Source organism: Salinigranum halophilum (assembly GCF_007004735.1).
GTDB lineage: Archaea > Halobacteriota > Halobacteria > Halobacteriales > Haloferacaceae > Salinigranum > Salinigranum halophilum.
On record NZ_SSNL01000006.1, the window covers coordinates 113,616 to 226,815 of the forward strand.

The 113,200-nt window shown below is 66.2% G+C and carries 105 protein-coding genes and 2 pseudogenes (2 of these 107 only partly in view); 58 read left to right on the forward strand and 49 right to left on the reverse strand.

What is annotated here, in order from left to right:
* Window positions 1–63, reverse strand: the 5' portion of a protein-coding gene (gene hutU, locus E6N53_RS15935; protein WP_142860892.1) for a urocanate hydratase. Its footprint begins 1,677 nt before the window's first position; the window shows 63 of its 1,740 coding nt (coding positions 1–63); the start codon lies at window positions 61–63; its stop codon lies beyond the left edge, outside the window.
* Between the two features lie 95 nt (window positions 64–158).
* On the opposite strand from hutU, the gene E6N53_RS15940 reads away from it, so the two are divergent.
* From E6N53_RS15940 to gdhB, 4 genes are all read left to right on the forward strand, one after another.
* On the forward strand, window positions 159–800 hold the full coding sequence (locus tag E6N53_RS15940) for a helix-turn-helix domain-containing protein (protein ID WP_142860533.1): 642 nt from the start codon (window positions 159–161) through the stop codon (window positions 798–800).
* 151 nt (window positions 801–951) lie between these two features.
* The gene (locus tag E6N53_RS15945) at window positions 952–3,813 is read left to right on the forward strand and encodes a bacterio-opsin activator domain-containing protein (RefSeq protein ID WP_142860534.1); all 2,862 of its coding nucleotides are present in this window, start codon (window positions 952–954) and stop codon (window positions 3,811–3,813) included.
* 128 nt (window positions 3,814–3,941) lie between these two features.
* Complete coding sequence (locus E6N53_RS15950; RefSeq protein WP_142860535.1) at window positions 3,942–4,085, forward strand: rubrerythrin-like domain-containing protein; 144 nt, start codon at window positions 3,942–3,944, stop codon at window positions 4,083–4,085.
* 2 nt (window positions 4,086–4,087) lie between these two features.
* Complete coding sequence (gene gdhB, locus E6N53_RS15955; protein ID WP_142860536.1) at window positions 4,088–5,383, forward strand: glutamate dehydrogenase GdhB; 1,296 nt, start codon at window positions 4,088–4,090, stop codon at window positions 5,381–5,383.
* 766 nt (window positions 5,384–6,149) lie between these two features.
* On the opposite strand, the gene E6N53_RS15960 is transcribed toward gdhB, so the two are convergent.
* Both E6N53_RS15960 and E6N53_RS15965 read right to left on the reverse strand, forming a co-directional pair.
* Window positions 6,150–6,965 (reverse strand): IclR family transcriptional regulator, encoded by an 816-nt coding sequence (locus tag E6N53_RS15960; RefSeq protein WP_136591089.1) that lies wholly within the window; start codon window positions 6,963–6,965, stop codon window positions 6,150–6,152.
* A gap of 251 nt (window positions 6,966–7,216) precedes the next feature.
* Window positions 7,217–8,464, reverse strand: coding sequence for a Zn-dependent hydrolase (locus E6N53_RS15965; protein WP_142860537.1), 1,248 nt, complete (start codon window positions 8,462–8,464; stop codon window positions 7,217–7,219).
* A 193-nt stretch (window positions 8,465–8,657) separates the two neighbouring features.
* Here E6N53_RS15965 and E6N53_RS15970 point away from each other — a divergent pair, with 193 nt between their 5' ends.
* From E6N53_RS15970 to E6N53_RS15985, 4 genes are read left to right on the forward strand one after another with little or no spacing between them, the layout of a single operon-like run.
* Window positions 8,658–10,340, forward strand: a complete 1,683-nt coding sequence (locus E6N53_RS15970; RefSeq protein WP_136591087.1) for an ABC transporter substrate-binding protein — start codon at window positions 8,658–8,660, stop codon at window positions 10,338–10,340.
* A gap of 27 nt (window positions 10,341–10,367) precedes the next feature.
* Window positions 10,368–11,327, forward strand: a complete 960-nt coding sequence (locus E6N53_RS15975) for an ABC transporter permease (protein ID WP_136591086.1) — start codon at window positions 10,368–10,370, stop codon at window positions 11,325–11,327.
* Window positions 11,327–12,226: an ABC transporter permease gene (locus E6N53_RS15980; protein ID WP_142860538.1), complete on the forward strand. Its 900-nt coding sequence runs from the start codon at window positions 11,327–11,329 to the stop codon at window positions 12,224–12,226. The genes E6N53_RS15975 and E6N53_RS15980 overlap by 1 nt, the downstream gene beginning before the upstream one ends.
* Entirely contained in the window at window positions 12,223–14,373 is a 2,151-nt protein-coding gene (locus tag E6N53_RS15985; protein WP_142860539.1) for a dipeptide ABC transporter ATP-binding protein, read from the forward strand. The genes E6N53_RS15980 and E6N53_RS15985 overlap by 4 nt, the downstream gene beginning before the upstream one ends.
* A 90-nt stretch (window positions 14,374–14,463) precedes the next feature.
* Here the strand turns inward: E6N53_RS15985 and E6N53_RS15990 are convergent, their stop codons facing one another.
* Both E6N53_RS15990 and E6N53_RS15995 read right to left on the reverse strand, forming a co-directional pair.
* Window positions 14,464–15,168: a DUF1028 domain-containing protein gene (locus tag E6N53_RS15990; protein ID WP_142860540.1), complete on the reverse strand. Its 705-nt coding sequence runs from the start codon at window positions 15,166–15,168 to the stop codon at window positions 14,464–14,466.
* Between the two features lie 613 nt (window positions 15,169–15,781).
* Complete coding sequence (locus E6N53_RS15995) at window positions 15,782–16,093, reverse strand: hypothetical protein (protein ID WP_142860541.1); 312 nt, start codon at window positions 16,091–16,093, stop codon at window positions 15,782–15,784.
* Window positions 16,094–16,330: 237 nt separating this feature from the next.
* Here E6N53_RS15995 and E6N53_RS16000 point away from each other — a divergent pair, with 237 nt between their 5' ends.
* The 3 genes from E6N53_RS16000 to E6N53_RS16010 all read left to right on the forward strand — a co-directional run bounded on the left by E6N53_RS16000 (window position 16,331) and on the right by E6N53_RS16010 (window position 18,481).
* Window positions 16,331–17,020: a hypothetical protein gene (locus E6N53_RS16000; protein ID WP_142860542.1), complete on the forward strand. Its 690-nt coding sequence runs from the start codon at window positions 16,331–16,333 to the stop codon at window positions 17,018–17,020.
* 419 nt (window positions 17,021–17,439) lie between these two features.
* Window positions 17,440–18,069, forward strand: a complete 630-nt coding sequence (locus tag E6N53_RS16005) for a class I SAM-dependent methyltransferase (protein ID WP_142860543.1) — start codon at window positions 17,440–17,442, stop codon at window positions 18,067–18,069.
* A gap of 97 nt (window positions 18,070–18,166) precedes the next feature.
* Window positions 18,167–18,481 (forward strand): MTH1187 family thiamine-binding protein, encoded by a 315-nt coding sequence (locus E6N53_RS16010; RefSeq protein ID WP_142860544.1) that lies wholly within the window; start codon window positions 18,167–18,169, stop codon window positions 18,479–18,481.
* A 73-nt stretch (window positions 18,482–18,554) separates the two neighbouring features.
* On the opposite strand, the gene E6N53_RS16015 is transcribed toward E6N53_RS16010, so the two are convergent.
* Complete coding sequence (locus tag E6N53_RS16015; RefSeq protein WP_142860545.1) at window positions 18,555–19,715, reverse strand: methionine adenosyltransferase; 1,161 nt, start codon at window positions 19,713–19,715, stop codon at window positions 18,555–18,557.
* Window positions 19,716–19,920: 205 nt separating this feature from the next.
* Entirely contained in the window at window positions 19,921–20,592 is a 672-nt protein-coding gene (locus tag E6N53_RS16020; protein ID WP_142860546.1) for a ribonuclease HI family protein, read from the reverse strand.
* 225 nt (window positions 20,593–20,817) lie between these two features.
* On the opposite strand from E6N53_RS16020, the gene E6N53_RS16025 reads away from it, so the two are divergent.
* On the forward strand, window positions 20,818–21,342 hold the full coding sequence (locus E6N53_RS16025) for a SprT-like domain-containing protein (RefSeq protein WP_142860547.1): 525 nt from the start codon (window positions 20,818–20,820) through the stop codon (window positions 21,340–21,342).
* 72 nt (window positions 21,343–21,414) lie between these two features.
* Here the strand turns inward: E6N53_RS16025 and E6N53_RS16030 are convergent, their stop codons facing one another.
* The 6 genes from E6N53_RS16030 to E6N53_RS16055 are packed head-to-tail and all read right to left on the reverse strand — an operon-like array spanning window position 21,415 to window position 29,386.
* Window positions 21,415–21,879: a molybdopterin-dependent oxidoreductase gene (locus tag E6N53_RS16030; protein WP_142860548.1), complete on the reverse strand. Its 465-nt coding sequence runs from the start codon at window positions 21,877–21,879 to the stop codon at window positions 21,415–21,417.
* Window positions 21,880–21,885: 6 nt separating this feature from the next.
* A complete protein-coding gene (locus E6N53_RS16035) occupies window positions 21,886–22,971 on the reverse strand; it encodes an Mrp/NBP35 family ATP-binding protein (RefSeq protein ID WP_136591072.1) in 1,086 nt (361 codons plus the stop codon).
* On the reverse strand, window positions 22,968–23,774 hold the full coding sequence (locus tag E6N53_RS16040) for a TorD/DmsD family molecular chaperone (RefSeq protein WP_142860549.1): 807 nt from the start codon (window positions 23,772–23,774) through the stop codon (window positions 22,968–22,970). The genes E6N53_RS16035 and E6N53_RS16040 overlap by 4 nt, the downstream gene beginning before the upstream one ends.
* The gene (locus tag E6N53_RS16045; protein WP_142860550.1) at window positions 23,774–27,091 is read right to left on the reverse strand and encodes a molybdopterin-dependent oxidoreductase; all 3,318 of its coding nucleotides are present in this window, start codon (window positions 27,089–27,091) and stop codon (window positions 23,774–23,776) included. Before E6N53_RS16045 ends, E6N53_RS16040 begins: the two co-directional genes overlap by 1 nt.
* Window positions 27,091–28,356 carry an NrfD/PsrC family molybdoenzyme membrane anchor subunit gene (gene nrfD / locus E6N53_RS16050; protein WP_136591069.1) on the reverse strand — a complete coding sequence of 422 codons (1,266 nt, stop codon included), beginning with the start codon at window positions 28,354–28,356 and terminating at the stop codon, window positions 27,091–27,093. The genes E6N53_RS16045 and nrfD overlap by 1 nt, the downstream gene beginning before the upstream one ends.
* A gap of 4 nt (window positions 28,357–28,360) precedes the next feature.
* Entirely contained in the window at window positions 28,361–29,386 is a 1,026-nt protein-coding gene (locus E6N53_RS16055) for a 4Fe-4S dicluster domain-containing protein (RefSeq protein WP_142860551.1), read from the reverse strand.
* Window positions 29,387–29,691: 305 nt separating this feature from the next.
* On the opposite strand from E6N53_RS16055, the gene E6N53_RS16060 reads away from it, so the two are divergent.
* Window positions 29,692–31,533 carry a bacterio-opsin activator domain-containing protein gene (locus E6N53_RS16060; RefSeq protein WP_142860552.1) on the forward strand — a complete coding sequence of 614 codons (1,842 nt, stop codon included), beginning with the start codon at window positions 29,692–29,694 and terminating at the stop codon, window positions 31,531–31,533.
* A 106-nt stretch (window positions 31,534–31,639) separates the two neighbouring features.
* Here E6N53_RS16060 and E6N53_RS16065 read toward each other — a convergent pair whose 3' ends face one another.
* Together E6N53_RS16065 and E6N53_RS16070 are read right to left on the reverse strand one after the other, a co-directional pair.
* On the reverse strand, window positions 31,640–32,041 hold the full coding sequence (locus E6N53_RS16065; RefSeq protein ID WP_142860553.1) for a RidA family protein: 402 nt from the start codon (window positions 32,039–32,041) through the stop codon (window positions 31,640–31,642).
* A gap of 108 nt (window positions 32,042–32,149) precedes the next feature.
* On the reverse strand, window positions 32,150–32,524 hold the full coding sequence (locus E6N53_RS16070; protein WP_136601384.1) for a rhodanese-like domain-containing protein: 375 nt from the start codon (window positions 32,522–32,524) through the stop codon (window positions 32,150–32,152).
* Window positions 32,525–32,762: 238 nt separating this feature from the next.
* Between E6N53_RS16070 and E6N53_RS16075 the strand changes: the two genes are divergently transcribed.
* The 5 genes and pseudogenes from E6N53_RS16075 to E6N53_RS16100 all read left to right on the forward strand — a co-directional run bounded on the left by E6N53_RS16075 (window position 32,763) and on the right by E6N53_RS16100 (window position 36,638).
* The gene (locus tag E6N53_RS16075) at window positions 32,763–33,881 is read left to right on the forward strand and encodes a DUF3179 domain-containing protein (protein WP_142860554.1); all 1,119 of its coding nucleotides are present in this window, start codon (window positions 32,763–32,765) and stop codon (window positions 33,879–33,881) included.
* Window positions 33,874–34,482 carry a hypothetical protein gene (locus E6N53_RS16080; protein WP_142860555.1) on the forward strand — a complete coding sequence of 203 codons (609 nt, stop codon included), beginning with the start codon at window positions 33,874–33,876 and terminating at the stop codon, window positions 34,480–34,482. The genes E6N53_RS16075 and E6N53_RS16080 overlap by 8 nt, the downstream gene beginning before the upstream one ends.
* A gap of 246 nt (window positions 34,483–34,728) precedes the next feature.
* Window positions 34,729–35,448: pseudogene (locus E6N53_RS16090) on the forward strand (MFS transporter); the annotation flags it as partial.
* A 161-nt stretch (window positions 35,449–35,609) separates the two neighbouring features.
* Window positions 35,610–36,056, forward strand: coding sequence for a hypothetical protein (locus E6N53_RS16095; protein WP_236642384.1), 447 nt, complete (start codon window positions 35,610–35,612; stop codon window positions 36,054–36,056).
* A 300-nt stretch (window positions 36,057–36,356) separates the two neighbouring features.
* A complete protein-coding gene (locus E6N53_RS16100; RefSeq protein ID WP_142860556.1) occupies window positions 36,357–36,638 on the forward strand; it encodes a hypothetical protein in 282 nt (93 codons plus the stop codon).
* Between the two features lie 110 nt (window positions 36,639–36,748).
* On the opposite strand, the pseudogene E6N53_RS21655 reads toward E6N53_RS16100, so the two are convergent.
* The 4 genes and pseudogenes from E6N53_RS21655 to E6N53_RS16120 all read right to left on the reverse strand — a co-directional run.
* Window positions 36,749–36,856: pseudogene (locus E6N53_RS21655) on the reverse strand (helix-turn-helix domain-containing protein); the annotation flags it as partial.
* 146 nt (window positions 36,857–37,002) lie between these two features.
* Complete coding sequence (locus E6N53_RS16110) at window positions 37,003–37,812, reverse strand: DUF2182 domain-containing protein (protein ID WP_142860557.1); 810 nt, start codon at window positions 37,810–37,812, stop codon at window positions 37,003–37,005.
* A 28-nt stretch (window positions 37,813–37,840) separates the two neighbouring features.
* A complete protein-coding gene (locus E6N53_RS16115; RefSeq protein WP_142860558.1) occupies window positions 37,841–38,455 on the reverse strand; it encodes a DUF1326 domain-containing protein in 615 nt (204 codons plus the stop codon).
* 179 nt (window positions 38,456–38,634) lie between these two features.
* Entirely contained in the window at window positions 38,635–39,420 is a 786-nt protein-coding gene (locus E6N53_RS16120; protein ID WP_142860559.1) for a helix-turn-helix transcriptional regulator, read from the reverse strand.
* A gap of 228 nt (window positions 39,421–39,648) precedes the next feature.
* On the opposite strand from E6N53_RS16120, the gene E6N53_RS16125 reads away from it, so the two are divergent.
* Both E6N53_RS16125 and E6N53_RS16130 read left to right on the forward strand, forming a co-directional pair.
* Window positions 39,649–39,948: a DUF7526 family protein gene (locus E6N53_RS16125; RefSeq protein ID WP_136591057.1), complete on the forward strand. Its 300-nt coding sequence runs from the start codon at window positions 39,649–39,651 to the stop codon at window positions 39,946–39,948.
* Window positions 39,949–40,052: 104 nt separating this feature from the next.
* Window positions 40,053–40,604 (forward strand): hypothetical protein, encoded by a 552-nt coding sequence (locus E6N53_RS16130; RefSeq protein ID WP_142860560.1) that lies wholly within the window; start codon window positions 40,053–40,055, stop codon window positions 40,602–40,604.
* A 33-nt stretch (window positions 40,605–40,637) separates the two neighbouring features.
* On the opposite strand, the gene E6N53_RS16135 is transcribed toward E6N53_RS16130, so the two are convergent.
* Window positions 40,638–41,159, reverse strand: a complete 522-nt coding sequence (locus E6N53_RS16135) for a GbsR/MarR family transcriptional regulator (protein ID WP_142860561.1) — start codon at window positions 41,157–41,159, stop codon at window positions 40,638–40,640.
* 156 nt (window positions 41,160–41,315) lie between these two features.
* Here E6N53_RS16135 and E6N53_RS16140 point away from each other — a divergent pair, with 156 nt between their 5' ends.
* The 3 genes from E6N53_RS16140 to E6N53_RS16150 all read left to right on the forward strand — a co-directional run bounded on the left by E6N53_RS16140 (window position 41,316) and on the right by E6N53_RS16150 (window position 43,120).
* On the forward strand, window positions 41,316–41,726 hold the full coding sequence (locus E6N53_RS16140; RefSeq protein ID WP_142860562.1) for an ArsR/SmtB family transcription factor: 411 nt from the start codon (window positions 41,316–41,318) through the stop codon (window positions 41,724–41,726).
* 240 nt (window positions 41,727–41,966) lie between these two features.
* Window positions 41,967–42,635: an AIM24 family protein gene (locus E6N53_RS16145; protein ID WP_142860563.1), complete on the forward strand. Its 669-nt coding sequence runs from the start codon at window positions 41,967–41,969 to the stop codon at window positions 42,633–42,635.
* 152 nt (window positions 42,636–42,787) lie between these two features.
* Window positions 42,788–43,120 (forward strand): DMT family transporter, encoded by a 333-nt coding sequence (locus E6N53_RS16150; protein ID WP_142860564.1) that lies wholly within the window; start codon window positions 42,788–42,790, stop codon window positions 43,118–43,120.
* 366 nt (window positions 43,121–43,486) lie between these two features.
* Here E6N53_RS16150 and E6N53_RS16155 read toward each other — a convergent pair whose 3' ends face one another.
* Window positions 43,487–44,116, reverse strand: coding sequence for a PH domain-containing protein (locus E6N53_RS16155; RefSeq protein WP_142860565.1), 630 nt, complete (start codon window positions 44,114–44,116; stop codon window positions 43,487–43,489).
* A gap of 246 nt (window positions 44,117–44,362) precedes the next feature.
* On the opposite strand from E6N53_RS16155, the gene E6N53_RS16160 reads away from it, so the two are divergent.
* Both E6N53_RS16160 and E6N53_RS16165 read left to right on the forward strand, forming a co-directional pair.
* On the forward strand, window positions 44,363–44,755 hold the full coding sequence (locus tag E6N53_RS16160) for a DoxX family protein (RefSeq protein WP_136591049.1): 393 nt from the start codon (window positions 44,363–44,365) through the stop codon (window positions 44,753–44,755).
* Window positions 44,756–44,852: 97 nt separating this feature from the next.
* Complete coding sequence (locus E6N53_RS16165; RefSeq protein WP_142860566.1) at window positions 44,853–45,776, forward strand: TIGR03571 family LLM class oxidoreductase; 924 nt, start codon at window positions 44,853–44,855, stop codon at window positions 45,774–45,776.
* Window positions 45,777–45,857: 81 nt separating this feature from the next.
* Here the strand turns inward: E6N53_RS16165 and E6N53_RS16170 are convergent, their stop codons facing one another.
* Both E6N53_RS16170 and E6N53_RS16175 read right to left on the reverse strand, forming a co-directional pair.
* Window positions 45,858–47,465: a hypothetical protein gene (locus E6N53_RS16170; protein WP_201741169.1), complete on the reverse strand. Its 1,608-nt coding sequence runs from the start codon at window positions 47,463–47,465 to the stop codon at window positions 45,858–45,860.
* 48 nt (window positions 47,466–47,513) lie between these two features.
* Window positions 47,514–48,317, reverse strand: coding sequence for a DUF7847 domain-containing protein (locus E6N53_RS16175; RefSeq protein ID WP_142860567.1), 804 nt, complete (start codon window positions 48,315–48,317; stop codon window positions 47,514–47,516).
* Between the two features lie 162 nt (window positions 48,318–48,479).
* Between E6N53_RS16175 and E6N53_RS16180 the strand changes: the two genes are divergently transcribed.
* A complete protein-coding gene (locus E6N53_RS16180; protein WP_136591047.1) occupies window positions 48,480–49,706 on the forward strand; it encodes a Zn-dependent hydrolase in 1,227 nt (408 codons plus the stop codon).
* A 497-nt stretch (window positions 49,707–50,203) separates the two neighbouring features.
* On the opposite strand, the gene E6N53_RS20805 is transcribed toward E6N53_RS16180, so the two are convergent.
* Window positions 50,204–50,359 carry a hypothetical protein gene (locus E6N53_RS20805; protein WP_161596578.1) on the reverse strand — a complete coding sequence of 52 codons (156 nt, stop codon included), beginning with the start codon at window positions 50,357–50,359 and terminating at the stop codon, window positions 50,204–50,206.
* Between the two features lie 33 nt (window positions 50,360–50,392).
* Between E6N53_RS20805 and E6N53_RS21480 the strand changes: the two genes are divergently transcribed.
* Window positions 50,393–50,524: a hypothetical protein gene (locus E6N53_RS21480; protein ID WP_268951715.1), complete on the forward strand. Its 132-nt coding sequence runs from the start codon at window positions 50,393–50,395 to the stop codon at window positions 50,522–50,524.
* A gap of 49 nt (window positions 50,525–50,573) precedes the next feature.
* On the opposite strand, the gene E6N53_RS16185 is transcribed toward E6N53_RS21480, so the two are convergent.
* Together E6N53_RS16185 and E6N53_RS16190 are read right to left on the reverse strand one after the other, a co-directional pair.
* Window positions 50,574–51,245 (reverse strand): SOUL family heme-binding protein, encoded by a 672-nt coding sequence (locus E6N53_RS16185; RefSeq protein WP_142860568.1) that lies wholly within the window; start codon window positions 51,243–51,245, stop codon window positions 50,574–50,576.
* A 166-nt stretch (window positions 51,246–51,411) separates the two neighbouring features.
* On the reverse strand, window positions 51,412–51,837 hold the full coding sequence (locus tag E6N53_RS16190) for a CBS domain-containing protein (protein ID WP_136601371.1): 426 nt from the start codon (window positions 51,835–51,837) through the stop codon (window positions 51,412–51,414).
* Window positions 51,838–52,207: 370 nt separating this feature from the next.
* Between E6N53_RS16190 and E6N53_RS16195 the strand changes: the two genes are divergently transcribed.
* The 5 genes from E6N53_RS16195 (at window position 52,208) to E6N53_RS16215 (ending at window position 56,189) form a co-directional block, all read left to right on the forward strand.
* Window positions 52,208–52,627, forward strand: a complete 420-nt coding sequence (locus tag E6N53_RS16195) for a universal stress protein (protein WP_142860569.1) — start codon at window positions 52,208–52,210, stop codon at window positions 52,625–52,627.
* A 216-nt stretch (window positions 52,628–52,843) separates the two neighbouring features.
* On the forward strand, window positions 52,844–53,944 hold the full coding sequence (locus E6N53_RS16200) for a sodium:phosphate symporter (RefSeq protein WP_136591043.1): 1,101 nt from the start codon (window positions 52,844–52,846) through the stop codon (window positions 53,942–53,944).
* Between the two features lie 100 nt (window positions 53,945–54,044).
* Window positions 54,045–54,467, forward strand: a complete 423-nt coding sequence (locus E6N53_RS16205) for a universal stress protein (RefSeq protein WP_136591191.1) — start codon at window positions 54,045–54,047, stop codon at window positions 54,465–54,467.
* 148 nt (window positions 54,468–54,615) lie between these two features.
* Window positions 54,616–55,773, forward strand: a complete 1,158-nt coding sequence (locus E6N53_RS16210; RefSeq protein WP_142860570.1) for a thiolase domain-containing protein — start codon at window positions 54,616–54,618, stop codon at window positions 55,771–55,773.
* On the forward strand, window positions 55,770–56,189 hold the full coding sequence (locus E6N53_RS16215; protein WP_236642385.1) for a Zn-ribbon domain-containing OB-fold protein: 420 nt from the start codon (window positions 55,770–55,772) through the stop codon (window positions 56,187–56,189). Before E6N53_RS16210 ends, E6N53_RS16215 begins: the two co-directional genes overlap by 4 nt.
* A 58-nt stretch (window positions 56,190–56,247) precedes the next feature.
* On the opposite strand, the gene phaC is transcribed toward E6N53_RS16215, so the two are convergent.
* From phaC to E6N53_RS16230, 3 genes are all read right to left on the reverse strand, one after another.
* Window positions 56,248–57,903: a class III poly(R)-hydroxyalkanoic acid synthase subunit PhaC gene (phaC, locus tag E6N53_RS21290; RefSeq protein ID WP_142860571.1), complete on the reverse strand. Its 1,656-nt coding sequence runs from the start codon at window positions 57,901–57,903 to the stop codon at window positions 56,248–56,250.
* A 201-nt stretch (window positions 57,904–58,104) separates the two neighbouring features.
* The gene (locus E6N53_RS16225; protein ID WP_136591040.1) at window positions 58,105–59,322 is read right to left on the reverse strand and encodes a CBS domain-containing protein; all 1,218 of its coding nucleotides are present in this window, start codon (window positions 59,320–59,322) and stop codon (window positions 58,105–58,107) included.
* Between the two features lie 198 nt (window positions 59,323–59,520).
* On the reverse strand, window positions 59,521–60,459 hold the full coding sequence (locus E6N53_RS16230) for a DUF7983 family protein (protein ID WP_201741170.1): 939 nt from the start codon (window positions 60,457–60,459) through the stop codon (window positions 59,521–59,523).
* A 210-nt stretch (window positions 60,460–60,669) separates the two neighbouring features.
* On the opposite strand from E6N53_RS16230, the gene E6N53_RS16235 reads away from it, so the two are divergent.
* On the forward strand, window positions 60,670–61,413 hold the full coding sequence (locus E6N53_RS16235; RefSeq protein ID WP_142860572.1) for a SagB/ThcOx family dehydrogenase: 744 nt from the start codon (window positions 60,670–60,672) through the stop codon (window positions 61,411–61,413).
* Window positions 61,414–61,453: 40 nt separating this feature from the next.
* Here E6N53_RS16235 and E6N53_RS16240 read toward each other — a convergent pair whose 3' ends face one another.
* Together E6N53_RS16240 and E6N53_RS16245 are read right to left on the reverse strand one after the other, a co-directional pair.
* A complete protein-coding gene (locus E6N53_RS16240; protein WP_142860573.1) occupies window positions 61,454–61,897 on the reverse strand; it encodes a universal stress protein in 444 nt (147 codons plus the stop codon).
* Window positions 61,898–62,111: 214 nt separating this feature from the next.
* A complete protein-coding gene (locus tag E6N53_RS16245; protein ID WP_136591037.1) occupies window positions 62,112–62,876 on the reverse strand; it encodes a proteasome assembly chaperone family protein in 765 nt (254 codons plus the stop codon).
* 642 nt (window positions 62,877–63,518) lie between these two features.
* Here E6N53_RS16245 and E6N53_RS16250 point away from each other — a divergent pair.
* Entirely contained in the window at window positions 63,519–64,721 is a 1,203-nt protein-coding gene (locus E6N53_RS16250) for an alpha-amylase domain-containing protein (protein WP_142860574.1), read from the forward strand.
* Window positions 64,722–64,743: 22 nt separating this feature from the next.
* Here E6N53_RS16250 and E6N53_RS16255 read toward each other — a convergent pair whose 3' ends face one another.
* A complete protein-coding gene (locus E6N53_RS16255; RefSeq protein ID WP_136591035.1) occupies window positions 64,744–65,532 on the reverse strand; it encodes a helix-turn-helix transcriptional regulator in 789 nt (262 codons plus the stop codon).
* Between the two features lie 202 nt (window positions 65,533–65,734).
* On the opposite strand from E6N53_RS16255, the gene E6N53_RS16260 reads away from it, so the two are divergent.
* Together E6N53_RS16260 and E6N53_RS16265 are read left to right on the forward strand one after the other, a co-directional pair.
* Window positions 65,735–66,685: a DMT family transporter gene (locus E6N53_RS16260; protein ID WP_136591034.1), complete on the forward strand. Its 951-nt coding sequence runs from the start codon at window positions 65,735–65,737 to the stop codon at window positions 66,683–66,685.
* A gap of 171 nt (window positions 66,686–66,856) precedes the next feature.
* Window positions 66,857–67,267: a hypothetical protein gene (locus E6N53_RS16265; RefSeq protein ID WP_142860575.1), complete on the forward strand. Its 411-nt coding sequence runs from the start codon at window positions 66,857–66,859 to the stop codon at window positions 67,265–67,267.
* Between the two features lie 199 nt (window positions 67,268–67,466).
* On the opposite strand, the gene E6N53_RS16270 is transcribed toward E6N53_RS16265, so the two are convergent.
* Together E6N53_RS16270 and E6N53_RS16275 are read right to left on the reverse strand one after the other, a co-directional pair.
* Window positions 67,467–68,000 carry a hypothetical protein gene (locus E6N53_RS16270; RefSeq protein WP_142860576.1) on the reverse strand — a complete coding sequence of 178 codons (534 nt, stop codon included), beginning with the start codon at window positions 67,998–68,000 and terminating at the stop codon, window positions 67,467–67,469.
* A 55-nt stretch (window positions 68,001–68,055) separates the two neighbouring features.
* Window positions 68,056–68,439, reverse strand: coding sequence for an avidin-fold protein (locus E6N53_RS16275; protein WP_142860577.1), 384 nt, complete (start codon window positions 68,437–68,439; stop codon window positions 68,056–68,058).
* 165 nt (window positions 68,440–68,604) lie between these two features.
* Between E6N53_RS16275 and E6N53_RS16280 the strand changes: the two genes are divergently transcribed.
* On the forward strand, window positions 68,605–69,366 hold the full coding sequence (locus tag E6N53_RS16280) for a proteasome assembly chaperone family protein (protein WP_136591030.1): 762 nt from the start codon (window positions 68,605–68,607) through the stop codon (window positions 69,364–69,366).
* Window positions 69,367–69,444: 78 nt separating this feature from the next.
* Here the strand turns inward: E6N53_RS16280 and E6N53_RS16285 are convergent, their stop codons facing one another.
* The 3 genes from E6N53_RS16285 to E6N53_RS16295 form a co-directional block, all read right to left on the reverse strand.
* Window positions 69,445–72,165 carry a PGF-CTERM sorting domain-containing protein gene (locus E6N53_RS16285; protein ID WP_142860578.1) on the reverse strand — a complete coding sequence of 907 codons (2,721 nt, stop codon included), beginning with the start codon at window positions 72,163–72,165 and terminating at the stop codon, window positions 69,445–69,447.
* 410 nt (window positions 72,166–72,575) lie between these two features.
* Window positions 72,576–73,613, reverse strand: a complete 1,038-nt coding sequence (locus tag E6N53_RS16290) for a sodium:calcium antiporter (protein WP_136591029.1) — start codon at window positions 73,611–73,613, stop codon at window positions 72,576–72,578.
* 69 nt (window positions 73,614–73,682) lie between these two features.
* Window positions 73,683–74,363, reverse strand: coding sequence for a V-type ATP synthase subunit D (locus E6N53_RS16295; protein WP_142860579.1), 681 nt, complete (start codon window positions 74,361–74,363; stop codon window positions 73,683–73,685).
* 984 nt (window positions 74,364–75,347) lie between these two features.
* Here E6N53_RS16295 and E6N53_RS16300 point away from each other — a divergent pair.
* The 4 genes from E6N53_RS16300 (at window position 75,348) to E6N53_RS16315 (ending at window position 78,607) form a co-directional block, all read left to right on the forward strand.
* The gene (locus E6N53_RS16300; protein WP_142860580.1) at window positions 75,348–76,130 is read left to right on the forward strand and encodes an SDR family NAD(P)-dependent oxidoreductase; all 783 of its coding nucleotides are present in this window, start codon (window positions 75,348–75,350) and stop codon (window positions 76,128–76,130) included.
* A gap of 105 nt (window positions 76,131–76,235) precedes the next feature.
* On the forward strand, window positions 76,236–77,021 hold the full coding sequence (locus tag E6N53_RS16305; RefSeq protein ID WP_236639617.1) for a class I fructose-bisphosphate aldolase: 786 nt from the start codon (window positions 76,236–76,238) through the stop codon (window positions 77,019–77,021).
* A gap of 84 nt (window positions 77,022–77,105) precedes the next feature.
* Window positions 77,106–77,870, forward strand: a complete 765-nt coding sequence (gene glpR, locus E6N53_RS16310; RefSeq protein WP_236639616.1) for an HTH-type transcriptional regulator GlpR — start codon at window positions 77,106–77,108, stop codon at window positions 77,868–77,870.
* A 38-nt stretch (window positions 77,871–77,908) separates the two neighbouring features.
* Window positions 77,909–78,607, forward strand: coding sequence for a cyclase family protein (locus E6N53_RS16315; RefSeq protein WP_142860582.1), 699 nt, complete (start codon window positions 77,909–77,911; stop codon window positions 78,605–78,607).
* A gap of 122 nt (window positions 78,608–78,729) precedes the next feature.
* Here E6N53_RS16315 and pdxA read toward each other — a convergent pair whose 3' ends face one another.
* Complete coding sequence (pdxA, locus tag E6N53_RS16320; RefSeq protein ID WP_142860583.1) at window positions 78,730–79,725, reverse strand: 4-hydroxythreonine-4-phosphate dehydrogenase PdxA; 996 nt, start codon at window positions 79,723–79,725, stop codon at window positions 78,730–78,732.
* Window positions 79,715–80,986 carry a four-carbon acid sugar kinase family protein gene (locus E6N53_RS16325; RefSeq protein ID WP_142860584.1) on the reverse strand — a complete coding sequence of 424 codons (1,272 nt, stop codon included), beginning with the start codon at window positions 80,984–80,986 and terminating at the stop codon, window positions 79,715–79,717. Before E6N53_RS16325 ends, pdxA begins: the two co-directional genes overlap by 11 nt.
* A 162-nt stretch (window positions 80,987–81,148) precedes the next feature.
* Between E6N53_RS16325 and E6N53_RS16330 the strand changes: the two genes are divergently transcribed.
* From E6N53_RS16330 to E6N53_RS16345, 4 genes are all read left to right on the forward strand, one after another.
* Window positions 81,149–82,462, forward strand: a complete 1,314-nt coding sequence (locus E6N53_RS16330; RefSeq protein ID WP_142860585.1) for a nickel pincer cofactor-dependent isomerase, group 22 — start codon at window positions 81,149–81,151, stop codon at window positions 82,460–82,462.
* A 136-nt stretch (window positions 82,463–82,598) separates the two neighbouring features.
* Window positions 82,599–83,429, forward strand: a complete 831-nt coding sequence (locus E6N53_RS16335; protein WP_142860586.1) for an ATP-binding cassette domain-containing protein — start codon at window positions 82,599–82,601, stop codon at window positions 83,427–83,429.
* 240 nt (window positions 83,430–83,669) lie between these two features.
* Window positions 83,670–84,908, forward strand: a complete 1,239-nt coding sequence (locus E6N53_RS16340) for a sugar ABC transporter substrate-binding protein (protein ID WP_142860587.1) — start codon at window positions 83,670–83,672, stop codon at window positions 84,906–84,908.
* Window positions 84,909–84,929: 21 nt separating this feature from the next.
* A complete protein-coding gene (locus tag E6N53_RS16345; protein WP_201741171.1) occupies window positions 84,930–85,967 on the forward strand; it encodes an ABC transporter permease in 1,038 nt (345 codons plus the stop codon).
* A gap of 268 nt (window positions 85,968–86,235) precedes the next feature.
* Here the strand turns inward: E6N53_RS16345 and E6N53_RS16350 are convergent, their stop codons facing one another.
* Together E6N53_RS16350 and E6N53_RS16355 are read right to left on the reverse strand one after the other, a co-directional pair.
* The gene (locus E6N53_RS16350) at window positions 86,236–87,267 is read right to left on the reverse strand and encodes a zinc-dependent alcohol dehydrogenase family protein (protein ID WP_136591018.1); all 1,032 of its coding nucleotides are present in this window, start codon (window positions 87,265–87,267) and stop codon (window positions 86,236–86,238) included.
* A gap of 245 nt (window positions 87,268–87,512) precedes the next feature.
* On the reverse strand, window positions 87,513–88,289 hold the full coding sequence (locus E6N53_RS16355; protein ID WP_142860588.1) for an SDR family NAD(P)-dependent oxidoreductase: 777 nt from the start codon (window positions 88,287–88,289) through the stop codon (window positions 87,513–87,515).
* 94 nt (window positions 88,290–88,383) lie between these two features.
* Between E6N53_RS16355 and E6N53_RS16360 the strand changes: the two genes are divergently transcribed.
* The 5 genes from E6N53_RS16360 to E6N53_RS16380 all read left to right on the forward strand — a co-directional run bounded on the left by E6N53_RS16360 (window position 88,384) and on the right by E6N53_RS16380 (window position 94,410).
* Window positions 88,384–89,856 carry an extracellular solute-binding protein gene (locus E6N53_RS16360; protein WP_136591016.1) on the forward strand — a complete coding sequence of 491 codons (1,473 nt, stop codon included), beginning with the start codon at window positions 88,384–88,386 and terminating at the stop codon, window positions 89,854–89,856.
* 43 nt (window positions 89,857–89,899) lie between these two features.
* The gene (locus tag E6N53_RS16365; protein ID WP_136591015.1) at window positions 89,900–90,832 is read left to right on the forward strand and encodes a carbohydrate ABC transporter permease; all 933 of its coding nucleotides are present in this window, start codon (window positions 89,900–89,902) and stop codon (window positions 90,830–90,832) included.
* Window positions 90,832–91,707 carry a carbohydrate ABC transporter permease gene (locus E6N53_RS16370; RefSeq protein WP_136591014.1) on the forward strand — a complete coding sequence of 292 codons (876 nt, stop codon included), beginning with the start codon at window positions 90,832–90,834 and terminating at the stop codon, window positions 91,705–91,707. Before E6N53_RS16365 ends, E6N53_RS16370 begins: the two co-directional genes overlap by 1 nt.
* Before the next feature lie 100 nt (window positions 91,708–91,807).
* The gene (locus E6N53_RS16375; protein WP_136591013.1) at window positions 91,808–92,980 is read left to right on the forward strand and encodes an ABC transporter ATP-binding protein; all 1,173 of its coding nucleotides are present in this window, start codon (window positions 91,808–91,810) and stop codon (window positions 92,978–92,980) included.
* A 398-nt stretch (window positions 92,981–93,378) separates the two neighbouring features.
* On the forward strand, window positions 93,379–94,410 hold the full coding sequence (locus E6N53_RS16380; protein WP_142860589.1) for an NAD(P)-dependent alcohol dehydrogenase: 1,032 nt from the start codon (window positions 93,379–93,381) through the stop codon (window positions 94,408–94,410).
* A gap of 251 nt (window positions 94,411–94,661) precedes the next feature.
* Here the strand turns inward: E6N53_RS16380 and E6N53_RS16385 are convergent, their stop codons facing one another.
* Window positions 94,662–95,795, reverse strand: a complete 1,134-nt coding sequence (locus tag E6N53_RS16385) for a PfkB family carbohydrate kinase (RefSeq protein ID WP_142860590.1) — start codon at window positions 95,793–95,795, stop codon at window positions 94,662–94,664.
* A gap of 874 nt (window positions 95,796–96,669) precedes the next feature.
* Here E6N53_RS16385 and E6N53_RS16390 point away from each other — a divergent pair.
* Window positions 96,670–97,872 carry an AGE family epimerase/isomerase gene (locus E6N53_RS16390; protein ID WP_142860591.1) on the forward strand — a complete coding sequence of 401 codons (1,203 nt, stop codon included), beginning with the start codon at window positions 96,670–96,672 and terminating at the stop codon, window positions 97,870–97,872.
* A gap of 264 nt (window positions 97,873–98,136) precedes the next feature.
* Here the strand turns inward: E6N53_RS16390 and E6N53_RS16395 are convergent, their stop codons facing one another.
* A complete protein-coding gene (locus tag E6N53_RS16395; protein ID WP_161596579.1) occupies window positions 98,137–98,976 on the reverse strand; it encodes a hypothetical protein in 840 nt (279 codons plus the stop codon).
* A gap of 337 nt (window positions 98,977–99,313) precedes the next feature.
* Between E6N53_RS16395 and E6N53_RS16400 the strand changes: the two genes are divergently transcribed.
* A complete protein-coding gene (locus tag E6N53_RS16400) occupies window positions 99,314–100,699 on the forward strand; it encodes a PD-(D/E)XK nuclease family protein (RefSeq protein WP_142860593.1) in 1,386 nt (461 codons plus the stop codon).
* 172 nt (window positions 100,700–100,871) lie between these two features.
* Entirely contained in the window at window positions 100,872–101,075 is a 204-nt protein-coding gene (locus E6N53_RS16405) for a hypothetical protein (protein WP_142860594.1), read from the forward strand.
* Between the two features lie 106 nt (window positions 101,076–101,181).
* Here E6N53_RS16405 and E6N53_RS16410 read toward each other — a convergent pair whose 3' ends face one another.
* Both E6N53_RS16410 and E6N53_RS16415 read right to left on the reverse strand, forming a co-directional pair.
* Window positions 101,182–102,495, reverse strand: coding sequence for a hydroxyacid-oxoacid transhydrogenase (locus E6N53_RS16410; RefSeq protein ID WP_136591006.1), 1,314 nt, complete (start codon window positions 102,493–102,495; stop codon window positions 101,182–101,184).
* The gene (locus tag E6N53_RS16415) at window positions 102,492–103,298 is read right to left on the reverse strand and encodes an N-acyl homoserine lactonase family protein (protein ID WP_142860595.1); all 807 of its coding nucleotides are present in this window, start codon (window positions 103,296–103,298) and stop codon (window positions 102,492–102,494) included. Before E6N53_RS16415 ends, E6N53_RS16410 begins: the two co-directional genes overlap by 4 nt.
* Window positions 103,299–103,557: 259 nt before the next feature.
* Between E6N53_RS16415 and E6N53_RS16420 the strand changes: the two genes are divergently transcribed.
* Together E6N53_RS16420 and E6N53_RS16425 are read left to right on the forward strand one after the other, a co-directional pair.
* On the forward strand, window positions 103,558–103,935 hold the full coding sequence (locus E6N53_RS16420; protein ID WP_136591004.1) for an ArsR/SmtB family transcription factor: 378 nt from the start codon (window positions 103,558–103,560) through the stop codon (window positions 103,933–103,935).
* Entirely contained in the window at window positions 103,928–104,737 is an 810-nt protein-coding gene (locus tag E6N53_RS16425) for an arsenite methyltransferase (RefSeq protein WP_142860596.1), read from the forward strand. Before E6N53_RS16420 ends, E6N53_RS16425 begins: the two co-directional genes overlap by 8 nt.
* Before the next feature lie 145 nt (window positions 104,738–104,882).
* Here E6N53_RS16425 and E6N53_RS16430 read toward each other — a convergent pair whose 3' ends face one another.
* Window positions 104,883–105,350 carry a 2Fe-2S iron-sulfur cluster-binding protein gene (locus E6N53_RS16430; protein ID WP_142860597.1) on the reverse strand — a complete coding sequence of 156 codons (468 nt, stop codon included), beginning with the start codon at window positions 105,348–105,350 and terminating at the stop codon, window positions 104,883–104,885.
* Window positions 105,351–105,441: 91 nt separating this feature from the next.
* Here E6N53_RS16430 and E6N53_RS16435 point away from each other — a divergent pair, with 91 nt between their 5' ends.
* Complete coding sequence (locus E6N53_RS16435) at window positions 105,442–106,275, forward strand: universal stress protein (RefSeq protein ID WP_142860598.1); 834 nt, start codon at window positions 105,442–105,444, stop codon at window positions 106,273–106,275.
* 155 nt (window positions 106,276–106,430) lie between these two features.
* Here E6N53_RS16435 and E6N53_RS16440 read toward each other — a convergent pair whose 3' ends face one another.
* Both E6N53_RS16440 and E6N53_RS16445 read right to left on the reverse strand, forming a co-directional pair.
* The gene (locus E6N53_RS16440; protein WP_142860599.1) at window positions 106,431–108,074 is read right to left on the reverse strand and encodes a cation:proton antiporter domain-containing protein; all 1,644 of its coding nucleotides are present in this window, start codon (window positions 108,072–108,074) and stop codon (window positions 106,431–106,433) included.
* Complete coding sequence (locus E6N53_RS16445; protein ID WP_142860600.1) at window positions 108,067–109,791, reverse strand: cation:proton antiporter; 1,725 nt, start codon at window positions 109,789–109,791, stop codon at window positions 108,067–108,069. The genes E6N53_RS16440 and E6N53_RS16445 overlap by 8 nt, the downstream gene beginning before the upstream one ends.
* Before the next feature lie 254 nt (window positions 109,792–110,045).
* Between E6N53_RS16445 and E6N53_RS16450 the strand changes: the two genes are divergently transcribed.
* Window positions 110,046–110,687 (forward strand): hypothetical protein, encoded by a 642-nt coding sequence (locus E6N53_RS16450; RefSeq protein WP_142860898.1) that lies wholly within the window; start codon window positions 110,046–110,048, stop codon window positions 110,685–110,687.
* Between the two features lie 229 nt (window positions 110,688–110,916).
* Window positions 110,917–112,182: a saccharopine dehydrogenase family protein gene (locus E6N53_RS16455; protein ID WP_142860601.1), complete on the forward strand. Its 1,266-nt coding sequence runs from the start codon at window positions 110,917–110,919 to the stop codon at window positions 112,180–112,182.
* A gap of 21 nt (window positions 112,183–112,203) precedes the next feature.
* Here E6N53_RS16455 and E6N53_RS16460 read toward each other — a convergent pair whose 3' ends face one another.
* Window positions 112,204–113,200, reverse strand: the 3' portion of a protein-coding gene (locus E6N53_RS16460; protein WP_142860602.1) for an FGGY-family carbohydrate kinase. It continues 554 nt past the right edge of the window; 997 of the gene's 1,551 nt are visible here — the last part of the coding sequence; its start codon lies beyond the right edge, outside the window — the gene reads right to left on this strand; its stop codon occupies window positions 112,204–112,206.

The following is a 113,200-nucleotide window of genomic DNA, read 5'->3' on the forward strand; positions in this document are numbered from 1 at the left end:
CGCTCGCCACTGTTCCATCGGCTCGCCGACGCCGTGGGCTGTGGAGGACGGCTTCTGTGCCATGTCTAGGTGGAACATGGTCCTCCCGCGGGGAGAGCGTAGAGTCTCCGTGCGGACAGCGTTTTAAATAGTAGCCGCGAATAGTTGTCACATACCACATGTACGAGGCCGTCTTTCACATCCAGGGGGAGGGACCGTACGAGCGGGCGACGGCCGCGAACACGACGCGCATCGAACTCTGGTGTAACGACCACTGCGACCTGCTGTTCGTCGTCGGTGACGAGGACGACCACGTGCTCGACCACATCCGCGAGTCGGTCGGGGTCCGCCAGCACCTCGCTGACGACGACCGAATCATCGTCACGGACGCCTGTCTGAAACAGCACGGCGAGGAACACATCGAACAGTACCTCACCGCACACGGCTGTCTCACGGTCCCGCCACTGCGCTACGAGAACGGCTCGAAGGTCGTCCGCGTACTCGCCCTCGACGCCGCGAACCTGACTGCGTTCTACCGCGACGTCGCGAGCGACCACGCCGTGACCGTCGAGTCGAAGCGTGAACTCGGCACGCCGCGCGTCGATGCGCCGGTCTTCTCCCCCGACGCGCTCCTCCCGACGCTCTCGCCGCGCCAGCGGGAGGTCTACCGGACGGCTCACGAGCAGGGGTACTTCGAACTCCCCCGCGAGACGACGACGGCGCAGATCGCCGAAGCCGTCGGCATCGGACGGCGGACCGCCGAACACCACTTGCGCCGCGCAGAGAAGAAACTCGCCGACGCGCTGGTCGAGTCGCTCTGACCGCCGCCTCGAACGATTCTATAACAAACGTATTTGTCTCCATAGGGTTTGACTCTCAACCACTGATGACCGAGACTCACGGCCACGCCCGGTGGCACCAGGACCGACCCGACGGCGACCCGTCTCCCCGCCCGGCCGCAGGGACCGACGCATGACGGCCACCCCGACCGGACTCGACTCGTCGACGGTGCTGCTCGTCGGGACGAGCGAGTGGCTCACGCGGTTCGGGGCGACCCTCGAGACACGAACGGGAGCGACCGTCCAGCGGGTCCACTCCGAGCGTGCGGCACTCGAGGCCGTGCGTCAGCGGCCTCCCGACTGTCTCGTCAGCGGGTGTACGCACGAGGAGGCGACGGGGCTCGACCTCATCGAGACGGTCCGCGGTGACACCACCGCACTCCCCGTCATCGTCGCCACGACCTCCGGGAGCGAGGCACTCGCGAGCGCAGCGCTGGCGTCCGGGGCGACCGACTACGTCGCACTCGCGGACGCGGGCGAACAGGCGGTCGCGGAGCTGTTCGAGCGCACCCAGCGGGCGGTTCGGTCCGCACAGCGGGCGGCGACCCGACGAGAGCGCGCCCGGCAGTTCGATGCCATCTTCACCGACTCGCGGACGGCGACGTGGGTGCTCGATCCGGACGGGACGCTCGCGCGCGTGAACCAGACGGCACGGGAGATGGTCGACGAGGCGGTCGAGACGCTCGTCGGCGAGCCGTTCTGGACGCTGCCGTGGTGGGCTCCGTCCGAATCGACCGCGGCGGAGGTGCGCCAGGTCGTCGAAGCGGCCCTCGACGGGACGTTCGGCAACGTCGTCGTCCAGCAGCCAGCACGGTTCGCGGACCCACGCGTCATCGACCTCTCGGTGCGCCCGGTCGAGAACGGACACGGCGACCTCGTCTCGGTCGTCGTCGAGGGTGTCGACATCACAGAGCGAGTCGCTCTCGAACGGAACCTCCGTCAGTCCGAGGAACTCCACCGCGTCACCCTCAACAACATGACCGACACCGTCCTCATCACCGACGAGGACGGCGAGTACACCTACGTCTGCCCGAACGTCCACTTCATCTTCGGCTACACGGCGGCGGAAATCCGTGACCTGGGGACGATCGACGACCTCCTCGGCGCGGACCTCTTCGAGCGGTCCGCACTCGCGACCGACGGTGTGTTGAAGAACATCGAGACCACGGCGACCGACAAGGCCGGCCGGGAGCACACCCTCCTGGTCAACGTTCGCGAGGTGTCGATCCAGGACGGAACCCTCCTCTTCAGCTGTCGGGACATCACGAAACGCAAACAACGCGAGGAGGCGCTCGCAACCCTCCAGGAGACGGCTCGCAGTTTCCTCTACGCCGAGACCCACCAGGAAATCGCCCAACACCTCGTCGACGATACGCCCAGCGTCCTCGACCTGGAGGCGAGCACGGTCTATCTCTTCGACGCCGATGCCAACGACCTCCGCCCCGCGGCGCAGTCGTCGACGATGCGTGCGCTGAACGGACCGCTTCCCACCGTCCACGCGGACGGCGACACCCTCACCGGTTACAGCTTCGTCGAAGACGACGTGCTGTTCTTCGACGACGTCCACGAGGCCGAGCGGCTCGAAAACCGGGCGAGCGACCTCCGGAGTGCGACGTACATCCCGCTCGGCGAGCACGGCGTGTTCATCGCGGGTTCGGACCAGGTGGGTGCCTTCGACGACGTGACGCGGGAACTGGCCGACCTGCTGGCGGCGACCGCCGAAGCGGCCCTCGACCGCGTCACGCGCGAATCACGACTCCGTGCACAGGACCGAACCCTCCAGGAGCAAAACGAGCAGTTGACCTCGCTGAACCGCATCAACGAGACGATTCGAGCGATCGACCAGGCCCTCGTGCAGGCGGAGACCCGAGAGGAGATCGACCATACGGTCTGTGAACTGTTGACCGCCGACGACCGGTTCCGGTTCGCGTGGATCGGGACCGTCGACCCGACGACCGACAGCGTCGACCCGCGGGCCTGGGCCGGGACCGAACAGGGGTATCTGGACAGCCAGTCGTTCGTCGTCGACCCGGCGGGCGTGGAGCCTGCCGGACGAACCGCGGCCACCGGCGAGGTGACGATGGTGGCGAACGTCGCCGCCCGCCTCCGCGAGGAACAGTGGCGGAAGGACGCCCTCTCTCGGGACTACCTCTCGCTGATGAGCATCCCGCTCGTGTACAACGACCTCTCATACGGTGTGTTGACGGTGTACGCGCCGACGCAGGACGCCTTCGACCAGATGGCAAAGACCGTCCTGGCCGAACTCGGAGAGACCATCGCGTCCGCCCTCAGCGCGATCGAACGGAAAAACGCCCTGCTCACGACGTCGGTGACGCGCGTCGAGTTCGAGATCGACGACCCCTCGTTCGTCCTCTCACGGCTCGCACAGGAGGCCGAGTGTACCCTCTCGTACCAAGGTGGCGTCCAGCAGTCCGCGGAGGGCAGTTACGTGTTCGTCACCGTCGAAGACGCCCCGGTGACGGCCGTCACCGACGCCGCGTCGGGGCTGGTCGCCATCGACGACGTCCAACAGATCAACGCCGACGGCGAGGGCAGCGTCCTCCGACTGCGGCTGACACAGCCGTTCCTCGCGTTGGAACTCGCCGACCACGGCGCCGTCTTCCGAGAGGCGACGGCCGACCCGACCACGACGACGCTCGTCATCGACATTCCGGGGAGCATCGCCGTCCAGACCATCGCACAACTCGTCCGTGAGACGTTCTCGACGGTCGAACTCCGGTCGAAGCAGACGCTCGACCAGACGATGGACCGCGACCTCTACGCGACGTTCCTCGAGAAACTGACCGAGCGGCAACTCGAGGTGATCCAGACGGCGTACTACAGCGGATACTTCGAGTCCCCGCGCGAGCGCACGGGCGAGCAGGTGGCGGAGACGCTCGACATCAGTCCGCCCGCCTTCTACAAGCACGCTCGCACCGTCCAGCGGAAACTGTTCGCCACGCTGTTCGAGGAGAACAACCTCTCGACCGCGTGACGGTGGGTTGAATAACGAACCATCTATCGAGACAGTAGTTTGTCTCCGAACCCGCTCTTATTCCCTTATACAACTAATACACGTTTGTAGAGTGCCCCAGACGGTCTGTCGGCACTCGTGACCCAATCATGAGAGACGTCGAAACTGCGTCCGACGAGGAACGGCCGTACGAGTGCTTCGAGTGTGGCGACATCGTCATCACCGACACCAACCCGGTGAGCTGTCCGAACTGTCACGGACCGATGCGAAACCGACAGATGCCACTCGAATAACCATGGCATCCGCATCCGAGACCAGCTCTGACCCTGCTGGCGACCCGCCGGACGCCCCGACGGAATCGGCGCTCGAGACGGCGCTTCGACAGCTCCGTGCCGCTGCGGACCACCTGGACATCGACTCGAACATCGTCGAACGGCTCAAACACCCGACGAAAGTCGAGGAGGTGACGGTCCCCGTCGAACGCGACGACGGCACGGTCGAGGTGTTCACCGGCTACCGAGCCCAACACGACAGCGTCAGAGGCCCGTACAAGGGTGGGCTCCGGTACCACCCCGACGTGACCCGAGACGAGTGTGTCGGGCTCGCGATGTGGATGACCTGGAAGTGTGCCGTCATGGACCTCCCGTTCGGCGGGGCCAAGGGCGGGGTCGCGGTCGACCCCAAGACGTTGAGTCGGGCGGAAAAAGAGCGGCTCACGCGTCGGTTCACCCAGGAACTGCGCACCGTTATCGGCCCCAACCAGGACATCCCTGCTCCCGACATGGGGACCGACCCCCAGACGATGGCGTGGGTGATGGACGCGTACTCGATGCAAGAGGGCGAGACGATACCCGGTGTCGTCACCGGCAAGCCCCCGGTCGTCGGCGGCAGCGAGGGCCGCGCAGAAGCGCCCGGGCGGAGTGTCGCCATCGTCACGCGACTGGCGTGTGAGCAGTACGACCGACGACTCGACGAGACGACGGTCGCGGTACAGGGCTACGGGAGCGTGGGGGCGAACGCGGCCCGCCTGCTCGACGACTGGGGGGCGACGGTCGTCGCAGTCAGCGACGTGAACGGGGCGATGTACGACCCGGACGGCATCGAGACGGCGGCCGTCCCGTCGCACGACGAAACGCCGGAGGCGGTCACGAGGGGCGCCGACAGGGTCATCTCGAACGACGAACTGCTCACGCTCGACGTCGACGTCCTCATCCCCGCGGCGCTGGGGAACGTGATTACGAAGGCGAACGCAGAGGCCGTCGCCGCGGACATCGTGGTCGAAGGCGCGAACGGCCCGATCACCTCGACCGCCGACTCACTGCTTGCAGCGCGAGACGTCGCGGTCCTCCCCGACATCCTCGCGAACGCCGGGGGCGTCACCGTGAGCTACTTCGAGTGGCTCCAGGACATCAACCGGCGAGCGTGGTCGCTCGAACGGGTGAACGACGAACTCGAAGCCGAGATGGAAGCCGCCTGGCGTGCCGTCCGCGCCGAGTTCGAACGCCGCGACGTCACCTGGCGCGAGGCAGCGTACATCGTCGCGCTGTCTCGCATCGCAGACGCACACGACGCCCGAGGGCTCTGGCCGTAGCCCGACGCCCTACTCCGGCCTGCTGCGGCATCTCGCCGCGCCCTGCTCGCCCGTCTCGCCCGCGACCGTTCACAGAAACCCACGGCGTGAGTCCACGACTCTGGCTGTGGAAGGACCTCGACCCCTGCTGTGAGACTGTGGCCGGATGGTGACGACACGCGCGCGTCCCCTCTCGCGTGCACGACACCGACCTGCTGACGAACGGCACCAAAATCCAAGCTATTATCTTGTCTTTACTTTCGCCGGGATTCCACAATCGTTTATTGGTGTATCCGAAGAACACGCTCTCGTCTCGAATATACACGTGAAATAAACCAGATAAAGAGGTAAAGCCTACTTCTACTCAGATCTCTCGAACACAACTGGATACGGTTCCGGAGTGGCTCTGCTTACACCCCGACGATGTCACGACGGTCCGAAATTCTTCACACGAATCGGCTCCTTGGCGCTTCTGTCGACCGTACAGGCCGGCTTCGACTCCTCCCTGAACCACTCTCTCGTCGGGCTATGGGTTCTGGGGCCCGACCTCGCCGCCGCCTCTCTGCTCGACATTGTTACATTAGTAGTCGTACAACAGCGGCGCTCGTCAACGCTTTCTCGACGACCGCTCCCTGTCGTCGTGAGTCGGGGCCGCCCCGATACCGTAAGCCTCGTCGCCTCGTCCCCGCGGCGTCGAATCCGCCGAGAGATTTGTTCGGGAATGACGAACAGGGGTGCGACGATGCCTCTGGAACGCCCGTTACAACGTTATAGCTGTAACTCACTCTCAGCTGAACGTTGGGAACTCGTCGTCGGACTCCTCCATGTTCACGTTCACCTCGATGACGTTCGCCGTGTTGACGACGCTCTCGACGAGAGTCTCGTGGTACTCCGGCTCGCGCATTCGTCGAACCGGTCCGGAGACGCTTATCGAGCCGAGGACGCGGCCGTGGCGGTTTCTGACCGGGGCTCCGACCGCCTGGAGTCCCTTTATCTCTTCCTCGTCGTTCAGGGAGTACCCCCGGTCGCGTATCAGTTCGAGTTCCTCCGCGAGCGACTCGCGGTCGGTGATCGTCGCGTCCGTCTTTCCGGGGAGGCCGTAGCGGTCGACGATCCAGTCGACACGCTCTCTCGGCAGGTGTGCCAGGATGCTCTTGCCGGTGGCCGAGAAGTGGAGGTAGTCCGCTCGCTGGAGCTTGTTGACCTGGTACTCGCTCCCGACGGCCTTGTCGCCGCTCACCTTGTAGAGGTTGACTCCGAGGCCGTGCTGTTCGGTCGCGAGGTGGGCGAACTCTCCGGTCCGCTCGGCGAGTTTCTCTAGCTCTGGCTTGCCGATGCGATAGAGTGTGCTCTGATTCCGAACGTACTCACCGACGAGGAGGAACTGGAGCGAGAGGCGGTAGGTCCCGTCTTCTTTGACGACGTACTTCTCCGCTCGAAGCGTGCTCAGATACGAGTAGACCACGCTCTTCGAGAGGTCGAGGTGTGCGGCGAGTTCGGTGACACCCGCCCCGTCTAGCTCCTCGAGCGCTCGTACGACGTCGAACGCGCGAGACACCGTCTTCAGGGTCCGCGGCGAACCAGTCGGGCGTTCGTCCGGCATACACGCACTCGGTCCGTCACCCGCTTAGCTGTTTGTATTTGACAAACCCAGACAGTAGACAGGAGGCGACGCTTCTCTCCCACTCCGGACCATCTGTGCGCGTTACTGAACCGAATCCCCCACAGACGACCCGCTCAGGCGTTCCTATTTCGAGAACACAAGTCGAACCCTGGTCGGGCGACGACGCCCAGTCGTCGGGTGGCGCTGCTCGACGAGGTGAACGGCCGCAGGAGCGAAACGGTGGCTTTGGACTACTCGGTCGCGAGCGAGGCGAGTGCTCCGGCGAGCACGCGCGTCGCGTCGGCGCAGTCTTCCCAGTCGGTCCACTCGCGGGGGTTGTGCGAGATTCCGTCCCGCGACGGGGCGAAGAGGAGCGCGGCGTCGGTCACCTCCGCGAGGTACATCGTGTCGTGGCCAGCACCCGAGTGCAGGTCGAGCGTCTCGAGCCCCGCCGTCTCGCCCGCCGCGTGCAGTGCGTCTCGACAGCGTTCGCTCATCTCGACTGGCGGTCGGTCCCAGGGGTGTTCGAGCGAGGTCTCGACCGGTCGTTCCCGTTCGAGGCGGTCGAGACTCGCCCGGGCCTCGTCGATGATCTGCTCGATCGACGCGTACTCGACGTCACGGATGTCGAGGGTGAGCGAGGTCTTCCCGGCGATGACGTTCGGTGCGTTCGGCGAGACGTCGGCCTGCCCGACGGTTCCGACGGCCGTCGCCGACGTCTCGGCCCGCTCGTTCGACGCGCGTTCGACGTCGAGGATGAACTCGCTCGCGGCCGCCAGCGCGTCTGACCGCTCTCCCATCAGCGTCGACCCGGCGTGGTTCGCCTCGCCGGCAATCTCCACGTCGCACCGAGAGAGCCCGACGATGCTCGTCACGACGCCGGCCGGGACGCCTGCATCCGTCAGCTGTTCGGCCTGTTCGATGTGGAGTTCGAGCCACGCGTCCCACGACCGTGCGTCGACGACTCCGTCGCCACTGAACCCGATATCGGCCAGGGCGTCGCCGAGCGGGATGCCGTCGGCGTCCTCGATGGCGAGCGCCGCATCGACGGACATCTCCCCGACGGCCACCGCCGACCCGATGAGCCCGCCGCCGAACCGCTGTCCTTCCTCTTCGGTGAAGTTGACCACGTCGACCGGGCGAACCGGTTCGATTCCGGCGTCCTGCATTGCCCTGACGCTCTCGAGTGCGGCGTAGACGCCGAGGGGACCGTCGAAGATGCCCCCCTCGGGAACCGAATCGAGGTGACTCCCCGCGGCGACCGGGTCGGCGTCGGGGTCCGCACTCGGCGGCTCCCACCGGCCGACGATGTTGCCCACCGCGTCAATGCGGGTCGTGAGCCCGGCGTCGCGCAGTCGCTCGCAGAAGAACTCTCTCGCTCGCCTGTCCGCCTCGCTCCCCGTCAGGACCGTCCGTCCGCGCCCCTCGTCGGCAGGGACGGCACCGAACTCCGCGTTCGTCTCGATGTCACTGCGGAGTCGTTGCTGATTGACTTGCATAGTCGTTGGTACCGTGAGTCGAGGGGCATCGTACATTACTGTTTGCAAAGCACGACCGCGGCCCGTACTCTTCACACGCGCGGAATGCTACGTCCGTCGAAGTGGTCGACGAGCCAACGAACTCGTGTGCCGGCTTCGCGCCGAAAGCCCAATAATCACAAGTTTTATCACGACCTCTGTGTTTCGCAATTGCATGCAAGAGAGTAGCAAAAACGCCAGCTCTGCAGACGACTCCTCGGGGACGCGTCGGTTACGGCGGCTCGACAGACGGACGTTCCTGAGCGCGGCGGGGGCGACGGGCGCGGCCGCCCTCGCCGGCTGTACGGGCAACTCCTCGGGTGACTCGTCGGGTGAGGGCTCCGGCGACTCCGCGGGCGATTCGTCCGGTGAGGGGGGCTCCGGAACGGCGACGGCGTCGACGGCGAACGCGAAGGTCGGCGGCACGCTCCAGTGGGGCGGTGCAGTCCCCGTCCAGGGGCTCGACCCTCACATCGACACGTCCGCCGCCTCCAAGCGCGTCCTCGAGAACATCTACGAGGAGGTCGTCCGCCTGCAGGACGACTACTCCATCGAACCGCACCTCGCGACCTCGTTCGAGCAGTCCGACGACAACACGCTGTTGACGTTCGAACTCCGCGAGGGCGTCACCTTCCACAACGGCAAGGAGATGACCTCCGCCGACGTGCTGGCGACGTACGAGCGCGTCCAGAACGGCGACTACCTCGCGACGGGCTTCTTCGACAACGTCGAGGAACTCCGTGCCCCGGACGACTACACGTTCGAGATTCAACTCACCCAGCCGTTCGCACCGTTCCTCGCGAAGATGGCGACGGCCGAACTCGCGGTCATGCCGGCGGAGAACGCCGAGCAGGACATGGTCGAAGAGCCCATCGGGACCGGCCCCTACCAGTTCGAGAGCCGCGAGATCGAGACCTCGTTCACCATGACCCGGTACGAGGACTACTGGGGCGCGAGCGACGAGGACGGCCCCTTCATCGACACCATCGTCAAGAGCGAGATTCCGGACCCGAGCGTCCGCCTGCAGTCGTTCCTCGCCGGTGAGTACGACTTCATCAACGGCATCGCGCCGAAGGACGTCTCGCGCGTCGAGAGCGCCCCGGACGTCCGCTTCGACTCGCAGTTCCCCAAGTCGCTCGTCTATCTCGGGCTGAACTGTGACGAGGCTCCCTTCGACAACAAGGACGTCCGCCTCGCGCTCGACTACGCCATCGACAAGGAGAAGGTGGCCGAGGCCGCCCTCTACGGGACCGGCCAGACGACGGCGTCGCCGGCCGCGCCCGGCAGCCCCTGGGTCAACCCGGATATCAGCCCGCGCGAGCGCGACCTGGAGATGGCACAGGAGCACCTCGACGCCGCGGGGATGTCCGACGGCTTCTCGGCGACGTTCAAGATTCCCCAGTCGTACCCGACGCAGGTCCAGGCCGCGGAGGTCATCGCCGACGACGTCTCCGACGCCGGCATCGACCTGCAGATCCAGCAGATAACGTGGAGTTCGTGGCTCTCGGACGTCTACACCGACCGGAACTTCCAGGCGACGACGAGTTCGTACCTCGCGCTCTGGTACCCCGACGTGTCGTTCTACAAGTTCCTCCACCCCAACGGGGCCTTCTTCTTCACCGGCTGGGAGAACGAGGAGTACAACTCCCTCGTCGAGGAGGCTCGAACCATCTACGACGAGGACCAGCGCGCGGACCTGTACCACCAGGCGACGGAGATCCTCCACGAGGAGCGCGCGGGTCACCTGCTACTGTGGTGGCAGCCGAGCCTCTACGGGGCGGCGTCGGCCTACAAGGGCGACATCGGCGCACCCGACGGCTCGACGCTCCAGTTCTGGAACAACTGGCTCGACCGCTGAAGGACACGCTGACTCACTTCACACTCTATGTCGATGTACACCTACGTCCTCCGGCGTCTCGGGTTCATGGCGGTGACGCTGTTCTTCGTGACGCTCATCGCCTTCGGCGTCACCAACATCCTCCCGGGTGACGTCGCGCTCCTCATCCTGGGGCCGAACGCGACACAGGAGTCACTTGAGGCGCTCCGTGCACAGCTCGGGCTCAACCGACCGCTGTATCTACAGTACATCGAGTGGGTCCTCGGTCTCGTCCAGGGCAACATGGGCGAGTCACTACGGTTCAGCGAGCCGGTGACGGCACTCATCGCCGAGCGGCTGCCCCGGTCGCTCATGCTCGCCGTCGCCGCGACGTTCGTCGCCGTGTGTCTGTCGGTCCCGCTCGGTGTCTACGCCGCGATCAACCAGAACGAAGCACCCGACGTCACCGCGTCGATGTTCGCCTTCGTCGGCATCTCGATGCCCATCTTCCTCTGGGGGCTGGTGTTCATCCTGCTGTTCGCCGTCTGGTTGAACCTCTTCCCGACCGGCGGGTACGTCTCGCCCTCGGAGGACCTCGTCGGCTCGCTGCAGCGACTGGCGCTCCCCGCGGGGGCGATGGGTTTCGCACTCACCGCCTACATCATGCGGATGACACGCTCGTCCATGCTGGAGGTGCTGAGCGAGGAGTACATCAACCTCGCTCGCGCCAAAGGGATGAGCCAGCGGGTCATCGTCCTCCGCCACGCGCTGAAGAACGCCATCATCCCGGTCATCACCGTCATCGCGTTCCAGTTCAGCTACGCGTTCGGGGGCGTCGTCGTCCTCGAAGAGGTGTTCTTCTGGCCCGGCATCGGGCGACTGACGCTGACCGCCATCCAGAGCCGTGACATCCCCCTCATCCAGGGGTGCATCGTCGTCGTCGCACTGATATACATGTTCTCGAACTTCGCCGCAGACCTGTTGTACGCGTACTTCGACCCGCGCATCCGCTACGGGGGTGACGAGTGATGGCGGCCGAACAGCAGTCGGTCGCCGACCGCCTCGGGCTCACCGGGCCGAAACGCGAACGGGCGGCCCGCTTCGCCCGCAAGTTCCGGAGTAACACGAAGGCGATGGTCGGGCTGTCGCTCGTGTTGTTGCTCGTGCTTGTCGCGGTGTTCGCGCCGATCATCGCGCCGTACCCCGTCGCCGAGACGAGCATCGAAGACCGCACGGAGGCACCCTCGCTCGAACACCCCTTCGGCACCGACGACCTGGGTCGCGACATCTTCAGCCGCGTCGTCATGGGCAGCCGCATCTCGCTGTACGTCGGGTTCGGTGCCATCTCGGGCGCGCTCGTGGTGGGCGCGGTCATCGGCGTCGTTGCGGGGTACTCGGGCGGTATCGTCGACGAGATCCTGATGCGGGTCATGGACGCCGCGATGGCGTTCCCCCCCGTACTGCTCGCGCTCACGCTGCTCGTCGTTCTCGGCCCCGAGTTGAGTAACGTCGTCATCGCCCTCGCGTTCGTCTACACGCCGTACATCGCCCGGGTGACGCGGAGTGCGGCGCTCGCAGAGCGGAGCGAAGCGTACGTCGAAGCCGCCGTCGCCCGTGGCGAGGGCGACTCCCGGATCGTGTTCAGCGAGGTCCTACCCAACTGCATGGCACCCATCCTGGTTCAAGGGTCGCTCAACGTCTCGTTCGCCATCCTGGCGGAGGCGAGCCTCTCGTTCCTCGGCCTCGGTGCACAGCCGCCGCGGCCGTCGTGGGGGCTCATGATCAACACCGGGCGGGGGTTCATGGAGACGGCTCCGTGGATGCTCCTGTTCCCCGCGCTCGCAATCGGCATCGCCGTCGTCGGCTTCAACATGCTCGGTGACGGGCTCCGTGACGTCCTCGACCCGAAGGTGGAGGCGATCGAATGAGCGCCGACATCGACGCGGCCACGACGGGTGAGGCGGACGCAGCGCCGCTCCTCGACGTCCGGAACCTCCGCACGGAGTTCCGCACCGAAGACGGTCCCATCGTCGCCTCGAACGACGTCTCGTTTACGCTCGAACGCGGCGAGACCATGGGACTCGTCGGTGAGTCCGGTGCCGGCAAGTCCGTCACCGCGCGGTCGCTCATGCGGCTCATCGACTCGCCCGGCGAGATTACGGGCGGCCAGGTCGTCTTCGACGGTGAGGATTTACTACAAAAATCCGAACGCGAGATGCGCGACGTCCGTGGGAACCGCATCGCGATGATCCCCCAGGACCCGATGACGTCGCTCAACCCCGTGATGACCGTCGGCGAACAGATCACTGAGACCGTTCGCCGCCACCAGGACGTGACGAAAGGGGAGGCGAGACAGCGCGCCGTCGAGGCCATGGCGGAGGTGGGCATCCCGGACGCGAAAGAGCGCGTCGACGACTATCCCCACGAGTTCTCCGGCGGGATGCGCCAGCGCGTCCTCGTCGCGATCGGCTTCTCCTGTGAGCCAGACCTCATCATCGCGGACGAACCGACGACGGCACTGGACGTGACGACGCAGGCGAAGATTCTCGACCTGCTCAACGACCTCCAGGAGCGCCGCGGGATGGCCGTCCTCATGATCACGCACAACCTCGGCGTCGTCGCACAGACGTGCGACCACGTGGGTGTGATGTACGCCGGCAACCTGGTCGAGACGGCTCCACTCGACGCGCTGTTCGACCGCCCGCGACACCCCTACACGCGCGCGCTCATCGACTCGATTCCCGCCCTCGACACCGACTACGACGAACTCCCGACGCTCGAGGGGGCGATGCCCGACCTGGGCGACCTCCCGAGCGGCTGTAACTTCGCGCCGCGGTGTCCCCACGCGACGGAGGCGTGTCGGACCGGCGGCGACCCCACGCTCGAATCGACGGCAGGGTCGGCCTCGCGCGCGGCGTGCATCCACGCGAACGACCTCGACCTCTCGGAGACGACGGCACACGTCACTCCCGGGAGTGACCGGGACGTCGACCGCAGCGGCGACCCGCTCTTCGAAGTCCGCGGCCTGAAGAAGTACTTCTCCGCCGGGGACGGCATCCTGGGCAACGTCCGCCTCTCGCGCGGAGACGGCGGCTTCCCGACGCTCGAACGCCGGTACGTCAAAGCCGTCGACGACATCAGCTTCGACATCTACCCCGGTGAGACGGTGGGGCTGGTGGGCGAGTCTGGCTGTGGGAAGTCGACCGTCGCGCGGACCGCCTTACGCCTCCTCGAACCGACCGACGGGGAGGTGTACTTCGACGGCCAGCCGCTGCACGACCTGGGCTCGTCGGCGGTCCGGAGCCTGCGTCGCGAGATGCAGATCATCTTCCAGGACCCGCAGAGCTCCCTCAACCCCCGGAAGACGGTAGGCCGTATCATCGGGCGGGCGATGGAGAAACACGACATCGCCACCGGCGACGAGAAACGCGAACGGGTCGCCGAACTGCTCGAACGCGTCGGCCTCTCGGCGGCGGCCGCGAAGAAGTACCCCCACGAGTTCTCCGGGGGACAGCAACAGCGCGTCGCCATCGCGCACGCCCTCGCGGTCGAACCACGACTCATCGTCTGTGACGAACCGGTGTCGGCGCTGGACGTGAGCGTACAGGCGCAGATCCTCAACCTCCTCGCCGAGATCCAGGCCGACACCGGCATCGCGTACCTGTTCATCTCGCACAACATCGGTGTCGTCCGGCACATCTGCGACCGGGTCGCCGTGATGTACCTCGGCAAGATCGCCGAGTTCGGCACCATCGACCAGGTGTTCTCGGCCCCGTTCCACCCCTACACCGAGAGCTTGCTCTCGGCGGTCCCCCACGCGAACCCGAACCGCGTGACCGACCGTATCCTGCTGGAGGGAACGGTTCCGAGCCCCATCGACCCGCCCTCGGGCTGTCCGTTCCAGACACGGTGTCCGAAGAAACTCGGCGACGAGTGCGAAGTGAACACGCCGGCTCTCGAAGACGTCGGCGACGGACACGAGATTTCGTGTCTGCTCTCCGTCGAGGAGATGAGCGAACGGGAGTCGTTCATCACGCCCTCGACCGAAGGGCCCGCGGTCGGCGACTCGGACTGAGACTGACCTCCGTTCACCGAGTCACCGGCGGCGCGTGCCGGCTGTGGCACGAAGCTCTCGGCTCTCGGCTGGCCGCTCCGGCGTCGGGGGTCAGTACTTCACGCCGAAGTCGAACACCGACGGTGGATAGTCGGTCTCTGCGCCCTCGGTCTCCGCAACGAGTTGTTCCTGTGCGCGACGCGCTTCTTCCAGGAGTGTTCGCAGGTCGTCGACAGGCCTTTCGGAGAGGTCGACCCGGAGGTTGTGATAGAACTCCGGCTCCGGCGCGTGGATGAGGAGGGCGGCGCTCAGTTCGCCGCGCTCGTCGCCGCCCGCTGCCTCGCCCGCCTCGAGCGCGCTCACGAGTCGATTAGCCATGTCGCCGTCCGTCGATTCGTACGCCTCCACCGTGGCGTCGAGGACGTCGGGCCCCGTGAGGATGTTGCCGGCGACCGTGTGGTCGTCGCCGATGCGGTGGCCGCACCACTCGGTACACTCCTCGCCCGTGAACGCGAACTCGCTGTCGAAGCCGACGCCGTGGACCTGCCGATACGCGGCGTGTTCGTCGTCGTCGAGCACCGCCGAGAGGGCGTCGTCGACCCGCTCGCCCGCCGCGGCGCGCTCGACGCCCGCCCGTCCGTGGTCGGTCTTCGTGAACGCCTGCGTGACGACGGCCGCCGCCTCGCTCACGTACGGACAGGTCGCGCCGACCGACACCGTGCCGGTGGTCACCGCCGCGCCGAAGACGTTCGCGTCGGGGTCCCGTGCCGCGATGGAGAACGTTCCCGGGACGTGCCGGAGTGACTCTCGTCGCATGGTGACGGTCACACCGACGCGATACATAGCTCTTCGTACTCGCGGGAGGTCCGGATCGTGACTCCGTGGAATCGGTGAACCGTCTCGGGGTACGCTGCGACATTCGACCCTCAAAAGATACAATTATTTATACACGAATCATCGGGAGAGGGACACCGACTGTCCGATTACTGAGACCAGCCTGTTCGCGTGACTGAGCGCTCCCGTCGCTGCCCTGTCGACCGGCTGAGCTGGTCGTGCCGGCGGTCGTCGGTGATTTCGGGTCGGTCGATGCACGAACGGCCCGACTGCGGACCGCCCACCGAACACCCTGTGCACGTCGGCGGACGCCACCGATACCTATCTCTTCCTCGGCGATGGAGGGACCGAACTGTCCCGCAAGCCCGGTCAGCCGACAGGTCTCGCCAGTCCGTCGGTTGCATGGGCGGCCGCCTGACGGGTCGTTCGCCCGCTCGCTATCGATACCGGGACCGCTTCCGCGGGTCGACCCATCGCCTCGACGGGCGCGCTGTCGAGCGTGCGATACTCTGTCCGAACAACCCGATTCCGACAGTTCTACTTGGACACTCGAGACGACCCCACGACAGGCACAGAGCGACTGGGTACCCGACGGTCACGACCGCTCTCCGTCGCAACACACCGTGTATCGCACGTCGGTCCCCTGGAGGGCGGACACCTGCGCACGGACCTCGTCGAGCGACTCGAACCGGCCGAACTTGCCGACGGTCGTGCCGTCGGCTCGGAGGGTGAGGCTCCACCGACTCTCGCGACCGGGCCCGTCGTGACGGTCGACGACGAGTGTCCGGTCCGACCCCTCCACCCGCAGTCGGTCCGGTGACTCGTCGACACACTCCCAGTCGTCCCCCTCGAGTACCGGTGCCACGTGTTCGCGAAGTCGAGCCGATGCGGTGTCCGACTGTCCCATACGCTGTCGATGGCCTCGAAGCAGTAAGCGCTGTCGTCCGGGTCTCTCGGTTCTCACTCGACACTCCGCTCGACGAGCGGGTCACCCGAGTCGCATTAACCAACTGAGGGTGAGAATCCCCCACCGATGTTGGTTAATCCGGCCACGTGGACGCTCGCTCCTCGTCACCCCTCGACTCTCCAGACTCGGGAATCGTGTGGGCTCTATATGCACCTGCACAGCCTTCTGTCACCTGCTATGGGGGAGGACGTCTCGGGAACGGTCAGTCGAATCGGATTCTGGGCGGCGGTGTTCGCCACCCTGTTCAGTGTCACCTACATCGTTGCGCAGCTCGGCGAGTGGCTCGGACTCTTGGGATCGTCGGGTGGCCCGGAAAGTAGCAGCACCCCGTTCGGGCTCATCGTCCTGCTCACCCCGTCGTTGTTCCTCGGGACGGCGTTCGTCGTCCTGATGGTCAGCGTCCACTACTACGCGTCCGAGGAGCGGAAGATCTGGAGCCACATCGGCCTCGTGTTCGCGACCATCTACGCCGTCTTGATCAGCATCAACTACTACGTCCAGCTCACCTTCGTCGTGCCCCGCCTGCTTCAGGGAGACGTCGACAGCGTGTCGCTCCAGCCGTTCCTGTTCGTCCCGTTCGACTCGTTCCTGTACTCGGTGGACATCCTCGGTTACAGCTTCATGAGTCTCGCAACGCTCTTCGCCGCGTTCGCCTTCACCGCGACGGGGGTCGAACGCACGGTTCGATGGTTCATGATTGCAAACGGCCTCCTCATCCCGTTCCTGGCGCTCCAGATCTACTACCACCCGCTGATATGGATCGCCGCCCTGTGGGCCGTCACGTTCCCCGGCGTCACGGTCTCTCTCGCCGTCCTCTTCAGACGGACCTCTGACACGGTCGCGGAGCCGGCCGTCGCCCCCGCCTGACGGCTTCCCCGTCGCCGGAGGGGTCGACCGGGTGGCGCGCAGGACGACGACGGCGGTCATCTCGAGCAGGGGAGCGACTGTTCCCAGACTCCGCAGTACCTGAACGACACCCACCCGAGCGACGCACTCACCGCGATGAGGCCGACGCTCCAGCGGTGGCCGTCGTCGCGGACGAGTCAGACGATGCCGGCGAGCGCCCCCACGATACTGAGCACGAGTCCCAGCACGCCCAGACACTCGTCGGGCCACGGCACGCCGTGCGTGTCGAACGGTTACATCACGGTCTGACTCGTTGGCCGATTTCCAAACGGCTGCCGCTCCCGTCCGGACTGACGGTGGTTCGGCGTCTCTCGCGGTCTCTCGCGGGGCACGTCCGTTCTTCCCGAACGTTGGTATCCCTGGACGTCGTTGGGTCGACTATGCCGAAGACCGAACCGTTCGAGAGACACACCGACCGGTACGAAGCGTGGTTCGACGCCCACGAGGACGCCTATCAGTCCGAACTGGCGGCGCTGCGTCGCCTCCTCCCTGCGCCGGGCTACGGTCTCGAAATCGGGGTCGGGAGCGCGCGATTCGCCGCACCGCTCGGGATGGAGGTCGGACTCGACCCGGCCGAGGAGATGCTCCGCCACGCCCGCGACCGGGGAATCGACGTGGTCAGAGGCCTCGCCGAGTTCCTGCCGTTCGCCGACGCGGCGTTCGATACGGCCCTGATCGTGACGACAATCTGTTTCGTCGACGACATCCACGAGACGCTGGCCGAGGCCGAGCGTATCCTCGCCCCCGACGGGAGCCTCGTCATCGGCTACATCGACAAGAACAGCCCCGTCGGGCGAGTCTACCAGGCGACCAAGGAGGAGAACCCGTTCTACCGCGAGGCGGAGTTCGTCTCGACCGAGCAACTCGTCGACGCGCTCGAAGTCGTCGGGTTCGACGATTTCGAGTTCGTCCAGACCATCTACCACCCGCTAGACGAGGTCGACGGACCGGAACCGATCCACGCGGGATACGGCGACGGCTCCTTCGTCGGCATCAAAGCCACCCGCTAGCGGGTCGCCCACCCCGGACGAGCGGGTCGCTGTGGGCGTCGTGTCGGCTCTCCCCACTGAGAATCCTTTTGTCACCACCGAGTATAGGACAACTGTCATGACGGTGATTGGTGAACTGAACATTGTCCCCGTTCGGGAGGGGAGCATGTCGGGAGAGATTGCGAAGGCTATCGACGCGCTCGAGGGGTTCGACATCGCCTACGAGACGACCCCGATGGGGACGATTCTGGAGGCCGAGGACGTCCACGAGTTGTTCGCGGCCGCGGAAGCGGCGCACGAAGCGGTCGACGACGACCGGGTGATCACGACACTGAAGATCGACGACAAACGAACGGTCGACCAGCGCGCCCGTGACAAGGTCACCGCGGTCGAGGACCGCCTCGGTCGAGCCGCGCGAAGCGGGGGCCGGTAGCCACCGCCGCCGCTTCCGTCGGGACGCACCGGTCCGCCTCGGCGACGGGTTCGTGCCTCGCGACTCCCGGCCGTCAGAAGACGGTCACCTCACCCGCGACGAGCGCTCGTGAGAGGTCGTCGATTCCGTCGAGTTCCTCGGTGACGATGCGTCGTATCCCGTCGTCGTCGCGTGCGGTGGTGTCGACGTCGATAGCCAACGGCTCGGTGACGGGACAGCCGATTCGAGAGAGGAGTTTCACCTCGGTGTGTGCCGCCCCGAGTTCGCGGTGGATGCGGTCGGCGGCGTTCGAGGCGAGGAGGTTGTACAGCTTCCCGACGTGACTGACCGGGTTCTTCCCGGCCGCCGCCTCCAGACTCATCGGCCGGTGTGGCGTGATGAGGCCGTTCACGCGATTCCCCCGGCCGACGTTCCCGTCGTCTCCCATCTCCGCCGAGAGGCCGGTCTCGGTGAGGTAGACGCGTCCCGTCTCGACGTCGTCGGCGGCGTTCACCTCCACGTGGACGGCGTTCGCCGTCCGCTCGGTCGCGTATCGTCTGACCACCTCCGCGACCCGTCGTTTCACCGCGACGTACTCGTCTATGTCCGAGACGTGTCGGGAGACGACGGCCGCCGCGACGGTGATGTGGAGGTCGTCGTCGGCCCGCCAGCCCATCAGCTTGAGGTCCGCCCCCACCGCCGGAACCCGCTCGCGGAGCGCCGATTCGAGCCCCCTGACGATTCGGTCCGTCTCGGAGAGCGGGGCGTAGCCGGTGCCGACGCTGGTGTCGTTCGCCCGGGTGACGCCTCGTTCGTCGAACAGCGATTTGAGGTCGGACGAGGCCTCCCCGATACGGCAGTCGAACTCGACCGCGTCGGCGGGGAGTTCGCCGAGGTGGTCGTCGACGTACTCCCGCGCGGCATCGAGCGCGAGCTGGTCGACCGGGATTCGGTGTCCGTCGACGGCCTTCGTCGCCCGTCCGCCGAGCAGGACGTAGATGGGGTCGACGATCTCGCCGCCCCCGAAGGCGGGGTCCGTCGACCCGGCGACCAGCTGGACCTTGTCGGTGTTGTGGTGGAGGACCCGGCCGAACTCGTCGAGATAGTGTCGCGAAAGGCGCCGGGAGATGGCCTCTGCGATGCCGTCACAGATCGAGTCCGGATGGCCGACCCCCTTCCGCTCGACGAACTCCGTCGCCCGCGAGGCGATGGGGTCACGGTCGAGGTGATAGATCGTGAACGTGGGTTCCGGCATGGGTACCCATCACAACGTGTCTCTCGGTGATTACTTCGTCGCCGCCTGGGTCTCGTTCGTCTCTTCGAGGGCGTCTCACTGGGCCGTTCCGCGTCGCCGACACGGCTTCGAGAGACGCGACGGACTCTCGTGCGCCGTACGACCCCGTCTCGACGATTCGCTTCGTCCGGCCGCGGGTCAGCGTGGTCCCCGCCGCCGAGTGCGGTCACACACCGGGTCCGAGCGAGGCGATGTCGGCCCCGACGGTAGCGAGCGCGTCTGCCGGGTTCGGGTCGCTGTCCGCCAGATGCGTCCACTCGTGGTGGGGGACCCGGTCGAGGCGTTCGACGATGGCCTCCCGGTACGGACGGAACCCCGCATCGCCGCTCCCGTGGCCCTGCCAGACGTCGCGGACGACGGTCATCGAGTCGATTCGGACCTCGAGCCGCGTCGGTTCGTACCGCGTCAGGAGCTGGTCCACGCCGAGCGCGAGCGCGGCGTACTCGGCCGTGTTGTTCCCCGTGTTCGACCCGACCGGGCGGCCGAGACGGGCCAGCGTCTCCTCGTCCCCGTCGAGCAGGACGGCACCTGCCCCTGCCGGGCCGGGGTTCCCGCGCGAACTCCCGTCGGCGTACAGGACGGCCTCGACCTCCCGTCGGTTCGCCCGCCCCCGCAGTCGCTCGGGGTCGTCGGCCCCGTCGAGCACGCCTTCGAGCGCCTCGGTGAGTTCGCCCGACGTCGTTCCGGGGTCGAACAGCCCGCCGAACCCGGGGACGGCGTCGTCGATGGCGTCGATGGCCGGCGAGACCTCGTACCCGTACACCGCGAGCACGCGGTCCGTCAGGGCTGCGAGCGGCGACAGCGGCTCGTCGGGGACCGGTGCTGTCCGCGCCGTCATCCCCCGTCTCCTCCCCCCAGTCGGCCGGCGGTCGTCATAGACGCCCTTGTCCTCGACGCCTCGTATCGGTGTCGATGCCCGCTGGAGAGCATTTAGGACCCCAGGAGCCGTCGCTCGGCTTGTGGCACCGAAACGCCCGACACGGACTCACCGCCCGACACCGACCCACCGCCCGACACGGACTCACCGACCGACACCGACTCACCGACCGACCCCTCGACCCGTATGACGGCCGGTCCCGATCCCGCGTCCTACCACATCGGCACCGACGCGACCGTCGAGGAGTTCCTCGCCGTCTCGAGAGTGTACGCGCGGGCGGTCGTCGACCACTACGGGCTGACGGCCGACGTCGACGACCTCGAGTGGGAGGTCAGCACGCGGGCCAAACGGCGAGCCGGTGCTGTGAAATCCCGTGCGGGCCGTCCGGAGACGGTCTCGCTCACGTGGGCGTATTTCCGGGCGAACGGCTGGGCGGCCGTGGCCGAGACCATCCGTCACGAACTCGTCCACGTCCACCTGCTGAACGAGCACGGTGACGGCTCGCACGGCGAGCGGTTCCGACGGCTCGCGGCGGACCTGCAGACGAACGTGCACTGTGAGCGGTTCGTCGAGCCGCGGTGGTGGATCGTCTGTCAGTCGTGTGGCCAGCGCCTCGCCCGCTATCGGCGGTCGAAGCTCGTCAGGGACGTGGCGTCGTACCGCTGTGGCGACTGTGGCGGGACGCTCCGACGAACCGAGCCCGACGCCTGAATCCACACGGGGGCGGGACGGCCTCGTGACCCACGGGCGGGCAGTCCGCCACCACTCCCCGACGGCCGGGGGTCAGCGATGTCTCTCGAGCGTCTCGGGGTCCGTTCCCGCGGCGAGCCGCCGTGTCTCCAGCCTCGCGACGGCCTTGACCGCTCGCGCCCCGTCGATTCCGGGCGCGACGAACCGCGTCGCGTAGGGGTGGTCGTCCGCGATCGGCGTGCCGTCTCGGACGAGTGCGACCAGCCCCTCGAGCGCCGCGGCGACGTCGACACAGCTCCGATACCCGTCAGTGCTCTCGACGAGCAGGTGAGTCGTCTCACCGGGGGCGTCGGCGAGCGAGAGCACGGCGTCGACCGGAACCCCCGTCCACGTGGCGGTGTGTCGAACCCCCGACGCGCAGGCGGTCGTGACGGTCCGCGCCGTCGAGGGGAGCGTGCGGACGAGGTCGGGGGTGAGTGAGACGCGTTCGTCGCCCACGACGGTCACCGGCTCCGCGAGCGAGGACACCGCGTCCACGTCGTCGCCTGCTGTCGCCATCGCGACTCACCCGGACTCCCCGGTGGCGGTGACACCCGCCCCGCTGTTCGCCCGTTCGAGGCGGTGCAGCAGGCTGAGACTGTCGGCGACGTCCGCGGTCAGCTCCGCGACGGCGCGAGCGGTTTCCCCCTCGGCGAGGACGATGGGCCGGCCGTCGTCGCCGCCGTCGCGCACAGCCGGGTCGAGCGGGATGCCTCCGAGGAACGGCACGTCGGCGTCCGCCGCGAGGGCCTCGCCGCCGCCCTCGCCGAACACGTCGTGCGCACTGCCGCAGTCGGGACAGACGAACGACGACATGTTCTCGGCGACGCCGAGGACGGGCGTGCCGTACTCGGCGAACATCCGCATCGCACGGCGGGTGTCGTCGGTCGAGACGGCCTGCGGCGTGGTGACGACGACGGCCCCCGTGACCGGGAGTCGCTGCAGGATGGTCAGTTGCACGTCGCCCGTCCCCGGTGGCAGGTCGACGACGAGGTAGTCCAGCGGGCCCCAGGTGACGTCCTCGAAGAGGTCCGAGAGGACGTTGTGAGCCATCGGGCCCCGCCAGATGACGGGGTCGTCGTCGCCGACCAGGAGGCCGACGCTCATGACCGAGACGCCGAACGCCGACGGCGGCTCGATTCGTTCGTCGCCGTCGTCACCCGTGACGTCCGGGTCCTCGTCGACGCCGAGCATCCGGGGGACGTTCGGGCCGTACACGTCGGCGTCGAGGATGCCGACGCGCGCCCCGCGGTCTGCGAGGCCGGCCGCGAGATTCGTCGCGACGGTCGACTTCCCGACACCGCCCTTTCCGGACGCGACGGCGACGACGTTCCGGACGTTCGGGAGGACGCTCCCGTCGGCACCGCCGCCGCCGGTCGCCCGGAGTTCGGGCGTGAACCCCAGCGACTCGGCGATGGCTCTGACCTCGTCGGCGATGGCCGTCTCCGTCGGCGCGTGCGGGGTGTTCAAATCGAGGTCGATTCGCGCGCGGTCCGTCGACGCGTCGATGTCGACGTCGGTGACGAGGCCGGTCGAGACGACGTCGTCGCCGATGTCGGGGTCGGTCACGTCGCGGAGGCCGTCGATGAGCGTGGTGGATTCGTCAGTCATTGGTCTGTATCGAGGTCGGTCGCGGCTGTGGTCTCTGCACGGTTCGTCTCGTCGTCGGTCGTCGCCTCCGGTCCGTTGCCGGTCGTCGCCTCCGGCCCGCCGTCGGTGTCTGCCAGCGCGTGTCGGGCGTCCCACGCGACGAACGTGCGGGCGAGGCTGCTCAGCGCCGCGAACGCACCGACGGCCGCGTCACGCTCGCACACCGCCTCGTCGAACGCGTCGAGCCACGAGAGCGCCTCGACGACCGACCGCTGCAGGTCGCGTCCCGCCGCGACGTCGGTCCCGTCGTCTCGACGCTCCGCCTCGTGTCGACAGAGCACGGCCTGGAACTCGAACACGGCGGCGACGTGGTCCGGGATGCCGTCGCCGCGCGTCGGCTCGAACCCGGTCCGGTCGTACAGCGCCGAGACCGTCGCGGCGGGCCGGCCGAGGAACTCGCCCGCCGTGCCGGCGTCGTGGTACGCCGAGGGCGAGTCGAACACTTCCGCGGGCTCGGTCGCGTGCGCCGACGCGAACGGCGGGACGTACCGCTCGCCGGGCACGACGAACAGGTTGTCGTAGGCGAACGCGAACGCCTCGTCGCCCTCGAGGCTGTCGAGGGGGTCGCAGTCGACCTGTCCGGGGAGCGTCGCGGCGAGACGGGCGAAGACGCCGTCGGCGTGCGCCTCGCGGAACGCGTCCACGTCGCCGTCGAAGACGGCCGCGAAGAGGTCGTACACGTCCGCCCGAGCGCGGGCGAACGCGACGGGGCCGGCGGCAGCGTCACCGTCGAGGGCGGCGTCGGCCGCCGGGTCGCGGCGCATCAGTGGCCACCCCCGTCGAGGCGCTCGACGTCGACGTACGCGTCGAACTGTGCGTTACTCCCTCCGACGAGGTCGCTGAGCCCCGTGTCGCCGAGGGCGGCGTCCAGCGGCTGGAGGTGGTTGACCGCGAAGCCGGCGTCGCGGCCCTTCGCCAGCCCCGCCTCGTCGTTCATCGGCTCGTCGAACTGGTACGGGGTGTGGCCGTCCTCGCCGGCCGGCCCTCGCGTCTCGCCGTCGATGGTTTCTGCGGTCGCTCCGTTCGCGTCGCGGCCCCAGCCCCACATCGTGCCGACGACCCCCGGACGGATGCCCGCGGTGACCATCGCGACGCCCTCGACGGTGCGCCGCCCGGCGTCGATTTCGATCCGGTCGCCGTTCTCGATGCCGCGTTCCTCGGCGTCCGCCGGGTTCATCCACAGTGGGTTCTCCGGGCGGGTCTCTCGGAGCCACGGTGCGTTGGTCGTCCGGTGCATCCCCTGCGTGCGGGGCTTCCAGTTGATCAACTGCAGTGCTCGCTCTCCCTCCTCGGCGCTCCGGACGCCGACCTGGACGCTCCCGTCGTAGTGGCGGACGTCCTCGAGTTTCGGCAGCGGGTCGAACCGCTCGCCGGTGAACGAGTGCTTGCCGGTGGCGACGGCCTCGCTGTAGAAGTCGACGCGCGAGCCGAGTTTGTACCGCATGTGCTCGCCGTCGTAGGCGTTCGACGCCTCGCCGCCGCGTTCGGCGTGCGGGTAGTCGTGGCCGCGGTCGGCGTACGCGTCGGCGTAGTCGTCGACCGGTTCTTCGAACCGGCCGCCGCGGTTGAGCACCGTCACGACCTTTCGCCACTCCTCGGGGTCGACCGCGTCACGCCACGCGTCGAGGTCGAAGTGCTCGCCGAGGCCCTTCTCGTGTGACCGGCGGAACACCGCGCGTTCCTCGTCCGACGCGTCCGGCACCGGGTCGCGGTCGTAGGCGATGTTCGCGGCGAGTTTGACGTAGAAGTCCTCCGCGCGGTCGAGCGACCACAGGTCGCCGTCGGCGTCCGGAATCGCGTCCTCGCCGACGCCGGGGAGGTCGAGGCGTTTCCACAGGTCGACGAGGACGTCCTCGAACGGCCGGGCGTCGGGGACGACCTTCACCGCGGGCTGGCTGATCTTCTCGTCGGCCAGCCGCTTGTTCGGGTACGTCCCGAAGTTCTCCCACCGTTCGAGGTAGGTCGGTTCGGGGAGGATGTAGTCGGCGTACTTGCTCGTCTCGCCGATGACCGTGTCGGAGGCGACGACCAGCGGAATCGTCTCGGGGTCGGCGAGGATGTCGGTGATGGCGTCGCCGCCGGCGACCGACATGACGTGGTTGTTCGAGTACGGCCGGATGAACAGCGCCTCGACGCCGTAGGGGTACTCGTCCGCGGCCGAGCCGTAGATCTCCTGGGTCTGCTGGGCGGGCGCGACGGGGAACCACGGCCGCTCGGCCGGGTAGCCGTCGTCGCGCTCGAACAGCGACGTGTCCTCGTAGTTCGTGCCGCCGCGGACGAGCGAGATGCCCCACGGCGCGTTGGCCTCGGGGACCGTCCCGAGTTCGTACCGCCCCGACATCGTCGCGTAGCCCGCGTACGGGGTGATCTGCCCGCCCTTCCAGTCGTAGTTGCCGATGAGGTGCTGGAGCGTCGCGATGGCGCGGGTGTTGTAGAAGCCGTTGGTGTGTTTGGCCGGCCCGCGGTACTGCATGATGGCCGCGCGCTTGCCGTGGCTGGTGAACTCGTCGGCCACCTCCTCGACCGTCTCGACCGCCACACCGGCCATCTCGGCGTACTCCGCGACGGTGTGCTCGAAGACGCGCTCGCGGTAGAGGCTCCAGACGCTCCGGAGACGCTCGCCGTCGACCGTCACGTCGGCGTCGAGCACGCCCGTCTCGGTCTCGCTCGCCGGCCGGAGCGAGCCAGTCTCGCCGTCGACGACCACGAAGTCGTCGTCGCCGGCCGTCTCGGCGGTGACTGCGTCGAGGTCACCCACGCGGGCCTTCGGGCCGGCCTCGGCGTCGACGCGGACGAGGTGGGTCGCGTCCGACCACGTCGGTTCGTCGTCGGCCGCGGCCGCCGACTCGGCCGGGTTCGTGAGGTACGTCTCGTCGTGGCGGTCGTGTTCGATAATCCACCGCGCCATGCCGAGCGCGAGCGCGCCGTCCGCGCCGGGGTCGACCGGCACCCACTTTTCGCCCTTCTCGGCCGTCTTCGACAGCCGCGGGTCGACGACGTCCATCCGCATTCCCTCCTGGATGGCGTTGGTGAGCTTCGGAGCCAGCCACGTCGGCCCCTTGTTCGCCACCATCGGGTTCGTCCCCCACACCAGCATGTACTCGCACTCGTCGATGTCTGGGTACTGCCGCTTCTTCTTCGCCGCGTACGAGCGGACGTTGCCCATCACGCTGGAGAAGCCGCAGGTGCCGGCGTGGTGGAAGCTGTTGACCGACCCCAGCCCCTGTTTCCACAGGCGGGCGCGGATGAAGTTCCGCCGGAACCCGCCCACGTCGACAAGCTGGTTGGCCTTCGGGCCGAGGTCCGGGTGGTCGGTGTCGATGAGGACGTCCTCGTACTTCTCGTCGAACGCCGACTTGGCCATCTCGCCCGACTGGACGGCGTCCCAGTCGGCCATCACCTCGTCTTTCGGGGCGTAGCCCCACAGCTCGCGGATGCCGGGATGGCCGAGGTCGTCGTCGCCCTCGGTAATCTCCTCGATGGCTTGCTCCCACGAGATGGTCTGCCACTCGCCGCTGCCGCGCGGGCCGACGCGCTTCATCGGCTTGCGCACCCGGTAGGTGTCGTACGCCGTCTGGATGCCGGCCTGCCCCTTCAGGCAGATGCGACCGCCACCGAGCGCCCAGCGCGACTCGGCGACGTCACCGCTGCCCTCGACGTCGCCGGTCGCCACGTCCTCGGGGTCGCTGCCGTACGGCACCTGGCCGAACGGCTGGCTGTTGAGGAACGAGTAGGGGTTCCCCGCGAGTTTCCGGATCAGCGAACTGTACTCGCCGGGGGCGTCGCCCCCGTCGATCTGGACCTTCACCGGGCAGAACGTGTTGCACTGCCCGCAGGTCGTGTGGATGACGTCGCTGGCGTCGTAGCTGTCGACGTCGGTGCCGTCGTAATGCTGCTGGGCGTCGGTCCAGAGGTCGGTCGTGTCGATGTCGACGGTCGCACTGCTGGCTGCGGCGACGACGCCGATGGTGCCGGCGGCCTTGACGAAGTCCCGGCGTGAGACCGAGAAGCCGTCCTCGGCGTCGCCGTCGCTGTCTGTGTCGGGGTCGGTACTGTCGGGATTCGACGGTTCTGAGCTCATCAGTGATCACGCTCCAGTGGCGTCAGGGGCAGGAACTCCGCGCCGACGGTGTACATGAGGAGACCGACGGCGATCATCCCGACGCTCGTCAGCCACTCGACGGCCGTCGGGAAGTACGACCCGTGCGGGAGGCCGTCCATCACCGGGAGAATCTGCGGCGGGACGACGATGTTGAAGCGCACGGCGATGATTCCGATGACGATACTCAGCCCGGCGACAGCGATGGGGCCCGGCTCCCGCCGCCACGAGCGCTTGCTCAGGATGACGAGCGGGAACAGCCAGCCGAGGCCGACCATGAACCACCAGAACGACCACGACATCTCCCCGAAGAGGACGATGTTCCACGTCTCGACTTCGTGGGGGTGGAGGCTGGCGAGCGCGATGAGCGCCTCGATGGCCGTCAGCGCGACGTCGACGACGACGAACCCCGCCATCAGCTTCCCGAGCAGTCCGAGCAGGTCCCGGTCGGTCGACTCGCCGTCGAACAGGCGCGTCCGGAGGACGTACAGGAGCGCGACCAGTGCCGTCCCCGAGACGACCGCCGAGATGACGAAGATGATGGGGAACAGCCCGCTGTTCCAGTAGGGCCGAGCCTTCGCCGTCGCGAAGAGCACCCCGGTGCCGCCGTGGACGAGGAAGATGGCCAGCGGGATGCCGAGGATGCCGACGCGCTTGAGCCACGTTCGGTCGGTCGCCGCCGCCTCGTCGCTCGTGTCCGTGCGGCCGAGCGTCAGGAGGCCACAGAGCCGCGCCCGCCAGCCGTCGGCGCGCTCGGCCACCCGGGCGAGGTCGATGCGCATCGCGAGGTACAGTTCGGTCACGAGCACCGCGATGTACGCGACGTACGCGTGGACCTCCCACGACAGCGCCGAGGTGAACTGCCGGTAGAGGAACGGGAAGTACATCCGGTCCATCCGCCCGAGGTCGGCCCAGACGAACAGCAACGCGACGTTCATGCTGATAATCGCCGCGAAGAGCGCGTCGCGGTCGACCCGGTGCATCCCCTCGAGTTCGAAGACGTTCGCGAGCGTGCTCACGAGGAACGCGCCCGCCGACAGCCCGACGAAGTAGATGTAGAAGGCGACCCACGCCCCCCACGGCGTCGTACTCGTCAGGTTGGTCGTCGCCATCCCGCCGTCGATGCGGAGCCACATCGCGTAGCCACCGACAGCTAAGAGGACGGCGAGGAATCCGTACCAGACCGTCCGGAGCCGGCCGTCGATGAATCCGGGGTCGTAGCGGAAGAGTGAGTGTTCGGTTGCCATGGTCTTACTCCAGGTAGTAGACGTTGGGGTCGGTCCCTTCGCCCTCTTTCAGCTGGAACGACCGCGTCGAGTCGGCCATCTCGGCCACCTCGCTGTCGGGGTCGTCCAGGTCGCCCATGTTCCGGGCGTCGCCGATACACGTCTCCACGCACGCGGGCTCTTCGCCGCGTTCGAGCCGGTGGGTACAGAAACTACATTTGCGGACGTTGCCGACGGGCGATTTGCCCGCGTCGGCCTCGCGTTTCCCGCGGTCGACGCCGTACTCCGGACTCGTGATCTCACCCGCGCTTTCGACCTCGTCGTCGTAGTCCCCGCCGAAGTCGAAGTAGCGCGCGCCGTACGGACAGCCGATCATGCAGTATCGACAGCCGATACAGCGGTCGTAGTCGATGTTGACCACGCCGTCGTCCATCTTGTACGTCGCGCTGACGGGGCACACCTGCACGCACGGGGGGTTCTCACACTGCATACACGGCCGCGGGAGGTTCGTCCGCGTCACGTTCGGGAACTCCCCGCGTTCTTCTTCCATGACGACGTTGTACGAGACGCCCGGCGGCGTGCGGTTCTCCGCCTTGCACGCGACCGTACACGAGTCACAGCCCACGCACTTCTGGAGGTCGATTACCATCCCCCAGCGCGGCGTGTCACCCTCGCTCGCGGCGTCGTTCTCGTCGAGTTGCTCGGCCACGTCGCACATCGACCCCACCGAACAGCCGAGCGACTCGGCGGTGTCCGTCGAGATGGTCTGTCCGTCCCGGTCGACCGCCGGGTTCGGCGTCTCCCGATAGGCGTCGCCGAACTCGGCTTCGGCCGCCTCGTCGTAGCGCTCCCAGTACTCGTCGCTCGTGAGTTCGCCGCGCGAGACGCGCTGTGCGTCCTCGGCCATCGCGACGCCGAGGTCGGTGTCGAAGTCGACCGCCGACAGCACCTCGTCGGGGTCGTCGGCCTCGTCGTCGACCATCTCGTCGAACTGCTGTGGGTCGACGTCGACCGACGGGACGCCCGGCGTCGCGTCGTCGTCAACGCTCATCTCCGGCCTCCTGTCGTGCCCGGCCGCCCTGCGGCCGTGGCGGGACTCGTGAACTCATACACGTATCAGTACACACTCCCCCTCGGAGAGCGTACTACCGGTACTGTTTGGCCGGTTCAGCGGGCCGACTACCCGGGGTGTTCCGACACCGATACTGTTTGGGTGCCCCCAGAACCCGCCTGCAGTGACCGTGGTGACCGGTGTGACAGGCCGCGGCCGGGCGCGAGCCGGTCTCGGCTGTCACCGCCGGCAGGCGACTGTCGGGACCGACCGATATTTGTACGAGAGTGTGAGAGTGCCCGATAGTGAACGCGATCATCCTCGCCTCGATCGGTCTCAGGGTGGCCGGGATCGGGTACTCGCTGGTGTTGCTCAGACGCAGCGGTGACCGACGGTTCGGCTTTCTGACGGTGCTTCTGGTGCTGATGGCCGCCCGTCAGGTGCTGACAGCACTCGGGTCGACCGGGACCGGCCTCGAAGAACTCCCCGGTCTCGTCGTGAGCGGCCTGGCCGTCCTCACGGTCCACTACCTCAGCCGGTACGTCGAGGAGGAGGCGGCGGTCAAACGCGAACTCCGGTCGCTCAACGACGAACTCGCCGTGTTCGAGAAGGCCGTCGAACACGCCGGACACGCCATCTTCTTCACCGACCCCGACGGCACCATCACGTACGCGAACCCGGCCATCGAGACGGTCACCGGCTACGCCCCCGAGACGGTCGTCGGACGGAACCCGCGGCTGTGGCAGTCCGGCGAGCAGGACGACGCGTTCTACGACCGGATGTGGGAGACCATCACCGACGGCGAGGTGTGGGACGGCGAAATCGTCAACCAGGACGCCTCGGGCGAACTCCGCTGGGTGGACGTGACCATCGCACCGGTGACAGAAGACGGCGACGTGGAACGGTTCGTCGCGGTCGAGACGGACGTCACGGACCGGAAGGAACGCCAGTTACGCATCGAAGAGCAGAACGAACGACTGAGTCGGCTCAACCGGGTCAACGAACTCCTCCGGGACGTGAACCGGCGGCTCGTGACCGCGACGACGCGCGAGGACGTCGAAGAGGCCGTCACCGACCGCTTCGCCGACGATCCGTGGGTGGTGACGGCCGGGGTCGTCGACCGGACGGCGAGCGGTCGCCTCCGCGTTCGGTACGCGACGGCGGACGGGGACGCCCTCGAGACGCTCGTCGACGACGGTGAGGACGCCCTGGCGACCATCACGGCGGGGATCGACCACGGCCGGACCGGCACCACACAGTGCGTCACCGTCGTCGACGACGTCGCGGCGGTCGGCGTCGTCCCGCTCTCGTACCGCGAGACGACCTACGGCGCGCTGGTGCTCGGGGCGCGCGACGCGACCCTCTTCGAGGTGCTCAGACACGACGTGCGCGTCGAACTCGGCGAGACCGTGGGAAGCGCCATCAACGCCGCCGAACGCCGGCGCGAACTCGTCGACGAACGGGTCACCGAGTTGACCTTCTCGGTCGACGACGACGCCGACCCGCTGTTCGACCTCGCCGCCGAGACGGCGTGTGACGTCGAACTCACCCGCACGACGACGGCCGGCGCGGACGACCGCGTCTGTTTCGTCTCCGTGTCGAGCGACGACAGCGAGGCGGTCGTCGCCGCGACGGAGGCGGTCGACGGCCTCTCGGTGCCGACGGTCGTCTCCGCGACCGACGACGAGTGTCTCCTCCGGGTGTCGATGACCGACCCGCTCGCCGACACGCTGGCCACACACGGCGCGACGGTCGCCGCCCTGACCGTCGACGCCGACGAGGCACGCGGCCGCCTCGTCGTCGACGTCCCCGGCGGCGACGTTCGGCCGGTCGTCCAGGCGCTCGACGGCCAGTTCGAGACGTGTACGCTCGTCTCACGCCAGGACCGAGAGCGCCCCGTCGAGACGGCCGACAGCTTCCGGGACGAACTCACCACGGCGCTGACCGACAGGCAACTCGAAGCGCTCCGCACGGCTCATCTGGCGGGCTACTTCGAGTGGCCTCGCGAGCACAGCGGGCAGGACGTCGCCGACATGATGGACATCTCACAGTCGACGTACATGCAACACCTCCGTGCGGCCGAGCGCAAACTCACGGCGGCGCTGTTCGCCTCCGACGACGACGGCCGGTCCCTCGCCACGGCCTGACCGACGAGGGCCCTCCCGGTGGGACCGCGCGGCGTTCGCGTCGCGTCGCATCCCCGCTCCCCACGCGTGCCCTCCGGCGGTCCGAGTGAGCCGTGGAGAGGGTTCGTCACGACTCCTCGTCGACGGGAACCGCGACCTCTAGCTCTACCAGGGGTGTCTCGCTCGCGAGGCTCTCGACACCGATGGCGGTGTGGCACGGAAATGGCTCGGTCGAAAACACCGCTCGGTACACCGACTGAAACGCCTCGTAGTGGTCCTGGATATCGACGATGTAGCTGGTGACTTTCACGACGTCGTCGAGTTCCTTCCCCACAGGCTGCAGGAGCGTCTCGAGGTTCTCGAACGCCTGTCGCGTCTGCGATTCGACGTCGTCGCCGACGTAGTCCCCGTGTTCGTCCGTCCCGACCTGTCCCGACACGTAGAACGTCCCGTTCGCAACGATTGCCGGGCTGAAGTGGTGTTGAGTCGTGTCGGCTAGCCCCTCCGGGTCGATGACTCTCCGTGTCATGGCACGTCGTCGGCGACGAGCTAGATAACAGTTCGGTCGCCGCCGAGACCAGCGGTCCACGCGAGTGTCGGACGCCCCTGGGGGGCGCGCCGCCCGCCGTCCGACCGGCTACCGGAGGCTCCAGACGAGCGACCGGAGGCGGTAGCCCAGCGACCCGCGCTGATACCCCGTCCACCCGCTCATGCCGCCGAGCAGCGTCATCGCGTCGTACCCCTCGTCGCTGAGAACCTTCGTCGCCCGCCTGGCCACGACCCCCATCTTGCACACGACGACCACGTCTCGGTCCGTCGGGACGTCTCCCAGTCGGCTGCGTAGCGCCGACTCGTCGCCGCGACGCAGGTCGTTGTACACGGGGATGTTGTGGCTCCGGTCGATCGCCCCCGACTCGAACGCCGACACGGGGCGGATGTCGAGGAGAAACGGCTCGTCACCGGCCGCCGACCCCAGGCGGTCGTCCAGTTCCTCCGGACGGATACTACTCATTAGTGGAGTGTTGTATGCTCCAGACAAAACAGTGGTGTTTGTCGCCGTCGGCTCCTCCAGAGCGCGACGACTCGCGGCGATCGGTTGCATAACGGTCGTCGGCTCACCCCTGCGCGGCACCGACCCCTCACCGATACCGCCCCGTCCTCGGTACGGACTCCTCGACGGCGACAGCCCATGTGCGACCCTCGCACACGCGCTCAACGGTTAATGGCCTCTACGACGTCCGTTCGATGTGATGATGCGAGTCTCGCGCAGACAGGTTCTCGCCGCGGCGGGTCTCTCGGCGCTCGCCGGTTGTACGACTGGTGCGAGCAGTGGAGCCACCCCGACAGCGAGCGCCCGGCCCACCGACGACCCGGGAACCGAGACCGACAGCAGCGTCGAGGCCGCCGTTCCAACCGCCGCCGAACAGCTTCCGCTGCCGATGACTCCCGACGCCCTCCGTGAGAACGCTCGGTCGGGCGGCCCGCCCAAAGACGGCATCCCGTCCATCGACGACCCCGCGTTCGTCGCTGCGGACGCGGTCGACTTCCTCGCCCCGGGTGACCCGGTGTTCGGCGTCTCACACGACGGCGTCGCGAAGGCGTACCCACAGAAGATCCTCGTCCACCACGAGATCGTCAACGACACCCTCGGTGACGCGCCGGTGAGTGTCACCTACTGTCCGCTCACTGGCACGGTCCAGGGCTTCGAACGCGGTGAGACGACGTTCGGCGTCTCGGGCCGACTCATCAACAACAACCTCGTCATGTACGACCGCGCCACCGAGACGTGGTGGCCGCAGATCCTCGCCACCTCCATCCCCGGCCCCTGGAACGCGACCCCGCCGACCCGGTCGTTACGGGAGTTCCGGCTCGTCTGGACGACCTGGCAACAGTGGCGCACACAGCACCCCGAGACGGTCGTTCTCTCGACCGACACCGGACACGCCCGAAACTACGAACGCGACCCGTACGGCGGGTACAACCCGCCCAGTGGCTACTACCAGAGCGACCGACTGCTGTTCTCGGTGACCAACGACGACGACCGATTCCAGCGGAAGACGGTGGTCATGGGGGCGCGGACGCCGGACGGTGCCGTCGCGTTCCACAAAGGGGGTCTCCGAGAGAAACACCTCGTGCGCGGCGAACTCGGCACCGTCCCCGTCCTCGCGGTGTACGACTCCCGGTACGACACCGGCTACGTCTATCTGAACCCCGACGAGCGTGCGTACACAGCCGATGCTGGCACGGTCGTCGCGTCCGACGGGACGCCACACGACCCCGACGCCCTCCCGCTGACGCGCGTCCACACGTTCGACGCCATGTGGTTCGCGTGGGCCGCGTACTACCCCGAGACGGGCGTCTATGAGTGACCCGCTCTCGCTCGGTCGGCTCACCGGAGCCGTCTCACACACCCGAGACGCGACGGCGCTGACCCTCCGTCGGCGTGACGCCCAGGTCGTGCTCGCCGCTGTCACCGTCGGCTACTTCGTGGTGTATCTCTGGGCGATTGGGCATCTCGCACCCGGCCTCGGCGGCTACGACGTGACGCTCGTCGCCGACCCGCTGTCGAGACTCTTCGAACCCGCGCTCGGCCCGCTCTCGTTCACCCCAGTCGCCACGGTCGACATCGGCCCGCTGACGTACCTGTTCTCGCTCAACTCGATCATCGGACTCGCGATTGCGGTTCTCGTCGGACTGAACCTCGCGGTGACCTATCTAGCCTGGACGCAGCCGACGGCCTGTGGGCTCGGCCAGTCGTCGAGTGGGGTCATCGCGAGCCTCCCGGCTGTCCTGTCGGGCACCGCGTGCTGTGGCCCCGTCGTCCTGATCGTCCTGGGGATTCAGGCGTCGAGTGTCCTCTTGACCGCGTTCCAGTTCCTGCTTCCTGTCGCCGTCGTCATGCTCGTCGGCAGCCTCGTCCTCGTCGGGAGACAGGTCGACCCACACCTGCTGTCGTCGACCCGCGACTGACGTCGTGAGGGGCTGGCCGACCGCTTCGCCGGTGTGGTGACGTGCGTCCACAACCGACACACCGTTTATGGGTTCGGCTGCGTCGCTGCAACAGAGGCTTCCATGAGTTCACACTCTTTCTCGGCTCGGAGACGACGGGTGCTCCCGAAGATACGCCCGTGGAGACTTCGCTCCCTACGGACACGGATTCCGTGTCTGTAAAGCGCGTCGTAGAAACGGGAAGCCTCGGGGCTTGACCCCGAGGCGATTCACGGAGCCGCTGGTCTCGCAGTCGTCGGTGCGTTCCTCGCGCTCTGGGTCGAACCGGGGCCCTACCAGGCACCGGCCGCACCGTTCGACCCCGGTGCGCTGGGCCGGATGCTCAGAGACCGCGGCACGATGCTCGCCAACGGCGGCTACTTCGGCCACATGTGGGAGCTGTACGCGGTCTGGACGTGGATTCCGGCGTTCCTGATCGCCAGTATCTCGGCGAACGGGGGCGGTGCAGGTGCCTCAGAGACAGCCTCGTTCATCGCGTTCGGGACTATCGCCGTCGGGGGTGTGGGGGCCATCGTTGCTGGGGTCGCCTCCGACCGGGCCGGTCGCACCGTCGTCACGAGCGCCTCGATGGTGACGAGCGGGGCGGCGTCGCTCCTCGCCGGCTTCGTCTTCGGCTCCTCGTTGTTCGTCCTCGTCCCGTTCGTGTTGGTCTGGGGGTTCGCCGTCGTGGCCGACTCCGCGCAGTTCTCGGCCGCCGTCTCGGAACTGGCAGAGGAGTCGTACGTCGGGACCGCACTCACGATGCAGACGGCGATCGGATTCCTCCTCACGACGGTTTCGATCCAGCTCGTTCCCGTGGTCGCCGACGCCGTGGGCTGGCAGTGGGCGTTCGTCCCGCTGGCGCTCGGACCCGTGGTCGGCACCCTCTCGATGGTGCGACTCCGCGGGCTGCCGGAGGCCGAGAAACTCGCCGGCGGCCGCGGCTAACCGGAGGACCCCCGAGAAACGGACTGGCCGTTCTGCAGTTGGTGTGGCGGCTCTGAGATGTCCGTGCCCGCCAGTCGGGGATATATATGTGTCGTGGGTCGTGTGCGGGCTTCGGACACCGCCGCGGTACGGCAATGCCCGTCGCCCCCGTCGAGAAGCGTATGGCACAGCCACCTGCTGCACCGCCAGAACTCACCTCCGAGGAGATTGCTGCCCGCGTGGGCATGATCAAGAAGATGCTGCTGGTCGGCGGCCTGTTCGTCGCCGTCGGCTACCTGCTCGTCGGGAGCGCACTGTTCTTCGAACTGACGCAGTTCCACCCGTTGCTCGATACCTTCTTCGCGAGCCAGACGCAGCACAGTCTCGCCGGCGGCGGTCCTGACCGCGCTGGAGGTGCCGCGCTCAACGCCCAACTGGCGACTATCCATCAGTGGCCCTCGACGCTGCTGTGGCTCAAACTCGGCGGCGTCGCGCACATCCTGACGGGCATCTTCATCGCGCTGGCGGCCATCGTCCGCGCGCTGTCGATGATGCCCGACCGACTCGGCTCGATGATGACGGTCCACGACTCGGCACCGTCGACCGACGCCACGCCTGCTGACGACTGAGTCAATCGTCGTCAGCCTCGAAGACCGCCCGTTCGAATCAGTTTGCCACGACGCCTATGTGATAGCCAGCGTGACCAGTGGTAGGGACACCCCTCGAACCCCCCTCTCTGGGGGTGTCTCTTCCCGTGCCACTTGCACTGACAGCGGCAGTCCGACCCCACTCGCACGGTCGCGGCCCGAAGACAGGGTCGTCGAAACCTCACCGTCACCACGACCCCGGGACACGCCGTGCTGTCCTTGGCCGACGACGAAGCCGCCCTCGGTCACGGTGGAACGCGCAGCCGAGGAGATTATGGAACTGTGCTCGCAACGACAGGTGTGAACCGCCACAACGTCTTCTATGGCTGTTTGGCCATCTACGGTCTGACCTTCGGGATCGGTGCGGCCATCGACCTCCACGCTGGCCGTACGGGGGTGCCGGTTCTCGTGTCGGGCGTCGCCGGTGTTGGTATGTTCCTCGCCGCTGTGTACGAGGGGTGGACCGGTTCTGCAGCCGAGTTCGCTGTCGGCGACCTGGCGTTTTGGGCCGTGGTTGTCGGCGTGGTGGCCGTTGTGGGCGGGCACGTACTCGAGGTGGTGTAGCACTCCCACGGACACCGCCGGTTCCACGAGAACCCACCTCGCCACGACCGCCTCGGAGATCCCGGATGGCCGGCTGACCGATTCCCACGAGCCCGCGCTGTGGCCCACCGTCACGACCCGGCGGGAGCGGCCGTGTCGTCCGCCCCGACCAGTACTGCGAACAGCGTCCGCTCGGCTTTCCGAAGGTGTTGGTGAAGCGTCGAAGACGCGATGCCGAAGTCATGACGGTACTGGTGGCGGTCGACGTCGGGGTCTGCTCGCCGCGCTCTCTTTCATCGTGCTCACGCGAGGGCGACTCGGAGACGACGCTGACCGACTCACTGTCGAGTGACACGCGGGTCACGCGGCGGGCGTTCCGCGCGGGTCACCCCGCGAGCGGAAGCCCACCCATCACGAGCAGTCCCGCCCCCACGACACCGGCGACGAGTCCGGTCGCCGTCGCCAGCCGGTCGCCCCACGACACCACCCGTTCGAGCGACATGACCACGGTGATGCCGGCCATCCACAGCAGGTTCATCGAGCCCACGACGAGCATGAGCCCCATCAACGCCCAGCAACACCCGATGCAGAAGACGCTGAACCGGACGCTCAGCCGTACTGCGCCGCGGACACCGGGACGGTACTGTTCTGTGAGGAACCCGAGCGGTGACCGACAGTACTCGAGACACCGACGCTTGGCGGCGGAGAGCTGATACACGGCCACCACCAGCAGCGCCCCGCCCAACAGGACCGTTCCGCGTTCGTCGGCGACGGTGGCGACCGGCACGACGCGGTTCACCGCAAGCGGCACGATTCCCGTGAGTCCCCAGACGAACGCGTACGTCCCCATGAACGCGCCGAGCCGCGCTGTCCGTTCGGCCGTCGTCGCCCCCCGTACCGTCCCGTTGTACAGCCGGAACAGCGGGACGGTCGCGGGGTACATCATCGCGACCATCATCACGGCCCACATCAGCAGGTAGAGTCCGACACCGGACGGCCCGTTCGCCAGCGCCAGCGCCTCGGGAGCACCCGGGTCGGACATCCGCAGTCCCGCCTCCACCCCCGTCGCGGGCATCGGGAGCCACCGCTCGACGAGTACGACCCACGCCACCAGCGCCAGCGCGTACGTCGCGAGCGCGACCAGCGGGACGCTGCCGCGGTCGATGCGTTCTCTCACCCCGTCGAGTACGTGCATGCGGCTTCGCGCTCCTGACTCGTCTCGGTCACGCTCCGTACTCGAACTCACCGAAGTAGGAGTTGTTTCCGGACACGTCCCAGGCGAACTCGTCGTCGAACGAGACGGTCGCCGTCGTCGACTTACCGGTGTTCGCGGTCATCGACGGCACGGTGAGCGGATGGGGAGACACCTCCCCAGGGGTGGCCTCGAAGCCATCGATGGCGTCCGCCTCGATCGCCACGATCTCACCCGCCGCAACCGAGAGGTGGCCGTTCTCCCTGTCGTAGGTGATCGGCACCACCGCGGTGTCTTTCACCTCCTCGACGAGTTCGGCGACCGCACCCATGACACCGCCGGCCCGGCCCATGAATATCGCTTCGAGCGCGGTCGCCTGTGCGTCGCTCGCTCCCTCGTCGACGAGGACGACCAGGTCCCACCCGCCCTCGAAGAGGAGGCCCTGGTCGTAGAGGAGCACGCCCACCGTGAGGTCGCTCAGGTCGGTTCCCTCGTACACTCCCTCGTCGATGTGCCAGAAGAGGGCCGCGGTACACTCGTCGTCGTCGGGGGCCTCGTTCCACAGGCACTGACACGGTGCCGAGCAGTTGCAGGCCTCGACGAACTCTCCGCTGATGCTCCAGTCGTTCTGCGTGTCTCCTGCCATCGTGTTTCCTCCGTGTCACGAACAGCTTCGACGGGGACGACGATATAAGCGTCTAGTGAGGTTCGCCCACCTGACGCCCGACGTGCGGACGGTGCACGCGGCCCACTGCGCGCAATCGAGTGACCCCTCTCCACGCGCTCGTCTCGTAGGCCATCGCGCACCGAAGACCGAGTGGGCGACTACGGCTCGGAGACCGGTTCCGCCCCGTCGCGGCACGTCTCGAACGTGTCGACGGCCCAGCGGCGGACGCGGTCGGCGTCGCTGCAGATCAGCCCCCGGGGGTTCGCCGCCTCGTCGACGAGGCCGATTCCCACCCTGGTGTCGATTATCTGGAGAATCAACGGCACCTCCTCGGCGACGAGGAGGCTCACGCCGTCCGCCGCACGCAGGTCACGGTACACCGCTGCCATCGCGCTGTCGTTCACGAGCGTGTCGTAGACTCGCGGCGTCACCACTCCCTCAACCTCCATCCCGTCGCTGGTGACTCGTTCTCTGACGACCTCGAAGTAGCGGACCGTGACCTGCGTCGTGAGGAATCGGAGCCGGGTCCCGGCCCGCAGTTGCTGACCCGCGCGCCTGACCGGTGCCATCGGGTCGCTCTCGGTCGGCTGTACGACCTCGGCGTCGCCCAAACAGCGAACGACGGCGAAATCGACGTCCGCGGACGGGAACCACGGCATGACCTCACGCAGCGTCTCCTCGGTCTCCAGCCGCTGGAGCAGGGTCACCAACCCCTCGATGACGAACGCACCCATCGACGTGGCCTCGAAGCTGTGACCCTCCCGTCTGACCCAGTAGCGGTTCTCGAACTCGCGGAGCGTTCGACTGATCGTCGACGACGACGCGCCAGTCAGCTCCCGGAGTTCCGCACGGGTGTGTGGACCGTCGGCCAGGGCGTCGAGCACCTCCACGCGGTGTTCTGACCGGGCGAGGAATTCGACGGTTTCGAGCGACGAACCCATCATGTGTCGCCCATTGTACGTTACGTGTGCTCAAGTAGCATGTGGGTGCCCGTGTCGGTCAGGGGTCCTCGCGGACCCTGTTCGACGGCTGCCCGCCGCGATGACTGGACGTCTCCCGTCCGTGACCCTCCCGTCAGTGACGTCTCACGGGACCCGTGCCCGCGGGGCCGGCGGTCCGCGCGTCTCGCTGGATAACGCATCCTTCTTTCGTGTCGCCCCCGTTCTGTGTTCATGACCGAGACGATCACGGGAGCGGTCCTGCACGCGATTCCTCCCGACGAACTGGACGAACACGACCTGGAGCCGCGGCTCCGAGCGCTGGCCGACTCGCGCTACGTGGTCGTCCTCCGTCGCGGTGGCCACCCCTCGCTCCTGGCGCTCATCTCGGCGTTCATCCGCCGCGACCCGATCGAGGCGGTGACCGTCGTGACCGACCGGCGTCTCGAGGAGGACGACGAGGTGACGCTGACGGTCGAGCAGACGGAGCTGGCCGGCGTCTACGTCACCGCGGTCTCCGAACCGGACGCGTAGCGGCGGTCGGCGCTTCGGTTCTTCCCGTGGTCGTGCAGGGGGCGGTTCGACCTGCTCCGTCCGCAGACGGTGGAACTTTCCCACCCGGACCGAAACACCTGACAATGGCTGTGTACGAAGCGTTCGACTCCGACATCGAGGTACACGGACAGACCATCCGAACGGTGGTCGACGACGCACTGACGCGCTTCTCGCGTGAGTATCGGCAACTGGCGCTCGACGCGCTGGCCGAGAACGGGGTCGACCACCCGTCCCCGGACGAGTGGTACCCCCAGCAGGCGTGGCTGAACACGTTCGAGAAGATCGCCGAGGAGACGGAGCCCCACATCCTCGACCGGCTCGGCGAGCAGATCCCGGACGTGGTCGAGTGGCCCACCGGTGGCTCGAGCGTCGAGGACGGCCTCGCGGCGATCGACGAGGCGTATCAGCTGAACCACCGCGGGAGTTCGAGCGGAGCGTATCGGTTCGAGCGGGTCGACGACCGGGTCGGACGGGTGACGTGCAAGAACCCGTATCCGTGCCCGTTCGACCGCGGACTGATTCGCGCCGTCGCCAGACACAACGCCCCGGTCGAGTCGTTCGTCTTCGTGGAGGAGCGAGGGGAGGTGTGTCGTCGCAACGGCGGCGACGAGTGTACGTACACCGTCTCGTGGTAAGCGTTCGCGGGCAGCCGCCCGTCTCGTGGCCCCTTACTTATCCTCTGCCTGCTGCACCGCGCTGAGCAGTTCCTCGGGCGAGTGACGCGTCGCCAGTCGTAAGAGGGCCTGTAGCTGCGTGTAGGTCGCCGAGAGTGCTTCGATGTCGTCGCGAACGGACGCCGACTCAGCCGTCTCCAACTGGTCGACGTCTTCGAGCGCTCGGTCGAGCGTCCGCTGGGTCATCTCCATCTCCCGGTCGACGTACTGCTGGAGCACGTCCTGGACGACGAACCACAGGTCGGTTTCGGGGGCGAAGCGGACCCGACGACCACCGCCCTCGGACGACCGGCGGTGGACCAGCCCGAGCCGGGTGAGCTTCCGGGTCACGTTGCTGATCGTGGACTTGGCGTACCCGGTCTCTTCGACGAGGTCGGCAATAGAGAGCGGGCGGTCGGCGAAGTACAGAACCCCGTACACGCGGCCGGCGCTCCGACTGAGGCCGTATATCTCCGCCGAGCGCTCGATCGATTCGATCACGTCCTCCCTCGCGGCGGCTGCTTCGTCGTCCGTCATTGCCGGCGAACGGGGGTGATCGAGGTGTCCGCTTGTTTCTCGGCCATCACCGACACCAGGGAAGCGTAAGTACTAAATTGTTTGGTTCGTTTGTTCGGTACGAGCCGAACAAAGTGAACCTCCCGGCTCACACAGTCCCCCCAAAGACGCGAGACCATGTCACGACCCCTCCCACTTCGGCCCTCCATCGAACACACGCCGCGGTCCGAGTCGGCGATGGTCCTCGGTGACGACGAGTCCACGGCGGTCTTGGACTCGTTAGCCTCAGAGAAGGCCCGAGAGATCCTCGCTGCCCTCGCCGAACGCCCCGCCACTGCGTCGGACCTCGCCGACCGCGTGAACACGTCGCTGCAGAACGTCCACTACCACCTCGAGAACCTTGGTGAGGCGGACCTCATCACCGACGCAGGCACGTGGTACTCCTCGAAAGGCAAGGCGATGACCGTGTACGCACCCACGAGTCGGCGTCTCGAGTTTCGGATCACCACCGGAGAACAGCCCACGACCGCCCCTGTCGACCCGGGACGACCGCACCGTTCGCCTCCGTGCGGCACCCCCGACGATTGACTCGCGACCGAGACGCTCTCGCAAGCCCGTGCCGGTCGCCCGACGGTCTGGTGAGCCGGGCGGCTGGCGGCGGACCGCCCGTGTCGCTCAGCTTCGTGACCGGACGGACGCTCTCACTCGCTCGTGCCCCCTCGCGTCGTGGTCGCCGGGACCGACGAGGGTGTGAATCGCTCTCACAAAGCGGATTTTGAGTCTTCATGACGATTATCCTGACACGAAACAAACCCGTTGGCTGGAGTCATGGACCTACAAGAGTTCACCCGCTCGAGCGCGCCTGTCGACGAGAGTGACGGCTTCCAGAAGGAGAACAACCGCCTGCTGAACATCTCCCTCGACGGCACGGTGATGGTCAAGGCGGGGTCGATGGTCGCGTACACCGGTGACGTGACGTTCACGGGGAAGTCGTCGGCCGAAGGTGGGCTGACCGGCTTCGTCAAGGAGGCTGTGAGCGGCGAGGGAACGCCCATCATGGAAGCGGACGGAACCGGTCGCCTGTACATCGCCGAGCAGAGCAAGAAGATACAGATACTCGACCTCGATGCGGACGAGGCCCTCTCCGTCAACGGAGACGACGTCCTCGCGTTCGAGTCGAGTGTCGAATACGAGATCAACACCGTCAGCAGTCTCTCGGGGATGGCGGCCGGCGGCCTGACGAACGTGTACCTCTCCGGCCCCGGGGAGGTCGCCATCTCGACGCACGGTGACCCGCTCGTCATCACGCCGCCGGTGTCTACCGACCCCGACGCGACCGTCGCGTGGAGCGCTCACCTCTCGCCCTCCTTCGAGATGAACAAACGATTCGAGATCGGCCAGACCTCCGGCGAGGCCATCCAGATGGAGTTCACCGGCTCGGACGGGTTCGTCGTCGTCCAGCCCCACGAGGAGGGGTCCGTCACCCAGGCGCAGTAACCGAGACGCGCCGACGCGGCCGGTCGCCGTCGCGTCCCCGGGCCGGTCACGGCACCGCCCGGTGCGTGCGCCGTCGGTAAGGACACCCCGACGTGTCGCGCCCTGTCGACACCGCCGAAACCGTCACGAGGCGGCGACGGTAACGGGCTCGCATGCACCCGTACATCATCCTCGGAACCGCGATTCTGGCCGAAGTGATCGGGACGACCGCACTGAAACTCTCACAGGGGTTCTCCCGTCCGCTGCCGAGCCTGGGCGTCCTCGTCGGATACGGGACCGCCTTCTACCTGCTCTCGCTCGCGCTCGAGGACCTGCCGGTCGGCGTCGTTTACGGAACGTGGGCCGCGCTCGGAATCGTCGCCATCGCCAGTATCGGCGTCGTCGCGTTCGATGAGCCGGTCGACCTCGCGGGGCTCGTCGGTCTGGCACTCATCGTCGCCGGGGTGTACTGTCTCAACGTCGTCTCCGGCATGTCTGCTCACTGACACTCGAGCGTCACCTCTACCGCGCGTCCCGAAAACGGATTCCCGCTCAGTTGGCACCTCGTCGTGATGGTCCGGTTCGCCCTGTCCGGTATCGTCGAATCCCTCCCGACGGACCGACGGCGCGCGGCCGGCGTCCTCCGTGTGGCCGCGACTGTCGCCTTATCGTGTCTCCTCGTGGCTCCCCTCTTCGCCCCCAAGTTCGTCGTCGGGCGCCGACAGGACCCCGCTCCGAGCCTCGCACCACCCGCGGCTGCGACCTATCCAACCCCGCTCTCACCGCTGTCCACAGACGCTGCACCGCCGCGGCGCTCGCCGTGGACCGGCCGCGTGCCGCCGAGCGTCTCGAACACGGAACGCGGTGGCGGACTAGGCGGTCCGGTCGCGCTGCTGTTCGAGGAGCTCTCTGATACGCCGGACTTCGTCGAGGAGCGCGCCGAACTGGCCCTCGGACTCGGCTCGTGTGCTCGCCGTGACGGGGCTGTCCGCGGCGGCGTGGTCGTCGCCGTCTGTCGCCTCGGCCGGTCGCCGGCGAACCTTGCCGAGTATCTGGTCTCTGATCTCCTCGTAGTCACCGACTCCTCCGACCGTGAGCTCAGCGCCCGTCTGCCCCCCGTAGCCGGCCGTGTGGACACCGACCGACCCGGCGCCGACGAGGCGCTGAAGCGGCCCCTGCACGGCGTTGACGTTGGTAATCCGGTTGTACGGAACGGTCGTCTTCTGCTGGAAGAAGACCCCGCGCCGGTACTCGACCTCGTCGTCGGTCAGCCGATAGTCGGCCGTCCGGAAGAACGCCGGAATCCACCACGTAACGAAGCCGAACGCGACCACGACGAGCACCCCACCGGCGACGCGGACCCACCACGCGATTTCGACGAGGATTCCACTGACTGCGAGGAGGCCGATGACGGCGAGGACGAGCGCGAATCCGAACGCCTCGACGGCGAAGTAGTACCGCGTGAGTCTCTCGGGCTTGAACCACTCGTTTTCCGGTCTCATGACGGACAGGAGGCGCGCCGACGACTTGTAGCGGACCGGAGATTCCTGTGACGCGAGAACGGAACCCATCGCCGGTGTCACACCGGCCCCGCTCGCGTCGGGGCGTCGAGGGGCTCGTCGGGTCGGCCCACGTCTTCGGGCTCGATTCGAACGCCACGCCGTCTCCCGGGACGTGCCGGGTCGGTATCCCGGCAGAGACGTCGGAAAGAGGAGGCGTTAACCCGTCTGCGGTTCTCCATCCGGACGATGTCCGACTCTGACACGACCGACAACGGTGCCCCGTCGCTTCTGGGCCGACTCCTCTTCGCGAGCGGACTGGGGGCCCTCGCGATTCGCAATCTGACGAACCTCGACGGACGCATCGCCTACGCGGACGCGAAAGGCGTCCCGGCGGCAGACACACTCGTCCCCGTCGCGAGCGGGCTCCTCTTAGGTGGCAGTATCGGTATCGGCACCTGGAAACTCCCGAGGCTCTCTGCGGCCAGCGTCGCGACGTTCTTCCTCGGAGTGACGCCGCTCATGCACGACTTCTGGGCCGTCGACGACGACTCACGGGACCAGGAGCTCACGTCGTTCCTCCAGAACCTCACGCTCCTCGGTGCCGCCATCGCCTTCTTCACCCGGCCGCGCCAGGACTGAGCGCCCCCACCGCCGGCGCGGTCCGTCCACCGATGAGACTCGGAACCGACTGTGCGGGATGCGAGTGCCTATCCGTCTCCGTCTGTGAGAGCGGACCATGACGGAGTTGCCGCACGCGAACGCGGGCTACCGACGACTGTTCGACCGCGACGGGCTGTCGTTCGGCATCGGGTTCCCCCTCACGGGAGTCCGGGAGTCGACACCGGCCGTCGAGCGCGAGATGCGGCTCGCGCGTCACGCCGAGTCGGTCGGCTTCGACGGCCTCTGGGCGCGTGACGTGCCGACGTACTGGCCGCGGTTCGGAGACGCCGGCGGCGCGTTCGACACGTGGCCGCTGCTCTCGCACGTGGCCGCCGAGACCGACTCGATTGCGCTCGGGACGTCGAGCGTCGTCTTGCCACTGCGTCACCCGATCCACGTCGCCAAGTCTGCCGCGACCGTCGACAGGCTCTCCGGCGGCCGACTCGTCCTCGGCGTCGCCTCCGGCGACCGCGACCCCGAATACCCCGCCTTCGACGTCGACCCGGACGACCGAGGACAGCTGTTCAGAGACAGCGTCGATGCCCTCCGAACGCTCTGGCGTGAGGAGTTCCCGGTGCTCGACGGGCCGTGGGGACGGCTCGACGGCGAACTCGACGTCCTCCCATCGCCGACGACCGAGACGCTCCCCCTCCTGCCGACGGGAAACGCCCGCCAGTCGTCGGAGTGGATCGCCAAGCACGGCGACGGCTGGCTGTTCTACCACCTCCCGGACGACACGCTCCGGGCGCACCTCGACAGGTGGCGTACCCTCGCCGGGGACAAACCGTTCCTCATCGCGGTCCGTGTCGCACTCGCAGACGACCCCGAGGCCGACCCCGAACATCTGCATCTCGGCTACCGCGCCGGCGTCGAGTGGTTCCGGACGTACTTCCGTCGACTCGAGTCGTTCGGCGTCGACCACGTAATCGTCGGTCTCCAGGCGGACGACCCCCAGCGAGCGATGACGACGTTCGCGACCGAAGTCGTCGACGAGTGCTGAACGGGACAGACGCGGAGCCGCGAGCGGGCCCGTCCGGTCGTCCGCGCCGTGCACCGCCCGAGAGACGCCCTCACTCCCGGCTCAGCCGGCCGCTGGCGGCTCGGTCGTGGCCGTGGTCGCGTTCGTGGTCGTGGTCGCGTTCCCCTGGACGACGCGGACGCTCTCGTTACCGTACACTTCCAGCGTCTCGATGACCGTCCCGTTCGGTGCGACCCGCTCGACGACGAGCGCGGGCGTCCGCCCCGCCGTCGCCCCGTCGTCACCCGACGCCGCGGCGACACGGTCGCCCTCGAGGAAGGCAGTCACCTCGGCCGTCGTACTGACCTCGTGGACGTCACTCGACCGGGCGTTGACGAACGCGATGTAGGCGATGCCGCTGCTGTCGCTCGGAACGACCCGCACCTCCCAGTAGAGTTGGCCGTCGACGACGACGGGGATCGGCTCCGAGGGCGTGAATCGATTCCAGTCGGTCGTTCGGGCGGCCTGTCGAACGTAGTCGGTCGCCTTGCGAGCCCCGAACAGCGACTGCGACGGCGAGTAGACCGCGTACTCGCCGGTCCGACTGTCGACCGTCCAGACCTCCTTGAGCCCCTGGGCTTGCCCGTACGGTTCGACCGCGACGACGTACTCCGGTCCGTCGCTCGTGAAGACGAGGAAGGGCTGGTCGTTCCCCTCGCCGGGGACCGGTGCGACCTCGATCTCGTCTTCGTGGCTGGTGAACGTGTTGACGATGCCGTTGCGATACTTCGTCGCGGCGACCTTCTCGCGAGCCAGCTCGAAGGGGTAGAGCTTCTGCTCTCGGAGCACCGAGTGGTCGCGCGCGGCGGCGGGCGAGAGGTCTTCGATGTCTCCGTCCGGGCCGACCAACACCACGCCGCCCCACTCGGGCGTCGTGTAGGGGAGCGGCAGCCAGTGGAACTCCGGCTTCGTGTACGGGACTGCAATGTACTGTTCGTTCTCGTGGACGACCATGAACGGGTCGCCGTACGCGACCAGGTAGTTGGCCTGTTTCAGCATCGCGAACCGGTAGTTGTTGTAGAACGCGGGCCCGATTCCCTTGTCTATGTCACCGACGACGGTGTCGACCTCGGCGTTCTGCTGGGTCATGTCGACCAGGACGGTCCCGTGTTGCCGTTTGGTGTAGTGGTTGTACGCACCGTCGGGAGCCAGGGCGTACGACCAGTACGGCGTGCCGTTCCGGACGGTGATGTCACCGCCCTGAATACGATACTGCGGGAAGTTGAGCGTGTTCGAGGCGTACCGTGAGGCGACGCTCCTGGTCACCACTCGTGGCTTCGCGGGGTCGGTTTCGCTCAGACTCTCGGCCGTCGTGGCGCGCTCCATCGTCGTCTTGCCGATGTCCTCGCCGGCGAGGAAGCCGGTCAGACCCGCCCCCGCGACGAGCACGAGGACGAACACGACGAATCCGAACTGACCGCTCGCGAGTGCGCCGACGTGTCGGCGGGCGAGCGCCGCGATGCCGAGACCGACGAGCGCGGCGACCGGCAGGACCGGCGTCGTATAGAGCCCGTAGACGATGCCGTGTAGCCACGGACGGAAATACCACGCGAGGGCGGCGACGAGTATCGTCCCGACGAGTACAAGACCGGTGAACCGGCGGGGGTCGTCCGACCGCATTCGCCCGAGACGGCGTGCGACTGCGAGGAGCAGTTCATCGAGGGAGGGCATGTGTCACGCCGTCGTGGGCCGACGTGTATTACTGTGTCGTCACGGGGACTACGCCGCGGCGGTCGTGTCGCGCTCGCTTTCGGCCGAGACGGTCTCCTCTTCGGCCGGCAGGGCGAGGAGCTGGTCGTACGCCGCAGCGAGCGTCGCGAGCGTGAAGACCGTGGTCAGCGCGCTCCCGAACTGGACGAGGACGACGCCAACGACGCCGTCGACGAGCCCCCCGACACCGAACACGGCACTGACGACGAGTTCGACGACGACGACTGCGACGCCGAGCCCGAAGAGCCGAAGCCGGTGACCCCGGGTCAACGCCCAACTGCTCCGCATGCCGTCGACGAAGTTCTCGTCCTCGACGGCGACGGAGACGGTCCAGAACACGAGCGCGACGAGGAGGAAGATGCCGGGAACCACGAGGAAGACGAGGCCGACCCCGACGATGACCGCGAAGACGATGGTACCGACGAGGAAGTTCAGTCCCGGCCACACGATGTTCTGGGTGAAGTGTTCCGTCGGCAGGCGCTCGGTCTCCTCGCCCACGAAGGTCCGCAGCGCGCCGATGGTGAGGACGATCGTGGCTAACCCCGCGAGGAGCGAGACGACGGCACCCACGGCGGGTGGAACGGCGAAGAGTGCCGCACCCACCTCTCTCGACATCCCGGGACCCATTCCTCCACCGGGAGACGGGAGGCCGACGGGGAGCACGCCACGGTTCGTCACCCACCGCGCGACGCCGAGGCCGACGATTTCGGTGAGCACCGAGACGACGAACAGCAGCCCCACGAGGAGCAGGCCGTTGCGGGCGACGGTTCGGTTGACGCCTCTCTTGAGTGCGGTTTCGATGGTTACTGGCATCTCGTGTGAACGTAAAATGTCAAAGTAAAAATAACTGTGCCCCGGTTCCCTCGGCGTGAGAAGGCGAGTGGCCGACACACCGTGGCCCACCTGCGGTCGTGCGGTGGCCGGGTTTCGGTCCTCGTCCGAACAGTTATGACGCTCTCCTCGGGAGTGAGAGCCATGCTCGACATCGACGCCGACCGCCTCCGTGAGACCTTCGACGACTACGCCGACATCGGTGCCACAGAGCGGGGTGGCCTCCATCGTCTCGCTCTCACCGACGAGGACAGAGCGGTGCGCGACCGCTTCCGCCGCGACCTCGAAGCGCTCGGGCTCGCGGTCCGCGTCGACGAACTCGGGAACATGTTCGCCCGGCGCGAGGGCACCGACCCCGACGCCGACCCCGTGCTCGTCGGGTCACATCTCGACTCGCAGCCCTACGGGGGCCGATACGACGGGCAACTGGGCGTGCTCTGCGCACTGGAGACGCTCCGTGCGCTCGAGGACGCGGCCGTCGAGACCCGCCGACCCATCGAGATCGTCAACTGGACAAACGAGGAGGGCTCCCGCTTCGAGCACGCGATGCTCGGCAGCGGCGTCTTCACGGGCGTCATCTCCGCCGCCGAGGCCCTGGCCATCACTGACGACGACGGTCGAAGCGTCGGCGAGGAACTCGAACGCATCGGCTACGCCGGCGACCACCCCTGTGAGGCACACGACGTCCACGCGCATCTGGAGCTTCACGTCGAACAGGGGCCGACGCTCGAAGAACACGGCACGAGTGTCGGCGTCGTCGAGGGGGTGTTCGGGATGAGCTGGCTCGACGTGACCATCGACGGCGAGGCCGACCACGCCGGCCCGACACCCATGCACACGCGAACCGACGCGCTCGTCGCCGCGACCGACGCCATCGGCGAGATTCAGACGCTCCCCACGCGGCTCTCCGAGGACGCCGTCACGACGGTCGGCCGAATCAGCGTCGAACCCGACTCCATCAACGTCATCCCGAGCCGGGCGACCTTCACCGCCGACGTCCGGAGCTACGACGACGCGGTCGTCGACCGCGGTGTGGAGGAGATCCGCTTCGAGGTCGAGGCCGCCTGCGAGCGAATCGGTGCCTCCTTCGAGGTCGAAGAGATCTGGCGCATCCCACACACGGAGTTCTCCGAATCCGTCTGTGCGACTATCGACGCCGCCGCGGCCGAGGCCGACGTCTCCGCGGAGCGCATCGTCAGCGGTGCCGGCCACGACGCGAAGTACCTGAACGACCTGGCGGAGACCGCGATGATATTCGTCCCGAGCGCCGACGGGAAGACGCACAACGAGGCGGAGTTCACCCCCTGGGACGACGTCGTTCGCGGTGCAGAGGTGTTCGCCAACACGACGCTGCGGCTCGCCGCGGAGTGAACGATTCGACGGGCCGGGCTGCCTGGGCCGACCGGGCGTCGCGCGCGTCGCGCAGGCACCGCCGCTATTGCCTCCGGGAGGGGGTGTCGCGAGCGACGTGAGTGGACAGTTTATATTGGACCTCACGCTCGCATGTATCCGTCTGTCCGACACCTGCTCACGCGGGCGGACGCCTCAGGAGCGACGCTTCGTCGTCTGTCGGAATCCGTCTCATCCTCGTTCGCACGCGACTCGGGGTCTCTAACAGCTTCCGCGTGACACAGACTGAGCTGGTGAAGCATTGGCCTCCGGGGTGACGACCCGGACCCGTGTCTCGGTCCCGCGTACGTCGGTGAGTGCAACGACTACTCTCGAAACGGCCTCGAACGGCCCTCGTGGCCAGTCCGCTCACGGGCCGTGACGGTGCATCATCTCGTCCCTCGGTCCGACCTCGGCCGGCCGGTCTCACCGACCCGGCCACGCCTCGCGTTCGGCGTGCGGTGTCGGCGCGCGAACCGTCACGTGGCCCGAGAGGTGACCTCGACCGCTGCTGACACGGTCACCGGTCCCGACTCGAACACCGTTCGGCCGCTCCTGCCGGGCGATTCGGCCAGCGCTCCGACGGCGAGGCCGAGCAGCCGCGTTCGCAGGCTGCAGACCGAGATGGCCGACATACTGTTAAGACCGGGGACGGAATGGGAGACGGGATGAGCGAAGACAGAGACGTCACCGCGAAACCGTTCGAGTGTGAACTGTGTGGGGACCAGTTCGAAACCCGTGAGGAACTCGAAGACCACGTCTGGGAGTATCACGAGATGGACGGGGACATCACGACGTAGCCGACGTAGCCGGCTCTCGAGCGGGAGTGTGAGACGCGAGGGGGTCCGGTCAGTCGCTCGCCGCGACCTCGACTGCGACCTCGTTACGCCGCAGGAACGGCAGCGTCCACGGCGCGTCGTAGCCGAGGAAGAACGGTTCGGTGGTGACGGCCACGTCCGCGGATTCGAGGCCGGCCAGCAGTCGGGCCGCCTCGCGCTGGATTCGACGGTCGCTCGGCACCCACGAGAACCGACGGACCGCCAGGGTCCGTTCGGGGACGGCCCTCAGTTCAAGCGTCGGGTCGGTCGGGGTGGGTGCGGTGTCGATGTCGTACGCCGTCGGGAGGAAGAACGCCATCCTGACGTCGGCCCCGTCGGCTCCCCCCTCGTCAGCCTCGGTCGTGAGCGCCGCCGGGTGGATGCCGACCTCGACCGGTGCGGTCATGGGAATCGACGTTCCTCCGCGGGTCACCTCCACCGGAGCCGTCATTTCGACCGCGGTCTCGCCTTCGTTCGCACCGGTGATGTATCGGTAGAGCCGGCGGAACGCCACGTTCTCGCTCGGTGCGACGGTCTCGACGACCACCGCCGACGGATAGCGCCGGAGTTCGACGTCGCCGACCCGAGCAACGACGGTGTAGGGGACCTCGTCGGTCGTCTGTCGCTGGTAGACCGTCCACGCGCCGGCCGCAGCCGCGAGACTGCCGAGCGCGACGAGGGCCGCAGTAACCCTTCGAACCATACCGCCAGTACTCCGGGTGCGATATTAACAGGTGCGCCGCGAGGGGACGAATCCCCGATGCGTCTCCGGGCGCTCGAGGCGACTGGGCTTCCCGCTTCACGACGGGGCTTCGTCTCCCGCGACGGGCGCGGTGTGACGGCGTCACCCTCCGGACGGTGACGACTGCTCACTCCGGTGTGAAGTCGCGGGACTGTCCTTCGATGACCGTCGCGACGTCTTTCAGCATCTCCCCGGTCGTCGCGACCACGTCGTCGAGCGTCGCGATCCCGACGAGCGTTCCATCGTCGTCGACCACCGGGATTCGCCGGACGAACCCTTCGGCCATCGTTGCCGGGAGGTCGACCGCCGTGGCGTCCTCGTGAATGGTGACCGGGTCGGCCGTCATGACGTCCGCGGCGGTCAGTTCCGTCAGGTCGTCGTAGCGGGCAACTGCGAGGGCGATGTCCCGGTCGGTGACGATGCCGACCGGCTTGTCGTCCTCCGCGATGACGACGTCACCGAGTTCCTCGTCCAGCATCAGCTGGGCGAGGTCTTTGACTGTCGCGGTGCGGCTGGCCGTGACAACGTCTACTGCGAGTGTGCGTACTGGCATGGTGCACCACGATATTTGTTCTCATTTGACAAATACTCCGTGTCCGTTCCCCAGTCGGTGGGAACCGAGACTCGCGTCGGGTGCGGGCCTCGCTGCCGGTGCGACACCGATGCCCCGGACGCGGCCGCCGCCGACGCCCACGCGCACCGGTCGCCGGGTCGGGAACTGTGCACAGCTATTGTTCGATTGTCAATTACGGGGTTATGAGTGTAATATACCGGGGTTGAATATTACTGTGCTGACACGTCTCTCGGCGAGAAGAGCCGGACATTCGTTGGATTTTTCGACGGGCGCTCCGGCGCGTTCGGGGGACGCCACTGGGGTAGAAGCCGTGCTGTACAGTTAATTCGCTCCGTATCGAAGGCCGTCCATGGTCACGATTCTGATGGCGACCGACGGCAGCGAGTACGCGCAGGCAGCGGCCGAACACGCCATCGACCTGGCGAAAGCGCGAGACGCGACGCTGCACGTCATCTGCGTGGTGGACGAACGTCGGTTCGACGAACCGGCACTCAGTTCGGCGGAACTGGCGACCATCTACGCGGAAGACCACGCCGCCGTGTGTGTCACGAAGGTGTCGGAGATGGCCGCCGATACCGACATCGACGTCGAGGGAGACACCCGTCACGGCGTCCCACACGAGGTCATCCTCGAGTACGCTGACGAGGTCGGTGCGGACCTCATCGTCGTCGGCGAGCACGGCGACCACGAGAGACACTTCTCGGGTGTCGGCCAGAAGGTCGAAGCGTTGGCAGAGTGTGATGTGGTGGTCGTCGAGGCGGCCTCGTGAATCATCGTCGGCCGATGGGCGACTCGCATCACTCCACGCCGTCATCGGGTCTCGGTGGTGACGGCGAGGGCCGTCACGGAGTCGTGCTGATGACTCGACAGTGTGTCCGACCCGGTGTCCGATGACAGGGAGCTTCGAACGCGACCGCGTGCCGTCTCGGTCAGACGGTGGCTCGGTGGACGCGTTCGACACCCTGTCACCCTCAGGTGAGCGCCGATGAGTCCCGGTGTGAGCGACGCCATCGGGAGACGCCGCTCCCAGATAGCGCTGGCTGCGGGCGTGTTCGGTGCGGTCGTGCTGTTCCTCTTCGCCGTCCAGTTGCTGGGGACGGCGACGGAGGCCGCCGCCCCCCTCCTCGCACGCGTGTTCCGCCGTGTCGTTCGCGACGACGTGTCCGCGCTCGGCCTCAGCTGGCTCGGAGCGTACGTCCTCGCCAACGGTTCGGTGGTCGCCGCGCTCGCCCTGTCGCTCTTTACGGCCGACATCATCACCGCGCCGCAACTGTTCATGATGATCGCCGGCTCCCGGCTCGGTGCCGCGGCCGTCGTCGTCCTCATCGGCGCGCTCGACTACGCCCAGAAACGGACCTACTCGCTCCGGAAGGCAGTGAGTCTGGGAGTCCTCACCTTCCTCCTGACACACTCGATCTACGTCCCGGTGACCGTCGTCGGCTCCGTCGGCGGGTCTGCTCTCCGGGGCTCGACACGCGGCGTCACGAGCGGCTGGTCACTCGGCGTGCCGACGCCGGAGTTCTTCGGCCCGCTCACCGTCGCCATCACGACCCGTATCGGCCCGACCGCGTCGTTCCTGCTCGCCCTCGTCGTCCTGTTCGGGAGCCTGAAGCTGTTCGACAGGCTCCTCGCGAGGGCCGACACTGCGACGCTCCGACGGCGGTTCTTCGGGCATCTCAAGCGCACCTGGCTCTCGTTCCTCATCGGCCTCCTCGTCACTGGCGTGACGACGAGCGTCGCGTTCTCGCTCGGCGTGATCGTCCCGCTCTACAACCGCGGCTACGTCGAGCGCGACGAACTCATCCCCTACGTCCTCGGCGCGAACCTCGGGACGCTGTTCGATACGCTCATCGTGGCGGTCGTCTTCGAATCGGCCGTCGGTACGGCCGTCGTGCTCGAACTCATCGCCATCGCGACAGTCATCACCCTGGCGGTGCTCCTCGTCCACGACCGGTACAGCCGCCTCATCGCGGCCGTCGACGACAGACTCCTCGAAGACCGCCTGGTGTTCGTCGCGTTCGTCGTGTCACTCCTCACCGCCCCCCTGGCTCTCTTACTCGTTCCCGTGCTCCTCGGCGGGGGGTGACGCCCCGGCCGAACGGCCCCGCCAGTGTCGCCCCGGTCGCTGCCGGCCGACGCGGCCCGTCGTGGCAGTCTCTATTACTGTCGGCGGCGAACTCCGACTGATGATCGACCACGTTCTCGTGCCGATGGACGAGTCACCGCTGGCGCGACGTGCGCTCGACTTCGCGACCGAGGTCCACGCCGCCGCGGACATCACGGTCCTCCACGTGATCGATTACGTCGAGGAGAGTTACAGCGCCGAGATGCTCGTCGGTCCGGAGGAACTGCGAGCGCGCGCGAAAGAGAAGACCGACACACTGTTCGCCGAGGTTCGCGGACGGACCGCCGACCACGCGGGCGAGGTCACCACTGTCGTCGAGTTCGGCACGCCGGCACGGGCGATTACGGCGTACGCTGCCGACCACGACGTCGACCTCATCGTGATGGGGTGTCACGGGCGACCGTTCGTCTCCAGAGTCCTCCTCGGGGACGTCGCTCAGACGGTCGTCCAACGCGCGTCGGTCCCCGTGACAGTCGTCCGGTGACGTCACGCATCACCGCAGACGTCGGGTACCGACCGTCGCACGGCGTGCACCGTGCGCCGTGAACCGGGTGGCCGGTGGTCGACCCCTGCCCTGCACCTCGGGGCCCGCCGCCGTCGTTAAGAGACGAGTCGTCGTACTGACAAACGAGATGCCAGCCACGATTGCCAGCGGCGCGAGTACGACGTACGGCGACCACGCGGAGTCGTCGTCGCGCGAACTGTTCGGCGAGGTCGCACTCGAAGCGCTCGACAGCGCCGGTCTCACACCGACCGACCTCGATGCCGTCTACGTCGGCAACTTCATGGGGGACCTCATCGAGGACCAGGGGCATATGGGGCCGCTCCTGGCGGACGCCATCGGAGCACCCGAGACGGCGTCGGTCCGGTTCGAGAGCGCCTGCGCGTCGGGTGGAGCGACGTTCCGTCAGGCGGTCCTTGCTATCGAATCCGGGGCGGCCGACGCGGTGCTCGCGGGCGGCGTCGAACTCATGTCGCTCGCGGACATCGAGCACGTGACCGACGCGCTCGCCAACGCGGCCGACGAGATGTACGAGAACGAACAGGGGTTGACCTTCCCCGGCATCTACGCGCTCATGGCCCGACGCTACATGCACGAGTTCGACGTCTCACGGGAGGACCTCGCCGCCGTGTCGGTCAAGAACCACGCCAACGCCGTCGCGAACCCTCTCGCCCAGTTCCAGCGCGAACTCACCGTCGAGGAGGTGGTCGAGTCGAAGCCTATCGCGACGCCGCTGGCTCTCTACGACGCCTGTCCCGTCTCCGACGGAGCCAGCGCCGTGGTCGTCGTCAGCGAGGCGTTCGCCGCCGCACGCGACCTCGACCCGGTGGCGTCGGTGCTCGGGACCGGCCAGTCGAGCGACGCGCTGGCGCTCCACGACCGGGGGTCTATCAGCCGGACGCCGGCGGCCGCCCGCGCCGCACAGGAGGCGTACCGCGAGGCGGGGGTCACGGTTAACGACGTCGACGTGGCGGAGGTCCACGACTGTTTCACCATCGCGGAGGTCATGGCGCTCGAGGCGCTGGGCGCGTACGACCCCGGCGCGGGCGCACGCGGCGCGGTGGACGGGGAGACCGCTGTCGACGGTTCCTTCCCGGTCAACCCCTCCGGTGGACTCCTCGGCAAGGGCCACCCCGTCGGGGCGACCGGCATCGGGCAGCTCGTCGAGTTGACGAAGCAGCTTCGGGGGGTGCACCCGAACCAGGTCACCGACGCGGCGGTCGCGCTCGCGCACAACGTCGGCGGGAGCGGTGCGAGCGCCACGGTCACCATCCTGGGGGGTGTGTGACCGTGCCGGCGTGGTACGACACCTTCACGGACGCCATCGCGGCCGGCGAGCCGCAGTGTCTCGCCTGCGCGGCCTGTGGGGACGCCTCCCTCCCGCCCCGGCAGGTCTGTCCGGCGTGTGGGTCGACCGAGCTGACCGCAGAACCCCTGTCCGGACGGGGGACGATTCTGTCGTTCACCGAGATATCGGTCACGACCCCGAAGTTCCACGGGGAGACGCCCTACACGGTCGTCATGAGCGAACTCGACGAGGGGGTCGTCCTCTCGGGACAGCTCCGTGAGGCGACGGCAGCCGACGTCGCCATCGGCGAGCCAGTCGTCCTCGACACCGAGACGCGAGCCGACGGCCCCGCACTCATCACCTTCCGGCCAGCCGACGCCGAGGCCACCGACACCGGCGACCGCGACGACGCCTGACTCGTGTGTGCGTGTGTGTCCCCGTCGCCGAGGCGTGACCGACGCGGCGCGACGGCCGTTAGGAGCCCGACCTCTGGTCGTCGTCCGCACCGACGAGTGCCCGCGCCCGGGTGATCCACTGCCGGGCGAGTTGCTCGCTGGCCTTCGCTGCCGTCGCGACCCGCCGGGAGTCCGTGACGGCGAGCGCCGAGACGGACTCGACCCCGGCCGCCCGCAGGCGACCGGCGTACGTCGGCCCGATCCCGTCGACGTCCTCGAGGTCGTACGACGCGGCGACGTCGCGGTCGCCGACGGCCTCTTCGACCTCGGTCCGAATCGCCTCTCCGACGTTCCCGACGACCGTCGTCACGACGCCCTCGGCCGTCTCGACGGTCACGGCGATTCCGTCGGCTCCCGTCTCCAGCCCGATTGCCACGTCGAGGGTGTCTTCGAGGAACGCCTCGATGGCGACGACGTCGTGGTGCACGAGTGCCCGCGCGACCTCGTGGTCACGCTCGGCGATGCTGATCTCCACCTCGTCGACGCCCCCGACGGTGACGTCGGTTTCCACGTCGACGCCGAGTGCGCGCTCGATGGCCTCGCCGAAGACGTCCGCTAACCCGGGACGGTCCGACTGGTCGAGGAACCACTCGGCGACCTCGGGCCAGAGGTCGCGGTGTGAACTCGTCGACATGGCGAGTCCCACGTGGCCCGTCGGATACTCGATGGTCGTCACGTCGTCGCTCCCGACGCGGTCGTTGAACGGCGTGCTCGCCGCGGGCGGGACGAGGTGGTCGTACGCGCCGAGGATCTGCAACACCGGCATGTCGATGTTCTCGATATCGACTCGCTCGTCCCCCACGACGAGTTCGTTCTCGGCGAGGCGGTTCTCCTGATAGATGTCCTCGACGAACTCCGCGTAGACCGTGCCGGCGACGTCCACGCTGTCGTCGAGCCACCGCTCCATGCGGGCGAAGTTCTCGACGAAGTCCTCGTTCTCGACGTGGTCTGCCAGCCGAGCGTACTTCGTGACCGTATTCGCGACGGGGTCCATCAGGTCGAAGCCGACGTCGAGGAACTCGCCGGGGACGTTCCCGTACGTCTCCACGAGCGCCCACGGGTCGTAGTGGTCTCCCCCGCCCCACTGTTCGAGGATTCCGCCCGTGCCGTCGAAGTACAGCCCGGTCGCCATCAGCCCGAGCGCGTTGACCTTCCCGGGCTGGCGAGCGGCGTAGATGGCCGACAGCGTCCCGCCCATGCAGTAGCCAAGGAGGTTGATGGCGCTGACTCCGGCCCGCTCGCAGATCACGTCGACACAGTTGTCGAGGTACCGGTCGACGTAGTCGCCGAGTCCGAGCGACGTGTCGAGCAGCGAGGGCTCACCCCAGTCGATGAGGTAGACGTCGTGGCCGGCTTCGAGGAGCCGCCGCACGACCGAGCGGTCGGGCTGGAGGTCGAGGACGAACGGTCGGTTGATGAGCGCGTACACGACGAGGAGCGGAACGTCGTGGCTGTCGTCGGTGAGCGACTCGTACCGGTGTAGCTCGAGTTTGTTCTCCCGATAGACGACCTCGCTCGGGGTCTGTCCGACCTCGACCGACGCCGCGTCCGCGAGCCGGCTGCTGAAGACGCTCGCCGTGCGGACCGTGTCGGCGACGGCCCCGAACGCGGTGCGCTGGGCCGATAGCCACAGCGCGACCGAGGGGGGGAGTCGGTGAGAGTCGGTGGGTGGCATGGTAATGTCGGGCCTGTCGTGCGGTGTTCGGCGCGAGTGGGTGGGCCGTGCGTCGCAGTCGCACGAACCCGGGTGGGTCGGCCGCGTGGGTCGTCTCGGGTCCTCCGTCACACCGACGCGGAACGACCCCGCCAGTGGACGTCGCGACCGCCCGGTCGGTTCGACGCTGCCTGTTCCACCCGGGGAGACGCCGAGAGCGCCTCAGGCTTCGAGGAGCCAGCCGAAGCGCTTCTCCCAGTACGCTTCGTCCGGGTGCTTCTTGCTCCGGCCGCGGGTCTTCCGGTCGCGGATCTGGCGCTCGAGCGCATCCCGGGCCTCGTTCAGTGCGTGCTTCGCGCCGTACCCCTCACCCGTGGCGATGTAGAGGCCGCGGTCGGTGTGCAGGCGGACGCGGGCCAGCAGCAACGGCGTCCCGCGGAGCTGTTCGTCATGTTCGTGCAGGTGGACCTTCGCGTCGAGGACGTTCATGCCGTGGTCGCGGTCGTCGAACCCCTCGACCATCGACACGACCTCGTCGTAGCTCACGTCGTCGAGCAGGTCGGTGCCGTACACCTGGACCGCCCGGTTGCCGCCGGCTTCCCACGTGAGCGCGTCGAGGACGTCGGTCTTCGTGACGATGCCGAACGCCCGGTCGTCCTCGGTGACGACCAACGCGGAGCCGCCGACCGCGAACATCTCTTCGACGGCCGTCTCGAGCGTCGCCTCGGGGTCGATGGTCCGGACCGGCGAGACCATCAGGTCACGCACCGGGAGGTCGAGGACTCGGCTCCGCTCGCCCTCGCGAGCGCCGAAGCCCCCGCGGCGTGCACGACCGGCACTGCTGGAGAGGTCGCCGCCGAACGCGTCGGTCCCGCTCGGGTCGCCACCGGCGGGCTGGTCGGCCGCTCGCGTCGTGACGTCCAGTACGTCGTAGAGACTCAGTATCCCGACTGCTTGCTCCGCTTCGACGACCGGGAGGTGGGTGATGTGGTGTTCTCTGAACCGATGGAGCGCGTCGCCGAACGTGGTCTCCGGGTCGACCGAGACGAGGTCACGGCTGCAGGCTTGGCCCACGGTCGCGGCTTCGAGGAACGGTTGCACTGCCCGGATGACGTCGTCGGCGGTGACGACGCCGCGGAGGTGTTGCCCCTCGAAGACCGGGAGGACCTGTGAGTCGCTGTCGATCATGAGCTGGGCGACGTGGCGGACGTCCTCGTTCGGCGCGAGTCGCGGGACGTGCCACACGAGCGACTCGAGCTTCTGCTCCGGCGGGTGTCGCGAGGTCGCTAGCTGGCGACGGGTGACGACGCCTTCGAACCGGTCCCCGCGGACCACGACGGCTTTGAGCGCGGGGTCCTCGAAGGCTCCGACGAGCTTGGAGACCCGGGTGTCCGGCGTGAATTCGACGTACTCGTCCGAGACGATGTCAATGATGTCCATGATTCTGTGGTAGGTTCGGATGCGGTCGGAAACGATTCGACTCGTGTGTCGGGGTCTGTGCGTGGAGATACGCGACTGAGACGAAAGAACGCGACGGTCGTTCCCACCGCGTGGAAACCGGTGGCTGCTCGCGCGGGTCGACAGCCGCGGGTCCCGGCCGGCACCCTCGTCCCCGTGCGGAGGAGGTGGCAGGTCGTCTCATCCCGCTGTGACGACCGCGTCGATTCGGTCTTCGATCGCTCGAATGTCGGCTCGGAGCTCCGCCGCTTCCTCCGTCTCGACCCCCGCGAGTCGGTCCATGAGCCCCTGGAGTCGCGACTGTTTCTCACCCTCTTCGACGGCCGTCTTCTGGACGTAGACCTGCTCGTCGACGTCGTACACCGCTCGTTCCTCCAGGTCGGTGACGGCGATCACCACGTCGAGTTTCTCGGTGTCGATGCCCGTGACCCACGAGTGGGGGATTCCCCGCTCGTCGAGCGCGTCGAAGACGGCTTCCTCGTCTTTGAGCCGCCGACGCTCCCGGGTCGTCCGGTGGACACTCCCGAACCGGCCGTGCAGGCGCGCGTCGGGGCCGATGTAGTTCAACAGCAGGTCGCCGAGCTCTCGGCGCAACCGGTCGGCTCCGTGCTGGACGTCCGAGAGAAGCACGTACAGGTCCACGAGCGACGCTGGCTCGACCGACCGCGGGTCGTCGACGTGCTCACGCTCGAGCGCGTCCGCGAGCAACACGGCGTCGTCGCGGACGCGCTCGGCGGAGGTCCGCGCGGTCCACGCCGGCCGGCGGAACGGGCTCTCCGCGCTCGCCGACGTCCCCGCGCGGTGGAACCTCCCGCCGGCGTCGTCCACACCGTACCGCGACGAGAGACTCATCACCGCCACGTAGGGCTCGACGCCGGCCGGGAGGTCGGTGAGCGATACGCCGTCGGCGTCGGTTTCGAGGCGGTCGAACAGCACCTGGAACTGGTCCCGCCAGAGGGACCGCTCCGCGCCTTCGCGGACGAACTCGACGACGATTCGGTCCGTCTCCGCCGTGACGCAGTCGAACGGTCGTTCCGACCCCGGCGTCACGAGGACCTCGTCGGGGCCGAGCGTCTCACCGCGGTCACGAAGCTCTCGCCACACGGTGTCGAACTCCATGGAACCACGTTCTCCGCCAGGAGTGAAAAACCGTTGTCAGGAATCTCTGAGTATCTGGAATCGGCCACCGTCGCCGGCACTGTCGGGTGGTGGCCGACCGCAGTGGGTCGAAGCGCGTCCGCACACCTCACGTTCTTTCGCTCTCGCGTCAGCTCTCGCCGGGTCGCCACGGGAGTGACTGTTTTGTCTCCCGGCGGTCATCGTTCAGTGATGTCTCTCGAACGCCCATCGAGACGCGTGACGCTCGCACTGGTGCTGGCGGCGGCCGTGTCCCTGGTACTCAACGCCGTGTTCGGAGTGGTCCGAATCGCCCTCCCTGACGGGGGGACCGCGGGACAGGCTACCGACACCGTCGCGCTGCCCGCGCCGAACACGGACGGCGACGTCTCCGTCGAGGCGGCGCTGGCGGCTCGTCGCTCCCGACGCGAATACGGGTCGGACCCGCTGTCGCGTCGTGACCTCGGCCAGGTCCTCTGGGCGGCACAGGGAATCACCCGGCGCGTGTCGGGATACCGCACCGCGCCCAGCGCCGGCGCGCGCTATCCGCTCGAACTGTTCGTCGTCGTCGGCACGTCGGGTGTCGAGGGGGTCGACCCCGGCGTCTACCAGTACCGCCCCCGGCGACACGAACTGGTGCGTCGCCGGTCCGGTGACGTCCAGTCGGCGCTGCGGCGGGCGGCGGTCGACCAGGCGTCCGTCGAGGCGGCCGCCGTCGACCTCGTCGTCTGTGCTGTCGACGCGCGAACCACCGAAAAGTACGGGCAGCGTGGACGACAGCGGTACGTCCCGATGGAAGCCGGGCACGTCGGACAGAACGTCTACCTGCAGGCCGAATCACTGGGGCTCGGGACCGTCGCCGTCGGCGCGTTCGCCGACGACCGCGTCCGAGAACTCGTGGGCGCGCCGGCCGACCACCGGCCGCTGTACGTTATCCCCGTCGGGACTCGCGCCTGATAGAGAGCCGACCGCCGCTGGGGCCGCCGGCCCCTGTGACTCACCGGACGAGTGTGAGGGGGACCCTGGCCCGCCGGGCGACGATCTCGGCGACACTGCCGAACACGGGGCGGTCTTCTCGCCTCCCGTGGGCTCCGAGGACGATGTGGTCGATGTCCTCCTCGTCGGCGTACTCCACGATGATTCGCTTCGGGTCGCCGATCTCGGAGGTCGTAGAGACGGTCCGGTCGTGGTCGGCCGCGAGCGCTCGTGCCTCCTCGAGGAGCTGCTCGGAGGCCGCCTCGGCCCGTTCGTACCACTCCTCGGACCCCGCCAGCGGCTCGTACGACGTCTCGAAGTCCGAATACACGCCGTATCCGGGTTCGAAGAGGTCGACGACGTGAAGCACGGTGATCGACGCGTTCGGAAACTCCTTGCAGGCGTGGCGAAGCGCTGCTCGTGACAGCGGCGATCCGTCGACTGGAACGAGGATGTTCTTTGTCATGGGTTCTGGGGTGGGTCCCGTCGTCGGTGTGCTCGCGGCCACCCGGCCAGTGGGCCGACTCGCTCGACGACGGACCCTGGGTACGTTTGGCAGCCTGAGGGGTTGGCACGTTCGGCGATTCCTGCCGCGTGAGAACCGTTCCGACAGGGTGGGGCGACCGGCTCGTTCGTCGAGCGCGGCCCGGCGACCCCGGTCGCCCTCACGGTCCTCGTGGTCACTGGTACATCCCCGGCATCGACGGTTGTCGTTGCTGTTCTCCTGCCTGTTGTTGGTACTGCTGGAGCTGTTCGGCGAGCTGCTGTTTCTGTCGCTGTATCTCCTCGGCCTGTTCGAGGAGCTCCTGCGTGTCGATGTCGAACGCGACGAGCGGCTCGAGCGCGTTCTCGATGACAGCGTGGGCCGCCCGTGGGTCCGGAATGTACGGGTTCGTCCGGACGACCAGTACCGCGGCGGGGATGTCCGCGTGGTAACAGTCGGCCAACAACGCCCCCGTCACGCCCCCGACGACACCGGTCCCTTCGGCCAGGGTGATACCGGCGTCGGTGAGTTCCCGCTCGAACCGCTCCGACGTCGCCACGCCGATGACCGATCCGACCTGGTCCTCGGACCGCGCGGGGGCCCCCGCGAGGAACACGGCGTCGTCGAACTCCTCGGAGAGGTCGTCCAGCACACACCGACTCAGTGACTCGGTAGCCGTCGGGGGAATCGCCACGTCGCTCTGGAGCGTCATCACGGCCGGACTCTCCCCGGCGTACACGCGGACGGCGTCCCGGACGCGACCGTCGCTGAAGGCCGCGACCGGCGGGAAGTCGTCGGACGTGATCGCACCGTACTGTTCTAGTCCGAGCTGTGTGGTGATCTGGTCGACGGCGATGGAAGCGACCATGCCGAGGCCGGGGAGCCCCTCGATGAGCGTCGAGGATTCGACTGACCGCTTTCGCTGCCGCTCGAACCGCGTCGATGGGGCGTCTCGTGTCATCTGAATCACTCGGGACGAACAACGACCCCCTCCGTTGAGTATCTACCTGTCGCTGAGCTGTCGTGAGGCGTCCACCGACCCGACGGCGACCGAGCGACGGCTACGAGTTCGTCGTGGCCGGACACCCCGTGTGTCCGGACGGTGACAGCGGCGAACGGGGTTCGATTTTTTATCGAAGTCGTTGTACCCCAGTACGCGAACAGTCGACGCGGGGACCGGGTCACCCGAGAGCGGACCGACCGCCTGCGTATCGACCTGTGCCCGCTCACCACAGCTCACCGCTCGAACCGACGGGAGACCGCTGCTCGGCGGAATTGTCGCATTGCAGCCATTTCAGTCCCGCCGAGACCGACGCGACCGAACCGACACCCAGGACTGGGGACGTCGTCGCCGACCGCTCTACAGCGTCCCGTCCGTCCCGTGAGTCCGCGACGGGGCCCGTTCCGCCACGGCTCAGAACCCATGAGTAGATACAATCAGTTCTATGCTCGATTGACTCCCCCCACCGTCGGACGACTGGCTTCTGTCGCCGGTGCAATCGGTGGTCACGACGTGCTCCGTCCACCGTTCGGGAGACGCTCGAACGTCCGTTGGGAGGACGCCGGAAGGGCTTCAGGCCCGCACGGCCACTGTCCGAGTGACATGTCGTGGTTCGGTGCCCCCGCCGTCGGTAACGGAGCGTCCGGCGCTGCCGCAGTGGGACTCGGCGCGGGCGCGGTCTACCAGTACTACCACACGCCCTGGAACGAGGTCCGGCGGGCCCTCCCCGCGGTCGCCGAGGCGGGGTACGACGCGATTCAGCTCCCGCCCGCACAGCGGAGCAAGCGCACCTGGGACGACCCCGAGCCGCGCGGCTACCAGCCCATCGACCACCTCGACTTCGACAGCGTGTTCGGCACCGAGGCCGAGTACCGCTCGCTCGTCGACGCGGCGCACGAGCAGGGGCTCGCGGTCATCGCCGATGCGGTCGTGAACCACATGGCCGAGGGGGTGGACTTCTCGGCGTTCCCGCACGTCGGCTGGGACGATTTCCGCCACGAGGGGCCCATCCGAGACGACGAGGACGACTGGGAGCTGGAGAACCGCGACCTCGAGGGACTGCCGGACCTGAAACAGGAGTCGGCACACGTCCGCGCGTATCTCGAAGCGTACGTCGACAGATACGCCGACTGCGGCGTCGACGGCCTCCGCTGGGACGCGGTCAAGCACATGCCCCGGTGGTTCTTCCACGACCACGCCAACCCCTGGGCCCGTGCGCGCGAACTCTTCACCGTCGGCGAGGTGCTGCACGGGTCGGTGTCGTACTGCGAGCGGTACCTCGAGACGGGGATGACCGTCATGGACTACCCGCTGTACTTCGTCATGCGCGAGGAGGCGTTCGGTCGGGACGGCGACCTGCGTGCGCTCGACGGAGCCGGCGTGGTCGACAGCCACCCACACCAGACACTGACGTTCGTCTCCAACCACGACAGCCCGCCGCCCGCACACGAACTCCTCGCGTACGCCTACATCCTCACCTTCGAGGGCTACCCCCGGGTGTACAGCGGCCGGATCGACGTCGACGACGAGCGCGTCCGGAACCTCCTGTGGGTGCGTCGGACGTTCGCGCGTGGCTCTGCGCACACGCGCCACGCCGACCGCGACGTCTACGTCTTCGAGCGCGAGGGCAACCTGCTGGTCGGACTGAACCGCGGAGACGAGCGAGCGACCGTCTCGGTCGAGACGTCGTGGAGCGACACGTTCCTCCACGAGCACAGCGCTGGCGCGGGGAACCGTCTCACCGACGAGGAGGGATGGGTCGAACTCCACATCCCGCCGGACGGATGGGTCTGTTACGCGCCGTGAGTCGGGACCCGCTCTTCGCGCGTCACAACTGCCCGACCGTGAGCGGCTCCGCCGCCTCCCAGTATCGCGCGAACAGCTCCGTCGCCCACGCGTGAACCTCGGGCTCGTCCACGTCGAGGGACGCCCGGAGGATGCCGCTGTCGTCGCGCAAGAAGAGGTGGACCACCGAGTCGGCGACGGTCATCGCCACGGGGATGGGGTCGTCGGTGATCCTGATGCGTGCGCCCTCGGCCGTCAGCAGTTCGTCGAGTCGTGCCCGGAGCTGTGAGTCGTCGGCGAGCGCGTCGATGGCGCTGGCGGAGAAGACGCCCTCGAACCGCTGGCCGCCCTCACCGGTCCGCTCGGCGATGACCTCCAGGCTCTGCTCGTTGAAGGCGTAGGAGGCAATCTGCACCGTCTCGGCCCCGTCGAGGAGGGCGAGCGCGCGTTTCACCGGCGCGTTCGGCCGGACCCGACTCGGCGTCGTGACCGTCGCCGTCGTCAGGTGTTCGAGGTCGAAGTCGATGACCTCCGCCGGGAGCCATCGGACGACGGGCCGGAGTTCGACGTCGGTCTCGAGGATGTCGACGAGGTCACCGAACCCGCGCGAGACCAGTCGCCCGGTCACGGTCGCCCGGTACGTGCTCCCGTCGCGCTCGATCCACGCACGCTCCTCGAAGTCGTGGAGGATGCGCCCGAGCGTCGGCTGTGACGCCCCGGTCAACTCGACGAGTTCCCGTCGGGTGTGTGGCTCCGCCGCGAGCTGTCTGAGCGTCGCGACCCGATTCGGCGAGAGGGCGAGGAACTCGATCTCCTCCAGGGCCGATTCCATGGCCGCCTCTCGGGGAGCCGGCGGTAAACCGCTTTCGAGTCGCGAAATAGTTTCACGCCGTGAATCCACCACACGGCGGGGCCGAATTTCCTCCGGTGAAGCGATTTCTGCGTCAACGTATCCGGCTCCGTCACCTCCCACTAGCTATGATGCGCTCTTTGGCACGACGCCGGTTCGAGTCGGACGCGGAGGTGGCCCGCTCGTGAGTACGCGCCGCCACCTCACGCTGTTCGCCCTGGCCAGTGTCTTCTTCGGCGGCACCTTCGTGGCGGCGAAGGCGGGGCTCGAATACTTCCCGCCGCTGCTGTTCGTCGCGCTCCGGTTCGACATCGCCGCGGCGGTGCTGGTCGGCTACGTGGTGGCGACCCGCGCTCGCGACGACCTGTTGCCCCGGTCGCTCGACGACGTCGTCGCCATCCTCGCGACGGGCGTGTTCGTCATCGGTCTCTCGAACGCCTTCCTCTTCGTCGGCCAGCAGTACGTCTCCAGCGCCGTCGGGTCGATCATCTTCAGTCTCAACCCCATCCTGACGCCCGTGTTCGCGATGGTCCTCCTCGCGGACGAACGCCTCTCGCCCCGCGGGGCGTTCGGGCTACTCATCGGCCTCGTCGGGGTGGGCCTCGTCGTGGGCGTCGACCCGTCGAACCTCCTCGGCGGCGACGCCCGGTGGAAGGGCGTCATCTTCGCCGGGGCAGTGACCGGCGCGCTGGGGACCGTCCTCATCCGGTGGGCCGACTCTCCGCTCTCGAGTACGGTCCGGACCGCGTGGGCGCTCCCGGTGAGCGCGCTGCTCACCCACGGCGGGAGCCTCGCCGCGGGCGAGTCGTTCGCGGCCGTCGCCTGGACGCCCGAGGCGCTCGTCGCGCTCGGATACGTCGGCGTCTTCGCCGGCGCGGTGGCGTATCTCACCTACTTCGGCCTGCTCGACGAGGTCGGTCCCATCCACGGGAACCTCGTGTTCTACGCCGTGCCCATCGTCGCGACGCTCGGCGGGTCGGTGCTGCTCGGTGAGTCCATCTCGACCTCGACGGTCGTCGGCTTCGCCATCATCTTCGCCGGCTTCGCCGTCCTCGCGAGCGAGTCGCTCGTCGACGAAGTCGAGGCGTGGTACACTACCGTCCGCGTCGAGGTCGTCGCCGAGGACATCGGGTGAGCGGGACCGTTCACACCCCCCTCGACTCGGGCCCTCGCTGACGCTGTCACCGTCTCGGCCTCGTCGTCGTGGCGGTGGCGACGGGCACTCACCCGTCGCTTCGTTCCGCCCCAGCTATGTCGTGCGCCGACGTCGCTCCGCGTATGACCGCGGACCGAGTCGTCCTCTTGAGTGTTCGCGAGGAGTGGGCACGCGCCATCCTCGACGGGGAGAAGGCCTACGAGTACCGAAAACGCCCACCCGCTCGCGACCCACCGTACCGACTGTTGCTCTACGCGACGGGCGGGCCGAGCGAAGTGTGGGGCGAGGCGGTCGTCGACCGCCGTCACGGGCGACCTCGACACCGTCCTCGCTCGGACCGTCGGCGAGACGCCACACGCGCCGGCGGCGGTCCGTGCGTACTTCGAGGGGTCGACGGCAACGACGACGGCGACGGCGCTGCACCTGACCGACGTCACCGAGTACGAGACGCCCGTCACCCGCGAACAGCTTTCGGCGGTCGTCGAGGGGTTCACCTCCCCACAGAACTTTCGCTACCTGAGTCCGGCCGAGTACGAACAGCTCCGTCAGTCCGGTCGGTGAGCACCCTGTCTCCGTGCCGCTCGGAGTCGGTGCGTTGGTGAGTCGCTCGCGGCGCTCGTGGGCCGCCCGGGCCTCGTCGATGGGGTCGTTCGTGACGAGCGGGTCGACCTCCCTCAGGAAGGCTCTGCACCGGTGAGGAGCGCCACAACCTCGGCGACGATATGCACCCCCAGTGTGACGTCCGCCGCGAGTCCCCCGCTCATCGCCGGGCGACGAGCGCGTAACCGAAAGTCACCGGGAGGGCGTAGCCGACGTGACCCAGGACGCTCCACAGCTTCTCAGGCATCGCCAGGTCCGGAAACGGTGGCGTGTGCGGATACCCGACCAGGGCGAGCCACAGGGGTATCAACAGCACCGAGAGCACCCCGGTCGTGACGATACCGACCAGGACGCCGAGTCCGAGTGCGCCGCGGAGCCGTCTCGCGTGTGGCGCGAACACGTTCGATTGGACCGCGGCGACGTACAGCAGGGCGAGCACGACGCCGTGGAACTGGTGGAGCGCCCACCCGGCGGACAGGCTCGGCCCGCCCAGCCCGTACATCATCGGCAGCGCGAGTGCGAGGAGCGGTTCGGGGTTCCCGAACTGCATCATCAGACCGAGCGGGATGCTTCCGAGGAAGCCGCCGACCGCGGCGACGCTCCACGCGAGCGGTGACACCGCTCGGAGTCGGTCGGCCATCGACGCCGTGGACGCATCGTCACGACCGATGCGGGGACCGGCTGTGTTGGTCATCGTCTCGAAGCTCACTCCGGGGTGAGATAACGCTGTTGAGTGTCCACTCAGTCAGTCACTCCCCGGTGACGGCCGCGTACTCGGCCTCGGTGAGTTCCTCCAGTACGCTCGTGCCCGACCCCGGCTTCGAGTCCCACTCCCACCGCTCGTGCAGTCGGAGTCGGCCGTCGTCGAGGCGTTCGATTCGGTCGGTGGACCGTCCCGTCGCTGTCGTCCCTTCGACCGTCAGGTGGGTGTACCGGAACTCGAGGGAGTCGCCGAGGTGGCGGCCGACGAGGTAGCCCAATCGGATCTCTCCCCCCTCGTATCGTGCGTGGACCAGGTCGTCGGACTGCTCGAACCAGAAGTACGTCTCGCCGCCGACGTCGCCGTCGCTCGTGTTCGCCGTCGACGTGAACACGCGGCCGTCGACGGAGGTGCTGTCTGCTGGCGTGGCCATCCGTACCCTCTCTGTGGCGCTGACATATATCACGCGGTGTGCGAAGACGGACCCAATCAAGAGCGTCCGGCGTGTCGTCGGAGGGCCACCCGACCCGTCGACCGTGGCCGGCTACCGCGTCGTCGCGGTGACACTTATCACATCACCTGCCCAACACGCCGTGCGATGGCTACGAACTTGCCCACGTTCGACCTCCGGACAACGAGCGGGACCGACCCCGGCGACATCCTGATCATCGGCACGGCGAACCCCGGGTTGGCGGGACTGACCGCCATCGACTACCTGATCACTCACACCCACACCGAACAGATCGGGCACGTGCGCACCCACGACCTCCCCGATATCACGCCCTTCACGCAGGGTGCCCCGCGCTACCCGATGCGGTTGTTCAGTTCTGCCGACTCCGACATCTGCGTGCTCATCAGCGAACTGAGCGTGCCGGTCTGGGCGGGCGAGCCCTTCGCTGACGCCGTCATCTCCTGGACCGAGGCGCATGGAATCGACGAACTCTGCGTCATCCACGGCGTGCCGTTCCCCCACGGCCCACAAGAGCACATCGTCTTCCACGTCGGGATGCCCGCGTTCCGCGAGCGTCGCATCGGCGACAGCGACATCCCGCCGCTGGCCGGCGGTTTCTTCGACGGGATGGCGGGCGAACTGATGACGCGCGCCCTCGACGGCGACGTCCCCCCGGTCGGCGCGCTCGTGACGCCGACGCATCCGCCGGGACCCGACCTCGACAGCGCGCTACGGTTCCTCGACGCCCTCGAGACGCTGTACGACATCGCCGTCGACGAGACCGAACTCAGAGAGCGCGCCGAGGAACTGCGCAAGTACTACCAGAGCCTCGTCGACCGGATGCAGACGCTCGACCAGGGCGACTCACCACGGGGCCACGACCACCCCGAAGACCGTATGTACATGTGACTGTCAGGGGCCGGCCCGATCATGGGCCGGAGCGACGCGTTGACGCCGCCGTGCGCGCCCGGTGGAGACGGTGAGGTGTCACGACCGCCGGCGACGGGCAGCGAGCAGCGCTGCAGCGACGAGGGCGAGGAGAGCAACGAGGGGACCGAACCCCGGGAACTCCGTCGCGGTCGTCGTCGGTGCCTCGGTCGGTGTCGCCGTGGGCGTCGGTGACGCGGTCGGCGTCATCGTCGGCGTCTCCGTCGGCACCGGGGTCTCCGCGGGTGTCTCCGTCGGCGTCGTCACCTCGCTGACGACCTCGAACTCGAGCCGTGCGGCGGTCTCGTCGTCGCTCGCGCGGAGCTGGTACGCCCCGGTCTCGAGGTCCGCGAGGTCGAGCGTCGTCTCCCACTCGCCGGACGCGCCGTCGACTACCGCCTCGGCAGTGGCGACCACGTCGTTGTCGGCGTCGAACACCTCCACGAAGATGACGGTTCCGTCCTGTCGGTTCGAGGTGCCCGAAATCGTGACCTCGCCCTGGGCGACCTGCCCGTCCTGCGTGAAGTCGTCGACGGCGAGCGAGGGGTTCTCCGCCGAGAGCGTCAGTTCGATGACCCGGTCGTCGACACCCGCGCCGGAGTACTCGTCTCGGATGATTTCGACGGCCTGCTGGGGTGTCAGCCCGCGTCGGAGGTCCGCCCCACCGAAGCCGATGTCAGACGCGTACTCCCCGTCACGCCCGCGGCCGACGACGAAGAAGGTGTAACCGCCGCGCTGTTGGAAGGCGTCGTACTCCGCTTCGAACTCGTTGTCGCGGACCGAGACCGACTCGGCCCCGAACCCACCGTCCGCGGTGAGGAACTGCCCACGGGGCCCGATTAGGTAGACGCGGACCGAGTCGCCCTGGCCGAACGAGGTTCCGGAGAGGGTGACCTCGTCGCCGGTGTCTGCGGCGATACGCGCGGCGGACAGCGACGAGGTCAGCGCGCCCTCGACGGTCCGAACCGTCGTCGTGGCCGTCGTGTCGAAGTCGCCGAAGGCGCTCGTCGTGAGCGACGCTTCGCTCCCGAGATAGTCCGTGCCGCCGGCGACCGGGTCGGCGACGACGGCGATCCGATACGCGTCGGGGAAGTTGATTTCCCGACCCGCATCGACCTCGATACTGAACCGCCCTCTGCTGTCGACGTCGTCCTCTGCGAGGTCGCCGTCGCCGTCCCGAAGCGGCACCCACTCGCTGTCGATGCGCGCGTACGCCTTCACGTCGTCGGACTGTGGGGCGACGCCCGTGATGGTGAACTCCTCGCCGATGCGGACGACGGTCGGCGTGGCCGACAGGCGAATCTCACGCTCTTCGATGTCCAGTTCGGCGGTGTCGTCCGCGTCGGCGTCGAACCCGTCTCTGAGCGTCACGACGTCCGTGTTCGGCTCCGCGAGTTCGACGAACTCGACGTCGACCGTCGTCGGGTCGAGGAACGCCGTGTCGATGCGGACCCGCGCAATACCGTCGTCGCCGAGGTCGACGACCGCACCGACGTACGCGTCGTCGGTCCCACCGAGCGTGTTCGTCCCGCGGCGTGTCTCGACGTCGCCGGTCGCCCGGAACACCCGTGCGGCGGTCTCGTCAGTCGGGGGGATGCCGTCGAGGTCGCTCCCGGCGATCCGGACGAGGCCGTACTCGCCCGGCGTCCCGGCGACCGTCGCGATGATCTCCTGGCCCTGCGTCACCTCGGTCTCCTCGAGGGTGATCGACTGGGTCTCGTCACGGATGCCGGCTCCCACGCGCGTCCGGACGAAGTCGAGGTCGTCCGACCCCTCGACGACGATAGTGTACTGGCCGGCGTCGAGTTCGTCGATGTTGCGGAGCACGACCGTGCCGCCCGACCGGCTGATGCGGTTGCGGTCGGTGAGCTGTCGCGTGATGTCGAGACCGTCCTCGTCGTCGACGAAGACCGAGGCGTCCTCGGCCTCGGCGAAGTTGAACTCCACCTGGACGGTGATGGTGCCGATGCTGCTCGGAATGGAGCCGCCGGTGATGTCAGCGCCGTCGGTCCCGTCCCCGCGATAGACCGTGACCTCTGTGATGCGCGGCTCGACCACCGAGAGGTCCGCAGTCCCGTCGCTCTCGAAGCTGTATGCTCCCGGCTCGAAGTTGTTGGCGTCCGTGATGTCCGCCCGGCGGACGTCGCTGACGGTCGCCACCCCGCCGTCGGCCTCGCCGGCGACGCCGAACAGTGTCACGCTGCCGGAGCCGGGGGCGCTCGCCAACCCCGTCAGGTCGACGTCGCGGTCACCGAGGAAGACGCGGCCGATGGTCCCCGTCGGACCGAGGTAGCGGACGACGTCGAACTGCGTCGTGTCGGAACGGCCGCCCGCCGACACCGTCGCGTCGAGGCCCGACGCCGGTGCCACGTTTGCGAGGTTGTGCGTCACGGTCAGTGTCACCTGGGTCGTCTCGTCGGCTCCGTCCGTGGCGTTCGTATCGGCCAGGTCGACGGTCACCTGCGTCCGACTGTCGACAGAGAGCCCCGACGCGGTCACGTTCGGGTTCGAGACCGAGACGCCGTTCGCACCGACGATGTTCCCCGCCGGCGTCGTGAACGTCACGGTGTTGTCCGCGCTCCCGTTCGTGATGGTGACCGTCGCCGTGAGCGTCTGCGTGGCCGCGGTGCGGAACGCCTGGACGTTGCTCGCGCTGTCGGCCGTGACGTCCCCGGTGAACAGCGCGGCCGCGGGGCCCGTGAGGGCGGTTCCCGCGAAGACGGAGGTGACGAGCAGTACGCTGATGACGAGGACGGGGACGTGGGTTCGAATCGGTGGCATCGGGGGTGACTCCTGGTCCCAGCCGAGCCCAGCGCGTTCGGTGAGCGGGACAGTCACTGTCGGTCCGTCGCCCCCGACCGACCACTGGTCACGCTGGTGTGTGGACGTCGTATTGGACTGACAATCAGATAACACTTCTGTCGCGTCGAGTCGGAGGGTGTCGACACATCCGCCTCGACGACCAGGGCGGACGGCCCGGGCACGGAACGGGGCGTCGGGGCGACACCGCGTCCCGGTGAGGAGGTCACGCTCCGTCCGGGCGTCGTACCTGTGATGCGAGACACGAAAGAGGGGCGGGAGAAACAGGTTCACGACGAAGCGAAGCGCCAGCGCGAACGTGATTCGAAGCGGCGCTCGAAGCCGAGATGGAGGCGGAAGCGGAACGCTCCTAGGACGAGTGAGCCTGGGTGTCAGGCACCTCTGATGAACTGGGTCAGGCCGACCGTCTCGGCGACGACCCAGGCGACGAACAGGAGATACGCACAGAGCAGGGTGTACGATTCGAGGTTCGTCACCGAAAGGTCCGTCCGCAAGAACGTGAACAGGAGCACCGTCGCGAGCGTCAGCACGCCGAGCATCGGGACGGCGACCGCGAAGTCGACCGGAACGCTGCCGATGATGAGCACGCCGACGGGAATCGCCACCAGGAGGTCGAACGTGTTCGACCCGAGGACGTTCCCCAGGCTCGTGACGCTCTTGTCCGCCTGCGCGGAGCGCACGCTCACCAGGGTGTCCGGGAGACTCGTCGCCGCCGCGATGATCGTCACGCCGGCGAGGAACTCGGGGATACCGAACGTCTGCCCGATCACTTCCACTCCCCCGACCAGCTGCTCGACGGCGAGCAGGATGATCACCAGACTCGCGGCGAGTTTTCCCCACTCGCGGCCGACCGCGATTCCGTCGGGCGCGCTCTCGGCGACGTGATCGGAGACGTCCTGCCACTGGATGAACAAGTAGAGGCCGTACAGGAGAAGCGGAATCAGCGCGAGCGGTCGCGTGAGTTGCCCCTGCAGGGCGGGTCCGTCGGGTACTGGGAGGTAGATGACTGCGAGCGCGAAGGTGACGACGACGGCGGAGACGGCGATCATATAGAACTGCGCCTCCTTGTACACGACGGTCCGGTTGGTCTCCAGTTCGCCGTCCGATGCGAGCCCCGACAGCGCCGGGATGACGAGGATGTTGAAGATGGCCGACCCGACAATCGCGCCCACACCCATGTTGAACGTCCCCGCGAGAGCGGTGAACACGACGCTGGCCAGCTCCGGGAAGCTCGACCCGACGGCGACGACGACCGACCCCTGGACCACCGCCGGGAGGCCGTAGTGCGCGGAGAGGCGTTCGGCCGACGTCTCGAGCCACCCGCTTCCGAACCAGATGAACCCCGTTGCGACGACGATGACGACTGCGGACACGAGGGGCGTGTCCGGAACGAGACCGCTGAGGACCATTGTGTACGACCTCTCCGTCAAGCGAGTCTTAGGTATTCTGATATAGAGAGCGGTCGTCGGCGTGCGCTGTCACCCATCGCGGTGTCCACCGCTCCGTCGGTGTCTGGACGCCCGCTCGGACCGTTGTTTCTTCACTCTGAACTGTCGGTACCGTTCTTCTCGCTCCCGCTCTGCGAGGGACTGCTCGATGTACGCCCGCTCGGCCTCGAGGTCCGGGACGAGCCGATGCGTGAGGTAGTTGACCCGGATGCGGAGTCGACGAATCTCCGAGAGGAGCCGCGAGAGGACTGCCCGCATCTCCGCCAGTCGGACGACGACCTCCAGTACCCCCTCGTACGCCGAGACGAGTTCGTCGTCGAGGGCACTCGTCCCGAGCATCCCGTACCCGCGGTCGGACACCGGGGTCGAGATGGACGCCGAGAGGATGCGCGGAACGTCCATCCCGAGTAGCTTCGTCTCACCGAGGATGACCTCCGGGTGTGTCGCCCTCGCGGCGGCGAGTTCCCGCAGACTGATCCCGCCCTCCCGTTCCATCGCCGTGACGTGGAGCGTCCGAGCGGTTCGGTACCGCTCGTCGAGGTCTGCGCACAGTTCGCGCCATCGGTCGAGGAGGTCAAGCAGGACGAAGACGAGCCCGTTCCGGCGACGTTCGAGGATGTGTTCGCCTTTCCGGGCGATGGCGAGTTCGTCTTGGACCGCGAGGAGCTCGTGATGGGTCGGGGCCGCACGAGTGTGCCGCCGGTGTGACATCGTCTGTGGTCTCGTCGTCGGGAGGTGTCAAATAGGTTGGTCTACTGCACCACCTCCAGCCTCTCGACGCTGGGCGTCTCTGGTGTCTCACACCCCCTGCGACACCGTTGACGTGCCGACCCCGAGTGGTTCACTCACCGAATAGACTATCAGAAGTATATACTCAAACATTTTGACTGCGGCGATTCACTCGACGAGGCCACGGCGACATGACCCGGCGGCCGATGTGGTGGCCGCTCGTGTCTCTCGATGCGGTGCGGTTCTGTCGGATTCGCCGGTGACACACGACAGAGGTGTTCGTCGGAATCCATCATCTCGTGGACGAACGAGCTGGAAGCGTAGACACACGCATCGATAACTAGTATCTCGTCAGAAAAGAGTCCCTGACAGTGCACTTTCGTAAATTAGATCGGCTGAGAACTGATAGACCGTTGAAAACGCTTGCGGCGGGGGAGTTCTTCGACTCGCGTGATGGAACTCTCACAGTAACCGTGGACACCTCTGTCCGACGCATCGTATCGAGCAATTACTTCTTCTACTTGACCTCGACCGCTCGCGTTCGTCCGGCGCTTCACGACTCCGCCACTTCGGGTCGTTTCGCTCTGTCGCGACCGCCGATTGCTCACCAGAGCTTACATCCGTACTGTTGTAACATTTTGATGGCCGCAACCCATTACATTTGTACTTTTGTAACTACTCTCCCCGACTCATATTCCTGCATAATTCACCTTAGTTTTAGCAGAAAGTGAGCGCAAGATTCTATTCTGCCGGATTGTTCATGCTGTTTTGGAGACAGTGGTACAGTGTCTCACTAGCGGTTCTCCTGTTCGAATAGTTAGTGTCCGGATTTACTTTTACAATTTTTAGCCATAAATTAATAGTTTGTGAGGAGTAATAACCAATCACGCTGAGAGGGGGGTCGAGCGCCGTGCACCGGCACGTTCTCCCAAATCTTTATTCTACACCCCACTCACAGCTTCGACGATGCCTGACTACAGCAACGACTTCGACGGGGACACCGTCGTCGTCACAGGTGCGAGCTCCGGAATCGGGCGGGAGATTGCGACTCGATTCGGCGAGGCGGGGGCGACTGTGTTGAACGCGGACATCGACTCCCAGCCGAAGGTGGGGGAGACGCCGACCCACGAGGTCATCCAGAATCAGGGTGGGACGGCCGAGTTCGTGGAGACGGACGTCTCGAACGCCGACGAGATCCGTGCGGCTGTCGACCGTGCGCGAGAGTACGGCGGGGTCGACGTGATGGTGAACAACGCCGGACTGTTCATCGGTGGGAGCCTCCTCGAGGTCAGCGAAGACGAGTTCGAGACGATCCACCAGGTCAACGCGAAGGGGGTCTTCTTCGGCTGTCAAGCAGCGGCACAGGACATGATCGACCGTGGGGTCGCCGGGTCCATCGTCAACACGGCGTCGATTAGCTCGTTCGTCGCCCAGCGCGACCAGATCCAGTACGACTCCACGAAAGCCGCCGTCAAGATGATCACACGAGGCGCAGCCCTCGAACTGGCGGACCACGACATCAGAGTGAACGCCGTCGGCCCCGGTCAGATCGCCACGGAGTTCATCGACGGGTGGTCTGAGGAGGCCCCGGAAGCAGCCGCGAAGGACGACCTGATCAAGCCGGTTCCCGCCGGACGCGCGGGCACGCCGGAGGACGTCGCCGGTGCGGTCCTCTATCTCGCCAGTGACGACGCGGACTACGTGACCGGTGAGGTGCTGATGGTCGATGGTGGGTGGCGAGTGATCTGAGCACTGTCTCCGTTACGAGAATAATTAAATAGGTGGACACACTCAGCACAATCGAAGTCGATGACAGAACCTCAGCTCTTAGACACCCCATCGGGGAACGCAGTAGTGGTAGCGCTCGACCACGGCCTCAGCCTCGGATCGCCAGAGGGATTCGAGAACCCCGAGGAGACACTCGATAACGTACTGCGCGGTGAGCCCGACGCGGTCCTCGTCGGGCCTCACTTCGCTCGTCACTATCAAGACCGGCTTCAGGAGGCCGACGTCGACGTCGTCCTCACGGCGGACGTGGTGACGTGGTCGACCAGCCCCGGTCGAGACAACGACCAAGACCTCTGGACGCCGGCGTTCGACGCCGAGTTCCTCGAGGAACTCGACCCAGTCGGGGTCAAGGTCGTACTGGTGTTCGGCCGTGACGACAACGAGACGTTCATCCGAAACGTCGAGTACATCGGTGAGCTCGCCGAAGACCTGCGTGGGACGGGAATCCCACTGGTGGTCGAGCCCGTCATGTGGGGCCGACGAGTCCCGGCCCAACTCGAGACGGACGCCGACTTCGTGGCCGATGCGATGCGCATGGGCTGGGAGTTCGGAGCGGACATCCTCAAGGCACCGTACACCGGCAGCGTCGAGTCGTTCGAGCCACTCGTCGAGAACTCGCCGGTCCCCGTGATGATCCTCGGGGGCCCCGCGACGGGCACGACCCGAGGGATGCTCGAATCCGTCGAGGGAGCGATGGACGCGGGTGCGCGCGGGCTGATGATCGGCCGGACCATCTGGAAGTCCGACGACCCTGCCCGGACGGTGTCCGCGCTCATGAAGATCGTCCACGAGGGCGCCGCTGTCGAAGAGGTGTGGGACGAACCGGAGCAGGCGGCCGTCGTAGACGGGTAGGAACACTGATTACCAGTCGGCGAAACACCCTGCCATGCCAGTCGCATGGAGTCAGCGAACGAGCGGGCCCGGGGGTGTAGTCTCGTGAGCACTCCCGAACAGCGGCGCCGGTCGATCACGGAGTTGGTCACGAAACACGGTGGCCTCTCGGTCGAGGAGCTCGCTTCCCGGCTCGACGTCTCGCCCTCGACCATCAGACGCGACCTCGGTGACCTCGCCGACCGGAACCTCATCGAACGGACCCACGGCGGTGCTGTGCCGCTGACGAACGTGGGCGTCGAACGGGCCTTCGACCGACGGCTCGTCCAGGACCTGGACGGGAAACAGGCCATCGCCGAACGAGCCGTCGAGGAGATTCACGAGGGCCAGGTCGTCTTCTTCGATGCCGGGACGACGACGATGCAGGTCGCGAAGGAGGTCCCCGACGACAGCTCGACCATCATCGTCACGAACTCGCCGCTGTTACTCCCAGAACTGTCGAGAGCGGACGGCACCGTCAAACTGACCGGTGGAGAGTACCGCAACGAGACCAAAGCACTGGTCGGCCCGACGACCGAAGATTACATCCGAAACTCGTCGTTCGACGTCGCGTTCATCGGCGTCAACGGCATCGAACCCGACGGCTCGCTGTCGGCACCGAACGAATCCGAGGCGAAGATCAAGCAACTCGCCGTCGAACACGCGACGCGGATCGTCGTCGTCACGACGACCAAGAAGTTCGACGAGCAGAGCTTCCGCCGATTCGGATCGATTGCCGACATCGACCTCCTCATCACCGATGGCCGTGTCCCCGACGAGTACCGCGATCTGTTCGACGAGACGGTGCTCGTCGAGAACGTGTCCGGCTGAGCACAATACTTATCTCCTCGTAGTCTGTCACGACAGCTATGCTCGACTCGAAGGAAGTCATAGAGCTGTCAAACCCGATTACCAAGGGCATCCCCGTGTGGCCGAGTTTTCCACAAATCGAACTCGACCAGACGTCGCTCGCCGCCCGCGACGGGTTCACGATGGAACGCCTCGAGATGCGGAGCCACACGGCGACGCACATCGACGCCCCGGCCCACTTCATCCCCGAAGGCAAGACACTGGACGACTTCTCTATCGAGTCGTTCATGGGTGAGGGTGTCGTCATCGACCTGACGCCGAAAGAGCCCGAAGAGCCCATCACCCGTGCCGACATCGAGGCCTACGAGTCGGACATCCAGCCTGGCGACGTCGTCATGCTCCACACGGGCTGGGACGAGTACTACGGCCAGACGCCGGAGTACCTCTTCGAGTTCCCCTATCTGACCGGTGAGGCCGCGGAGTACGTCGTCTCACTCGACCCGAAGGCGGTGGGGACGGAGGGGGCGAGTGTCGGCGGCTGGTACGACGAGGTGCCCGCCCACGGCCCGTCGACTGACGTCCACCCGGCCGACTCGCATCTCCCACTGCTCGAGAACGACGTCTTCCCCATCGAGGAGTTGCGGAACCTCGACCAGGTACTCGACGGTGCGGACAGTCGACGCGCGGACTTCTTTTTCCCCCCACTCAACGTCCAGGGGACGGGCGGGTGCTCGGTCCGCGCCTTCGCGCTGGTGTAGTCTGTCGGGAACGAGTTCACGCCGTCCTGTCGCATCGCCGCCCCGTCTCCACGGTCGACTGCACGCTTCCGTACTGTTGGCGACGGCCAGCCGGACGGAACCCGAGTGAGAAGGAGAAGCGGCTACTGGACGAGTTCGACGGCCGTCGTCACTGCATCGACCATGCTCTGTTCGGAGGCGACCCCCTCGCCGGCGATGTCGAACGCTGTGCCGTGGTCGACGCTCGTGCGAACGATGGGGAGCCCGATGGTGACGTTCACGCCGCTCACCGCGTCGTCGGTGCCGGTGAAGCCGAGCATCTTGATAGGGATGTGACCCTGGTCGTGATACATGGAGACGACGCAGTCGAACTCGCCCGCCGCGGCCCGGACGTAGACCGTGTCCGGCGAGTGCGGACCCGTCACGTTTACACCGGTCTCGGCGACCCGGGCGACGGCTGGTTCGATGACCGCGGATTCCTCGTCACCGAGCAGTCCGCCATCGCTCGCGTGCGGATTCAACCCGGCGACGGCAATGGACGGGTCGTCGATGCCCAGGTCGCGTAACGCGTCGTCCGTGACGCTGATCGTCGACGCGACGTCGTCGACCTCGAGGTCGCAGGCCTCCCGCAGCGGGATGTGGGTACTGACGTGTGTCACCGTCAGGTCGTCCTCGATGAGCATCATCGAGTAGTCCTCGGTGTCGGTGTAGTCCGCGAGCATCCCCGTGTGGCCCGCGTACTCGCTTCCGGCCATCCGGGTCGCCTGTTTGTTGATGGGTGCGGTCGTTATCGCATCGATTGCACCGGCCTGTGCGAGTTCGATGGCTCGCTGGACGTATTCGAGGCTCGCCGCGCCGTTCGCCTGGGAGAGCTCACCATACTGGTGGTCGGAGACGTTGCCGAGGTCGACCACTGGCAGCACCTCGGGGTCGGCGCTCGCCTCGGTCGGTGAGTCGACACGGCGAACAGTCAGCTCTGGGGCGAACCGGTCTGCTGCGTCTGCCAGCACGGACGCGTCACCGATGACGACCACCGCTGCGGTCTCGACCAGCGTCGGATACGCCTTGACGATGACTTCGCCCCCGATTCCCGCGGGGTCTCCCATGGTAATGCCGATAGTCGGCAATCTAGCGCTCATCGGGCAGACCGAGACGAGCGAGGGACTTAATTATTGCCTGGTCGTCGCCGAACCCGCCCGCTTTCGTGACGGCCGCCACCCCGTCCGCGACGCCCCCGTCGACAGTCGAGAGCGGTATCCCCGGTGCGACCGCTTCACCGGCCATGCGGAGCGCCGTCGCGTCGAGGCGGTCGAGGACCGCCCGAGCGGTCGCCCCACCGGTGAGAAAGAGGTTCGACGGCCGGTCCTCCCGAACGACCTCGGCGGCACCGGTCGCGAGCGCGTCCGTGACCCGCCGCCGAACCGTCGGTCCGTCGACGCCCGCCCGCTCGCCGGCAGCCATCGCCCGGTCGACGTCGCTGCGTGCGTCGGCACTGTGGAGGAGCACGCCCCCGTGGTTCTCGACGACGGCGCTCCCACGAGCGGCGAGGTCGGCCCCTGCGGTCGACGGGTCGGTGACCGCCTCCTCGAGGTCGAGGTGCTGGTGGAGCGCTTCCGATACCGCTCCGAGCTGTTCGAGCGTCTCGGGTGCGACACTGCCCGAGACGCCCACCACCGTCCGCGACTCGTCGACGTCGAGCCCTGCGCCAGCGGGTGTCCCCGGCACGGTGACGTGGTGTGCGAGGCCACCGCTGCCGACGTACAGACAGCGCGCCGAGTGGTCGTGGGCTGCCGCGGCGACTGTCGCGAGATGACCGTCCGTCACGGCGTCGCAGGTGACGATGACCGGCTCGTCTGTCGCGCACAGCGACTCGAACGCGTCACGGACAGCAGTCACGCCGCGCGCGACGGTCCCGACACCGATTCGTTCGACGGGATAGTCACTCGACGCGAAGCACTCGGGGAGCGAGTCGTGTGTCGGCGGTCGTTCCTCGTCTGCTCCCGGCGGCGACTCCGTCACCAACTGCCCGTCGACGAGGTGGTACCCACACGCCGTCAGTCGCCCGTTGGCGGGAAACGCCGGCGCGACGACGACGAGGTCTGGGTCGACCGCTCGGGTCGCCGCGTCGACCTCCCTGCGGACGTTGCCACGGAGGGTCGAATCGACCTTCTTGAACACGACGGCGGGGTTGGCCGTCTCGAGCACCGACCGGACGCGGTCAGCGGCGACAGCGGGTGGCGCGTAGCGCGACTCGGTGTTGTACACGGCGACGTCACCCTGCGGCGTCGTGTCGGTCTGTGGGGAGAGGACGACTCGGGTGTCGTAGCCGCGTGTCGCGAACTCGTGACCGGTGTCACAGCTCCCGGTCAGGTCGTCAGCGACGACGATACACTGGGTCACAGGCGACCCTCCCGGTCCGTTTCACATCGCGCACGCTGGACGATATCGTGGCCGTTCATGCTTGCCCTTGTGAGACACGGTGTAAAGAAACGTTCGCCCGGTCTCCGCCTCGTCTTCGAGGGGCAAAACATAAGCACCTCATCTGCATTGAGTCGCGTATCCATGGAGTTCGAGTTTCCCGGTCGTGACCGGCTAGAGTCGACCAACGACGTCGAACTGTCCGACCTCCCCCGTGCGTACCGTGTCAGTCGCGTCCGCGACCATCCCACTGTCTCGGACGTCACGGCAGCCACGACCGGTGCGGTAGACGACATCGCGGCACTCGACGAACTCGAGTCGGGGAGTACGGTCGGCATCACGGCCGGGAGTCGAGGCATCGAGGACCTGCCGGCGGTCCTCGAAGCTATCGTCTCGGAACTCCAGTCACGCGGGCTCGAGCCGTTCGTCTTCCCCGCGATGGGGAGTCACGGGGGAGCGACTCCGGAGGGACAGCGCGAGACGCTCGCGACGCTCGGAATCACGCCGGAGCGACTCGGCTGTGAGATTCGGTCGTCACTCGCCGTCGACCAGGTGGGCAGCGACTCGACCGGCCGACCGGTGTACGCTGCCGAAGATGCACTGGAGGCCGACGCCGTCCTGCTCGTCAACCGGGTCAAACTCCACACGGACTTCGAGGGAGACGTCGAGAGCGGGCTCTGCAAGATGGCCGTCGTCGGCCTCGGCAAACAACGCGGTGCCGACAACATGCACAACGCCGCACTCGACCGGGGGTTCGCAGAGGTCATCCCGGAGTGGGCTGGAATCCTCATCGAGGAGACGCCCATCGTCGGCGGTGTCGGTCTCATCGAGAACGCCGAGGAGCGGGCGGCCGCCATCGAGGGGGTTCCCGCCGCGGACATCCTCGACGTGGAACCGGACCTGTTGGCGCGCTCGAAGGAACTGTTCCCCGAACTGCCGGTCGACGACCTCGACCTGCTCGTCGTCGACGAGATGGGCAAAGAGGTCAGCGGGACCGGCCTCGATACCAACGTCATCGGCCGCGTCAACTTCCTCGGACAGGTCGAACTCGACACGCCAGCGCTGAGCCGGGTCTACGTACGGTCACTGACGCCGGCGTCGCACGGAAACGCGCTCGGCATGGGCCTCGCGGACCTCGTCCACCGTGACGTCGCGGCAGCCGTCGACTTCGACGACACGTACGTCAACATCGTGACCAGCGGCGAACCGAGCCGAGCGAAACTCCCCTTTGTCGTCCCGAGTGATGCGACGGCGTTCGTGCTTTCGGCGTCGATGACTGGCGTCGCCAGTGCGAGTGAGCTCCGCATCGCCCGCATCGAGAACACCCTCGCGCCCGAAGAGCTGTGGGTGTCGAAACCGGTCGCCGAGGAACTCGCCGACCGAGACGACGTCCACGTCCACGAGGACCAGCCCTGGGCGTTCGACGAACACGGCGAACTCGCGATGCCGCTGGAGTGAGACGACGCCCGCCCTCGACGACCGCGGCGTGAGCCGAGCCGACCACGCGGTGGACGCCACGCGATTCTACCTTATCGATACTTATTTACACCGATAGCAAAATTGTGTGACACCGACACACAGCGCACACAGTATCATGACCACCGGAAGTTCACAACCACGAATCGAGGTAGAACACGTCGAGAAGCGCTTCGGCACTGTGGAGGCCCTCTCGGACGTCACACTCACGCTCGGAGACAACGAGGTCCTTGGGCTCGTCGGCGACAACGGTGCCGGCAAGTCGACCTTCATCAAGACACTCGTCGGCATCCACCAGCCCGACGGCGGCGAGATAAGGTTCAACGGAGAGCCAGTCACCATCGACGGCCCGAAACACGCCCGGAAGCTCGGCATCGGGACCGTCTATCAGGACCTCGCACTCGTCGACGAACTATCCGTCGCCGAGAACCTCTTCCTCGGCCGGATGCCGGTGAAGAAAGTGGGCGGCCTCCTCTCGGTCGTCGACCAGAAACAGATGAAAGAGGAGGCCGAGCGTATCCTGAGCGAGCACCTCGAAATCCACGTCGACCCTGATACGCCGGTCGAGTATCTCTCCGGCGGCGAGCGACAGGCGGTCGCCATCGGGCGCGCCCTCGTCACCGACCCCGACATCGTCCTCCTCGACGAACCGACGTCCGCGCTCTCGAAGGCTGCCGTCGAACACGTCGAAGAGCTCGTCGCGCAGTTACGCGACAGCGGTCACTCGGTCATCCTGATCGACCACAACCTCGAGGAGGTGTTGTCGATGACCGACCGCATCGCCGTGCTCTTCCAGGGGCGTATCGTCGACGTCGTCGACGCCGAGGACGTCACCCGCGACGACGTGGTCAGCATGATGGTCTCGGGACAGTCCACCCGCGAGGAGGGAGACGACGAACCGCTCGGCCGCCAGGCGGACACCACCTCGTCGAGTTCGTCCACAGCGTGAGGGCCATCGGCGGGGTCGACGGGACGACTCGCGATGTGACGTCGGGCGAGGCGTTCTGACCGGCGCGACACTCACCTCCATCCCCTTCCTGGCAGCCTGCCCCCTCGACGTCTTCTCGTACGGCGTCTTCGCAGCCGCCAGTCGGCATCTCACCCATCGAGCGGGGCGTCCGTGACGTCAGTCGGGGAAGTATTAAGTGGGACTAGCTAACACGTTTGTGTGGAACGGTAATTAACGACCATGACAAGTAGACGTAACATCCTCAAGGGGATCGGAGCAGCGGGCATCGCCGGCCTCGCCGGCTGTGCAGGTGGACAGGGCGGTAACCAGTCGGGGAGCGGTGACAGTGGTGGTGATGGTGGTAGCGGCAGCGACGACGGGTCGAGCCAGGGAACCACGGTCGGTGACACTGAAAGCTCGGGCAGCGACACACAGCGGTTCGCCGTCTCGATGAAGTCGATGGGTCAGGCCGGTCTGTACGTGCAGGGGCAGGCCGCGAAGTGGTACACCCAGGACCGTGACGACGTCGAGATCACCATCCTGGACGCCCAGTTCGACGCCTCGAAACAGACGCAGGACGCCATCAACGCGATCAACCAGGGGCTCGACGGCATCTTGCTGAACCCCTTCGACGCCAAGGCGTCGCGCAGAATCGTCGAGGCGGCGACGGAGGAGGACATCCCGGTGATGAACTTCGACACGGCGACGCTGTCGGAAGACGTCGTCATGGGTGCGCTCTTCGGTCAGTACGCCGGGGGGCAGGTCGCAGGCGAGCGGTTCACCCAGATGATCGAGGAGAAGGGCATCGAGAACCCCACGGTCATCACGAGTGTCTTCAACTTCGAGTCCACGACGAGTCAGGCGCGCCTGTACGGCTTCACCGAGAACATCCCCGACAGCGTCGAGGTCGTCAACCGCATCGAGAGTGACGGGACGCCCGAGGACTCCGCTCCTCAGACGCAGAGTGCTCTCCAGGCCAACCCCGACGTCGACGCCATCTACTCCAACAACGTCGGCAGTGGGATGGGTGCGCTGACGGCGCTCGACCAGATGGACATGTACTACACGAAGGACAACGAGGACCACGTCATGGCGTTCGGTATCGACGGTGGTCCCGAACTCAACCAGCGGATCGGGAGCGGGTACTACGACTTCGCGGTCGACCAGCCCCTCCACATGTATGCACCGCTGACGCTCGAACTGATGTGGGGCTACCTCGAGAACGGTGAGAGCGCGCTCCCGCAGGTCGGAGACACGGTCACGCCCGGTGAGGACCTCTCGATCGAGGACAAGACGGTCGAGGGCATCAACCCGTGGTCCGAACAGTTCTGGGGCCCCGCCGAGATGACCGAGTACGAGGCCGAAGACACCGCCTGGTGGCCCTGGATGAAGTGCCAGCACGCGATGATCACCCAGGAGAACGCCGACGCCCCCTACCTCTACGGTAACGTCTACCGTGAGATCGAGGGGTCGAACTGACCTCCCTCACCTCACGGGACGATGAGCACACTATCCAACGTCAGTTCGACGGTCTCTGAACTGCAGGGCGACCGGACGCGGATGCTGTTGTTCGCGCTGGACAACCTCATCTGGCCCATCCTGTTAGTCGCGTTTATCGTCTTCTCGTTACTCCTCCCCGAGATATTCACCCAGTACCGGAACATCGAGTTCCTCCTGTACACGAGCGCCGGGCTCGGAGCCATCACGCTCGCGGAGGCCATCTGCCTCATCAGTGGGAACTTCGACCTGTCGGTCGGGTCCATCGCGGGGTTCTCGTCGATGTTCACCGCGCTGTTCCTCACGAGCTGGTTCAGCGGGGCGCCGGGCATCGTCGGCATCCTGGTTATCCTCGCGGTCGGTGGTGGAATTGGCTTCCTGAACGGGTTCTTCATCGCCAAGTTCGACGTGAACCCGTTCCTCCAGACGCTGTCTGCGCTCATCGTCTTCGAGGGAGGCATCTTGGTCCTGTCGACGCGGTCCGTTTACGAACTCCCGGAGAGCTACCTGTGGCTCGGCGGTGGAGAGGTGGCGCTCGGGGGGCTGCTCCCACAGTCGGTTCCCATTGCCGTCTTCTTCATGCTCGGCCTCTTCGTCACGGTGTGGTTCGTCCTGATGAAGACCCGGTTCGGCCGAGCGGTGTACGCGGTCGGTGGCGACGAGGAGTCAGCCGCCGAAGCCGGCATCGATACGGACCGTGTGGTCATCGCCGTCTTCGTCCTCTCGGGTATGCTGGCCGCGACCGGCGGCCTCCTCCTGACGGGGTTCAACGGCGGGGCGACGCCGACGCTCGGAACCTCGCAGCTGTTCCCCGCGTTCACCGCTGCCGTCATCGGCGGCGTGAGCCTGTTCGGCGGCCGGGGGAACGTCTTCAACGCGCTCGGCGGGGTCCTGTTGCTGAGTACCATCGCCGCCGGACTCGTCATGCTGAACATCGACCCGCAGGTCGTCCAGACCATCAACGGCCTCGTGCTGTTCGCGGCCATCCTGCTGTACACCTTCGTCCAGCGGTTCCGGGGGCGGCTGCTCTCGGACCTCTGACCCGTTGGACACCCGCCTTCCGAAGCAGGTGTGGGGTGTCGAGCGCCCGACGGAGTTCGATTGCGACGGCAGTCGTTCGTGTCGTTCTCGGTCGTGTCGAACTGTCCCTGCTCCGTGTGGCCGGCAGCCGGTGTTGCAGTGCACGGAAACCGGACGTCCCGACGACGACCCTACACGGCGCACTCGAGGCTCATCGCACGGTGTTGCGGACGACTCGGACGTGACACATCCGGCGGCGATAGACGCAAAAAAGCGCGGTCTCAGGCCGTTATTCGCTGCCGCCGGGGACGACGACTTTCTTCAGTCCCTCGTTGTTCTCCATCTGTTCGAACGCGGCCGGAATCTCCTCGAGGCCGACCTCTTCGGTGATGAGCGAGTCGGCGTCGATACGACCGTGTTTGAGGAGCGAAACGGCGCGCTGGAACGAGTCCCGCGTGAGAGCGAACGTGCCTCGGAGGTCCAGGTCGTTGTAGAAGAAGTCGAAGGGGCTGATCTCCATCGCCACGTCCTGTCTCGGAACGCCCACGATGAGGGTCGTCCCACCCTTGGCGGTCACCTCGTGGGCCTGTTCGATGGTCGGGACCAGTCCGACGACCTCGATGCCGGCGTCGACTTCGCCGATCTCTTCCCGGATGGTTTCGACGGGGTCGCCCGCTTCGGGGTCGACGACGAGGTCGGCACCCAGCTCGGCGGCGAGTTCGCGGCGCTTGGGGTCGAGCTCCGACACCGCAATCGGGCCCGCACCGCGATTCCGGAGCGTCTGCAGCAACAGGAGGCCAATCGGTCCCGCGCCGATTATCGCGACGCTGTCGGCCTGCCCGACGCCGCTCCGGTCGGCGGCGTGGACACAGCAGCCGAGTGGTTCCGCGAGCGCTGCGTGACGGAACGGCATATCGCCGACCGGCTCGACGTTGGCTTCGGGCACGAGCACGTAGTCGGCGAACGAGCCGTCGAGAACGCGGTCGGCGGCACCGCCGATCGAGGTCGCGCTCTCGCAGAGGTTGGTCTCCCCTCGCTTGCAGTACGAGCAGGCACCACACGACACCGTGGGATTCATCGCGACGCGGTCGCCGGGCGCCACTCTCGTGACGTCGTCGCCGATTTCGGCGACGGTTCCTGCGCTTTCGTGCCCGGGCACGACCGGGAAGTCGACGGCGAAGGACCCGTGATACATGTGAAGGTCGGTCGTGCAGATGCCGCACGCACCGACGCGTAACACGACTTCGTTCGGCCCTGGTTCAGGCTGGTCCTGCTCTCGTACCTCTATCTCGCCGACGTCTGTCAGCGACGCTACGCGCATCGGTGTCTCCGTGGACGGTCGCGGGCTGGTTCCTCTGTTCGGTCGTCGAGTGTGTGTGTCTGCATCATTGCTTTCGTTTCGTCGTAAGGCTGGGTGGGGGGTTCAACGTCGGCAGGGACGAGCGTGACTCCGTCCTGAACCGCGGTCGAGTCAGTGACACGGTCTACCCCAAGTCAGATACATTCAAACATTGTATATAAAAATTGGTACCATCCGACCAGCTGACCGGGCCGTACCGACAGTGCCTATCGACGGTCCAGTCGCCAGCTGTCGATGGGGACCTGGCCGCCGTCGACACGGAGTTCGTGACCGTTGACGTAGTCGCTCGCCGGAGCGGCCAGGAACGTGACCGCGTCGGCGACCTCCTCGGGCTCGGCGAACCGTCCCAGTGGGTTGTTGTCGAGGATCTGCTCGGTGACCGCATCGCTGAATCCCTCCGTCAGCCTCGTGTTGGCCCACCCGGGGGCGACCGCGTTGACGCGGACCCCTTCCCGCCCGAGTTCGAGGGCGAGGCTCTTCGTCAATCCCAGAAGGCTGTACTTCGCGACGTCGTAGGCGGGTGACATCCCGACACCGTTTTTCGTGTGGATCGAAGTGAAATTGATTATCTTCCCGTAGCCCTGTTCGACCATCCCGTCGACCACTTCGCGCGTGCAGTTCAGCGCGCCACGGAGGTGTACGTCGAGGTTCAGCTCGAAGGTTCCGTCGTACTCGTCGTCCAGGAACGGTCCCGCGTCGCCCACACCCGCGTTGTTGACGAGGATGTCGACCGGACCGAGTTCGTCAGTCGCGGTCTCGACCATCGCAGCCACTTCCGTTTCGTCGCTCACGTCTGCGGGAACGCCGACCGCGTCGACACCGAGGTCGCGAATCTCGGCTGCGGTCTCTTCGGCCACCGTCTCGTCGATGTCGTTGACGACGACGTCCGCCCCGTTTCGCGCCAGTTCTTCGGCAGACGCTCGCCCCATTCCCCGCCCCGATCCACTGACAATCGCAGTCTTGCCTGTGAGGTCGCAATCCATTGCATCGACCACCTTCCGCTGGGACGGTTAAGTATATTGGGAGCATGGAAAGAAATAAATATCATTATCCTTCAACGTGTTACCGGAGACACGTATGACAGACGGATACCGTAGACGACAGTACCTGAAAGGGGCTGGAGCGACGAGTTTAGGTGTTCTGGGTGCTCTCGCTGGCTGTACCCGTGGCGGGTCGAGTTCGGACGGCGGGAGTTCGAGTAGCGGGTCGAGCGATGGGTCGAGCGGTGGATCCGGCGACAGTTCCGGTGGCGGCTCGGACGGCGGGTCGAGTTCCTCCGAGGAACTCCCCATCCCACTCAGCGAGTACGACAGCGCGGACATCGACTGGCAACAGTTCGAGGGCGACCAGATCAACATCGGTGCAGTCCAGCATCCGTGGGTCCAGGCCATCAAGCCTGCCATCCCGGTCTTCGAGGAACTCACTGGCATCGACGTCCAGTGGAACATCCTGCCGGAGAACCAGTTCCGGACCAAGCGCCAGACCGACGCGAGCACCGGTGCTGGGCAGTTCGACGTGTTCTTCATGGACCAGGTCGTCAACCAGTTCCGCAACGAGGGCTGGCTCCAGCCGCTCGACCCGTACTTCAACGACGAGAGCCTCTACGACGAGAGCTTCTACAAGCCCAACGACCTCTTCGAGTCGTCGCGGTGGCAGGCCCACGGTGGTGGCTACAGCGACAACTGGACCGGCCTCCCCATCACAGTCGAGGTCCAGACCCAGTTCTACCGCCAGGACCTCTACGACAAACACGATCTGGAGGTCGCCGAGACGTGGCAACAGCACCGCGAGAACGCCAAGGTCATCGACGAGAACGAAGATGTCGCCGGGACGTCCGGTCGTGGCCAGAAGGGCTACGGGATGAACATCTACATCCTGAACACGTTCCTCCGCCAGAAGGGGACCAGCCTCTGGAGCGACTTCCCCAACGACTCCGGTCTCGACACCCAGGGCGTCATCGAGGCAGCAGAGTACTACACGAGCCTCCTGCAGGACTACGGGCCGGACGGCGCGTCGACTCAGACCTGGTCCGACGTCCAGGCGGCGATGGCGGAAGGGCAGACTGGCCACATCGTCGCTGACGCCAACATGTTCTGGGGCGGCCTGACCAACGACGAGTCCAACGTCGCCGACACCGTCCAAATCGCGAAGGTTCCCAAGCCGGAAGGCGGCGAGCTGAATCCGAACGCGTTCAACTGGCAGATCTCGACGTCCACGAACGCGCAGAACTCCGAGCAGGGCTTCCTGTTCATGCTGTGGGCGACGTCCCCACCGACCGACCTCTGGATAAACACGGAGAGCAGCGGTGTGTTCTCCGTGCGCCAGTCCACCTGGGAGAACGACGACTACATCTCGAAAGTCGGAGAGGACTACGCACAGGTCTCGCTCGAATCGCTCAAGGCCTCGGCGCCTGACCCGTTCGACCGGAAGTACCCCGAATGGGGCCAGCGCTACTCCGAGGAACTGCAGCGGGCCATCACCGGCCAGAAACCCGCCGAGAAGGCGATGAAGGACGCCGCGGCGACTGCCGAAGACATCTACAGCGGCTGAGGCAACGCACGATACTCGCACCCGGATTAATTTTCCACACATCATGAGCACACCAACACAGACAGAAACGACAAACAAACACGGCGTCGCCAAGCTCCGGGACCTGTGGAACGACTACCTCCCGTACTGGTTCGTTGCACCGATGGTGCTGGTGATGGTGATGATTACCTTCTTCCCCGGTGCGTACGACCTGTATCTCAGCCTGATCGAAGAGCCTACGGTGAACATCTTCGCAGCCGAATTCGTCGGCCTGGAGAACTTCGAGACGGCGTTCACCCGTGGGGGGGCGTTCCACTCGTTCGTCATCACGGTCACCGTCGTCGTCAGTGCCCTGCTCCTCGAGAGCCTCCTCGGCTTCTTCCTGGCAGCTCTCGTCGCCGGGGTCGAATCCGGACGGGCGAAGGCGTTCTACCGGGTCCTGTTCATCCTCCCGATGGCAGTCGCGCCCGTCTCGTTGGCGACTATCGGTCGGCTGATGCTGAACACCGAGGTCGGAATCATCCCGTACGTCATCAACACGGCGACGCCGTTCGCCGCGCCGGCGTTCCTCTCGGACCTTCCACTGTTAACCGTTATTTTGCTCGATACGTGGAACTGGACGCCGTTCATGTTCATCATCTTCTACGCCGGCCTCTCGTCGGTGCCTGACACGCTGGTCGAGGCATCACGGGTCGACGGCGCCCCGCTGTGGCGGCGGTACATCCACGTCATCATCCCGTACATGAAACCCGTGGTGTTCGTCGCCACGCTCATCCGGATGATCGACCTGTTCCGGACGTTCGGTGTGGTGTACGGTCTGACCCAGGGCGGTCCGGGGACGGCGACCCAGCTGGTGAGTATCAACATCTACGAGCAGATGTTCATCAACAACCAGATTGGTGTGGCGGCTGCGATCGCAGTCGTCTACCTCGTCTTCGTCATCGCCATCGCGAACATCGTCATCGCGAAGGTCGGCTTCGAGGGGGTGTGGGACTGATGGCTACACAGGACGTCGAGCCGGGATCGGCTTATCGGCTCGACAAGGACACGCGGGAGACGCTCGTGAAGGTCGTCCGACATGCCCTGCTCCTGACGTGGTCGTTCGTCGTGTTCTTCCCGCTGTACTGGTTGGCCTCGATGTCGCTGAAACCCCCGGGCGACGCGAACTCGCTCCCGCCGGACTGGGTCTTCCTGCCGACGGTGTACAACTACCTACAACTGGTTCAGGACGGCGAGTTCGTCGGAGCGTTCGCCAACAGCCTCCTCATGGTGGGGGCGTCGGTGGTTCTCGTCTTGCTGATCGGCGTGCCGGCGGCGTACGTCCTCTCGCGGTACGATATCCCGATGGAACGGGACGTCCTCGTGTGGATCCTCTCCTCGCGGATGCTCCCGCCCATCGCCGTCGTGCTCCCGTTCTTCATCATTTTCAGGGAACTCAACCTCTTCGACACCCGTATCGGGATGGTGCTGATGTACATCAGCATCAACCTCTCACTGGTCGTGTGGGTGATGAAGGCGTTCTTCGACGGCATTCCCGAGACGCTCGAGGAGGCCGCACGCGTCGACGGCGCGACCCGGTTCCAGGGGTTCATGAAGGTCGTCCTGCCAGCGGCCAAACCCGGCATCTTCTCCGTCGCGATTATCAGCTTCATCTTCGCGTGGATCGAGCTCCTGTTCGGCCTCGTGTTGACGAGCTTCAATGCAGTGCCGGTGACACTGTTCGTCTACTCGTTCATCGGCTCTCGCTCCATCGAGTGGTCGATGCTGGCGGCCGCCTCGACGGCGATGATCGTTCCGGTAGCGATCTTCCTCATCGCGGTGAACAAGTACCTCGCGGCCGGGCTGAGCTTCGGCGTGGTGATCAAAGAATGAACCCGACCTCAAACAGCAGCACGACAACGCGACCCGACGTATCGCCCACGAACGACGCCCACACGGCGGGGACGAACAGCCGCACAACGGAGGATGCATAATGGCCAGTATCACGTTAGACGACGTCACGAAACGCTTCGGCGAGGGGGGCAACGCGGTGACTGCAGTCGACGACGTCTCGCTCGACATCGAAGACGGCGAGTTCGTCGTCTTCGTCGGCCCCTCAGGGTCGGGGAAGTCGACGCTCATGCGCATCGTCGCGGGGCTCGAAACGCAATCAGAAGGCGACGTGACCATCGGCGAGACGGTCGTCAACCAGCTCGGACCGCGTGCTCGGGACATCGCGATGGTGTTTCAGAACTACGCACTGTACCCGAACATGACCGTCGAGGAGAACATGTCCTTCGGGTTGAAGATGTCGACGGAACTCTCTAGCGACGAGATCGAACGACAGGTGACCGACGCGGCGGAGATGATGGGAATCGGCGAATTGCTCGATAACACGCCCGGCGAGCTGTCGGGTGGCCAGCAACAGCGCGTCGCGCTCGGTCGTGCTATCGTCCGGGACCCGAACGTGTTCCTGATGGACGAGCCGCTGTCGAATCTCGACGCCAAACTCCGGACGACGATGCGCACCGAGATCAACCGCCTCCAGAACGAACTGGGCGTGACGACGCTGTACGTCACGCACGACCAGACGGAGGCGATGACGATGGGCGACCGTCTCGTCGTCCTCAACTACGGCGAACTCCAGCAGGTCGGGACGCCACTGGAGTGCTTTTACCGCCCCGCGAACCGGTTCGTCGCAGGCTTCATCGGCTCGCCGTCAATGAACTTCTTCGAGGGAGACGTCGAGGACGGCACTCTCACCGTTGATGGCTTCGACTACGAACTCTCCGAGCGGATGCGCTCGAACGTGGGTGACCTGTCGGAAGTGACACTCGGCGGACGCCCAGAGGACTTCGACCTCGTAGACGACCCCGAGGTCGAGAACGGGTTCGAGGTCGTCGTCGACGTCGTCGAACCGATGGGGAGCATCTCGTACGTCTACGTCTCTCCGGTGGATCGGTCGCACGACGACACGTTCGTCGTCGAGGTGGACGGGAAGCGGCCCATCTCCGAGGGACAGCGGCTCTACGCTCACGTCCCGATCGAGGACGTCCACCTCTTCGATCGGAAGACGGGTGAGACGATCCACCAGCGTCAACTGGAGCGTGAGGATACGCTCGCGCTCTCGGCCGGGACGCAGACCGCTCCGAGTTCCAGCGGTTGACATCCTCCCCGCCCTGAAGGACGGGGTTTTAGCCTTGCATTTTCGATAAGAAGCCAGCGAAGGGCGGTTCGCGTTCACGTACAGCAGTCACGTAACCACTCTCTCGATACACACGAGCTATGCATCCGTCCAGAACGGACCGGTGACCGCTCGGACGGTAGTCTCGGAACCTACTCGAGTACCGTCTCAGAACCCATCGGGAAACGTCTCACCGATAGAGACTCGATTTCGAACAGCTGCACTGTCGGGGATTCCCGCCTGCGAACCCCGTGGTCAGTCTCAGTCACGTTCGACAACACACAGACGACCCCGTCTGGACTCACCGGAGAGTGTCGTGGGCAGTGAGTTCGTCGCGCCACACCACAGTTATTAGTATGCGTGGAGAGTGAACTTTTGACATGCAATCTGCAGTGTTAGTCGAACCGCACCAGTTCGAGCTCCAAGACCGTCCCCGACCATCGCCGGGTCCGAACGATGTCCTCGTCGCCGTGCGAGAGGTGGGCATCTGCGGCTCTGACGTTCACTACTACGAGCACGGCCGTATCGGAGATATCGTCGTCGAAAACCCACTCGTCCTCGGCCACGAGAGTGCCGGAGAGGTCGTCGATGTCGGCGAGAACGTCACTGCGCTCGAACCGGGTGACTGCGTCGCTCTCGAACCCGGTGCCCCGTGCCGTCGATGTCGTCACTGCAAGGAGGGAGAGTACCACCTCTGTGAGGAGGTTCGATTCATGGCGACCCCACCGCACGACGGTGCGTTTACCGAGTACGTCTCCTGGCCCGCGGATTACGCCTACGAACTGCCCGAGAACGTCTCCACCACGGAGGGGGCGCTCTGTGAACCGCTCTCGGTCGGCATCCATGCCTGTCGCCGTGGCAACGTCGAGACGGGCGACACCGTCCTCGTGACCGGTGCGGGCCCGATTGGACTGATGATACTGGAAGCCGCTCGCGCCGCTGGTGCGACCGACGTCATCCTCACGGACGTCGTCGACGAGAAGCTCACGTTCGCACGCGAGCGAGGGGCCGACCTCACGGTCAACGTGGCCGAAGACGACCTCGAAGCGGCTGTCGATGCGTACACCGACGGCGCTGGTGCCGATGTGGTCGTTGAGGCGTCCGGTGCAGCGTCCTCGATCGAATCCACGCTCGACGTCGTCTGCCGGGGAGGCACCATCGTCCTCGTGGGACTCGCGAGCGAGGCGACGGTTCCGTTCGACGTGCTCGACCTCATCGACAACGAACTCGACGTCCTCGGGTCGTTCCGGTACAAGAACACCTACCCGGCAGCCATCGACCTCCTCGCTGATGCGGTGGTCGACGTCGAGGGTATCGTCGAGTTCGAGTCCTCTCTCGAGGACATCGACGATGCCTTCCAGCGCGCGATGGACCCGAACGTCGTCAAGGGGATGGTCACACTGGAGTCGTGAGGGTTCGCTCCCTGCCGCGCCGGACACACGCCGCGTCGTTCGGAGCGTTGCGTACCGTAACGGACCGCGGGTCGGTCTCTCTCGGCCGGCAGTAGTACATCCCTCGCACAGGTCGGTCACTCGATTCCGCATCTCGCTATCGTGCCCCGTCCACTCGAGCGGAAACGGGAAGGCTCGTGTGGCCACCTGACGGCACTCCTCGAGGGCGCCGTGGATACGTGCAGTCCACGAGGCAGCGCCGAGTCTGTGGGCTATTCGAACTGTGCGTTGTACGCACTGACGGCCGCGACGACGTCGTCGTACGTGGGGGTCTCGCCCGTCCGAACGAACTCGCGTGCGAGTGCGTTGCCGAGGACGACGGCGGCGTCCTCGGGCAGGTCCTCGACGAGACCGAGTGAGAGCCCCGCGTTGAAGTGGTCTCCAGCACTGGTCGTCAACGCCGGCGACTCGACGGGGGAGACGCGGACGCTCGTCGTCCCGTCGTCGCTTACGACCACGGACTCGGCCACACTGTGCCCGACGAACCGTTCGACGTCCAGGGCGTCGAACGCGACACGGGCGTCTTCGACGAGGTCGTCACCCGTCTGCCCACCGAGGACCGTCGCGAGTTCCTTCGTCTCGTAGCGGTTCGCCGAGACGGTCACGTCGACGATATCGGCCAGTCGGTGTGTCGCCGCGACGGTCGATTCCAGCATCTCGCGGTCGATCTCACGGATGTTCGCCGGGTCGAGCAGGACGTGCCGTGGGGGGGCTGTGAGCTTCGGAAAGACCGTCTCACGGAGCCCATCCAGGATGGATGCGAGTTCGGGAATCATCGCCCAGTAGCCGATTCCAAGCAGTTTCGCTCCGTCGAGTTCGTCGACCAGTGTGTCGACACCGACGCGTGACTGGAGCGTCTCCCAGTCCAGTGTCGCGGCACCGCCACTCTCCATCAGCATCAACTTCCCGTCGTTGAACTCGATGGCGTCGGTGACCCCCGGGTCGCCCAGCGAGTGGATCGTACAGTCTCCGAACTCTCGTTCGAAGAGGTCGAGAATCGGGTCGCCACACATCCCGACGAGCGTCGGATCGAACCCGAGGTTCTGATACACACGAGATAGATGGCTCACGTGCCCGCCCGTTCGCTGGCCACGGCACTCCCAGGAGATTGACAGCGAGCTATCCGCGGCCGCCGACGTCACGATCTCCTCGCCGAACTCGCTCAGTGTGCTGATGCGCTCGCTGTCCGACGCACCGGCGTTCGTCCCCGCCTCTCGGACGTTGTCGACGTACCCATCGAAGCCGAACAGGACGCTCCCCCCGCTCGGTTCTGACGGCAGGTGTGTCTGGCACGAGGCAACCGCATCACGCGTCTGCGAATCCGGGCCGCTGTCAGCAGGCGCCATCTGTCCCCGGCCTGTGGACTGTCCGTGCGCGCCGGCTGGCTGGCTCTCCGACAGCGTGGTCGACACGGCGGTTCACTGGGCTCTGTGCGCGACACGCGGCAGTGGATGCGAGTGTCCCGCCCTCGACTGGACAGGACAGTGCATCCCGCCGGAGTTCGAACCCACCCGGTTCGATAACCACAGGTGTCCGCAGTTTGGCTGTCTGACCCATATCCAGCGGTACACCGTGATCGCATAAAAAATTAGGTCACAGCGTCGTGTCGTGGGTGTCGGATATCGTCGGGATATTGTCGGGATATCGTTGAGGAGTTGTTGGGAGCACGTGGACGCCACTGCAGGTCGAGCCGTTCGGTGCCCCATCCGCTTCTAAAGTAAAGATAAAAATCTGTCATACAACTTTATCCGATAGTTCTGTGTATCGTGTCGTCCCACGGGCGCACACGACTGGGTTCTCAGGAGGCGACCGAACGTCGGTCCACGGCGCGAACCGAACCCGCGATTCTCGGCTCTGTCTCGAGTTCACGGCTTCGATAGACGCCTTCTGTGGAGTGGTCAGTGGGAGGTGCGACACCTCTGACGTCAGCTGTCGGTGATGCGGCGCGCGCTTCTCGAAGGGACCGCTCACAGTGGATTCCGGGTCGATGTCCATGCCGTCGAAGTCGAGTTCAGAAATATACTAATACTGTCACTATCACAAATATATATTTTACAAATAGTATCTCTACTCGACACTAGTCGGTCTGGTCCCGAGCGTCGTTCGGCCTGCCCCGGTCACTCGCGGCGACGGGTGAGAGCCGACATCCCAGCACGGGCGCCCTCGGTGTTGCCGGGAGCGCGGCGGTACTGTTTTATGACGATGGGTCGGCAAACCGTTATGTCCGGTTCTGTCTCACGACGCCCTCGGTGGATTCGCCAGTACATCCACAACGTCCTGTCGTACTACTATCCCCGGTGTATCGACACGCACTTCGGCGGCTACATCGCCCAGTTGGACGAACAGGACGGCCACGTCTACGACGCCCGGACGAAACACCTGGTTGCGACCGCTCGCGCGGTCCACAACTTCAGCGTCGGCTGTCTTCTTGAGGGGCCAGTGTGGTGTCGTGCTGCGGCCGAACACGGCCTCACCTTCCTCCAGACGGGGCACTGGGACGACACGCACGAGGGCTACGACTGGCTGTTAGCCGGTCGGGACACAGAAGACGCGACGCGCCACTGCTACGGGCACGCGTTCGTGATGCTCGCTGGTGCCCGTGCGCACCAGGCAGGCATCGACCGGGGGCGGGAGACGCTCGAACGAGCCTTCGCCGTCGTCGACGAGCACTTCTGGGAACCGGAGCACGGCCTCTGTGCGGACGACGCGTCCGCCGACTGGTCGGACGTGTCCCCGTATCGTGGCCTGAACGCGAACATGCACACCTGTGAGGCACTGCTGGCAGCCTACGAAGCCACCGGTGAGAGTCGGTACCTGGACCGCGCGGCGACGATCGCCGAGCGGGTGACCCGCGACCTCGGCCAGAGCGACGACGGCCGTCTCTGGGAGCACTACACCGCCGATTGGGACGCGGACTTCGACTACAACCGCGACGACCCGACCCATCAGTTCCGGCCGTGGGGATACCAGCCGGGCCACCACGTCGAGTGGGCGAAACTACTGTTGATCCTTCACCGACACGCCCCCGAAGCGTGGCACGTCACCCGGGCGAACGCGTTGTTCGACACGGCCGTCGATATCGGCTGGGACGACGCCGGCGGCGGCTTCTTCTACACCGTCGATCGCGAGGGTGAGCCGGTCGTCACCGACAAGTACGGCTGGGAGGTCACCGAGGCGATTGGCGCGGCCGCGCTCCTCTCGCGACACGACGAGGCGTACCTGGAGTGGTACGACCGTCTCTGGGACTACGCCCACGAGCACTTCGTCAATCCCCGACACGGGAACTGGTACGAACGAGTGACGCACGAACACCAGCGAGACGGCCCCAATCACGGCGTCGCAGTCGAACCGGGATATCACCCCATCAACAACGCCTGGGTCGCCGTTCAGGTCTTCGAAGACGAGCACGAATCGGCTCGGTGAGAGAACCGATCTCGAACCTTCGACTCCGCTTAGGTGCGTCTCGTCGATATTCGGCTCCGCTTAGGTGCGTCTCGTCGATATTCGGCTCCGCTTAGGTGCGTCTCGTCGATATTCGGCTCCGCTTAGGTGCGTCTCGTCGATATTCGGCTCCGCTTAGGTGCGTCTCGTCGATATTCGACTCCGCTTAGGTGCGTCTCGTCGATATCGCTTCCCGCTTCGACCTCGACGCTCGTCCGTACTACATCCACGATGGTATCCAGCCGGTCAGTTCGTGCTCTCGGTCGAGTTCGACTCGGTCTCGACGGCGACAGCCACCGTTGACTCCCCTGCGGGCGTCCGGACGCCGTATTGCAGTTCGGTTCCCGGGGCGGCGTCTTCGCTACTCGCCGACACCGTTGCCTCGCGGGACGCTCCGGGGTCGAGCACGATGTCGAACCCTTTCGGCCGGTATAGCGGGTGCGAGAAGTTCACCGCGCCGCGGAACGTCCCTGGGCCGTCGCCGACGTTTTCTGCGGACACCGTGATGTCGAACGTCTCGTCGGGCGCGACCGTATCGGGGACGCTGGCGGCCCAGTCCCACGCGGGCGGTGGTGCCGTCGCCTTCTCGGTGTCGAGTCCCCACTCCCACGAGTCGGTATCGCGTTCCAATCGAAGTGCTGGCGCCGTCTCGAGTCGTGCCGGTACCTCGAACGCGAGCCATCCTCGGGGGTCGGCATCGTCCCGTTCGGGGGCGTACAGCGCTCCGGGCACGTCGACGTCGACCGGATAGTACTGTTCGATTTCCACCGGGTGGTAGCCCCCGTCGGCGGTGACGAGTGTGAACGCCTCCCGACTTACGACGGGTTCCACGCCGCTGGCATCCACGGTGACGAACACGAACTGGCCGTCCGCCGGCCGGATCGCGTTCCAGTCCACGTTCTCGATGTGACGGTAGGCGTACTGAACGGCCGCAGCCTCGATTGTCACCGCGGGACGCGAGGACGTGCCGGGTGCCGTCGACGCCGTGGCGGTCGCGGAATCGGTCGTCGACCTGGGCGAGGTGCCGACGCACCCGGACAGCCCCGCGGCTGTGAGGGTCGCGAGGTACGCGCGTCTGGAGGGCACGCCACGAGGATTCGGTCGTTCAGTGTAAATGCTTTCTGCGGTCGGTGCGACACATTCGCCCACTCGACCTCCCGGCCACACCACCGTCTTTCGGCCGGACGACACGCCGCTGTTCTGGTGACGCTGCCGCCGCCGTCAGCGGTCCTTCCGCCGATCACCGCCGAGAGACGCTGTGACCAATGCACACGGTCGATTCAGCAGGGACTCGACGACGTGCTCGACGCTGATAATTTCACCCAGTTAATCGTGTGTCAACAGTTATCTCTGACACGCCCAAGAAATGTGATGAGTTGCACGACCACCACCGGGGACTGACCGAGCGATTCGGACGTCGAGTATGAATGATGACCTCTTCGATTTCGAGGCCGACGAACTGGAGGCGTTCATCCAGCGGTATCTGGAGCTCGACCGCGGGGTTCGACAGCCCGACGGGTTCTTCTCGATACTCCCCGGGTCGAGGGAGAGACAGTACCAGTACGCGCTCGCGTACTTCTTGAATCCACAGAACCCCCACGGCTTCGGATACACGCTCCTCGAAGTGTTCCTCGACTGTGTCGGCTTCCACCAGTCCAACCTCGCCGGACAACACATCGAGGTCGGTGACGAGGTCTGGCTCGCAGACGATGGGTCCGACGGTCGCATCGACCTGGTCGTCTGCGGCGGGAACGCGCTGGCCGACCACCCACGGTGGGCGATGTTCCTGGAACTGAAGGTGGGTGCCGAGGAGGGTGACCGACAGACGACGACGTACGCCGAGGCGGACGAGTGGGACTTCAGTTGGTTCGATACGAGCAGACTGGCCGTCGACCGCCTGGACGACAGCAGATACGTCTACCTGAAACGAGCGGGTGCGGACCAGCCGACCGACAGAACCGGAACGTTCGACGTTCTCGACTGGGCAGACCTGGTCGAGCGGTTCGAGGCCGAGCTGGGAGACTCGCTCTTCGAGTATCCCAACCGGAGCGTCGTTCAGTTCACAGACTTCATCCGGTCGGTCAAGGAGACAGAAGGAATGGACTCTCCCATCGACGAAGACGAACTCAACGAGCGGCTCGACCTGTACTTCGAACACGACAGGCTGATTCGGCAGGTCGAGAAGGCGAACAGTCAGTTCGAGAGCGATTTCGAGGACCTGAGCACCTACCTGAAGGACAACTGGGAGAGTGAGGTCGCCGCGACGTATGACTTCGAGGAGTCCGGCTGGCGCACGTCGCCCTCTCGGAACCCGAAGTGGCAGGGCATCCTTCCGGAGTACTGGAGCCAAGACCCCCTCGACCGGTCGAGTACCATCAAACTCTACTACGTACACTCCCCGACCACCGAGTCGCTTCGGAACCGAACACTCAGCTTCCGACTTCGCCTCCCTCCAGCGCGGAACGTTCACACGGAGAAACGACACGACGGCCAGTCGTTCAACGACGTGTTCACCGAGAGGTGTACGACCGAATACGCAGAGCGGCTCCACGAGGCACTCGAGACGATGGGCGTAGACGAATCCCACGTAGGGAGTGCAGCGGCACTCGTGGTGAAGGAGTACCGACTCGACCCACACAATCTGGCGGGGTCGTACTTCGAACAGCTCCAGCGAGCTGTCGACGAGTTCTGCTGTGCCGAGAACGACCTTCTCGTAACGATCAACGAGGTGTTCGAACAGACGTATCGGGAGGTGTTCGCCGAGGAACCAGAGGGTGTGTTCCCCGGCTCTTTACCCACACGAGACTAGTCTCCTGCGTCGGCCACGGAGCCGAGCAACCAGGCTCCGTTCCGTCCGCATATCGCCTGTGTAAACCCGCCCTGTCTGGCACTGTCGTGACGACGTGCTCGAACGCTCTCAGAACCACTGTGTCGCATCCGAGCCCGGGAGTGATTTATATCCGCTCTCGACTTCATCGTGTATGGATTCGGAGCTGAACGTGGGCCGAGCATTCGGCAAGTATCTCTTGTATCTCTGCACCTCGCTTCTCGTCGCCACCTTCGCTGGGCTCCCCTTCGAGGGGAATCTCGAACCAGGAAGCATACCCAGACTGGTCGTGGTTGTCGTCTTCTTCGGCGTGTTCACTCTGCTGTTCCTGTGGGATGCGGGGTACCTGAGCAGCTGAACTCGCCGTTGGGCTCCGCTCCAATCAATACTTCCCTGATGAGTCTGCCGCCGACCCCGACCGGTTCGACCCCGGAACCATGGACACGGTGTGCCCCGGGCCGTGTTCACTCCCAGTTGTACAGCGCGTCCCGGAAGACGTCCTCGACGTCCGCTTTCGTCACGGGGCGTGGGTTACACCGGAGGAGTCGCTGTTGACTCTCGACGGTGCTCTCGGCCAGTTCGCCGACGTCGTCGGCAGTGAGCCCGGCGAGTTCGTTGAGCCCGCTCGGAAGGACGTTGAGGTCGCGCTGGAGACGGACGAACTCCTCGCGGGCCTCGTCGGCGGCTTCGCGCGTGCTCATCCCCGAGGTGTCGGCACCGAGCATCTCCGCCACGTCCGCGAATCGCGGCGGGTCGCTGGCGACGTTGTAGCCGAGCGTGCTCGCCGGGGTGAGCGCGGCGATCGTCTCGCCGTGATAGGTGTGGTAGTTGTTTCCGACCGGGTACGCCATCGCGTGGGCGAGGCTCGCTCCGGCAGTGAGCCCCGCGATCGCCCCGAACAGCGCGCCCTTCAACATCGCGCCTCGGGCCTCGATGTCGTCACCGTTGTTGACCACGCGACGAACGTTCGAGGAGAGGAGGTCGATCGCTTTCTCGCTGAACATCTCCGTGAACCCCGTCCGCCCGGCGTAGACGGGGCGGTCGGCCGGGTCTTCGGGGCGGAGCAGGTCGTCGTAGCGGTGCGTCGTGTATCCCTCGATCGCGTGCCCGAGCGCGTCCATCGCCGTCTTCGCCGTGAGGTCCGGTGGGAGCGTCGTCGTGAGGGTCGGGTCGAGCACCGCGGCGTCGGCACGGACGTGGGGGCTCGAGATGCCCTCTTTGATGTTCTTCTCCGGAACTGAGAGGATGGCGACCGGGGAGATCTCCGACCCGGTCCCGGCGGTCGTCGGCAGGAGGACGAGCGGCGCACCGGATTCGGTGAGTGTCTCGCCAGCCCCGGTCGGCGCCGCGACGTAATCGAGCAGGCTGCCCCCGTTCGCAACGACGGCTCGGGTCGCCTTCGCGGTGTCCATGCAACTGCCGCCGCCGAGTCCGAGGTAGAAGTCGTACCCGTCGTCGCCCATCTCCGCACGGACGAACTCGATACACTCCTCGACGGCACCGATACTGGGTTCTCGCTCGACGCCATCGAACACGTCGACGTCGAACCCATCAGCTTCGAGTTCGTCGGCGACCCGGCCGACGTGGCCCAGCGAGACGAGGGTCTCGTCGGTGACGATCAACCCTCGTTCGTCGCCTCGCGCCCCGATCTGGTCGAGCTGATAGCCGAGCTCGTCGGCCGCGCCGGCACCAACGCGAATCGCGGGCATCTGTACCTCCCAGACGGTCTCCGGCGAGAGTTGATGTGGGTCCGCCGAGACGGAGCGCTCGTAGCTCACAGTCCCCACCCTGGTTGTATCTCCTCGAACTGTGCTGGGTCGTGACCGAAGACGACCTCCGCGTCGTGGCGCCGCTCTAGGTCGTGGATTCGATCCATGCTCTCGGCCCACTCGGTCTTCCCCCAGACGAGGGGGCCGCCGAGCGGCGTCCCGTTCTCGTAGTTCTCGTCCATGTACGCCTGGTCGCCGGTGAAGACGACCGTCCCGTCGTCGTCGAGGTGGATCATTGAGCCGGTCAACCCGGGCGTGTGGCCCGGGAATCGGACGAACTCCAGGTCGGTGAAGTGTTCCTCGCGGTCGCGGTGGAGTACCTGCCAGTTGAGGTCGTGATCGAAGTCCTCGAGGACGTACGCGCCGCTGCCCTCGTCGGTCTTCGCGCTGTAGTACGCGAACTTCAGCTCCTCCTCGTGGACGTACACCGGGGTGTCGGTGCCGGCGAAGAACTCGAGCCCACCAGCGTGGTCGAGGTGGAGGTGGCTCTGGAACACGGCATCGATATCGTCGATGGAATACCCCGCCGCCGCCAGGTCGTCGTCGAGCCGGTGTTCGCTGGCATCGTGCGGATAGAACGCCTGGACCAGCCCTTCGGGCCAGTGGCCGTCAGCCGCATCGTGGTGGGAGCCGGTGTCCCAGAGAATCGTCCCCTCGGGATGGTCGATGACGAGGTTCCACACGGGAATCTCCCCGTACTCCGTGTCCGGATTCGGCTCGTCGTGTGTGCCGATCGTGTTCGCCTCCATCATGTAATTCATATCACAGTACAGCCCACCGCGGTCGATGACGTGCACCGCTGCGTCTACCATGCCACAACACCGACGACAGTATTACATAAAAGTTGGTGAATATTGCGACCGGTTCAGTCGTCTCCGACTCGCAGTCATCACTCGCGGTCGAACCCGGCCGCCCCGTCCTCGACAGCGGACGCGCGCACGGCGGCCACCAGTTCACACGCCAGCGGAACGCCACCGACTCACGTCCAGGATTCCGACGCCGGACCGGTCCAGTGGCTCTCCCTCTGCGAAACACTTACATTAGTGTCTGCTTATATTAGCATCTACTAAGATGACTCAACCGTCCCCATCGACGCAGAACGAGAACGTTCGAGCTAGTGGCGAGTGCTGTCAGACCGCACAGCACGCACTGACGGAGTCGGAACTCGCCTCGGACGTGCAGGTTCTCACGGCCCTCGGGAACGACACGCGCTACGAAGCGCTCAGACTAATCGCTGACGCGGACGCGGACGGCGGCGTCTGCGTCTGTGAACTCGAACCTGCACTCGGCGTCAGTCAGAGCGCCGTCAGTCAGGCACTCTCGCGGCTGTACGCCGCCGGACTCGTCTCTCGGCGCAAAGACGGACGATGGCGATACTACGCTGTGACACCCCGAGCGATGACCCTCCTGAACACGCTCGACGAGACGCGAGGTGAGCCGGATGAGTGAACAGCCCCTCTCGGATTCACGGACCGACGGGCTCGCCCCCGACGAACAGCGGCGCACAGTCCGACGACGGTACGCGCAGATTGCGAGCGACTCGTCGAGTTGCTGTGGCGGGTCAGCTTCCACGTCTGACGAGGAGTTGACGCAGCAACTCGGGTACTCCGCAGACGAAGACGCCGCCGTCGCCGAGGGTGCGAACCTGGGACTCGGATGCGGAAATCCGAACGCGATTGCCTCCCTGCAACCCGGAGAGACCGTCCTCGACCTCGGCTCCGGCGCGGGCTTCGACTGTTTCCTCGCGGCCCGCGAAGTCGGAGAGGCCGGACGGGTCATCGGCGTCGACATGACGCCCGAGATGGTCGAGAAAGCCCGCGACAACGTCACGAAGAACGACGTGAACAACGTGGCGTTCCGACTCGGCGAGATCGAACACCTCCCGGTCGCCGACGGGGCGGTCGACGTCATCATCTCGAACTGCGTGGTCAACCTCTCGCCCGACAAACAGCAGGTGTTCCACGAGGCCTTCCGCGCCCTTCGTGCCGGTGGACGACTCGCCATCTCGGACGTGGTACTGACCGCCGAGTTGCCTGACGATGTCCACGCCGACCCCGAGTCGGTCGCCTCCTGTGTTGCGGGGGCGTCGCCGATACCGGAGGTAGAGCGCATGCTCTCGGAAGCCGGGTTCGAGGCGATACGAGTCGAATCGGACGAAGAGAGTGAGGCGTTCATCAGCGAGTGGGACGCGGACCGAGACGTGAGTGAATACGTGGTCTCGGCGACCATCGAAGCGGTCAAGCCGACCTGACTCGGTCTCTCGCGCCTCCGGCAAACCGACGTACTGTTGGTCTGCCGTGCGCTCGGTCGCGTTCGCCAACGTACTCGTCAAACCAGCGTACGGCCTCCACGCCCGTCTGGATAGCGACGAGCCGAACGCATCCGCGTGAGCGCGGTCACTCGTCGTCTGGGTGGGTGACTTCGAGCTCGAAATTGTCCCTGGGATACGCAACGCACGTCAAAAGCCATCCTGCCTCGATCTGGTCCTCGTCGAGGAACTGGTTCCCGTCGTGGGTGACTACCTCGTTGGCATCGCCGTCGTACTTCCCAGTACACTGTCCACATCTGCCCACTTCACACGCATACGGAATGTCGACACCGGCGTCGAGTGCGGGGTACAGCAGTTTCTCGTCTTCGGATATCTCGACCTCGGTCCGTTCGTCTCGGTCGAGAAATACCACGGTGTACGAGGGGGCGTCGCTCTCACCGTCACCGAGACATCCGGCGAGCACGGTGACGCCGACACCACCCATCGTAGTCAGCAGACGGCGACGTTCCTCGTCGGGCAGGTCTCGAGAGGGTACAGCGCTCGTCGTCGGGACGCTCGACGCTCGGCACGCATTGGAGTTCTGTCGTTCGTCCATACCGTTGAGAGAGACGAGGCATCTGCATAAGTCATGGTGTCACAGCTCATGGTACACAAGAACATAGTACGGTGGCCGTCAAGAGGTCTCCATGTACGACCGAATACTCGTTCCGACCGACGGAAGCCCATCTGCAGAAGCCGCCGCTCGCCATGGACTCGTGATCGCAAAGGCAGTCGACGCGTCCGTTCACGTCATCAGCGTCGCTGGTGAGACCGAACGCACCGAGCGACTCGCGGAGGCACAGGCTAGAGACGCCATCTCGAAACTCGAGGAACTCATCGAGCAGGAATCAGACCGTTCCTGCCACTCAGCCCTCGAGTACGGGAGTCCGTACGAAGCGATCTTATCCTACGCGTCAGAGAACGATATCGACCTCATCGTCATGGGCACTCACGGGCGACGTGGACTGAGTCGTGTCCTCCTCGGCAGTGTCACAGAGCGTGTGATCCGGTTGAGCAACGACCCCGTGTTAGCAGTGCCACCGCATGCAATCGGTCGAGAACGAGAGGGATACGATAAGATACTCGTCCCGACAGACGGGAGCCCCGGTGCGACTGCTGCGGTCGAACACGGAATAGCCATCGCAGAACGCTTGGGAGCCGCCGTACGCGTCCTCTGTGTGATCGAAGGTGAGAGGGGACTTCCACCGGTCGGTGACCCACTCCGTGACGAAGCGGTCGAGGTGCTCGAAGCAGTTTCGGAGCGTGCAGCGGACCGCAACGTCACCCTGACCACTCACGTGCAACCCGGGACACCCCACGAGGTGATCAACGAGTTCGTCAGTGCGCATGGAATAGACCTCATCACGATGGGGACACACGGGCGCTCGGGGATACGCCGGCATCTCCTTGGAAGCGTCACCGAGCGGGTCTTGCGCACGAGCGATGCGCCCGTCCTCACCGTCCGACAAGACACCGAATGAGAGTACCCGACTGCCGCTAATACGGGGCGAGAACGGATTCGGTCGACCGACCCGATGGACGTTCACTCACCGTTCCGTCCCATCGATTGTGTCCGGACGAGCCCTCACCGCATCGGCTCGATCTCATCTGCCGTTGTGTACCACTCGATCTCCGCCTATCGTTCGAGTTTCGTCAGCGAATCCGCTCGTAGTTCCGTCCCCGAGATATCACCTGCCGCGACCGCCTCGACGTGTTCGACGAGCTGCTCGGCAGCAAGCACCTCGGGGATAGCAACGTATAGCGCTCCCCGCTCCAGTAGCTCACGGGCCGTCGAAACCGTTCGTGCACGAAGAACGACGTCGGCGTCAACGTCCTCTGCAAGCATCTGTATCCGATTCGAGACCCTGTCGGAGTCTACGGTCGAGACGATTATCTGTGCATGGTCGATGCCTGCTTTCTTCCAGGTATACTGTTCTATCGCGTCACCGAAGACGTACGCCGCACACTGCGAGTCCAGTTCCTGTAGCAGAACCGGATCGTTTTCGACGACGACGTACGGTCTATCATGTGCGTCACACGTTTCGACGAGACGTCGCCCCTGTCTGCCGTACCCGACGATTATGACGTGACGGGTGAGGTCGTCTGGGACGGCGCTCCGTTCGTCGACCTTCTCGTACTGTTTTCTCAGGAGCCCGTGATCGGAGAGTACCCGGTAGATCTGTTCGTCGTAGCGACTGCTGAGACTCGAGGTGAGCATCGTCACGGTCGCCGCCAGAATAATCGCATCGAACACTGGTTGCGTCAGCATCCCGACCACCAATCCCTCGATCGCGATGATGAGGGCGAACTCGCTCACCTGTGCGAGATTGAGGCTCGTCAGTGTCGCAGACCGTGTCTCGTAGTCCGTGTACAGCAAGAGGGCGATAGTGGCTGCTGGTTTGATAACTGCGGTCAGGAGCGTGAGAAGCCCTGCGACGAGGAGTACCTCGGTGGTTGGAACCGCAACGAGTGTCCCGAGGGTGATAAAAAAGATGGCTGTGAAGAAGTCCCGAATCGATTGGAGTCCGTTGAGCATCCCGAGATGTTCGGCAGCATCACGACGGACTGCGAGGCCGGCGACGAACGCTCCGACGGCGAGAGAGACGCCGACGAATTCCGCCGCACCGAGGAACGCGATGAGAAGCGCGATGACACTGACGAGCATGAGCTCGTCGGACCCCCCTGAAACCCGCCCGAGACGGTCGAAGAGCTGTCGGTTGACCACGATTGCGACCCCGAGCAGAACGACACCGTACCCCAGTTGCGTTGCCACGGAGTCGGCGGCAAACGTTTCGGCACTCAAAACGAGGATCAGAAGGATTGCTACGAGGTCCTGAACGAACTGGATCGACTCGGCTAATCGTCCGTAGACGAGAGTTCTGTACCGTCTCGTCTGGAGGAGCCCCGTTCCGACGATGGTGGACGAGAGTGCGGCGGCGATGCCAACATAGAGCGCCTGGTCGGTCGGAAGGCCGATCAGGACACTGCCGGTGACGCCCAACACCCCGAGCACGGCGATCTGACCCAGCGCCACGACCTCGCTGTCGCTGAGCACCGTGCGGACAGCCTCGAACTGAATCTGCACGCTGAAGCCGAATACGAGCAAGACGATACCATATCGAGCGAGTTCGAGCGTAGTCTCCTCCCCGACGAATACGCCAGCGACGATTCCTGCGGAGATGAAGAAGGGGACTATCGGTAACCCGAACCGATCTGCCACGAAGAGGAACGCCCCGCCGATGACAAAGATCACCGAGAGCGCAGTGAGGAGTTCACTCACCGACACCACCGTCCAAGTCCTCGGCTTGCCTGGAAACCGGTTCAGAACGTCGTGAACTCCTCACGTCGGTTTCGGCCACCCGACTGAACGTCTCACGATCCTCGAAGTACCCCTCGAGGTACTCTGTAAGCCGCTCGGCGGTGAGTTGGGGGCTCAACGCGACGTAATGAGCACCGTAGCCGTAGAGCTCGCGGGCATCCGCAGCCCACTCGGCCTCGATCAAAACTGTTGTTCTCTCGCCGACCTCTGCGAGTAGTGCTTTGTTCACGTCGGGTTCGGCGGACGACGAGAGGACGAAATCGGCCCGTTTCAGTCTAGCCGCATTCCGAACCTCGGCGTGACGAAAGTCGCCGTAAATAACGTCGTAACCGGCCGCTTCGAGCGCTTCGATGTGAGCAACTTTTCGGTCGATAACGACGACGTCGTCGTAGAACTCCGCCAGTCGGGGTAAGACGTTACGTGTCAGCTCGTCGTACCCGATCACGACCGCATGGTCTCGATAGTGTCTGTGTTCGATCACACGCTCACTGCCAGCCGTCTCCCATCGACTCAAGAACGGGTGGAGCAGCTCGTATAAGTGATAGTTGTACTTGATGACGTACACGGAGACGCTCATCGTCAGCACGGCCAGCAGGCTGAGGAAGCCGAGGATCGGCTCACCGACGAACCCTTCGGCGACCGCAACGGTTCCGGCGACGAGCGCGAACTCGCTGACCTGAATCATCGCTACACTGCCGAGAAACGTCGTCTCGAGGCTGAACCCCTGCCAGTTGAGGAGTGCGAAGAAGACGAGAAACTTGGCTGGAATCAGAACGAAGGCGGCGATAGCGGCTTCCTGCCAGTATACAAATAAGTCACCTGCATCCAGCTGCAACCCGACCGAGACGAAGAATATCAGTATAAACAGATTCGTCAGTGGAGAGATACGGTCACGGAGCTCTGTACTGTACGGGAGTTGTGCGAGTGACACACCGGCGAGGAATGCACCCATCTCGATGGACAGACCGAGTTGGTCAAAAACGAGGATGAACAGGAACGCCCACGCGACTGCGGCCAGAAAGAAGGCGTCCTTGTTGTCTGCGATACGGCGGAACATCTCGGGCAGCAGGTACCGCGTCGCTGCGGCAGTTACGAACCCGACACCAGTGAGCAGACCGACGATCGTGAGGAGAGTGATGCCAAGGTCAGCTGCGCCATCGGGGCGCCCCGTCCCCAAAACCGTCAATAGAATAACGACGACAACGTCCTGAACGAGAAGCACACCGACGTCTATCTTTCCGGGGAGAGACGTCACTGCGTCCTTGTCCGTCAACATCTTGATGACGACCGCTGTCGAGCTGTACATCACGACTAACCCGATCAGTAGGGCCTCTAACGGTCGAAAACCAAGCACCATCGCGGTGCCCAGTCCTGTGAGAAAGACGAGAACCATCTGCGGGAGCGATATCTTGATGACCGGCCCGAGGACGTGTCGGATATCCTCGATGCGCAACTTGGTTCCCAACAGGAACAACAGGAACGCCAGTCCCAGTTCGGCCATCGTGGTCGTGATTTCGCTGGGTTCGACGATTTCGAGAACAGCGGGTCCGAGCAACAGCCCTGTGAGGAGATAGCCGACGATGGTCGGCTGGCCGGTCCGGTGCGCGATAATCCCGATGAAGGCTGCTGTCACAAGGATGATCGCAAAATCTGTCGACAGGGCTAGTTCAGCAACCATCCGGATAGATAGCCGACGATAGCGCCGGTCACGGGTTAATATTGTCGGGGCACGGGGTCAGTGCGACGGGAGTCGTACAGTTGCGGTACACACTCGACACGCGGCACACCGTTCAAAACGCATCAGTGGAAGGTGACGGCCGGAGCTAGATTGTTCCTCTTCTCGCCTCTCGCTCTCTCTCGATTTGACACGCCGCAGAGGACGCTGTACCCGCACACGTTGATAGTAGTCGAGTGTGCACAATAGACACGAATATGACAGTCGATCCGTTCAACCGCGGCGAACATCACGCTGCCGTTCTCGTCGGAAGCGTCGTCTTAGCAGTGTTGCTGTGGGCGGCCGGGTACAGTTTTTCGCGGGTTGTCGCCGCCGTTCCGTGGTTCCTCCTGTTTCTGGTACTGGTCATCGGGCCGGTGACGAAGATCTGGCCAGCAATCAATCGACGGTTCAAGGGGAACTTCCCGCTGTACGTCCGTTCCGAACTCGGCATCTGGTTCGTGATGTGGTCGCTGGCCCACGTACTCCTCGTGTTCCAGTTCTTCGGGTGGGACGTCGTCGGATTCGTCGTGGGTATGAGCGCCTGGGCGTTCGCTGCTATCGTCGGTTTTCTTATCGCCGTCGTTTTGCTCTTCACCTCGAACATCTGGGCGTATCGGTTCATGGGACCCAAAGCCTGGAAGTGGCACCAGAGCCACGGAACGTACGTCATGTTCTGGCTCCTGACAGTCCACATCTACGACCAGACGTTCCGCCGAGGCGCGGTTCCGATAGCGGATTCGCTTCACCTCCTGTACGTACTCTCGATTCTCATCGTCGTTGGACTGCACCTCGGGGCGTTCATCAAGGTCGTCGCTCACTACCGGAGGCACGGGAAGTATCCGAGCGGTATTCAGTGAGCAGAATCGACGACCCACGTCGACCCCGTGGTCTCCGGCCACCTCGACCAGCGTCTGCTCGGCCGGGCCACCCTCTTCGGAGGCGACGCCGTTACCGAGACCCCGGCACGTGGCAACGGGTCGATGCGGGTGGACGGCGGTTCACCGCCGGTCTCGTCGAGGCCACGCCGTCGAGAGACGCGACACCGAACCGTTGAACACGTGGGCGAGCAATTATCTCATAACGAACATGTCTCTAACTGACCGACCGTACGATGTCGTCGTCTGGGGTGCGACGGGCGTCGCCGGGCAGCTCGTGGCCGACCACCTCACCGGACAGTACACCCCGGAGGAGCTCTCGCTTGCACTCGGTGGGCGTAACGAGGAGCGGCTTCGGCGCGTCGAAACGAGACTCGTCGACGGAACGCGCGAGTGGGACGACCTGCCGCTCGTCCTCGGAGACGCGACGGACCCGGCGAGCCTCCGCGAGCTCGCACGGAGTACCCGCGTCGTCTGTACGACCGTCGGTCCCTACACGACGTACGGAACCCCGCTTGTCGAGGCCTGTGTCGAAGCGGGGACCGATTACTGTGACCTCACTGGCGAGGTGACCTGGATTCGAGAGATGATCGACCGCTACCACGACGAAGCGGTCGAAACCGGCGCTCGAATCGTCCACAGTTGCGGGTTCGACTCTATCCCGGCGGACCTCGGCAACCTGCTCGTCCAGTCGTTCGCGACCGACGAGTTCGACGCCCCCTGTGAACTGGTTCGGATCTACTTGGAGGCCGGAAGCGGCGGCGTGAGCGGTGGCACGATGGCGAGTGCGGTCGCGATGTACGAGGCCGCGTCCACGGACCCAATCGCTCGACAGACGCTCCGGAATCCGTACTCGCTGGCTCCTCGTGGGGAGCGAGCCGGGGTCGACCCCGGCGAGCAGCGGCGTCCGAAACGAGACCCGCTGCGGGACGTCTGGACCGCGCCGTCTCCGATGGCACCCGTCAACGAACGAGTGGTCAGACGAAGCAATGCCGTCCTCGGTTATCCGTGGGGGCGTGAGTTCCGGTGTAGTGAGGTCGTCCCCACCGGACGTGGCCTCGGCGGCGCAGCAGCCGCGAGTGCCATCGCCGTGGGCCTCGGCCTCGGGGATGTCGCGATGTCCATCGGCCCAGTCCGCGAGGGCCTCTCCCGTTTCGTGTTCCCCGACCCCGGCGAAGGCCCGACGAGCGCCCAGATGGATGCGGGTCATTTCACCGTCCGCGTGTTCGGCCGGGGGACGGCTCACGACGGCCCGTTCGTCGTCGCGAGCGAGATCAGTGCCGACCGGGACCCGGGATACGGTGCCACGGCGCAGATGCTCGGCGAGGCTGCCATGTGCCTGGTACGTGAGGAAATCGACTCACCGGTGTCCGGGGGCGTCCTGACGCCAGCCTCGGGCATCGGCGCACCGCTCGCCGAGCGACTTCGCGATGTCGGCCTGACCGTGTCCGTAGCGGAGTGGACTGACAACCACTGATAAGCGAAGGCCGGTCTCTCACTACCCACGCGGTGGTGAGCTTCTCAGTGACCGATACGTCTCCGCCCTCCGTGTCCAGACGTCTCCTATCGCCTCGCGAACGTCGACGTACAGGTCGTACAGTGCATCGTAGGTAGGGACGACGTCGTCTCTCGGGGAATAGCGTCGGTCGACAGAGACCATCTGTTCGACTGCCTCCTCGAGCGAGGCGAACTCGTCCAGTCCGACTGCGAGAACGACCGCCACCCCCTTCGCGCCGAGTTCCCCCCCGGCGGGAACGACGACCGGACGGTCAAGACAGTCCGCGATGAGCTGCGGCCACAGCTCGGAGCGCGTTCCGCCCCCGCTCAGCGCCACGCGACTGGCGTCGTTCGGCAAGTGTTCGACGCAGTCACGGACGGCCAGCGACAGTCCCTCGTACACGGCACGGGCGAGATGTTCGGAGCCGTGCGCGGGCGTCAGCCCGATGAACTGCCCGCGGGCGTCAGGGTCGACGAAGGGGCCACGCTCTCCGGTCGTACTGAGATATGGGTGATAACAGACACCGTCGCTCCCGGCGGGGGCGGCGGCAGCGAGTGCTTCGAGTTCCGTGACGTCGTCCGCATCGGCAACGGTCTCTGTGGCCCAGTCGAAACTCGGAGTGCCGGCGTTCGACCCGATGGCGTACGTCCACAGCCCGTCGATGCCGAGGTTCATCTGGATACCCGAGCGCGCCGACTGCGGGCCCTCGACGAACACCTGGTGGGTGAGCGACGTGCCGAGCGTGACCGCCGTCCCCCCGGTCGTGGCGGTTCCACTGCCGATTCCCGACGCTGGCACGTCGAACAAGCCGGCCACGACCGGGAGTCCTTCGGGGAGACACGTCTCGGCGGCGGCCGCCTCGGTGACGCTCCCGACGATTTCGGTCGGCGCGACGAGTTCCGGGAGGACGTCCCCCGCCTCGGGCAGACCGACGAGGTCGAACACCGACCGGTCGTACTCGCCGGTCGACTGGTCGAGGTATGGCACTGTCGCCTCG

Coding starts and splice junctions, on each gene's coding strand:
- E6N53_RS16430 (WP_142860597.1), bottom strand. CDS start 105,350: ATGGACGAACGACAGAACTCCAATGCGTGCCGAGCGTCGAGCGTCCCG.
- E6N53_RS16210 (WP_142860570.1), top strand. CDS start 54,616: ATGCCAGCCACGATTGCCAGCGGCGCGAGTACGACGTACGGCGACCAC.
- E6N53_RS15940 (WP_142860533.1), top strand. CDS start 159: ATGTACGAGGCCGTCTTTCACATCCAGGGGGAGGGACCGTACGAGCGG.
- E6N53_RS16015 (WP_142860545.1), bottom strand. CDS start 19,715: ATGCCGGAACCCACGTTCACGATCTATCACCTCGACCGTGACCCCATC.
- E6N53_RS16125 (WP_136591057.1), top strand. CDS start 39,649: ATGACCGAGACGATCACGGGAGCGGTCCTGCACGCGATTCCTCCCGAC.
- E6N53_RS20805 (WP_161596578.1), bottom strand. CDS start 50,359: ATGTCGGCCATCTCGGTCTGCAGCCTGCGAACGCGGCTGCTCGGCCTC.
- E6N53_RS16110 (WP_142860557.1), bottom strand. CDS start 37,812: ATGCACGTACTCGACGGGGTGAGAGAACGCATCGACCGCGGCAGCGTC.
- E6N53_RS16280 (WP_136591030.1), top strand. CDS start 68,605: ATGGCTACGAACTTGCCCACGTTCGACCTCCGGACAACGAGCGGGACC.
- E6N53_RS16205 (WP_136591191.1), top strand. CDS start 54,045: ATGATCGACCACGTTCTCGTGCCGATGGACGAGTCACCGCTGGCGCGA.
- E6N53_RS16030 (WP_142860548.1), bottom strand. CDS start 21,879: ATGGCGACAGCAGGCGACGACGTGGACGCGGTGTCCTCGCTCGCGGAG.
- E6N53_RS16300 (WP_142860580.1), top strand. CDS start 75,348: ATGCCTGACTACAGCAACGACTTCGACGGGGACACCGTCGTCGTCACA.
- E6N53_RS16385 (WP_142860590.1), bottom strand. CDS start 95,795: ATGGCGCCTGCTGACAGCGGCCCGGATTCGCAGACGCGTGATGCGGTT.
- E6N53_RS15975 (WP_136591086.1), top strand. CDS start 10,368: ATGTCGATGTACACCTACGTCCTCCGGCGTCTCGGGTTCATGGCGGTG.
- E6N53_RS15995 (WP_142860541.1), bottom strand. CDS start 16,093: ATGGGACAGTCGGACACCGCATCGGCTCGACTTCGCGAACACGTGGCA.
- E6N53_RS16145 (WP_142860563.1), top strand. CDS start 41,967: ATGGACCTACAAGAGTTCACCCGCTCGAGCGCGCCTGTCGACGAGAGT.
- E6N53_RS16275 (WP_142860577.1), bottom strand. CDS start 68,439: ATGGCCACGCCAGCAGACAGCACCTCCGTCGACGGCCGCGTGTTCACG.
- E6N53_RS16270 (WP_142860576.1), bottom strand. CDS start 68,000: ATGACCAACACAGCCGGTCCCCGCATCGGTCGTGACGATGCGTCCACG.
- E6N53_RS16175 (WP_142860567.1), bottom strand. CDS start 48,317: ATGCCAGTAACCATCGAAACCGCACTCAAGAGAGGCGTCAACCGAACC.
- E6N53_RS16370 (WP_136591014.1), top strand. CDS start 90,832: ATGGCTACACAGGACGTCGAGCCGGGATCGGCTTATCGGCTCGACAAG.
- E6N53_RS16160 (WP_136591049.1), top strand. CDS start 44,363: ATGTCCGACTCTGACACGACCGACAACGGTGCCCCGTCGCTTCTGGGC.
- E6N53_RS16135 (WP_142860561.1), bottom strand. CDS start 41,159: ATGACGGACGACGAAGCAGCCGCCGCGAGGGAGGACGTGATCGAATCG.
- E6N53_RS16235 (WP_142860572.1), top strand. CDS start 60,670: ATGTCTCTCGAACGCCCATCGAGACGCGTGACGCTCGCACTGGTGCTG.
- E6N53_RS16225 (WP_136591040.1), bottom strand. CDS start 59,322: ATGGACATCATTGACATCGTCTCGGACGAGTACGTCGAATTCACGCCG.
- E6N53_RS16140 (WP_142860562.1), top strand. CDS start 41,316: ATGTCACGACCCCTCCCACTTCGGCCCTCCATCGAACACACGCCGCGG.
- E6N53_RS16020 (WP_142860546.1), bottom strand. CDS start 20,592: ATGACGGCGCGGACAGCACCGGTCCCCGACGAGCCGCTGTCGCCGCTC.
- E6N53_RS16000 (WP_142860542.1), top strand. CDS start 16,331: ATGGGGGAGGACGTCTCGGGAACGGTCAGTCGAATCGGATTCTGGGCG.
- E6N53_RS16240 (WP_142860573.1), bottom strand. CDS start 61,897: ATGACAAAGAACATCCTCGTTCCAGTCGACGGATCGCCGCTGTCACGA.
- E6N53_RS16185 (WP_142860568.1), bottom strand. CDS start 51,245: ATGGTTCGAAGGGTTACTGCGGCCCTCGTCGCGCTCGGCAGTCTCGCG.
- E6N53_RS16345 (WP_201741171.1), top strand. CDS start 84,930: ATGAGCACACTATCCAACGTCAGTTCGACGGTCTCTGAACTGCAGGGC.
- E6N53_RS16180 (WP_136591047.1), top strand. CDS start 48,480: ATGCTCGACATCGACGCCGACCGCCTCCGTGAGACCTTCGACGACTAC.
- E6N53_RS16340 (WP_142860587.1), top strand. CDS start 83,670: ATGACAAGTAGACGTAACATCCTCAAGGGGATCGGAGCAGCGGGCATC.
- E6N53_RS16250 (WP_142860574.1), top strand. CDS start 63,519: ATGTCGTGGTTCGGTGCCCCCGCCGTCGGTAACGGAGCGTCCGGCGCT.
- E6N53_RS16165 (WP_142860566.1), top strand. CDS start 44,853: ATGACGGAGTTGCCGCACGCGAACGCGGGCTACCGACGACTGTTCGAC.
- E6N53_RS15965 (WP_142860537.1), bottom strand. CDS start 8,464: ATGCAAGTCAATCAGCAACGACTCCGCAGTGACATCGAGACGAACGCG.
- E6N53_RS16365 (WP_136591015.1), top strand. CDS start 89,900: ATGAGCACACCAACACAGACAGAAACGACAAACAAACACGGCGTCGCC.
- E6N53_RS16315 (WP_142860582.1), top strand. CDS start 77,909: ATGCTCGACTCGAAGGAAGTCATAGAGCTGTCAAACCCGATTACCAAG.
- E6N53_RS16035 (WP_136591072.1), bottom strand. CDS start 22,971: ATGACTGACGAATCCACCACGCTCATCGACGGCCTCCGCGACGTGACC.
- E6N53_RS15945 (WP_142860534.1), top strand. CDS start 952: ATGACGGCCACCCCGACCGGACTCGACTCGTCGACGGTGCTGCTCGTC.
- E6N53_RS16450 (WP_142860898.1), top strand. CDS start 110,046: ATGACAGTCGATCCGTTCAACCGCGGCGAACATCACGCTGCCGTTCTC.
- E6N53_RS15970 (WP_136591087.1), top strand. CDS start 8,658: ATGCAAGAGAGTAGCAAAAACGCCAGCTCTGCAGACGACTCCTCGGGG.
- E6N53_RS16245 (WP_136591037.1), bottom strand. CDS start 62,876: ATGACACGAGACGCCCCATCGACGCGGTTCGAGCGGCAGCGAAAGCGG.
- E6N53_RS16390 (WP_142860591.1), top strand. CDS start 96,670: ATGTCCGGTTCTGTCTCACGACGCCCTCGGTGGATTCGCCAGTACATC.
- E6N53_RS16295 (WP_142860579.1), bottom strand. CDS start 74,363: ATGTCACACCGGCGGCACACTCGTGCGGCCCCGACCCATCACGAGCTC.
- E6N53_RS16355 (WP_142860588.1), bottom strand. CDS start 88,289: ATGGATTGCGACCTCACAGGCAAGACTGCGATTGTCAGTGGATCGGGG.
- E6N53_RS15990 (WP_142860540.1), bottom strand. CDS start 15,168: ATGCGACGAGAGTCACTCCGGCACGTCCCGGGAACGTTCTCCATCGCG.
- E6N53_RS16080 (WP_142860555.1), top strand. CDS start 33,874: ATGAGTGACCCGCTCTCGCTCGGTCGGCTCACCGGAGCCGTCTCACAC.
- E6N53_RS16255 (WP_136591035.1), bottom strand. CDS start 65,532: ATGGAATCGGCCCTGGAGGAGATCGAGTTCCTCGCCCTCTCGCCGAAT.
- E6N53_RS16130 (WP_142860560.1), top strand. CDS start 40,053: ATGGCTGTGTACGAAGCGTTCGACTCCGACATCGAGGTACACGGACAG.
- E6N53_RS21480 (WP_268951715.1), top strand. CDS start 50,393: ATGAGCGAAGACAGAGACGTCACCGCGAAACCGTTCGAGTGTGAACTG.
- E6N53_RS16010 (WP_142860544.1), top strand. CDS start 18,167: ATGACGGTGATTGGTGAACTGAACATTGTCCCCGTTCGGGAGGGGAGC.
- E6N53_RS16120 (WP_142860559.1), bottom strand. CDS start 39,420: ATGATGGGTTCGTCGCTCGAAACCGTCGAATTCCTCGCCCGGTCAGAA.
- E6N53_RS16435 (WP_142860598.1), top strand. CDS start 105,442: ATGTACGACCGAATACTCGTTCCGACCGACGGAAGCCCATCTGCAGAA.
- E6N53_RS16380 (WP_142860589.1), top strand. CDS start 93,379: ATGCAATCTGCAGTGTTAGTCGAACCGCACCAGTTCGAGCTCCAAGAC.
- E6N53_RS16005 (WP_142860543.1), top strand. CDS start 17,440: ATGCCGAAGACCGAACCGTTCGAGAGACACACCGACCGGTACGAAGCG.
- E6N53_RS16065 (WP_142860553.1), bottom strand. CDS start 32,041: ATGACACGGAGAGTCATCGACCCGGAGGGGCTAGCCGACACGACTCAA.
- E6N53_RS16405 (WP_142860594.1), top strand. CDS start 100,872: ATGGATTCGGAGCTGAACGTGGGCCGAGCATTCGGCAAGTATCTCTTG.
- E6N53_RS16170 (WP_201741169.1), bottom strand. CDS start 47,465: ATGCCCTCCCTCGATGAACTGCTCCTCGCAGTCGCACGCCGTCTCGGG.
- E6N53_RS16200 (WP_136591043.1), top strand. CDS start 52,844: ATGAGTCCCGGTGTGAGCGACGCCATCGGGAGACGCCGCTCCCAGATA.
- E6N53_RS16025 (WP_142860547.1), top strand. CDS start 20,818: ATGACGGCCGGTCCCGATCCCGCGTCCTACCACATCGGCACCGACGCG.
- phaC (WP_142860571.1), bottom strand. CDS start 57,903: ATGCCACCCACCGACTCTCACCGACTCCCCCCCTCGGTCGCGCTGTGG.
- E6N53_RS16195 (WP_142860569.1), top strand. CDS start 52,208: ATGGTCACGATTCTGATGGCGACCGACGGCAGCGAGTACGCGCAGGCA.
- E6N53_RS16230 (WP_201741170.1), bottom strand. CDS start 60,459: ATGGAGTTCGACACCGTGTGGCGAGAGCTTCGTGACCGCGGTGAGACG.
- E6N53_RS15950 (WP_142860535.1), top strand. CDS start 3,942: ATGAGAGACGTCGAAACTGCGTCCGACGAGGAACGGCCGTACGAGTGC.
- pdxA (WP_142860583.1), bottom strand. CDS start 79,725: ATGAGCGCTAGATTGCCGACTATCGGCATTACCATGGGAGACCCCGCG.
- E6N53_RS16155 (WP_142860565.1), bottom strand. CDS start 44,116: ATGAGACCGGAAAACGAGTGGTTCAAGCCCGAGAGACTCACGCGGTAC.
- E6N53_RS16455 (WP_142860601.1), top strand. CDS start 110,917: ATGTCTCTAACTGACCGACCGTACGATGTCGTCGTCTGGGGTGCGACG.
- E6N53_RS16115 (WP_142860558.1), bottom strand. CDS start 38,455: ATGGCAGGAGACACGCAGAACGACTGGAGCATCAGCGGAGAGTTCGTC.
- E6N53_RS16445 (WP_142860600.1), bottom strand. CDS start 109,791: ATGGTTGCTGAACTAGCCCTGTCGACAGATTTTGCGATCATCCTTGTG.
- E6N53_RS16290 (WP_136591029.1), bottom strand. CDS start 73,613: ATGGTCCTCAGCGGTCTCGTTCCGGACACGCCCCTCGTGTCCGCAGTC.
- E6N53_RS16150 (WP_142860564.1), top strand. CDS start 42,788: ATGCACCCGTACATCATCCTCGGAACCGCGATTCTGGCCGAAGTGATC.
- E6N53_RS15960 (WP_136591089.1), bottom strand. CDS start 6,965: ATGCCGGACGAACGCCCGACTGGTTCGCCGCGGACCCTGAAGACGGTG.
- E6N53_RS16350 (WP_136591018.1), bottom strand. CDS start 87,267: ATGCGCGTAGCGTCGCTGACAGACGTCGGCGAGATAGAGGTACGAGAG.
- E6N53_RS16095 (WP_236642384.1), top strand. CDS start 35,610: ATGGCACAGCCACCTGCTGCACCGCCAGAACTCACCTCCGAGGAGATT.
- E6N53_RS15985 (WP_142860539.1), top strand. CDS start 12,223: ATGAGCGCCGACATCGACGCGGCCACGACGGGTGAGGCGGACGCAGCG.
- E6N53_RS16285 (WP_142860578.1), bottom strand. CDS start 72,165: ATGCCACCGATTCGAACCCACGTCCCCGTCCTCGTCATCAGCGTACTG.
- E6N53_RS16045 (WP_142860550.1), bottom strand. CDS start 27,091: ATGAGCTCAGAACCGTCGAATCCCGACAGTACCGACCCCGACACAGAC.
- E6N53_RS16190 (WP_136601371.1), bottom strand. CDS start 51,837: ATGCCAGTACGCACACTCGCAGTAGACGTTGTCACGGCCAGCCGCACC.
- E6N53_RS16415 (WP_142860595.1), bottom strand. CDS start 103,298: ATGGTAGACGCAGCGGTGCACGTCATCGACCGCGGTGGGCTGTACTGT.
- E6N53_RS16425 (WP_142860596.1), top strand. CDS start 103,928: ATGAGTGAACAGCCCCTCTCGGATTCACGGACCGACGGGCTCGCCCCC.
- E6N53_RS15980 (WP_142860538.1), top strand. CDS start 11,327: ATGGCGGCCGAACAGCAGTCGGTCGCCGACCGCCTCGGGCTCACCGGG.
- E6N53_RS16400 (WP_142860593.1), top strand. CDS start 99,314: ATGAATGATGACCTCTTCGATTTCGAGGCCGACGAACTGGAGGCGTTC.
- E6N53_RS16335 (WP_142860586.1), top strand. CDS start 82,599: ATGACCACCGGAAGTTCACAACCACGAATCGAGGTAGAACACGTCGAG.
- E6N53_RS16055 (WP_142860551.1), bottom strand. CDS start 29,386: ATGAGCGTTGACGACGACGCGACGCCGGGCGTCCCGTCGGTCGACGTC.
- E6N53_RS16420 (WP_136591004.1), top strand. CDS start 103,558: ATGACTCAACCGTCCCCATCGACGCAGAACGAGAACGTTCGAGCTAGT.
- E6N53_RS16330 (WP_142860585.1), top strand. CDS start 81,149: ATGGAGTTCGAGTTTCCCGGTCGTGACCGGCTAGAGTCGACCAACGAC.
- gdhB (WP_142860536.1), top strand. CDS start 4,088: ATGGCATCCGCATCCGAGACCAGCTCTGACCCTGCTGGCGACCCGCCG.
- E6N53_RS16040 (WP_142860549.1), bottom strand. CDS start 23,774: ATGCGCCGCGACCCGGCGGCCGACGCCGCCCTCGACGGTGACGCTGCC.
- nrfD (WP_136591069.1), bottom strand. CDS start 28,356: ATGGCAACCGAACACTCACTCTTCCGCTACGACCCCGGATTCATCGAC.
- E6N53_RS16360 (WP_136591016.1), top strand. CDS start 88,384: ATGACAGACGGATACCGTAGACGACAGTACCTGAAAGGGGCTGGAGCG.
- E6N53_RS16075 (WP_142860554.1), top strand. CDS start 32,763: ATGATGCGAGTCTCGCGCAGACAGGTTCTCGCCGCGGCGGGTCTCTCG.
- E6N53_RS16070 (WP_136601384.1), bottom strand. CDS start 32,524: ATGAGTAGTATCCGTCCGGAGGAACTGGACGACCGCCTGGGGTCGGCG.
- E6N53_RS16375 (WP_136591013.1), top strand. CDS start 91,808: ATGGCCAGTATCACGTTAGACGACGTCACGAAACGCTTCGGCGAGGGG.